The 115,343-nt window shown below is 47.3% G+C and carries 93 protein-coding genes and 2 pseudogenes (2 of these 95 running past the window's edge); 69 read left to right on the forward strand and 26 right to left on the reverse strand.

Annotation, left to right across the window (positions count from 1 at the left end; genetic code table 11):
• From narI to can, 3 genes are all read left to right on the forward strand, one after another.
• Window positions 1-184, forward strand: the 3' portion of a protein-coding gene (narI, locus tag EHS89_RS05090; RefSeq protein WP_124925050.1) for a respiratory nitrate reductase subunit gamma. It extends 491 nt beyond the left edge of the window; only the last 184 of its 675 coding nucleotides appear in the window; its start codon lies beyond the left edge, outside the window; the stop codon is at window positions 182-184.
• A gap of 268 nt (window positions 185-452) precedes the next feature.
• Window positions 453-1,268 carry a peptidylprolyl isomerase gene (locus tag EHS89_RS05095; RefSeq protein WP_124925051.1) on the forward strand — a complete coding sequence of 272 codons (816 nt, stop codon included), beginning with the start codon at window positions 453-455 and terminating at the stop codon, window positions 1,266-1,268.
• A gap of 118 nt (window positions 1,269-1,386) precedes the next feature.
• The gene (gene can, locus EHS89_RS05100; protein ID WP_124925052.1) at window positions 1,387-2,016 is read left to right on the forward strand and encodes a carbonate dehydratase; all 630 of its coding nucleotides are present in this window, start codon (window positions 1,387-1,389) and stop codon (window positions 2,014-2,016) included.
• A gap of 196 nt (window positions 2,017-2,212) precedes the next feature.
• Here can and EHS89_RS05105 read toward each other — a convergent pair whose 3' ends face one another.
• From EHS89_RS05105 to EHS89_RS05135, 7 genes are all read right to left on the reverse strand, one after another.
• The gene (locus EHS89_RS05105) at window positions 2,213-3,382 is read right to left on the reverse strand and encodes a hypothetical protein (RefSeq protein WP_124925053.1); all 1,170 of its coding nucleotides are present in this window, start codon (window positions 3,380-3,382) and stop codon (window positions 2,213-2,215) included.
• 169 nt (window positions 3,383-3,551) lie between these two features.
• Complete coding sequence (locus EHS89_RS05110; protein ID WP_124925054.1) at window positions 3,552-4,448, reverse strand: TIR domain-containing protein; 897 nt, start codon at window positions 4,446-4,448, stop codon at window positions 3,552-3,554.
• 2 nt (window positions 4,449-4,450) lie between these two features.
• On the reverse strand, window positions 4,451-4,735 hold the full coding sequence (locus tag EHS89_RS05115; RefSeq protein ID WP_124925055.1) for a hypothetical protein: 285 nt from the start codon (window positions 4,733-4,735) through the stop codon (window positions 4,451-4,453).
• Window positions 4,736-5,087: 352 nt separating this feature from the next.
• Window positions 5,088-5,612, reverse strand: coding sequence for a DinB family protein (locus tag EHS89_RS05120; RefSeq protein ID WP_124925056.1), 525 nt, complete (start codon window positions 5,610-5,612; stop codon window positions 5,088-5,090).
• Window positions 5,613-5,726: 114 nt separating this feature from the next.
• Window positions 5,727-6,344, reverse strand: coding sequence for a DUF1294 domain-containing protein (locus EHS89_RS05125; protein WP_124925057.1), 618 nt, complete (start codon window positions 6,342-6,344; stop codon window positions 5,727-5,729).
• 175 nt (window positions 6,345-6,519) lie between these two features.
• Window positions 6,520-6,699, reverse strand: coding sequence for a hypothetical protein (locus EHS89_RS05130; RefSeq protein WP_124925058.1), 180 nt, complete (start codon window positions 6,697-6,699; stop codon window positions 6,520-6,522).
• 203 nt (window positions 6,700-6,902) lie between these two features.
• Window positions 6,903-7,952 (reverse strand): permease, encoded by a 1,050-nt coding sequence (locus tag EHS89_RS05135; protein ID WP_124925059.1) that lies wholly within the window; start codon window positions 7,950-7,952, stop codon window positions 6,903-6,905.
• A gap of 108 nt (window positions 7,953-8,060) precedes the next feature.
• Between EHS89_RS05135 and EHS89_RS05140 the strand changes: the two genes are divergently transcribed.
• The 3 genes from EHS89_RS05140 (at window position 8,061) to EHS89_RS05150 (ending at window position 9,912) form a co-directional block, all read left to right on the forward strand.
• The gene (locus EHS89_RS05140) at window positions 8,061-8,360 is read left to right on the forward strand and encodes an ArsR/SmtB family transcription factor (protein WP_124925060.1); all 300 of its coding nucleotides are present in this window, start codon (window positions 8,061-8,063) and stop codon (window positions 8,358-8,360) included.
• A 100-nt stretch (window positions 8,361-8,460) separates the two neighbouring features.
• Window positions 8,461-9,429: an MBL fold metallo-hydrolase gene (locus EHS89_RS05145; RefSeq protein ID WP_124925061.1), complete on the forward strand. Its 969-nt coding sequence runs from the start codon at window positions 8,461-8,463 to the stop codon at window positions 9,427-9,429.
• Window positions 9,430-9,510: 81 nt separating this feature from the next.
• Window positions 9,511-9,912, forward strand: a complete 402-nt coding sequence (locus EHS89_RS05150; RefSeq protein WP_229753647.1) for a VOC family protein — start codon at window positions 9,511-9,513, stop codon at window positions 9,910-9,912.
• A gap of 68 nt (window positions 9,913-9,980) precedes the next feature.
• On the opposite strand, the gene EHS89_RS05155 is transcribed toward EHS89_RS05150, so the two are convergent.
• From EHS89_RS05155 to EHS89_RS05165, 3 genes are read right to left on the reverse strand one after another with little or no spacing between them, the layout of a single operon-like run.
• Window positions 9,981-12,866 (reverse strand): bifunctional diguanylate cyclase/phosphodiesterase, encoded by a 2,886-nt coding sequence (locus tag EHS89_RS05155; protein WP_124925063.1) that lies wholly within the window; start codon window positions 12,864-12,866, stop codon window positions 9,981-9,983.
• Between the two features lie 36 nt (window positions 12,867-12,902).
• The gene (locus EHS89_RS05160) at window positions 12,903-14,105 is read right to left on the reverse strand and encodes a porin family protein (RefSeq protein WP_124925064.1); all 1,203 of its coding nucleotides are present in this window, start codon (window positions 14,103-14,105) and stop codon (window positions 12,903-12,905) included.
• The gene (locus tag EHS89_RS05165) at window positions 14,086-14,538 is read right to left on the reverse strand and encodes a type 2 periplasmic-binding domain-containing protein (RefSeq protein ID WP_124925065.1); all 453 of its coding nucleotides are present in this window, start codon (window positions 14,536-14,538) and stop codon (window positions 14,086-14,088) included. The genes EHS89_RS05160 and EHS89_RS05165 overlap by 20 nt, the downstream gene beginning before the upstream one ends.
• Before the next feature lie 427 nt (window positions 14,539-14,965).
• Between EHS89_RS05165 and EHS89_RS05170 the strand changes: the two genes are divergently transcribed.
• The 4 genes from EHS89_RS05170 to EHS89_RS05185 all read left to right on the forward strand — a co-directional run bounded on the left by EHS89_RS05170 (window position 14,966) and on the right by EHS89_RS05185 (window position 19,321).
• The gene (locus tag EHS89_RS05170; RefSeq protein WP_124925066.1) at window positions 14,966-16,939 is read left to right on the forward strand and encodes a TonB-dependent receptor plug domain-containing protein; all 1,974 of its coding nucleotides are present in this window, start codon (window positions 14,966-14,968) and stop codon (window positions 16,937-16,939) included.
• Window positions 16,940-17,254: 315 nt separating this feature from the next.
• Complete coding sequence (gene moaA, locus EHS89_RS05175) at window positions 17,255-18,268, forward strand: GTP 3',8-cyclase MoaA (RefSeq protein ID WP_373290082.1); 1,014 nt, start codon at window positions 17,255-17,257, stop codon at window positions 18,266-18,268.
• Window positions 18,269-18,952 (forward strand): Crp/Fnr family transcriptional regulator, encoded by a 684-nt coding sequence (locus tag EHS89_RS05180; protein ID WP_124925067.1) that lies wholly within the window; start codon window positions 18,269-18,271, stop codon window positions 18,950-18,952. It begins immediately after the preceding gene.
• 66 nt (window positions 18,953-19,018) lie between these two features.
• The gene (locus EHS89_RS05185; RefSeq protein ID WP_373290081.1) at window positions 19,019-19,321 is read left to right on the forward strand and encodes a putative zinc-binding protein; all 303 of its coding nucleotides are present in this window, start codon (window positions 19,019-19,021) and stop codon (window positions 19,319-19,321) included.
• Here EHS89_RS05185 and EHS89_RS05190 read toward each other — a convergent pair.
• Window positions 19,318-20,178 (reverse strand): LysR substrate-binding domain-containing protein, encoded by an 861-nt coding sequence (locus EHS89_RS05190; protein ID WP_124925069.1) that lies wholly within the window; start codon window positions 20,176-20,178, stop codon window positions 19,318-19,320. The genes EHS89_RS05185 and EHS89_RS05190 overlap by 4 nt on opposite strands.
• A gap of 122 nt (window positions 20,179-20,300) precedes the next feature.
• Between EHS89_RS05190 and EHS89_RS05195 the strand changes: the two genes are divergently transcribed.
• Complete coding sequence (locus EHS89_RS05195; RefSeq protein WP_124925070.1) at window positions 20,301-21,509, forward strand: MFS transporter; 1,209 nt, start codon at window positions 20,301-20,303, stop codon at window positions 21,507-21,509.
• A 66-nt stretch (window positions 21,510-21,575) separates the two neighbouring features.
• Here the strand turns inward: EHS89_RS05195 and EHS89_RS05200 are convergent, their stop codons facing one another.
• The gene (locus EHS89_RS05200; protein ID WP_124925071.1) at window positions 21,576-23,831 is read right to left on the reverse strand and encodes an SLC5/6 family protein; all 2,256 of its coding nucleotides are present in this window, start codon (window positions 23,829-23,831) and stop codon (window positions 21,576-21,578) included.
• A 236-nt stretch (window positions 23,832-24,067) separates the two neighbouring features.
• Between EHS89_RS05200 and EHS89_RS05205 the strand changes: the two genes are divergently transcribed.
• The 18 genes and pseudogenes from EHS89_RS05205 (at window position 24,068) to EHS89_RS05290 (ending at window position 49,762) form a co-directional block, all read left to right on the forward strand.
• Window positions 24,068-25,900: an ABC transporter ATP-binding protein gene (locus EHS89_RS05205; protein WP_124925072.1), complete on the forward strand. Its 1,833-nt coding sequence runs from the start codon at window positions 24,068-24,070 to the stop codon at window positions 25,898-25,900.
• 47 nt (window positions 25,901-25,947) lie between these two features.
• Entirely contained in the window at window positions 25,948-26,688 is a 741-nt protein-coding gene (locus EHS89_RS05210) for an ABC transporter permease (protein ID WP_124925073.1), read from the forward strand.
• A gap of 71 nt (window positions 26,689-26,759) precedes the next feature.
• Entirely contained in the window at window positions 26,760-27,689 is a 930-nt protein-coding gene (locus EHS89_RS05215; RefSeq protein WP_229753645.1) for a DMT family transporter, read from the forward strand.
• A gap of 5 nt (window positions 27,690-27,694) precedes the next feature.
• Window positions 27,695-27,988, forward strand: coding sequence for a TfoX/Sxy family DNA transformation protein (locus EHS89_RS05220; protein ID WP_229753643.1), 294 nt, complete (start codon window positions 27,695-27,697; stop codon window positions 27,986-27,988).
• Between the two features lie 111 nt (window positions 27,989-28,099).
• Window positions 28,100-28,729, forward strand: a complete 630-nt coding sequence (locus EHS89_RS05225; RefSeq protein WP_124925074.1) for a LysE family translocator — start codon at window positions 28,100-28,102, stop codon at window positions 28,727-28,729.
• A gap of 20 nt (window positions 28,730-28,749) precedes the next feature.
• On the forward strand, window positions 28,750-29,784 hold the full coding sequence (locus tag EHS89_RS05230) for an NAD(P)H-dependent flavin oxidoreductase (RefSeq protein ID WP_124925075.1): 1,035 nt from the start codon (window positions 28,750-28,752) through the stop codon (window positions 29,782-29,784).
• A gap of 136 nt (window positions 29,785-29,920) precedes the next feature.
• The gene (locus EHS89_RS05235; protein WP_124925076.1) at window positions 29,921-30,403 is read left to right on the forward strand and encodes an FKBP-type peptidyl-prolyl cis-trans isomerase; all 483 of its coding nucleotides are present in this window, start codon (window positions 29,921-29,923) and stop codon (window positions 30,401-30,403) included.
• 562 nt (window positions 30,404-30,965) lie between these two features.
• Complete coding sequence (locus EHS89_RS05240) at window positions 30,966-33,200, forward strand: bifunctional diguanylate cyclase/phosphodiesterase (protein WP_124925077.1); 2,235 nt, start codon at window positions 30,966-30,968, stop codon at window positions 33,198-33,200.
• A gap of 10 nt (window positions 33,201-33,210) precedes the next feature.
• A pseudogene (locus EHS89_RS05245) lies at window positions 33,211-33,417 on the forward strand (peptidylprolyl isomerase); the annotation flags it as partial.
• 247 nt (window positions 33,418-33,664) lie between these two features.
• Window positions 33,665-34,585, forward strand: a complete 921-nt coding sequence (locus tag EHS89_RS05250; RefSeq protein ID WP_124925078.1) for an AAA family ATPase — start codon at window positions 33,665-33,667, stop codon at window positions 34,583-34,585.
• 6 nt (window positions 34,586-34,591) lie between these two features.
• Complete coding sequence (locus EHS89_RS05255; protein WP_124925079.1) at window positions 34,592-35,563, forward strand: DUF58 domain-containing protein; 972 nt, start codon at window positions 34,592-34,594, stop codon at window positions 35,561-35,563.
• Window positions 35,560-37,638 carry a transglutaminase TgpA family protein gene (locus EHS89_RS05260; RefSeq protein ID WP_124925080.1) on the forward strand — a complete coding sequence of 693 codons (2,079 nt, stop codon included), beginning with the start codon at window positions 35,560-35,562 and terminating at the stop codon, window positions 37,636-37,638. Before EHS89_RS05255 ends, EHS89_RS05260 begins: the two co-directional genes overlap by 4 nt.
• A 118-nt stretch (window positions 37,639-37,756) precedes the next feature.
• Window positions 37,757-38,545 carry a M48 family metallopeptidase gene (locus EHS89_RS05265; protein ID WP_124925081.1) on the forward strand — a complete coding sequence of 263 codons (789 nt, stop codon included), beginning with the start codon at window positions 37,757-37,759 and terminating at the stop codon, window positions 38,543-38,545.
• A 293-nt stretch (window positions 38,546-38,838) separates the two neighbouring features.
• A complete protein-coding gene (locus EHS89_RS05270; protein WP_124925082.1) occupies window positions 38,839-40,653 on the forward strand; it encodes a methyl-accepting chemotaxis protein in 1,815 nt (604 codons plus the stop codon).
• 402 nt (window positions 40,654-41,055) lie between these two features.
• Window positions 41,056-42,171 (forward strand): porin, encoded by a 1,116-nt coding sequence (locus EHS89_RS05275; RefSeq protein WP_124925083.1) that lies wholly within the window; start codon window positions 41,056-41,058, stop codon window positions 42,169-42,171.
• Window positions 42,172-42,408: 237 nt separating this feature from the next.
• Entirely contained in the window at window positions 42,409-43,572 is a 1,164-nt protein-coding gene (nosP, locus tag EHS89_RS05280) for a nitric oxide-sensing protein NosP (RefSeq protein ID WP_124925084.1), read from the forward strand.
• A complete protein-coding gene (locus tag EHS89_RS05285) occupies window positions 43,569-46,166 on the forward strand; it encodes a hybrid sensor histidine kinase/response regulator (protein WP_124925085.1) in 2,598 nt (865 codons plus the stop codon). The genes nosP and EHS89_RS05285 overlap by 4 nt, the downstream gene beginning before the upstream one ends.
• Before the next feature lie 158 nt (window positions 46,167-46,324).
• The gene (locus EHS89_RS05290) at window positions 46,325-49,762 is read left to right on the forward strand and encodes an EAL domain-containing protein (protein WP_124925086.1); all 3,438 of its coding nucleotides are present in this window, start codon (window positions 46,325-46,327) and stop codon (window positions 49,760-49,762) included.
• Between the two features lie 97 nt (window positions 49,763-49,859).
• Here EHS89_RS05290 and EHS89_RS05295 read toward each other — a convergent pair whose 3' ends face one another.
• Entirely contained in the window at window positions 49,860-50,528 is a 669-nt protein-coding gene (locus tag EHS89_RS05295) for a response regulator (protein ID WP_124925087.1), read from the reverse strand.
• Between the two features lie 418 nt (window positions 50,529-50,946).
• On the opposite strand from EHS89_RS05295, the gene EHS89_RS05300 reads away from it, so the two are divergent.
• Window positions 50,947-53,052 (forward strand): sensor domain-containing diguanylate cyclase, encoded by a 2,106-nt coding sequence (locus tag EHS89_RS05300; RefSeq protein ID WP_170167417.1) that lies wholly within the window; start codon window positions 50,947-50,949, stop codon window positions 53,050-53,052.
• A 142-nt stretch (window positions 53,053-53,194) separates the two neighbouring features.
• Here the strand turns inward: EHS89_RS05300 and EHS89_RS05305 are convergent, their stop codons facing one another.
• From EHS89_RS05305 to EHS89_RS05320, 4 genes are read right to left on the reverse strand one after another with little or no spacing between them, the layout of a single operon-like run.
• Window positions 53,195-53,980, reverse strand: a complete 786-nt coding sequence (locus tag EHS89_RS05305; protein WP_124925089.1) for an ABC transporter permease — start codon at window positions 53,978-53,980, stop codon at window positions 53,195-53,197.
• Complete coding sequence (locus EHS89_RS05310; RefSeq protein WP_124925090.1) at window positions 53,977-54,702, reverse strand: ABC transporter ATP-binding protein; 726 nt, start codon at window positions 54,700-54,702, stop codon at window positions 53,977-53,979. The genes EHS89_RS05305 and EHS89_RS05310 overlap by 4 nt, the downstream gene beginning before the upstream one ends.
• 15 nt (window positions 54,703-54,717) lie before the next feature.
• On the reverse strand, window positions 54,718-55,716 hold the full coding sequence (locus EHS89_RS05315; protein ID WP_124925091.1) for a YVTN family beta-propeller repeat protein: 999 nt from the start codon (window positions 55,714-55,716) through the stop codon (window positions 54,718-54,720).
• Between the two features lie 40 nt (window positions 55,717-55,756).
• Window positions 55,757-56,938 (reverse strand): ABC transporter substrate-binding protein, encoded by a 1,182-nt coding sequence (locus EHS89_RS05320; RefSeq protein ID WP_124925092.1) that lies wholly within the window; start codon window positions 56,936-56,938, stop codon window positions 55,757-55,759.
• 165 nt (window positions 56,939-57,103) lie between these two features.
• Here EHS89_RS05320 and EHS89_RS05325 point away from each other — a divergent pair, with 165 nt between their 5' ends.
• A complete protein-coding gene (locus EHS89_RS05325; protein WP_124925093.1) occupies window positions 57,104-57,538 on the forward strand; it encodes a cupredoxin domain-containing protein in 435 nt (144 codons plus the stop codon).
• Between the two features lie 111 nt (window positions 57,539-57,649).
• Here EHS89_RS05325 and EHS89_RS05330 read toward each other — a convergent pair whose 3' ends face one another.
• The 3 genes from EHS89_RS05330 to EHS89_RS05340 all read right to left on the reverse strand — a co-directional run bounded on the left by EHS89_RS05330 (window position 57,650) and on the right by EHS89_RS05340 (window position 68,664).
• Entirely contained in the window at window positions 57,650-58,954 is a 1,305-nt protein-coding gene (locus EHS89_RS05330) for an HlyD family type I secretion periplasmic adaptor subunit (RefSeq protein ID WP_124925094.1), read from the reverse strand.
• Window positions 58,941-60,686: a type I secretion system permease/ATPase gene (locus tag EHS89_RS05335; protein WP_124925095.1), complete on the reverse strand. Its 1,746-nt coding sequence runs from the start codon at window positions 60,684-60,686 to the stop codon at window positions 58,941-58,943. Before EHS89_RS05335 ends, EHS89_RS05330 begins: the two co-directional genes overlap by 14 nt.
• A 76-nt stretch (window positions 60,687-60,762) precedes the next feature.
• The gene (locus EHS89_RS05340) at window positions 60,763-68,664 is read right to left on the reverse strand and encodes an Ig-like domain-containing protein (protein ID WP_124925096.1); all 7,902 of its coding nucleotides are present in this window, start codon (window positions 68,662-68,664) and stop codon (window positions 60,763-60,765) included.
• Between the two features lie 487 nt (window positions 68,665-69,151).
• Between EHS89_RS05340 and EHS89_RS05345 the strand changes: the two genes are divergently transcribed.
• The 7 genes from EHS89_RS05345 (at window position 69,152) to EHS89_RS05375 (ending at window position 79,085) form a co-directional block, all read left to right on the forward strand.
• Window positions 69,152-70,282, forward strand: coding sequence for a helix-turn-helix transcriptional regulator (locus EHS89_RS05345; RefSeq protein WP_124925097.1), 1,131 nt, complete (start codon window positions 69,152-69,154; stop codon window positions 70,280-70,282).
• Window positions 70,283-70,489: 207 nt separating this feature from the next.
• Window positions 70,490-70,933 carry a cytochrome c-550 PedF gene (pedF, locus tag EHS89_RS05350; RefSeq protein WP_124925098.1) on the forward strand — a complete coding sequence of 148 codons (444 nt, stop codon included), beginning with the start codon at window positions 70,490-70,492 and terminating at the stop codon, window positions 70,931-70,933.
• Between the two features lie 12 nt (window positions 70,934-70,945).
• On the forward strand, window positions 70,946-71,848 hold the full coding sequence (locus EHS89_RS05355; protein ID WP_124925099.1) for a substrate-binding periplasmic protein: 903 nt from the start codon (window positions 70,946-70,948) through the stop codon (window positions 71,846-71,848).
• A 61-nt stretch (window positions 71,849-71,909) separates the two neighbouring features.
• On the forward strand, window positions 71,910-72,209 hold the full coding sequence (locus EHS89_RS05360; protein WP_124925100.1) for a hypothetical protein: 300 nt from the start codon (window positions 71,910-71,912) through the stop codon (window positions 72,207-72,209).
• Between the two features lie 166 nt (window positions 72,210-72,375).
• Entirely contained in the window at window positions 72,376-74,139 is a 1,764-nt protein-coding gene (locus EHS89_RS05365; protein ID WP_124925101.1) for a PQQ-dependent methanol/ethanol family dehydrogenase, read from the forward strand.
• A 347-nt stretch (window positions 74,140-74,486) separates the two neighbouring features.
• Complete coding sequence (locus tag EHS89_RS05370) at window positions 74,487-75,476, forward strand: ABC transporter substrate-binding protein (protein ID WP_124925102.1); 990 nt, start codon at window positions 74,487-74,489, stop codon at window positions 75,474-75,476.
• A gap of 12 nt (window positions 75,477-75,488) precedes the next feature.
• On the forward strand, window positions 75,489-79,085 hold the full coding sequence (locus tag EHS89_RS05375; RefSeq protein ID WP_124925103.1) for an EAL domain-containing protein: 3,597 nt from the start codon (window positions 75,489-75,491) through the stop codon (window positions 79,083-79,085).
• 138 nt (window positions 79,086-79,223) lie between these two features.
• Here the strand turns inward: EHS89_RS05375 and EHS89_RS05380 are convergent, their stop codons facing one another.
• Entirely contained in the window at window positions 79,224-80,060 is an 837-nt protein-coding gene (locus EHS89_RS05380; protein WP_124925104.1) for a 23S rRNA (adenine(2030)-N(6))-methyltransferase RlmJ, read from the reverse strand.
• Between the two features lie 319 nt (window positions 80,061-80,379).
• Between EHS89_RS05380 and EHS89_RS05385 the strand changes: the two genes are divergently transcribed.
• Window positions 80,380-80,997 (forward strand): cytochrome b/b6 domain-containing protein, encoded by a 618-nt coding sequence (locus EHS89_RS05385; protein WP_124925105.1) that lies wholly within the window; start codon window positions 80,380-80,382, stop codon window positions 80,995-80,997.
• An 82-nt stretch (window positions 80,998-81,079) separates the two neighbouring features.
• On the opposite strand, the gene EHS89_RS05390 is transcribed toward EHS89_RS05385, so the two are convergent.
• Complete coding sequence (locus tag EHS89_RS05390) at window positions 81,080-81,976, reverse strand: LysR family transcriptional regulator ArgP (RefSeq protein WP_124925106.1); 897 nt, start codon at window positions 81,974-81,976, stop codon at window positions 81,080-81,082.
• A gap of 144 nt (window positions 81,977-82,120) precedes the next feature.
• Here EHS89_RS05390 and EHS89_RS05395 point away from each other — a divergent pair, with 144 nt between their 5' ends.
• The 30 genes and pseudogenes from EHS89_RS05395 to EHS89_RS05540 all read left to right on the forward strand — a co-directional run bounded on the left by EHS89_RS05395 (window position 82,121) and on the right by EHS89_RS05540 (window position 110,570).
• Window positions 82,121-82,747 carry a LysE/ArgO family amino acid transporter gene (locus tag EHS89_RS05395; RefSeq protein ID WP_124925107.1) on the forward strand — a complete coding sequence of 209 codons (627 nt, stop codon included), beginning with the start codon at window positions 82,121-82,123 and terminating at the stop codon, window positions 82,745-82,747.
• Window positions 82,748-82,921: 174 nt separating this feature from the next.
• Window positions 82,922-84,442: an acetaldehyde dehydrogenase ExaC gene (gene exaC / locus EHS89_RS05400; protein WP_124925108.1), complete on the forward strand. Its 1,521-nt coding sequence runs from the start codon at window positions 82,922-82,924 to the stop codon at window positions 84,440-84,442.
• Window positions 84,443-84,934: 492 nt separating this feature from the next.
• Complete coding sequence (locus tag EHS89_RS05405; protein WP_170167418.1) at window positions 84,935-87,001, forward strand: sensor domain-containing diguanylate cyclase; 2,067 nt, start codon at window positions 84,935-84,937, stop codon at window positions 86,999-87,001.
• Window positions 87,002-87,072: 71 nt separating this feature from the next.
• Window positions 87,073-87,522, forward strand: coding sequence for a bacteriohemerythrin (locus EHS89_RS05410; RefSeq protein ID WP_124925110.1), 450 nt, complete (start codon window positions 87,073-87,075; stop codon window positions 87,520-87,522).
• 60 nt (window positions 87,523-87,582) lie between these two features.
• On the forward strand, window positions 87,583-87,996 hold the full coding sequence (gene arfB / locus EHS89_RS05415) for an alternative ribosome rescue aminoacyl-tRNA hydrolase ArfB (RefSeq protein WP_124925111.1): 414 nt from the start codon (window positions 87,583-87,585) through the stop codon (window positions 87,994-87,996).
• Between the two features lie 163 nt (window positions 87,997-88,159).
• A complete protein-coding gene (pqqA, locus tag EHS89_RS05420; RefSeq protein ID WP_063607997.1) occupies window positions 88,160-88,231 on the forward strand; it encodes a pyrroloquinoline quinone precursor peptide PqqA in 72 nt (23 codons plus the stop codon).
• Between the two features lie 70 nt (window positions 88,232-88,301).
• Window positions 88,302-89,237, forward strand: a complete 936-nt coding sequence (pqqB, locus tag EHS89_RS05425; protein WP_124925112.1) for a pyrroloquinoline quinone biosynthesis protein PqqB — start codon at window positions 88,302-88,304, stop codon at window positions 89,235-89,237.
• A 14-nt stretch (window positions 89,238-89,251) separates the two neighbouring features.
• Window positions 89,252-90,022: a pyrroloquinoline-quinone synthase PqqC gene (gene pqqC, locus EHS89_RS05430; RefSeq protein WP_124925339.1), complete on the forward strand. Its 771-nt coding sequence runs from the start codon at window positions 89,252-89,254 to the stop codon at window positions 90,020-90,022.
• Window positions 90,019-90,315: a pyrroloquinoline quinone biosynthesis peptide chaperone PqqD gene (pqqD, locus tag EHS89_RS05435; protein ID WP_124925113.1), complete on the forward strand. Its 297-nt coding sequence runs from the start codon at window positions 90,019-90,021 to the stop codon at window positions 90,313-90,315. The genes pqqC and pqqD overlap by 4 nt, the downstream gene beginning before the upstream one ends.
• Window positions 90,290-91,453: a pyrroloquinoline quinone biosynthesis protein PqqE gene (pqqE, locus tag EHS89_RS05440; protein ID WP_124925114.1), complete on the forward strand. Its 1,164-nt coding sequence runs from the start codon at window positions 90,290-90,292 to the stop codon at window positions 91,451-91,453. Before pqqD ends, pqqE begins: the two co-directional genes overlap by 26 nt.
• A 22-nt stretch (window positions 91,454-91,475) precedes the next feature.
• On the forward strand, window positions 91,476-93,497 hold the full coding sequence (locus EHS89_RS05445; RefSeq protein ID WP_124925115.1) for an alpha/beta hydrolase family protein: 2,022 nt from the start codon (window positions 91,476-91,478) through the stop codon (window positions 93,495-93,497).
• Window positions 93,498-93,624: 127 nt separating this feature from the next.
• Window positions 93,625-94,203 (forward strand): PhnA domain-containing protein, encoded by a 579-nt coding sequence (locus EHS89_RS05450; RefSeq protein WP_124925116.1) that lies wholly within the window; start codon window positions 93,625-93,627, stop codon window positions 94,201-94,203.
• A gap of 202 nt (window positions 94,204-94,405) precedes the next feature.
• Window positions 94,406-94,699: a DUF6172 family protein gene (locus EHS89_RS05455; protein WP_124925117.1), complete on the forward strand. Its 294-nt coding sequence runs from the start codon at window positions 94,406-94,408 to the stop codon at window positions 94,697-94,699.
• A gap of 223 nt (window positions 94,700-94,922) precedes the next feature.
• On the forward strand, window positions 94,923-95,621 hold the full coding sequence (locus EHS89_RS05460) for a pseudouridine synthase (RefSeq protein ID WP_124925118.1): 699 nt from the start codon (window positions 94,923-94,925) through the stop codon (window positions 95,619-95,621).
• A gap of 150 nt (window positions 95,622-95,771) precedes the next feature.
• Window positions 95,772-96,152, forward strand: a complete 381-nt coding sequence (locus EHS89_RS05465) for a hypothetical protein (RefSeq protein WP_229753641.1) — start codon at window positions 95,772-95,774, stop codon at window positions 96,150-96,152.
• Window positions 96,153-96,369: 217 nt separating this feature from the next.
• Window positions 96,370-96,828, forward strand: a complete 459-nt coding sequence (locus EHS89_RS05470; RefSeq protein WP_124925119.1) for a hypothetical protein — start codon at window positions 96,370-96,372, stop codon at window positions 96,826-96,828.
• 324 nt (window positions 96,829-97,152) lie between these two features.
• Window positions 97,153-98,466 carry a nodulation protein NodZ gene (locus tag EHS89_RS05475; protein ID WP_124925120.1) on the forward strand — a complete coding sequence of 438 codons (1,314 nt, stop codon included), beginning with the start codon at window positions 97,153-97,155 and terminating at the stop codon, window positions 98,464-98,466.
• Between the two features lie 9 nt (window positions 98,467-98,475).
• Window positions 98,476-99,495: an NAD-dependent epimerase/dehydratase family protein gene (locus tag EHS89_RS05480; protein WP_124925121.1), complete on the forward strand. Its 1,020-nt coding sequence runs from the start codon at window positions 98,476-98,478 to the stop codon at window positions 99,493-99,495.
• A gap of 259 nt (window positions 99,496-99,754) precedes the next feature.
• A complete protein-coding gene (locus EHS89_RS21225; RefSeq protein WP_211340297.1) occupies window positions 99,755-101,014 on the forward strand; it encodes a BPSS1780 family membrane protein in 1,260 nt (419 codons plus the stop codon).
• Window positions 101,015-101,028: 14 nt separating this feature from the next.
• Window positions 101,029-101,733 (forward strand): RDD family protein, encoded by a 705-nt coding sequence (locus EHS89_RS05490; protein ID WP_124925122.1) that lies wholly within the window; start codon window positions 101,029-101,031, stop codon window positions 101,731-101,733.
• A complete protein-coding gene (locus tag EHS89_RS05495) occupies window positions 101,730-102,719 on the forward strand; it encodes a stage II sporulation protein M (protein WP_124925123.1) in 990 nt (329 codons plus the stop codon). The genes EHS89_RS05490 and EHS89_RS05495 overlap by 4 nt, the downstream gene beginning before the upstream one ends.
• The gene (locus tag EHS89_RS05500) at window positions 102,703-104,220 is read left to right on the forward strand and encodes a hypothetical protein (protein WP_124925124.1); all 1,518 of its coding nucleotides are present in this window, start codon (window positions 102,703-102,705) and stop codon (window positions 104,218-104,220) included. The genes EHS89_RS05495 and EHS89_RS05500 overlap by 17 nt, the downstream gene beginning before the upstream one ends.
• Window positions 104,207-105,460, forward strand: coding sequence for a DUF4350 domain-containing protein (locus EHS89_RS05505; protein ID WP_124925125.1), 1,254 nt, complete (start codon window positions 104,207-104,209; stop codon window positions 105,458-105,460). The genes EHS89_RS05500 and EHS89_RS05505 overlap by 14 nt, the downstream gene beginning before the upstream one ends.
• Entirely contained in the window at window positions 105,457-106,440 is a 984-nt protein-coding gene (locus EHS89_RS05510) for an AAA family ATPase (protein WP_124925126.1), read from the forward strand. The genes EHS89_RS05505 and EHS89_RS05510 overlap by 4 nt, the downstream gene beginning before the upstream one ends.
• Window positions 106,437-107,741 carry a DUF58 domain-containing protein gene (locus tag EHS89_RS05515; RefSeq protein WP_124925127.1) on the forward strand — a complete coding sequence of 435 codons (1,305 nt, stop codon included), beginning with the start codon at window positions 106,437-106,439 and terminating at the stop codon, window positions 107,739-107,741. The genes EHS89_RS05510 and EHS89_RS05515 overlap by 4 nt, the downstream gene beginning before the upstream one ends.
• An 81-nt stretch (window positions 107,742-107,822) precedes the next feature.
• Entirely contained in the window at window positions 107,823-108,563 is a 741-nt protein-coding gene (locus tag EHS89_RS05520) for a sulfite exporter TauE/SafE family protein (RefSeq protein WP_124925128.1), read from the forward strand.
• Between the two features lie 17 nt (window positions 108,564-108,580).
• Window positions 108,581-108,901: a putative signal transducing protein gene (locus EHS89_RS05525; RefSeq protein ID WP_124925129.1), complete on the forward strand. Its 321-nt coding sequence runs from the start codon at window positions 108,581-108,583 to the stop codon at window positions 108,899-108,901.
• A 65-nt stretch (window positions 108,902-108,966) separates the two neighbouring features.
• On the forward strand, window positions 108,967-109,524 hold the full coding sequence (locus tag EHS89_RS05530) for a pyridoxamine 5'-phosphate oxidase family protein (protein ID WP_124925130.1): 558 nt from the start codon (window positions 108,967-108,969) through the stop codon (window positions 109,522-109,524).
• Window positions 109,525-109,634: 110 nt separating this feature from the next.
• Window positions 109,635-109,766 (forward strand): annotated as a pseudogene (locus EHS89_RS05535) (DinB family protein); the annotation flags it as partial.
• A 282-nt stretch (window positions 109,767-110,048) separates the two neighbouring features.
• The gene (locus tag EHS89_RS05540) at window positions 110,049-110,570 is read left to right on the forward strand and encodes a cytochrome P460 family protein (protein WP_124925131.1); all 522 of its coding nucleotides are present in this window, start codon (window positions 110,049-110,051) and stop codon (window positions 110,568-110,570) included.
• Window positions 110,571-110,717: 147 nt separating this feature from the next.
• On the opposite strand, the gene EHS89_RS05545 is transcribed toward EHS89_RS05540, so the two are convergent.
• The 4 genes from EHS89_RS05545 to EHS89_RS05560 form a co-directional block, all read right to left on the reverse strand.
• Window positions 110,718-111,611 carry a DMT family transporter gene (locus tag EHS89_RS05545; protein WP_124925132.1) on the reverse strand — a complete coding sequence of 298 codons (894 nt, stop codon included), beginning with the start codon at window positions 111,609-111,611 and terminating at the stop codon, window positions 110,718-110,720.
• Window positions 111,612-111,722: 111 nt separating this feature from the next.
• Window positions 111,723-112,877 carry a diguanylate cyclase domain-containing protein gene (locus EHS89_RS05550; protein ID WP_170167419.1) on the reverse strand — a complete coding sequence of 385 codons (1,155 nt, stop codon included), beginning with the start codon at window positions 112,875-112,877 and terminating at the stop codon, window positions 111,723-111,725.
• Window positions 112,878-113,321: 444 nt separating this feature from the next.
• A complete protein-coding gene (locus EHS89_RS05555) occupies window positions 113,322-113,915 on the reverse strand; it encodes an indolepyruvate oxidoreductase subunit beta (RefSeq protein ID WP_124925134.1) in 594 nt (197 codons plus the stop codon).
• A protein-coding gene (locus EHS89_RS05560) for a thiamine pyrophosphate-dependent enzyme (RefSeq protein WP_124925135.1) crosses the window boundary here: on the reverse strand, window positions 113,912-115,343 show its 3' portion. The gene runs 434 nt beyond the window's last position; only the last 1,432 of its 1,866 coding nucleotides appear in the window; the start codon falls outside the window, past its right edge; its stop codon occupies window positions 113,912-113,914. The genes EHS89_RS05555 and EHS89_RS05560 overlap by 4 nt, the downstream gene beginning before the upstream one ends.

Genomic DNA, 115,343 nt, shown 5'->3' on the forward strand with positions numbered 1-115,343 from the left:
GGGTCTGGTGACCTTACAGTCTGATGCTGCGACACACATCTACGGTGTTAGCGTGATCTACAAGCTGCACATCTTTGTTGGTCTGACTATGTTCGTTGTCTTCCCGTTCACCCGGATGGTTCACATCTGGAGCGTACCGGTTAAGTACTTCGCACGTAACTACCAGATCGTACGTCAGCGTTAATCTGACTGACAATACCTGTCAGTCTTGACTGACATGCTTTAGAAAGGCAAACAACAGGGGTGGTGACACCCCTGTTCTATTTGTAAAGTCCGGCGAAAAGCTTGATTATTGTCACAGATCATACCTTAGTTAATTAACCCCCGGATAACCCCTATATACCTCTTTAGAGTACTTTTATAAGGCTGTAAGAAACGTAATATCCTTACAAAAGCGCTTTCACTATTTAACCTGAAAGCCAGACCAGACTAAGCAACATCGAGGCACTCTTATGCAACTAATCGATACTAAAGCCATTGCCGAACAGGACTTTCCAGAAGTTCGGGTTAATCAGATCCTGATTCAGGAAAGCGATATTGTCGCTGAGATGCAATATCACCCGGCAGAAGAGCTGGAGCTGGCCCGCAGTCAAGCGGCGCAAGCGCTGGTAGTTAAAGAGTTACTGCTGCAAAAAGCCCGTGAGATGGACCTGAATACTGAAGGCCAGGATGCGGTTGAAAATGATGAAGCGATGATCGCAGCATTGTTGTCGCAGGAAGTTAAACAGCCGGATGCCGATGAAGATGCCTGTTTCCAGTATTTCAAAGCCAACCCTGACAAGTTCCGTTCCCCGGACCTGATCGCGGCCAGCCATATATTGCTGGGTGCTGACCCGGGTGAGCCGGAAGAGCGTCATCAGCGTCAGGAGCAGGCTGAAGGTTTGATTGCCCAGCTGCAACAGGATCCCGATCAGTTTGCCGCACTGGCAATGCAGTTTTCCGACTGCCCATCGAAAGAGCTGGGTGGCGAAATGGGTCAGCTGAGCAAAGGCTCCACAGTGCCCGAATTCGAACGTCAGGTATTCCCGATGGACGAGGGGTTGTGTCCGAATCCGGTCGAGAGCCGCTACGGTTATCACATCGTTCGGGTTGATAAGAAGGTCGAAGGCGATCAGCTGGAATATGAATTCGTAATGGACAAAATCCGTACCTACCTGCAAGAGCAGGTGTATCGCAGAAGCGTCAATCAATATATAAGCATCTTAGCTTCTAGTGCTGATATTACTGGTGTAGAGCTGCATGGTGCTGACTCGATGCTTGTTCAATAAGAAAGAACGTTGCTTCTCAGCTGCTAGACGCCAGTATGTTGCGACGCAACGTCTGGCTAGCACCGTGAAGCTAAGCGGTCTGGTATGTTAAGAGCTAAAACGTTGGGAGATTACCACAATGTTAAGTGATCTTTTAGACAACAACAAAGCCTGGGCTGATGAGATTGAGAAGTCCCATCCGGGCTTTTTCAAAGAGCTGGAAAACCAGCAAAAGCCAGAGTATCTCTGGATCGGTTGTTCTGATAGCCGGGTGCCGGCTAATGAAATTGTCGGGTTGATGCCGGGCGAATTGTTCGTTCATCGTAATATCGCCAACATGGTGCTGCATACGGACCTCAACTGTATCTCAGTGCTGCACTATGCAGTGGACGTGCTCAAGGTTAAGCATATTATTATCTGTGGTCATTATGGCTGTGGTGGTGTTGCAGCCTCACTTAGCAATAAGGATCTGGGGCTGATCGATAACTGGATCCGTCACCTCAAAGATATCGGCTATAAACATCGTGAAGAGCTGAAAAACGAGACTGATCCTAAAAAACGGGTCGATCTGATGTGCGAATTGAACGTTCGTGAGCAGGTTGCCAATATCTGTCATAGCAAAGTGGTTCAGAAAGCCTGGACCAACGGTCAGGACCTTTCAGTTCATGGCTGGATCTACGGTGTAGGCGACGGAATCATAAAAGACCTGGGGGTGGATGTTTCTACTTATAAGGAACTGCCAGAGGTATATCGGATTAATTTTGAATAAAGGCTCGCAACTCGCTGCGCTCAAGTGGCTAGAATGCGACTTCGTCGCTCGCTAGACGTCGCTTCGCGACTTGCTAGGAGAGCCTTCTATTTAGGGTTGTTGCTTGAAAAGCAAGATAAGTATTTTGTAAGCGGAATGATTATCTATTCTTGACCCTATTTATTCCTGATTAAGGCCCTAAAAAGCTGTTAGAGAGTTACTCATTTAAAAGATAGCCCCACACTTGACTAGTTGGTTGATTTGTCTCCGAATCCTCTTGGTATAAATAAACATAGAGATATTTTTCAGTGTGATTGAAGCCAGTTAGTACTCTATCGACTCTATATAAATAGTTTTTTTGTACATAGAGAATGACCTTTGATGTTTGATCTGGCTTTTCGTATAGAGGCTTCCCTATATAGACTGGCGGGGATGGTAAAGACTTTTCTCTTTTAGGCCATTTTTTGCTTGACTCAAATTCCTGCTTTTTTAGAAGGAAATCCAATACAAGATCTAAACAATAATTAAAATTTTCTTGAGTTGTTTCGTTTGCTACAAAATTTGGATCATAATCTGTATGCCAAACACCTTCCTCAGTTTTTATGATTTCAGGTGTCAGCCGTCTGAAATTCTTGATATCAACAGTACTAACGCCCCATTCCATACAATCGATCTTCAGTTGCTCATGATTTATTTGAACGTAGTCGATTGGTTTTTTTACGTTTTCATTTACCCATTCGGAATTTCGAGTCCAATAATGAGCCTTCATTCCACCTCCAAACCCAAGGCCTAACAAGCCAGAAAGTGCATTTGCATTCTTATCCTGATTTCTCCAGCCATAGACCGAATATTCATATTCATATGATAGAAAGAATGCCTTTCTTAATTCTACTAGCGCATCCAAATACTTATTTCCTTCTGATAATGAGATAGCGCCTCTTACAGAATCTTTTACAATACCGTCCTTTAATATGTCAGTTAGAAATATTTCCTGTAACGTAGAGCCAATAACTTCTTTAAGTAGATGGTCAACGAATATTACTGCTGAGGTGTAATAATTTACAACAGACGCCGGCTCAGAAAGCTGTCCATAATGTTTAGATATAACTCTTTGCTTATTCAGTGCCTTTATGGTCCCAGATTTTATTATTTTCACACCCTGACGTTTAAGCTCTCCTAATAATTCATCAAATGATTTTGACTCCAAATTTCGTTGTTCATCTACGTCTAATTCATCAAGAACAGACAGAACTACTAGCTCAACAAAGTCTTGAAGTAATATTATTCCCGCTGTGCAGGAATGCTTATCACCAGAATTTACCAAATACTTGGTCTCGCCATAAATTGATTTGGCAACCATTAAGGTGTTTAACGTAGAAGACTTCATTTCACTCCTTGGTATGGAAAGCTAACGCCTCATTCAGCGGCTTGTCCGCTGCAATGCCTTGTTAAAGCATCCTCTAATATATTCTTGGTGTGCTCGAAAAACTAAAAGCACATCCATTTAATATGATTTAATATTCGCTACAAGAACTCTTCGATCGCGGCTAGCCACATTAAGCTCGCATGACTTTGTTCCAATCTATACCGTGCCCAGCCGCTTCAAGTTCGCGCGCGAGCGCCTGTTTCCAGCCACCATTAGTGTCCATTGTCTCCCAAACGATACCTGCAAAATCACTAGGAATTTCCAACGTACCTCGTTTGAGAGCACATACTTTGTCTCGACCCAAGTGGCCAATGAAGTAGCCCAGCTCCAGCAATACATTTTGCCTGGCCCGTGGCTCGGGTGTTCCTCCCTTTACACAGCCTTCATCATCCGGCGTGAGAAGAACTACTGCAAACCCAACATCGCTGTTTGCAACAACCTTTTCGATAATAGTTCTTCCTTGATTGGCCTGTTCATGGAGAATGATGGGCTCTAAACCAATGCGCTCCAGAAAGCGAGCTACTGTTTCCCGCGCACCATCGTCGTGGCCGTGAACGATAAATATCCTACGTGAAAATGGCGACTTCAACGCAGTTTCAGTACTCCCCTTCGACTGGACATAATTCTTGTAATCTCGAACAAAAGGTATGATGAGCTGACCAGTAAGCGCATGGATGCCAGCGATAATTTTCCGCCCAGAATAGAAAAAATGATGGCCGAAGTTGGTAGCGTAACTTGGGTCGTTGGCCAGCTTTTCGATAAGAAGCAATGTTAATCCCATCGTTTTCTTTGGATCATCAGGCCATGCAAGTTGGGCACTGCCAACCATGCCGCCCCCAGTCTTTTCGCTTTCTGCAATAAAAGCATCGAGGTCAACTTCTTTCGTCAGTTCCTCGTTGTAAGGTTCAAGGTCGGTATGCCGCAATAATTGGGCAAGCTTTTTCAACGGACGTTCGTACGTCTGCAACTGCGAATTCTGTAAGTCGAGAACAACATTGTTAATTTCTCCGAAAATATCTTGGGTCATCATTAATCCTCGTCAGACTGTAATCGGGCCTCAGCAGCTTTTTGGAGAATATTTTCTCTATAGCTCTCTTTCATTTGCTCGGCAAGCGACTCAACAATGGGGTTATCGACGTACGGTTCAATACGACTATCAATCATTCGGTCAACTGACTGAATAGCACCTTCAATACTTGCAGGTTCGTGAGGATCAAAGTTCACGACGCCCAACTCGCCATCCAGTTCATTCAATGCTTGCTCTGCCTGTTTTAGCTCATTTTGTAGCTTGTCTAGGCCGGTAATTTTAAGCATGGCTCCCTCCTGTTTATGATGTGTCAGTGCTACTTTTTTGCTTTAACAACTTTAATATTGCACCCTTGCAAGGTACGAAAGCTTGCAAGCTTTGCTACCTTTGTAAGGTTTTTCTTAATCAGGAGAGATACCGGAAGGGGTAACTGCTTTCTCATCCAATGAGCTCAAAGTTTGGTCAACTCTGTACAGCGTATCAGTCGATATTGAACCAAACAGAAAACCAACGCAACTTCCTTTCAGCGTTAATTCCCTGACTTATAACAAGAAAATCAATAAGAAGGCTCTTATCTAGCTAGCGAAGCGATCTAGCCACTAGCAAGTTGCGTAGCAACGTCTAGCGAGCTGAACTTGTTCAGCGGTCTGCCTTTTGAGCGTTCCGCTCAATAACCTGGGGAAGCCAGATCAGGTCCGTTACCCCATAATCTACCCCCAGCTGCGAAAGCAGGGTAGTGATCTGGCCCCGGTGATGGGTTTGGTGATTGAAGAAGTGGGTGATCGCCAGCCACATCTCGTAGCTGCGGGTAGCTGGATCGACGATGCTTTGATATTGCAGTTTACTGAGCAGTTCGGCTTCGGTGAGGGCTGCGACCCAATTGATTATCTGCTGGTCGGTTTTCTGCCGGACCTGCTTCAGTTCGTTGAAGTCCTTAAAAAGCTCCTGGTCTAAGCCGGCTACAGCAAAAGGCTCACCGGTAAAACGTCCCAGCCAGATCTTATCGCCCAGCAGGAGATGGTTGAGTGCACCATGAATCGATTTGAAGAAACCACCCATATCCTGCTTGCGCTGCTCATCGGTCAGGCTTTCGCAAGCATCGTAGATCTTAGTATTCATCCACTGGTTATAAGCCGCTAAATCCTGTACTTGTTGAGAGTGCATCTAAATTCCATCTAATAAGTATTCAACAGTGGTAACCTATCTTACAGCGTCGAGACCATTATTGATCGATGAAGGTACTAAAGAAGGCTCTGATGTATTTTGCAGTCTGGCGCTCTATCTGAGCATTGCAATAAAGCTATCGACAGTAGCAGCGCCGTCAGGTGTAAGTGCCCAGATAAAGGCACCACAATTCACCAGAACAGTGACCCAGAAAACTGACTGGAAAGATTGTTTTGTCGTTTTATGGCGTAGCTGTTGTTGCGCGACCAGAGCGCCTGGCCAGCCTCCGACAACCGATAACAGGTGAAGAGTGCTTTCCTGGGTTCGCCAGTTGCCTTTTTGTGCCGCTGATTTATCGATTGCATACATAATGAAGCTGAACAGGCTTGCGCCAAAGTAGAGAATCAGAATTATCACGGGTACTTTTGCTGTGATAACAGCAAGGCCGACGAAGATAAGAAAGAAAATTGCGATATACGTTGAGTAAATAGGCCTGGATGTATTGCGTCTGGCTGGTTGCCGATCACCTGCTAAGAGTGCTTTTTTAGCGCAGGGACGCCCTTGCTTGTCGCTGGATAAACTGTAGGTGATCAGTTCGCCTACGGCGGGGCGGCGGGTGCGGTGACTTAACGCCTTAACATGTATGAAAACAGATTTACCACCGGAGCAGGGTTCAATAAATCCAAATCCCTTGTCGTCGTTCCAGGACGTTATTTTTCCTTTGATGCGCATTATGAATGCTTTCCTTTTCGCTCATATCTAAAGCATATATTCTGCATCAACTCTTGGCGTTGGCGGTAGTTTTTTCTAGCAAGGAAAGCGAAACTTTCCGTCTAATCACCAACAAACGACTCAGCCACGTCTAGCTAGCTAAAGTTGTTCAGCGGTCTGATTCATTAGCCGGAGGCTAATGAATATTGTCATCTGTTAGACTTTCTTCATTGACGATAAGCACACCGAATCTGTGATCAAGGTACTCTTCCAGTTCCCATATAGTTTTGAAGGTTTTGGACTCGTCGTTGTACATGACGATCAGCGTGTCGCAATCCCATCCCAACAGGTTTTCATTTAATCGTAATAGCTGCATAGCAACCCCCTTAGCTTTTTCTGATTTTTTGCTTTTAATTGCAGGTAACTAAAGATTAGCAGATCTGTTTTGGGGGCTACGTTGAAGATATTTCGTGGTGATATTTCGGTTTTTGACTATGGGCCGGTCGTTGGCAACCCGGCCCATATTTCTGTTGCTAGCCCTGTTGATATCCTTTTTGATAGTTCTGATCGATAAACCAGCTAAAAGAACAGATTAAACAAGTAGCCCGCCAGCATTGCCATGCTAAATATGACTGTCAGGAAAGCGATGATCATTGGGGTTTTGAACATTGAGCGTAGCAGTATGACTTCGGTCAGGCTTGCCCCTGCGCTACCGATAATCAGTGCCATAACGGCACCCATTCCCATGCCTTTTGCCGCAAGGGCCGCTGAAAGAGGAATGACCGCTTCTGCCCTGATATACAGTGGTACTCCGATAATGGCAGCAACAGGAATTGCCAGTGGATTATCGCTGCCAGTGTAGGTTGCAATGAGATCGGCAGGGATGAAGCCGTAAGTAAAGGCACCAATAGCGATACCCAGTAACAGATAAGGCAACACCTTAGTAAATTGACTCCAGGTTTCTTGCCAGATTCTGTTCCAACGGTTTTCGGTAACGATTTTCAGAGAGGCTGCTCCGGCACAACTATTGGGCAGAGAGGTTGCTTCTACTGAGCCGCAGATAGTAGCCTCTGTTTTTTCAGCGTTACTGTTAGTAGGGCATGTAGTAGGGAATGCTGTCATGTTTTGCGGTTTTGTCTGTGAATTACCAGAACAGCCGGTGGGCGGATTATCGCCCAGTATTTCCGGGCGAATATGTTGAGCGAAGTTAAATCGTTCCAGCAGATAACCGGCGCTGATAGAGACGGTTAGCGCGATAAGTGCGTAGGACAGAGTGACTTGCAGGCCAAAGGTTGCCAGGAACAGTCCGATAATAATCGGATTCAACAGAGGGGATGTAAACAGGAAAGTTATCGTCGGACCGAATCCTGCACGAGCCTTCAACAAACCTGTTAGCATCGGAATAGTTGAGCAGCTGCAAAACGGCGTAACGCCGCCTAAGATGGCGGCAGATAGGTAACCTTTACCGCTTTTAGAGCTGAGTATCCGCTGGATTTTATCTGCTGGCATAAACTCCTGAATAACACCCACAATAAAGCTGATTAGCAGGAACAGAGTGGTTAGCTCTACCCCGAGAAAAATGAACATGCCTAATGTATCTTCAAGCATCGTTAGTAGCTGATCTGACACTTTATATTCCTATATTTCTAAGATTATCGAAACATTATGAATTAGCATTATTTGTTACGTCAAGATATTTCTAGTAATATCGAAATATATATTGATCAGGGCAATATCATGAAGTTAGAAATGGCTGCTAAAAGGCTCGCTGAACTGGGCCATGAAACCCGGCTTAAAATATTTCGTTATCTGGTTAAAGGGGGGCATCAGGGGGTGCCGGTGGGGGAGATTCAGTCGGCACTTGATGTTCCAGGCTCAACATTATCCCATCATATTACCCGGCTGGTTTCAGTCGGGCTGGTCGAACAGCGCCGGGAAGGGCGGACTCTGTATTGTGTACCGCAGTACGATGAGTTGCACGGACTGATCGATTTTCTACAGGAAGAGTGCTGCGTCAATGAGAACAACCCTTCTTAGAATTGACCGGGTTGCTGGATAAGTCGCTGATAGTGTTTTGACAGGCTTAGAGAAAAGGCTGCTATGAAGCTTGTCAACAAAATGCAAAGGAGTGAACGGAATGTCAGGAATTAGGATTAATCGCTTTGCCGGGTTGCTGCCCAGTCTGCTGCTAAGCCTGTTTATAGTAGGTCTGTTTATAGCAGGTCTGCTTATGACTAGAGTCACACAAGCCAAACCGCTGCAGTTGACCGAGGTAGCGCCTGATGTCTATGCGTTGATCGGGCCGATGGAGCAACGCTCGGCGCAGAATCTGGCGAATAATGCTAATTTCGGATTTATTGTCACTCATGATTCTGTTTTGTTGATCGACAGTGGCGGTACTTTACTGGGTGCCGGGGATATTGAAAGCCACATCCGCACAGTAACCGATAAACCGATTCAATTGGTGATTAACACAGGCGGTCAGGATCATCGTTGGTTTGGTAATCGCTACTTTGCCGAGCAAGGAATCAGAACACTGACATCCGTTAAAACTCAGGCAGACCAGAATGCGAGGCGCAATAGTCAAATTGAATCGACCTCAGCTTTGACCGCGGCGAGCTGGGCAGGCACTGATCCTCAGCCGGCAACTGCCGTTGTTTCTGAAACTACTGAACTCACAATCGGAGGACTACAAATTGAGTTGATCCCGGTAGGCCCGGCCCATACCGGTGGTGAAACCCTGGTTTGGTTACCTGAGCATAAAGTACTGTTCAGCGGGGACCTGGTTTATACCGGGCGTATGTTGGGCATAGGCCCTCAGTCACAGCACCGGGACTGGATCGCCGCCTTTGACACAATTCGTCAGCTGGCACCGCAAGTTATAGTACCTGGTCACGGTCAGCCGACCGATCTGTCTGGTGCAGAAAAAGATACCTATGATTATCTGGTTTTCTTAAGGTCTGAGGTGGGGCGGTTGATCGATGCAGGTGAAGAGATGAGTGCGGTTAGCCGTATCGATCAAAGCCGTTTCAGTTATCTTGAGGTGTATGAGCAGATTCATGGCCGTAACGCCCAGCAGGTATTTGAACAGATGGAGTGGGAGTAATCGGTGACTGCCTGCTTCAGCTGAGTTTTCTATACTGCATAGCACAAGGTTGAATATCATCCTACTCGAGAGATGACTGCTATGCCCCGCCTTACACATATAGCCCTTCATGTGGCTGATCTGCAGGCCTGTATAGGTTTCTATTCTGATTACTGCCGGATGGCAGTGATTCACCATCGGGATACTCCGGGCCACAAAGTTGTCTGGATGGCCGAGCCGGGCCGGGAGAAGGACCTGATTATAGTGTTACTGGAAGGTGGACCTGAACGGCCAATGCTGGAAAATGACTACAGTCATCTTGGCTTTGCAATGACCAGTAAAGCTGAGGTGGACCGAGTTGCCAGACAGGCTGAGTTGAACGGAGACCTGATCTGGCCACCGGTGCAGGAGGCTTATCCGGTTGGCTATTACTGCGGTCTGAGAGATCCGAATGGTAATTATGTCGAGTTTAGTTACGGTCAGCCGCTGGGGCCGGGGGCATGAGGCCGGGGCTGAATTGCTGAGCTAATGTCGCTGAGCTTATGTTTCTGAGCTTGTGTGATAATCTCTGCTTAAGATTCATTTTCAATTGAGTTTTTCCTGTTTTGCAATCGCGCTGTAATAGTTGCCTGATCTTCAGTTGCCGGGCCAGGTTTGCCGATCAGATAGCCCTGAGCATAACGTACGCCAAGTTCCTGTAGGGTCTGCATGATTTGGGGTGTTTCAACAAACTCGCCGATGGTCAGCATATCGAAGCCTTTAACCATTTCAGTCAGACAGCGCACAAAGGTTTGCTCTTGCGGGCTGTTAACAATCTCGCGGATATAAGAGCCATCCAGTTTAACGTAGGTGAGTGGCATCTGTTTCAAATAGCTGAAAGATGAAAAGCCCACGCCAAAATCATCCAGAGCAATTTTACAGCCGTGTTTCGCAAGCTGTCTTAAAATTTTCTGGGCGGATTCGAAGTCTTCGAGAAAAGCCGTTTCAGTAATCTCAATGATCAGTTGTTGAGGCCGTATTTTGTAGGTTGCACATAAACTCAGGAACAGGCTGATGAAGTCAGGAGACTGGATGCTCGGCGCAGATATGTTAACTGCCAGGGTAATCTGTTGATCTTTGTGCCGTTGATTATGTTGTGCCAGGTGCATCATGCTCTGGGTTAGCACCCACTTGTCGATATCCCAGATTAACCCGGTCCGTTCTGCTACCGGAATAAAGTCCCCTGGAGGGATAATTTCCCCATCAGGCATTTGTAATCTCAACAGTACTTCGTAATGACATATCTGATGATTGTCGATATTGATAATGGGCTGGAACCAGAGTCGGAACAGATCATCATTAAAGGCCAGACGAATCTTATCCTGCCAACTGACATCCGACTTGATACGATGAATGATCGCTTCGGTCGAATCATACAGATGCCAGCGGCCCTGGCCATTTTGTTTAGCGTTGTACATTGCCATATCCGCGCTGGCCAGTAATTCCTCATCTTTACTGCCATGCTGCGGATACATTGCACAACCAATGCTGCAACTAAAGTGCTGGCGTCCACCGTTACTAAGGCTCACCTCTGTATTCAGCCGTTCACTCATGTTTTCCATCACTTTAGTCGCTTCAGCCTTGCTTACGCGGGGTAGAAGGATAGTAAATTCATCGCCGCCAAGACGGGCAACGAAGTCCGTTCCGCGGGTGTTTTTTTGCAGAATACGAGCAATTTTTCGTAGCACCTGATCGCCTACCCCGTGACCTGCGGTATCATTGATCGACTTGAAACGATCGACATCGATAAACAGCAGAGCGCCGTTCCTGCCGTTATTCAGTGCCTGATTCAGATGGTTCTGAAAATCCCTGCGGTTATGCAGCCCTGTTAACGTGTCGTGGCTGGCCAGCCATGAAAGCTTCTGTTCAGCTTCCATACGATCAGTCAGGTCCATGCCGATTGAGAGGATAGACTGTTCACCTGATTGCTCTTCGATCAGGGAGTGCATCCAGGTAATATATCTTAATGAACCGTAGCGATCATGGAGCTGGGCTTCATGTTGATAAATTGTCAGCTCCTTGCGGCAAAGCAACTGCACTTTTTCGATGTGATCATCCGGCAGAGAGTTTTCTCTGTGCAGGCTGATGAAAGAGTCAGTCTGTGACAGCGTTGGTTTGCGGTGTAGCCAGCTGGTCATTTTGCGGCCCCAGTGGTTCATCGTATGTACCTGGCCATTGCTGCTCTGGGTCACGATAATCAGTGGTGCGGTATCCAGTAGTTTCGCCATAAACTGACGAGCTTCGACCTGTTTGCTCATCTGTTGTTCTAACTGGTCTGCGTGCTGCTGTACTTCCTGTTGTAATACTTCAAATTCATCAGATAGCTGTAGAACTTTATACTCAACCAGGTCCAGTTCATCGGTGAGTATGCTTTTCTTTGAGATATTGATGGTACGGCGTACCGCGTCAAACTTGTGTTCAGATAACATGGGCAGGGCAGCGGCCAGGCGGTGCAGTCGTTGGGTCGGTCGCCATATCAGCAGTAATAGCATCAGTTCTGAAAAGATCAGACCTCCTAGCCCGGAGGCTATGCCGTTAGTGATCGCAGCAGACAAATCTTTCTTTTCGTTTGTAATATTGGTCAGGGAGAGGAGTACGGGGGGATTTCCCAGGATGTTTTGATGCAGCTGAGTGATTTTCTGGATACGGTAAGGAGTGCCTGAGCTTGTTGTTAAAAGGGTGCTGTTGGGCTCGGGTAGTAGTGCCATACTTTTTTTAATTAACGGATTAAGGGTTTCAAATTGATTCAGCGCCCAGATACTCATGCCCCAGTCAGTCAGGTTTCGATCGTTATCGATGTCCTTCCCCGCTTTAAGGATGGCCAGATTCCTGCCTGTAAGCAGTTTAAACCGGGTAGCAAGGCTGCTTATACTCTGGCCAATTGCGATTACGCCGCGGGATCCATTATTGAGTATGAAAGGTTCTATGACGAACAGGGTGCATTGGATTTCGCAGATCAGGAAATTAACCGGTTGCTCATCGGTTGCTGATAGTATGACCTGCTCGGTGATGAGGTTAATGACCTGGTCGCCGATCTGATAGGTTGTGTGATAGCCACCCTGGTCATTTCCTGTCTTATCAAACAGGTGCAAATAGTGGAGGTCGAGATTGAGTGATAAATTTTGCCAGTGCTCCTGTAGTGCTGACTCAAGTGATACCTTATCGTTTTTATTCAGGGCCTGGTCAATGTTACTCATATTAGGAATCAGCACTGCTATTTGCTGTAGCTGCAGATGGCTGTCACTGAGTAGTTCGGCGATAGCCAGATCATCCTGATGGCTCTGGTTTGCGGCACGTTCTTCGGCCTGATTCAGTAACGTAAAGGTGTACAGCACAACTATCCCGGTACAGATGAATACCAGGATAGCACTGAGGAAAGTAACGGCTTTCCATTTTATGCTGAAACCTATTTTATTCATTATTTAGGGGCGGTTGCCTCTCCTCAGTACTCATCTTTAAAAGTTATACACCAGCTGTAATACCAGCATTTGCCAGTGCTCCTTGCGGTCGGCCAAAGAGGGGTTGTCGCTCTTTGGAAGCCATAAGGTGCCGTGGGTGTTGTGGATCTCACCGCGTAGCATCCAGTTTTCAGAAATATCCCAGCGCGCGCCGACTACACGGTTTTTACCAAAGGCGATATGGGCAGCGCCAAACAAGGGTTGATAGAATTTAGTGCCATCGGGGTCTTTCGTATCAAGGGTCTGCTCTTCGTAACGCAGGTATGTGGTCACATCCTGACTAATACGGAAGTCGGTCTGTATATAAAAAGCCTCAGTGTTACTGAACCGGTCGGGTAACACGCCAAAATCCGTTACTTCGTTGTCTGCAGTCAGGTATTCGGCAGTCAGGGACCACTTCTCCTGATTATACTGAAATGAGTAAAGCCACATATCAGAAGCCACATGGCCGGCCCCGAAAGGATCTAATGTGCCGGGTATATAGTCGAATTCCGGGTGGGCGTAGGTCAGCCCTAGTCGTAGGCTGCCACCCAGGTTCTCATAGAGTATACGTGCGCCGCGCATCGTAGCATCGTCAAACTTTCCCGGTAGATCTTGCTGTAATACGTAATACTCCATCTCAGTGTCGGTCCCAGTCTGACCGCTGTAAAGTTCAAAGCTGAGACTACCCCAGTCCCGGTTCAAATTACTGTAAAAGTTACCTCCGTCGGTGGCTATCAGCGAGTTACGCAACTGTTCAAAATAGATTGATGAGGGTACCGATACACCGGATCTGGCATTGGGAATATCCCGGATCAGGTTATAAAAACCGTAGGGAGTTTTGGTTCGTCCCAAACGGATGCCGCTGCGTAAACCGGCTTTATCATAAAAGCTGTAATCCAGCAGAGCATAGTCAAGACGAGGTCTACCGTCATTGGTTTTGCCCGCTTTACGCGAGGTTAGCTGGGCAGCAAAGTTCAGAGTAGGCGTTGCTTCATGGAAAATATTAATGCCTGCCTCGCGAAAATCGAAACTGCCATTCTGAGACTCACCGAAATAGTTGTTGTTCTTACTGTTGATATAGCTCTGACTAAAAAAGCCGTGTATTTCAGTACTATCGTTCAACTCAATAGCTGATACCTGAGAGCTCAAGAGAACCGATGCCATGGCACAGGTTTTGAGGATGAAGCCTGTATCGTTGCTATTGCACCTTAACAACATGGCATGCTCCTTTGTCTGTTGTAGAGTTTATATAGCCGATAGCGCCGGGTGTTGAAGTAACGGCTTCTATCATTGCCTGTTCTGAGGGAACAACTGTCGGTGCTCTACCGGTCCCTGAATAAGTCAGTCGTTGCCACACCCGATCCAGCTGATATGGATAGGTTTTCAGGGCGTTAATCGAAAAACGTCGATGTAGTGGGTGTTTTGTTGGAAGCACAAATACTTTGATTAGGGTGCCGTCGGCCCAGTGTCGGGTTTTCATACCGTAGATTGCCCAGAGGTTTTGAGATGACAAAGTGACGGTGGACTGATCAGGATGAGCAATAATTTGTATTGATTCGGCACGGGCACTGCTGCCCACTGACAGGCAGAGGAACATCATGATGCCGGTGAATAAACCGGTTTTTAAGCACTGAGACCGTTGTCGATTCATCCAGTGAATACCGCCCATACTTGCATTAGCTTTAATGGTTAATTCAGTGTTAGTTGTGATCAGTTAAAAGTGATCATCGAGGGTATAGCTGAATCCCCTGAGCTTCAGAATAGAAGGGTTGTTGATTGAGATACATTAAAACAGCGCTTATGGATACTCATTCTGAGGAGGATAAGTTTCGTTATTGGCTACGGATATTTTAAATCATGGTTATTGTAAGGGAGCTATTGACCAACCGGGGCTTTGTCATTCCGATCGATAGTATGGAGTCAGATATTTTGGTTATTGTTTTTAATGGTTGAGATCAGGTTTTGTAAGAATAATCATCGCCTTAGCGTCTGTGATTAGATTCATGCTGTAATTGGTAGGTAAAAAGTCGTATTCTGTGTCAAATATTTTACGTTAAAACATGTAAAGGGAGTTGCGTGTGAATCAGTTACTGAGTGTGGTTTTAGGTTTAAGTGTTGTCGCATCTCAGGCTTCAGCAAATCAAAATGCGCTAGAAACGATGGATCTTGAAGCGCTAATGTCTCTGGATGTACAGGCTACATCGGTGATGAAACGCGTAGAATCGGTATATGATACGCCGGCCTCTATGTATGTGCTGACCAATGAGCAGATCCATCGCGCCGGAGTTGAAAATCTGTCACAGGCAATCGGACTCCTTCCTGGTATTTTTGTCCGGGATGCCGATAATTCTAAGATCGCTTTAGGTATTCGTAAAAGTCCAAATGAATTTGGTTCGAATATACTGGTGATGATCGACGGGCGCTATTTTTATAACCCGGCTTTCCAGGGGGTTACCTGGGATGCGTTGGATATTCCTCTTGAGACTATTGCCCGGATTGAGCTTATTAGGGGCTCAGGAGGTACTCTTTGGAGTACAAAAGCGTCTTCGGGCGTGATTAATATTATCACTAAGCACAGTATTGATACCCAGGGTTTTGAAGTGACGACCGCAACCGGTGATCCGGTGAATCGACAACTTAACCTGCGCTATGGTGGCCTGTTCGGCCAAACGGGTAGTTATCGGATGAATTTAAAAAGCCAGGGGGTGAAACAGTCCGAAGGCTTTGATGGTAATGAAATTAAGAGTTTCACCAGTCGGCTGGACTACAGTTTCTCCGATGATCTATCGCTATTGCTGACAGCAGGATATCAGAATGGTGATATTGACAGGTTGTTGGTGGGAACTGTAGCTATGTCGACAGAGCCCAGGATTTATGAGGATAAAACCACGACCACGACCAACGATGTAATGATCAGGTTGGATCATCGCCTTTCGGCTAATAAAACCCAGCTGCTGCAAATGAGTTATAGTGTTTTAGATATAGAAACTGACAGTTTTGCCAGAGGTAAAAACTCGATTTTTAATCTGAATTATGCAATGAACTCTGAATTTGAGCGGCATAAGCTGGATTGGGGGCTGGAATATCAATACAACGATGTATTGGTTACCGGTAATGAAATGATATACCTGCCACCAGACCTGAACACTCAGTTGCACAATTATGGATTCTTTCTGCAAGATCAGTACCAGTTGGTACCCGATCAGACCCAGTTAACTTTGGCCATCCGGGTTGATAAAGACCCGATAACCAACTGGTTGTACCAGCCGTCCGTCAAAATAATGCAAAACCTTGGCCGCCACGGTGTACTTTGGGCCGGGGTTTCCCGTTCGGTACAGTCATCGACGTTGTTTGATAAGTATCTCACCTGGCTGCAACCAATGGCTTTACTGCAGGTACAGCCGTACCCTAATCCACCATTTCCGGTTACGCATTACCTCAAAGGGGGCCCTGATATTAAATCGGTTAAGTTTGATAACCTGGAGTTGGGGTATCGGATGAAGCATGAGTTGCTCGAGATGGATCTGTCGCTGTACCGGATCAGCTCTGATAATGACTATGGCGTCCAGACAACCTTCGATCCCTCAATACTCGAATTGAATTCTATTGGGGTCAATGGTGTAAAATCTGTGAAAACCGGTGCTGAAGCAGTGTTTAATTTCCAGCCCCGGCATAACTGGAATCTGCAGTTGGGGCTGAATTATCTGAACTATGAAGCCCGCGCGTTAATGGCAGGTATCGTGATGCCTGAGCCAACGGTTCTAAAGCAGGTTTCGTTACGCTCAGATTATCAGGTATCACCTGAGTTGAATACCTACGTCAGGATAGAACATCAGAACGATATTTCGAGTACATCAGGTAATGACATTCCTGATTATACTTCGGTGGACGCCGGGGTGACCTGGCAGGTTAATCCGTCTCTTGAATTGGGGCTGTACGGCCGTAATCTGTTTGATTCCAAGCACCTTGAATTTGAAATAGATAATGGTGCCTGGTTGGGTAAAACAGAAATTGAACGGAGTTTCTTTGCCCGTGCGGTTGTTAAGTTTTAACGAAAGGGTCCGGATAAAAACGGGGCTTATAGCCCCGTTTTTTCGTTGATGCTTTCGTTGATGCTTCAGTGCTTAATGTTGTAATAGCTGTTGTTCGATTTAATAATCCAGCATATCTCTGTGTGCTCGGGTCTATCCTTCTATTTTTATTTTATTGACATAAGTCATTATTTTATCTGCTATGCCCTGTAGATTCGTGCTCTATACCTCTTATTACTCACTTAGAGGTATGTTGGCTTCTGAGCGCTTTGTCATAATCGTCTAATTGCTTCATAAGCCAAAATAGCTGCGCTTGTATCAGCCTTGGGAGATCGGATGACAATGCATGCAACAGAGGACCAGAATATTCTTCGGGATGGTCTGGGCCGGACAATTGATTATTTGCGGCTATCGGTCACCGATCGCTGTGATTTTCGTTGTGTGTACTGTATGTCTGAAGATGTTCAGTTCCTACCCCGGGCACAGGTCTTAACACTCGAAGAGTTAGCCACTTTGGCCCGAGCCTTTACTGAGCTGGGGGTCAAGCGTATTCGATTAACCGGCGGTGAGCCTTTAGTACGCCGGGACATTGTTTCATTGGTTGAGCATCTTTCAGATCTGCCTGGTTTGGATGAAGTTACCTTAACGACCAATGGTTCCCAGCTAAAACAATTTGCTAAGCCTTTACAGCAAGCCGGCTTGCGCAGAATTAATATTAGTCTGGATACACTGCAACAGGATAGATTCAGTTCGCTGACCCGGCGCGATAAGCTGGATCAGGTATTCGAAGGAATCGATGCAGCAGTGACTGCCGGATTTGAACGTATCAAGCTTAATGCGGTTATTCTGAAAGGCCGTAATGACGATGAGATCGTCGCGCTGGTTGAGTATGCCCGCGAGCGAAACATCGATATCAGTTTTATTGAAGAGATGCCGCTGGGTCAGATAACTGAGCATGACAGAAATGCTACTTACTGCTCCAGTGATGAAGTACAGCAGGTTATTTCAGCACAGTATCCGTTATTAGCGAGCACCGAAAAAACCAGTGGTCCTTCCCGCTATTTCCGTATGGCCGATAGTCAGAGCAGGGTAGGGTTGATATCACCCCATAGCCATAATTTCTGCGATGCCTGTAACCGGGTGCGAATCACCGTTGAGGGTCAACTGTTACTTTGTCTCGGACGAGAGAATGCGGTTGATCTGCGGGCTATTTTACGTCGTTACCCCGGCGATACTCAGCCCTTGAAAGATGCTGTGATCAGCGCTCTGAATTATAAACCAGAGCGGCACTATTTTAATCGGGACGATCAGCCTCAAGTGGTTCGTTTCATGAATATGACCGGAGGTTGAATGAGTCAGCCTGTTTCTGAAAGTGGCTATAATCTGGCCCGTAATAATCTGTTATTTAAATCCCTGGATCAGGAACGGTTTGACTGGTTGTTGGGTAAAGCCCGACAGGAAAGTCGGATTAAAGGTGATGCCTTATTCAGCCAGGGGGAAGTTGCTGACCGTTTTTATCTGGTTATGAGTGGTCGGATTAAACTCTATCATTTGTCGCAGGATGGCCAGGAAAAAGTAGTTGAAGTTATTAGTGCCGGAAATACCTTTGCTGAAGCAGTGATGTTTATGGAGCAGGGCCGTTACCCTGTTTATGCCGAAGTGCTGGAGAACAGTCAGCTACTGGTTTTTCGTAGTAAGGATTATCGCTCTTTGCTACAAGATTCAAGTGAGATGTGTTTCAAGTTAATGTCGACCATGGCCAGAAGGTTGCATTTGCGGATGTCAGAAATTGAAACGCTGACTATTCAGAATGCCCGTCACCGGGTTATTCGCTACCTGTTAACTCAGCTTGAACTCGTTAAACCCGCGAACGTTATTGAACTCAGCATGACCAAACGTCTGATAGCATCACGCTTAGCGATGCAGCCGGAAACGTTCTCCCGGGTTATTCATGATCTGAAAGACCAGGGGATTCTGACGATTCAGGGACGTAACCTGGAAATTCTGGATGTTAAAGCCCTAAAAGCCTGTTAGATAAATATATCCGTGAAAAAACGAGACGTTTTACCGCTTATCTATGCCTGCTCAGGCTGCTCTAATGTGGCTCAGTTGGCAAACGATGTTGCACTGCATTTTGATCATAGTGGCAAAGCGGAGATGTCCTGTATTGCCGGTGTGGGTGGCGGGGTGCCTGCGCTGGTTCGCATTGCCCAGTCTGGCCGCCCGGTGATCGCGATCGATGGTTGTCAGTTACATTGTACCGAAGCCTGTCTTAATAATGCCGGGGTAACGCCAGAGCATCATTTTCGTCTTTATGATCTCGACTATAAAAAACGCAAAAAACAGACTGCCTCAGAAGCTCAGTTTGCTGAAGTGGTAGGGCTGGTTGATGCAGTGCTTTAATCAGGTGTTGCATCAAACAGCGGGTTTTCTTTGATGGTCTGAGCCAGACGTTGAGTCGCTTCATTGGCATTTTCAGCTATAAACAGGGTAATGTCTGTTTCTGTCAGTGGTGGTAAACCCTGTTCGATCACCCGCATATCTGATTCCAACGTATGTAACGGAATTATGCCAATTCCAATTCCTGCACGTACCGCCGCTAACACTCCGCCCCTGCTCTGGCTGGTGAAAGCTATACGGTAAGGCTTATTACTCTGTTCCAGGGCTTTACGGGCATATTCCCGGTGATAACAGCCTTCTTCAAATACTGCCAGGGGGATGACCTCCTGTTTGTGAATCTGATGGCTACTGCTGCCCACCCACACCAGTTTGTCACGTTGCAAACGTATGCCTCCTCCTGAGTTTGCTGGCATCTCTGCCAGAACGATATCCAGCTTACCCTGCGCCAGCCGATCGGTTAGATGGTTGGGGCGATGATCACAGAACACTTCTAATTGAGCCTCCGGATAGTTAACAACAAAGGCTTCAAGTAAGGGCGGTAGTGCGCGACTGGCATATTGATCATGGGTTCCTAAACGTACTTTGCCTGAGATATTCCCATGTTGGAACAGACCTGCAATCTGATCATGCAGGTTAAGTAATTGCTGCGCATGAGAGCGTAGCTGAATGCCGGTGGCTGTCAGTCTGACGCCGTGTTGCCCTCTTTCCATTAGCGGTGTGGTAACCAGGTCCTCCAAGCGATTCAACTGCATGCTAACCGTTGATGGGGCTTTGTTAAGACGATTTGCAGCAGCGGTCAGGTTAAGTGTTTCAGTTACGACCATAAAGGTTCGTAACAGGGCAATCGGCAAATCACGCATATGTCAGAATTCATGTTTATTGAATGAAGTTGTCAATATTTATCGATTTACTGAATAAAGGCAAGTTTCTAATATTGCCGTCCTTACAACATAACCATTACTTTTCGTCGGGAGAGTTAATAATGCGGATCAGCACCACCTTTGGTATGAACCAGATTGTCAGCCATGGCTTCGGTGTATTTCTGTTTGCTGCCCTGGTCCCGCTGATGCGCGAGGAAATTGGCATCAGTCACTGGCACCTGGCAGTTACCGGCGCATTGACTCAATTGTCGTACCTGGCGGGAGCATTATTGCTTAGCCTGGCAGGGCATCGTATCAGTAGTGCTCGACTGGCTTTGGTCACCGGTTCAATAACCTCATTATTGTTACTGACCATGGCGGGTCTGGATGATCCGTTGGCGGTGATGTTGGTGCTCATACTGGCCGCGGCCTGCGCAGCAATAAGCTGGGGTGCCATTGTTGAACTGATTAGCCGATATACGGCGCCAGAGCTTAAATCTACCTACCTGTCTACTGTTTCGAGTGGCACCGCATGGGGCTATGGTTTGAATGGTTTGCTGGTGTTGTTGATAGTGCCATTGTTTGGCTGGCGTAGTGGTTGGTTGATTGCCGGTGTGCTGGGCTGTACGACAGTATTACTGACCTGGCGGTTGTTAATTCGATTACAGAATCGATCCGGTAATAATCAACACAGTACTCAATCAGCAGCGCTGACAGCCGCCCAGTTATTTCGGGCGGTGACCCGGGAGCGAACGGCTTTCTTCGCCAGTCTGATCTGCTGCCTGGTAGGCTTTGCAACTATGCCTTTTTCTACCTGGCTGAGTACCTATCTTGCCGAGCAGGGAGCCGCTGTTCAGCTGGGAGGCTATACCTGGACGGCCGCAGGAATGACAGGCATGCTGGCCGGTTTTTTAACCGGAAAGCTGGCTGACTCCCGTGGTCATGGGGTAGCGCTGTTGCTGGTGTTTATTGGCTTTGCCATAGGGATCATCGCTTTTGTCTATGATCCGGTTAGTTTTGCTGTCATAGCAGGTTGCGGCTATGGGCTGATGTACTTCCCAATGTGGGGCATTATCGCAGGCTGGCTGAATCGACATTATTCGGCCACCGCTACGATGCAGATTAACAGCATAGGTATGGTTGTATTTGGCCTGGGAGGCGCATCAGGTAATTTGTTGGCGGGCTGGCTACAAGAGCTGAATGGTAGCCTGACGAGTATCTATATGATAATCGCTGTGGATGCTTTGTTGCTGGTGTTGATTGCACTTTATGTTCAGCTCACAGAAGCTAAGCCCAATAAGCTTGTGCAGCAGGAAAATGCTTTGTGTTAAGTTGAAGAGTGCTGAGTTGAAGAGTGTTGAGTGGAATAGTATTGCGCTGAACAGGACATAATTCAGTTACTGCGGGGGCTTGGTATCCGGTGCTGAATTGAGTTGATCCAGCTTCAGGCTGAGCTCAGCATAAAGCAGTTTCAGGCGCTTATTTTCCTGCTCCAGTTCGTTTTTCTCACGGCCCGTTTGTCGGGCTTTCAATTGTTCCAGAGAGTCCCGATACTGTTGGGCCTGCAATCGATGTTGATGAATCTGTTCGTAGTGTCCATCGAGGCGGTCCAGCAACTGCTCTATTTCATGTTGCTGAGTGCTGATAGTACGTTCGAGTTCGGCTATCTGGCTGTGCAACACATCAATAGTCCGGTCTTTATCACTACTGCCGGATTGACCAGCCTCTCTCAGTTCGTGGGATATATGATGATAGATCGCCTGTAACTCACTTGCTTCACGGTTGCTGTAACAGAGATGGCTTTTAACCGCACTGTGAGAGCTGGCGGCACCAATTGAACCCGCCAGTTCATGCTCGATCATCCGGTGATACTCCACCAGTTCAATAATATTGATGCTTTTCTTGGTTTGAATATGAAGATCGGTTTCTATCTGTAACAGTCGTTCGAGGGCCTTGTTTCGACGCAGATAGTGGCTAAGTAGTTGTACCGCTTCCTCGCGTTTGTCTTCCAGGGGTATATAGTCATCCAGGCCGCCGGGACGTACTTGACGCTCCTTGTTGTGGTCGAATAGCGCCATGAATTCATTGGTCAGATTACGCTCTTCCTTGTGGGGCTGAGTCAGTACTGATATCAGATAATAGAGCAGGCAGTTAATGCCCAGTGAAAACAGCAGGCCCTGGGCGGTGGTGTCTATGTCTTTGAGTCCGAACAGGGCTTCCGGGTGCAGCCAGTTGATGGCAAATGGACCGCTCTCCAACAGCTCTGGAGCCATGTTGAGTTGGCGCAATAATATGGGGAGCAGCAGGGTGTAGAACCAGACCAGCATGCCGGCCAGCATACTCCACAACGCGGCCTTACCATTACCTCTGCGCCAGAACAGCCCCCCGAATAGCGCCGGCACTACCTGTAACAGGGCGGTAATTGCCAAGGTGCCAATGGACAGTAGCAGATAAGATGCGGTCAGTGCTGTGACAAACAGATAGCTCAGTAGTATGACTGACAACGCCACTGCCCAGCGAGCCTGTAGCAAGTGGCTGCGTAGCCAGATCAGCATTTGCCAGCGTTCAGCCAGAGGCAGAATAAGATGGTTAGTGACCATGGTCGATACGGTCGTTGTGGTGATAATAACCATGCCGGAAGCAGCGGCAAATCCACCGATAAAGGTTGCCAGTGCAAGGCCGTGCTGATTACTTTGTAAGGGCAGTAACAGCATCGTCATATCGGCCTGATCCGGACTGATGCCATGTAATAGCCCTGCACCGGCAATGGGGACCATAAAGACTGAGAACAGCAGTAGGTATAGTGTCAGAATCAGGCTGGCGGGCAGTATATGTTTCTGACTGGCATTTTCGACCACGGCAATATGAAACTGGCGAGGTAACATCAGAATTGAAAAAAAGCCGATGACAAACAGGCCTAGTCCGGCTGAGCCCCGTTGATGCTCAGGTCCCAGCCCGGTGATATGTTCCAGGTTGTTGTTCTGTAACTGATTGAAGATATCACCGATACCCTCATAGAGACCAAAGCTGACAAAGATACCTACCGCCAGCATAGCGCCTATCTTGATCACACATTCAACAGCCAGTACTACCAGCATACCGTAGTGATGTTCGGTCGGATCCAGACGGCGCATACCATAGAGAATGGTAAAGAGAAGCAGAATCAGGCTACTGCCGATACCGGTCAGGTTAATGTGTTCATTATCCAGTGGTGTATCTGTAAGCACGCCGACAGACTGTATGACTGCTTTAATCTGTAACCCGATATAGGGCACGCTCCCTAGTACTACTATCAGGGTGACAGCAGCCGCAATGGCGGGGGAACGGTTATATCGGGCGGCGATCATATCCGCCAGGCTGGTAATATGCAGTGCTTCTTTAACTTGTACCATGCGCCGCAACAGTACCCACCATAAAGCAATACAGAGATAGCTGCCCAGATCCAGCAGTATAAACATGAAACCATGGCTGGCGGCATAACCTATATTGCCGTAAAAGCCCCAGGAAGTATGGAATACACCCATGGCCAGTGCGTAGATCCAGAGATAGTGTGGTTGTAGTTTTTTATGATGCCGTTCGGCGCCGGTGGCAAGGGCAAACAGCAGTGCCATATAAAGACAGATAGCTAAAAAAACACTGAACAGGCTGAACATCGGTTGCTCTCAGCTCTCCGGTGAGTCGGGATAGTGGGATAAAGTATAGCAGTGGCTCCGGACCGCCCGGTTTGGCTAAGGACGCTGCGAATCAGTTACTTAGTGCGCCTCTGAGTACCTATACTGAACATCGGCTTTGGTAAATTAGAGATAACGTCATAGTGGCCGCTTCGGTTATGATCGGAATTCAAACTAGCCTGAGCCGGGAATAGATTGCCGGCCTGCACGGACCCGCCATGTACAATTTCTTTGAACGAATGACTCAGCCTTATCCTGAACAGGAACCGCAGCAGCCTCCCAAAGGTCTTTATGCATTCTGTCGCTATTATATGCGGGGTATGGAATGGCCATTGCTACTGATGACGCTCTGTTCCGCATTGTTGGCGGTACTTGAAGTATCGTTGTTTGGGTTTCTGGGGCAGCTGGTGGATTGGCTCAATACCAAGCAACCAGAGACCCTGTGGCAAGATGAAGGTGCTACCTTGATCGGTATTGGCTTGCTGCTTTTAGTCGGTTTACCTTTGTTAGTGACATTCCATTCTCTGATTGTTCATCAGGTACTGCTGGGAAATTTTCCGATGGCGGTTCGTTGGCTGGCGCATCGTTATCTGTTACGCCAGAGTCTGTCGTTTTATCAGAATGATTTTGCCGGTCGGATCGCAACTAAAGTGATGCAAACCTCATTGGCGGTCCGCGAAGCGGTGATGAAACTGCTTGATGTGTTGGTTTATATCGCGATCTACTTTCTCGCTATGCTGGTGTTAGTCGCGCAGGCCGATATCCGGTTAATGTTGCCGTTATTGGGCTGGTTAGCCTGTTATTGCCTGTTGATGTGGCATTTTGTTCCCCGATTGAAACGGGTGTCTGCTGATCAGGCTGATGCCCGTTCATCGATGACCGGCCGTATTGTTGACAGCTATACCAATATTGCCACCGTTAAATTGTTTTCTCATAGTCAGCGGGAATCGGATTATGCCCGGGAAAGCATGGATGGCTTTCTCGATACGGTTTATCAGCAGATGCGGTTGGCAACCGGACTCAATGTGATGGTGCAATGTCTCAACTATGTGCTGGTCTTTATCATTGCTGCCGTGTCTATCTGGCTATGGAGCTATAGTCTGGTGACGGTAGGGGCGATCGCTATTGCTATCAGCCTAGCCCTGCGCCTTAACGGTATGTCCCAATGGATCATGTGGGAAGTAAGTACCTTGTTTGAGAATATTGGTACTGTGAGTGATGGCATGAATACGTTGTCACAGCCGCTGGATGTTACTGACTCCCCCGACGCTGAACCATTAAAAGTGTCCCGGGGGGCGATCAGTTTCACAAATGTGTCATTTCATTATGGTAAGACTGAAGGGGTTATTGAGCAGCTGAATCTTGATATTAAGCCGGGTGAAAAGGTGGGCCTGGTGGGACGTTCAGGTGCGGGTAAATCGACGCTGGTCAATCTGCTATTGAGGTTTCATGATCTGGCAGAAGGTAAAGTGCTGATTGATGGCCAGGACATCAGTCGGGTACAGCAGGATAGCCTGCGAGCAAATGTGGGTATGGTGACACAGGATACTTCATTACTGCATCGCAGTGTGCGGGATAACATTTTATATGGTCATCCTGATGCCTCAGAGGAACAGATGATCGCTGCTGCGCACAGGGCCGAGGCGCATGAATTTATTCTTGGATTGAGTGATCCCCAGGGGCGCACTGGTTATGATGCTCAGGTGGGTGAGCGGGGTGTTAAGTTGTCTGGTGGCCAGCGCCAGCGAATAGCGATCTCCCGGGTAATTCTCAAGGATGCACCGATTCTTATTCTTGATGAGGCGACATCAGCACTGGACTCTGAGGTCGAGGCTGATATTCAACGGGGTTTATCCAGCATGATGGAGGGTAAAACTGTTATTGCTATAGCCCATCGGTTATCAACCATCGCTGCTATGGACCGCCTGATTGTGCTTGATGAAGGTAAAATTATAGAGCAGGGGAGTCATCAGGAGTTGATCGCTTCGGGTGGTATCTATGCACAGTTATGGGCCCATCAGTCCGGTGGCTTTATCGGGGTAGAAACCTGATTCAGAACTATATTACGATCAGGTAAATTAACAAAGGAGCGCTTCAGATGCCAACGATCTCCTGGTTATCTCTTGCCTGGTGCAGTTTACCGGTTATTGTTATCGGCATTATCTACGCTCGCTGGTCTGGCAATCGTTCTGAAATACTCATGGCCAGTGCCCGAATGACATTACAGTTGGTCGGTGTAGGTTATGTGCTGGTGGCGTTGTTCAATAATCCGTCGCCCTGGATCACCAGTGGCGTATTAGCGCTGATGATCTGCGCAGCCAGTTGGATTGCGATTCGACCTGTCAGGCACCATCAGGGCTTTTTAAAACCGGCATTTATTGCGCTGGCTGTATCGGTGTCTGTGCACCTGGCTATTTCTCTGTTGTTAGTGATGGGGGTGGATACCTGGTATGAACCCCGGGTTATTATCCCGTTGGCTGGGATGTATTTCGCCAATACCATGAATGCAATTAGTCTGGCTGCTGAGCGATATCACGCAGAGCTACATGAAGGGAAAGATGAACATAAAGCGCGTCTGACGGCGTTTCAGGCGGCGATGATCCCCCAGATAAATAGCTTGTTAGCCGTAGGTTTAGTTGCACTGCCGGGCATGATGACCGGGCAGATCCTGTCCGGCGTGTCACCGCTTATTGCGGTACGCTATCAGATCATGATTATGACGATGGTGCTGGGAGCTGGAGGTATTGGTGCTGCGCTGATGCTGTGGCAGCTGGGTCGCCACTATCGAAAAAAATCGTTGGTCGGGATGCCGGTTGAGAAGAATGATGAACAGCCCTGAGCGTTAAAAACAGTCTTGAACGTAAAAGCAGCCATGAACAATACAAACAGCCGTAATAGGGAAGGTATCTCGTGAACACAAGTATGACCCTATGGCGTACTATTCTGTTTACCAGTATTGCTTTGCTGGCATTTGCCGGAAACTCGGTATTATGTCGTCTGGCATTAGGTGAACAGAGTATTGATGCCGGCAGTTTTACAGTTATCCGCTTACTCTCAGGTATTATTACGCTGACACTGCTGTGGTATTTCAGTGGCATGCTCTCTGAACCGAAATCGAAGCACAAGCAAGTGGCTATACCCGCTGGACGGGGTAGCTGGTCTGCGGCGTTGATGCTGTTTATCTATGCGATTACCTTCTCCTACGCTTACATTAGCCTGGATACCGGTACCGGTGCGCTGATCCTGTTTGGGGCGGTGCAGATTACCATGATTCTGGTTAACTGGATTAAAGGAGGGCGACTGCGATGGCCTGAATGGCTAGGTTTATTCCTCGCATTCGGTGGATTCGTTTACCTGCTGGCTCCGTTGTTGAGTACGCCTTCAGTGAGCGGCTTTTTGTTGATGACTGCATCAGGTATTGCCTGGGGGTTATATACCCTTAAGGGCAGAAGTTCACAGCGTCCACTGGCCGATACGCATTTTAATTTTCTGCGCACTTTACCACTGCTCCTGATTAGCATGTTATTTCTTTTAGATTCCGGGTATCTGACGGTTAACGGCATTGTTCTGGCAGTACTGTCCGGTTCACTGGCTTCAGGTGTAGGCTACGCCATCTGGTATCTGGCCTTAAATGGTTTATCTGCTGTGCAGGCTGCTGTTTTACAACTGCTGGTACCAGTAATCGCTGCACTAGGTGGGGTGGTCTTTGCTGCTGAGGAGATTTCGCTGCGGTTAATTATCGCATCATTGATGGTATTGGGTGGCATATTGCTGGTGGTGTTGGGCCGCTACTATCTATCGGTCTTGTCTGCTGAGAAGGAAACCGGCGGTGATGGATAATTGTGTTGAATAACGAGAATAGCTTTCCTCTGGCAGCTTTGCCTGGCCTGGGGCCTAAATCAGCCCAATGGCTTGCACAAGTGGGAATCATTACAGAGCAACAGTTGCGAAAGCTGGGGCCGGTACGGGCTTTTCTATTATTGGAAAGAGGATGTAGTGTTAAACCCTCGCTTAATTTTCTCTATGCAATGGTCGGAGCGCTTGAAGAACGGCATTGGCAGGATGTTGCCCTGCATGATAAAGCCCGCTTGCTAATGGAGCTTGAAAGCTACCGAGAGATGGACCAGTTTTTTGAATAATGTAGTGACTGCATTTTCTAATTATATGAATAGCTGTCAGAAGTTTTGGTTTATCTTTTCCGGCTCAGTTAAACTCGCTATCTGAGCCATAATTACAGGTCAGTAACGGATATGGATACGCAGCTGTTTTTTACCTTTTTAGTCGCAATTACCCTGCTGACGATGACCCCGGGGGTGGATACTATGGTCACTATCCGCAACAGTGCTCGTGGTGGTTGGAAAGATGGTTTTACTACCAGTTTAGGTATTTGTAGCGGTTTGTTTTTGCATGCGACAGTGTCTGCTCTGGGCATCTCAGTTATTTTGCTTCAGTCTGCTTATGCGTTCAGTGCGCTGAAGCTGGTTGGCGCCGGTTATCTGATCTGGTTGGGGCTGAACAGCCTGTATTCTATTTATGCCGGTCGTGGGATGTTCAGTGTGCCTGAAACTGCGGGTCAACAATTTGAATTGAAGCGCTCACTGCGAGAGGGTTTTTTGTCTAATGCTCTGAACCCTAAAACAGCATTGTTTTATATGGCGTTCTTGCCACAGTTTATCGATCCTCAGGGCTCGGCTCTATGGCAGTCGCTAATGCTGGCAGGCATTCATTTTGTTATTGCTATGCTGTGGCAGTGTTTGCTGGCCCTAGGAGTGAACCGTGCTCGGTTATGGTTACAGCGGCCCTCTGTGAGCCGTGTCTTCAATGGTATAACCGGTACGGTGTTGCTGTTGTTGGGAGGCCGGTTGGCGCTTAGCGATTAACGTTTCTGAGGGGATAGAATATGTCTATTACTCAACTGTTTGATATTGAACTACCCATTATTCAGGCGCCAATGGCCGGGGTGCAGGACAGTGCCCTGGCTATTGCGGTAAGCAATGCCGGAGGCTTAGGTTCTCTGCCTTGCGCCATGCTTACACCGGAGCTGCTAAAAAAGCAGTTAATCATATTGAATCAGGGAACTGACAAGCCGGTAAATCTTAATTTTTTCTGCCACTCTCCTCCGGCCCCGGATGTTGAACGTGAGAAGGGTTGGGGTAGAGCGTTACAGCCTTACTATTCAGAGTTTAGTCTTGATATCGACGCCATTCCTGCAGGTGCTGGTAGAGCACCCTTTAGTGCAGCAATGGCGGATGTAATTGAGCCCTTTCGACCTAAAGTAGTGAGCTTTCATTTTGGGTTGCCGGATGCTGCATTGTTAGATCGGGTTCGCAGCTGGGGGAGTAAAATTATCTCATCGGCCACCACTGTAGAAGAAGCGCTTTGGCTGGAACAACAAGGGGTCGATGCCATTATTGCTCAGGGGCTTGAAGCCGGTGGCCATCGGGGGATTTTCCTGACCACTGATATGACTACCCAGGCAGGTACTTTTGCTCTGTTGCCTCAGGTTATTGCTGCGGTTGATCTGCCGGTCATTGCTGCTGGAGGTATCGCTGATGCTACCGGCGTTAAAGCGGCTATGGCGATGGGTGCTGCAGGGGTTCAGCTAGGCACTGCTTATTTGTTATGCGATGAAGCCAGTACCAGTAACGTGCACCGTGCGGCGCTCACGGCAGTAGGGGCTGAGCATACCGCATTGACTAATATTTTTTCAGGTGGACCGGCGCGGGGAATTGTTAATCGTATTATGCGTGAGCAGGGGCCCATGAGTAGCGATGCGCCGGCGTTTCCCCTGGCTACTACCGCTATAGCACCGTTGCGAGCCGCTGCGGAAGCGCAGAATAACGGCGATTTTTCACCGCTCTGGTCGGGTCAGAACAATAGCGGTTGCAAGGCTATACCGGCAGCTGAACTAACCTTGCAATTGATGGGGGAATAATTTAGTTAAGCTGGGTTGATATTGCTTTACTCAACCCCATATCGTTAGCTATGTGACTTATTCGTACCTTCCCATATTTATAACCGAGGCCTTTGTCAGTTTTTGCTGTGTCGGACCTCCAACTGAGATTGAAATAATGCAAATTGCTGACAAGAAAATTGTTCTGATTCATTACACTCTGACTAACCTGGACGGCGAAGTAATGGATTCATCTGAAGGTCAGGAGCCTCTGGCGTACCTGCACGGTATGGGTAACATCGTTCCGGGCCTGGAAAAAGAGTTGTTGGGTAAGCAGGCTGGCGATAAAGTTCTGGCGGAAGTTGCTCCGGCAGAAGGTTACGGCGAAATCAATGAAGAGCTGATTCAGGAAGTGGATCGTGCTGCGTTTGATGGTGTTGATAGTATCGAAGTCGGTATGCGCTTTATGGCTCAGACTGCCTGGGGTGAGCAGCCTGTGATTGTAACCGCAATGACTGAAGATAAAGTAACTGTTGATGGTAACCATCCACTGGCTGATCAGACGCTTAAGTTTGATGTTGAAGTGGTTGAAGTACGTGATGCGAGCGAAGAAGAGCTTGAGCATGGTCATGCTCACGGTGCTGGCGGTCATCACCACTAAGAGTGACATGTTTATAAAAAGGGCGCATTGCGCTCTTTTTTTTGGCCTATAAGCAAGGGATATCTGAAGTTAGCTCATTATATTAAGGATAATAAGGTGATGACGTTGTCGGGTAAAAATATTAACCCGGTATAGCATCAAAATGTTGGGTTTGGTACAAAAGTGATAATTGATTGTGACATTGCATATGTGCTTTAGTCATACTTGGTCATACCAGTTTAGTTGTATCATTGTAATATTTTCGTGCTTATTATAGATTGGCGCGGAATCTAATAGTCTGATGCATAATCTGTGTGCTGTAACTAAGAATTATACACTGGAAATTTGCCGATTCATTTTTAGCTGTGAAGTGATCTTGTGATGATCTTTTAGTCTTATTCGATAGACTAATACTCCGATAGTTGTGCACTTTCCAAGCATGGGCATTGGGTTAATGGTTGACCCGGTCTAATAAAGGACGTTTATTTGTAAGGGATTATTTAGTAAGGAAATTTTCACCTTTTAATACAGTTTGTGAGATTTGAAGTCTCAATCTGTGTTTGTTGTATGGTTTAGATTGTCTGTGAGTGAACTCCCCTTAAAGAAGCGCCACCTCTATACTTTTTCAATTTTCGTAGTTTGTCTTCTAGCCGGTTTATACCTGACTTGTCAGGCATTAAAATTTGCCGAAAAAGAGCATTACTCCCTGTTAGATGATGTCGCCCAGGCTCAGGCTGATCTGATCGAACGACGTCTTTCCCGTTCGATGCTGGCGACTAACTTTCTTGCCCATACAGTCGTCGAAAATGGCGGCTCTGCGCCGAAGTTTGAATATCTTGCCCAGCGTCTGATCGAGACCCTGGGTGGTATATCCAATGTACAATTGGCGCCGGACGGCATAGTCAGTTCGATCTATCCTCTGGCCGGAAATGAAATAGCGATCGGCCACAATATTCTTGAGCATGAGGCCCGTAGCAAGGAAGCATGGCAGGCGATATATGAAAACCGGACGATTATGGCAGGGCCTTTTGAGTTGATTCAGGGCGGCATGGCGGTTATCGGTCGGCGACCAGTGACGATCAGTGATGATACCGGTGAGCATTTCTGGGGCTTTGTTTCCGCACTGATCTTTCTTAGTGATCTTATATCGGTGACCGATCTGCCGATGTTGGAAGGCAAAGGCTATCTGTTTTCGCTACATCACAATAGTAGTGCAGGTCGGGGCAATTCTTTTTACCTGACCCCAAGCTGGTCGAGCGAGCCAAACACCCAACAGCAAGTAGAGCATAGTGTTCAGGTTCCTGGTGGTTTCTGGACTCTGGTAGTCAGTAAAGATTACCCACTGATTCCGTCGTACATTGCTGGTGCTTTGCTAAGTTTACTGGTGGCCGGTCTAATTAGTTTGGTTGTATACCGTATCCTGCATCTACCGGAATTGTTGCAGCAAAAGTTACGTGAGAGTAGTGCCAAACTGGAGCAGTTATCGTTTTACGATATTCTTACCGGTTTGGCAAACCGTAAACTATTTCAGCAGGAGTTGCTGAGGCTGAATGAAGATAATTCGAACAGTAAGCAGAACGCTGCATTGCTTTATATGGATCTGTCGGGTTTTAAACGGATCAATGACTCCTATGGCCGGAAGGCTGGAGATCAGGTATTGATAGAGGTAAGCCAGCGCTTGCGTAGCGGCGTAAGGGCTAGTGATATGGTTGCCCGGTTGGGGGCTGATGAATTTGCGATTCTGCTTAAGAATGTAAAATCGACCCAGGGAGCACGGCGGATCGCTGAATCATTGCAATTTAACATTCGTCAGTCTTATCTTCTGGAGCATCAGGAGGTTCTCATTTCGGCTTGTATCGGTATTACTATGTTGCCCGCCGATAGCCCCAATGCTGAGTGCTGGCTGCAGAACGCTGATCTTGCTCTGTATGCGGCGAAGCAGCAAGGTAAGGATGGTATCTCATTCTTTGATCCGCATATTCAGACTGCTGTGACGCAAGGTCTCCAACTTGAACAAGAGCTGAGGCAAGCGCTCGAAGAAGATCAGTTTGCCTTGTTTTATCAGCCTCAGGTTGATCTGAAACAGCAGCAGATTATCGGTTACGAGGCGTTGATTCGCTGGCAGCATCCGGAAAAAGGCCTGCAAGCCCCTCTCAGTTTTATTCCGGTCGCGGAAGAATGTGGTTTAATTGTACCTATCGGCTACTGGGTAATAGAGCAGGCTTGTCGGGCGATAAAGCATCGTGAAGAGCAGGGGCTGGAGTCAAGATTTATTGCAGTTAATTTATCACCGGAGCAGTTTAAAGATCCGCAACTGATCAACCGGATCAGGGATATTCTGAGTCGTATTGAGATCAACCCGACGCTACTGGAAATTGAGATTACCGAAAGCTCACTGATCGAAGATGTCGAGCAGGCGGTTGAGGTCTTGTACCATATACGGCGTTTGGGACTGACTATCTCTATTGATGATTTTGGTACCGGCTACTCTTCGCTGGCGCAGCTGAAGCAGCTGCCGGTTGACCGGTTGAAGATTGATCGAAGCTTTATTATTGGGCTGGCTAGTGACCCCGATGACCAGATGATTGTTGAAGCGGTCGTGGCTATGGCGCATAAGCTTGGCCTGAAGGTGGTTGCTGAAGGCATAGAAACCGAGCAGCAGTTGGCGGTTCTGGTCTCCTGCCAATGTGATATCGGACAGGGGTTTCTGTTTGGTCGACCTGAGCCTGAATCCCTGCACAGTGTTGAGTCGCTCAGAGAGCAGCACAGCATTGAGTCAGTCAAAGAGCAAGGTTTCGTCGTTCAGGCACCGGTCTGATGCTTTAGATGGCATTCGCTTTATGGCTCAGACTGCCTGGGGTGAGCAGCCTGTGATTGTAACCGCTATGACCGAAGATAAAGTGACTGTTGATGGTAACCACCCACTGGCTGATCAAACGCTTAAGTTTGATGTTGAAGTGGTTGAAGTACGTGATGCGAGCGAAGAAGAGCTTGAGCATGGTCATGCTCACGGTGCTGGCGGTCATCACCACTAAGAGTGGCATGTTTATAAAAAGAGCGCATTGCGCTCTTTTTTTTGGGCCTGAATTAAGGTCGTTCTGGGAATCCCTTCCTTAGATATCCATAATAAAATGATGGGTAAATGCAGAGGTATCTAGCTGCTCATAATGGTTTTCGACGCTTGTTTAGCTGCGGTGTAAGACATAAGGTTATAGGTAATGATTTACAGTTTTTAGTAGTTTTATTTACCCAGCAGATTTTATTTTCGGAGTCCTTCTCAGCATGCGAGATCAGATTGAATTAGCTGTTTCTGAAATTTCAAAGGTGCTTTATGGTAAGCAGGAGCAGATTAAACTCGCGCTCAGTTGTATTTTCAGTGAGGGACACCTGCTAATAGAAGACCTGCCGGGCATGGGGAAAACGACACTGGCCCACGGACTCGCCCGGGTGTTGGGGTTAGACTATCAGCGCTTGCAATTTACCAGCGATATGTTGCCTGCTGATATTCTGGGTGTCACTATCTTTGATGCTCCCAGCAATAGCTTTCAATTTCATTCAGGGCCGGTATTTACTCAGTTACTACTAGCTGACGAGGTCAACAGAACCACGCCTAAAACTCAGTCAGCCTTGTTGGAGGCGATGGAAGAGCGACGGGTCAGTCTGGATGGGCAAACTTACCCTCTGCCAACACCTTTTTTTGTCATAGCGACTCAGAATCCGGTCACTCAGCATGGCACATTTCCGCTGCCTGAATCTCAGTTGGATCGCTTTCTGATGCGTATAGAGTTGGGTTACCCCGATACAGCTGCTGAGCGGGAATTGCTGAAAGGGGGCGACCCCCGCAGTAAGCTGGAGTTGATGCAGCCGCTGATCAGCTCAGAGCAGTTAAAACAGATTACTGAAGCCTGCAGCGAGGTCAGGGTTACCGACAGTATTATTGATTATCTGCAGCGACTGGTTGCCCATAGCCGTCAGGCAGAAGAGTTTAGTTACGGCATATCACCCCGGGGGGCACTGGCACTGCTTAGCGCCTGCCGGAGCTGGGCCTATATTGAGGGGCGGGATTATGTGCTGCCTGAAGATCTGCAGTTATTAATTGGACCTGTCATAGGGCACCGATTACGCGCCGCTGAGGATATAGGCAGCTTCAGCTCAGATAGTCTGATTCAGCAGTTGCTGAACCGGGTAGATGTAGTCGGGTGAGCTGAGATGATCGGGTTATTTCAGCAGAAACTAAAGCGGGCTTTCTTTCGCTGGAGTTTACGCAGAAGTCCGCGACAACGTGAACTGATTCTGAGTCAGAAACGTATCTACATCATGCCTTCCCGGGCAGGCTTTACTTTCTTAGTGATGTTACTGGTGATGTTGGTTCTGGGGATCAACTTTCAAAATAATCTGATCTTTGCTGTGACATTTTTACTGGGCAGTTTGTTTGTTGTTGCGATTCTGCATACTTACGCCAATCTATCGGGTATGCGGATACAGTTCGTCCGGGGGCACCCCTGTTTTGCCGGAGAGCAGGCAGGGTTTGATCTTTGTTTCAGTAGCAAGCAACAGCGTGATTATGAAAGCATTCAGTTGCGTTGGCAGCATGGTACTTCAAGTAGCTTCGATCTGGCAGCCAATCAAACCCGAGAGCTACGATTGTATCAGCCGACCCAACAACGGGGAATACATAAAGCAGAAGCCTTGCTGATAGAGACGTTTTATCCGCTGGGTCTGTTCCGTGCCTGGACCTGGATGGAAGCCGATCTTAGTACACTGGTATACCCGCGGCCCATTGAAGGAGGACAGTTACCCGGATCTTCAGTCTCTCATTCAGGTAAGCAGGCCAGTGAACAAGCCGGTGGTGAAGACTTTTCAGGACTGGAACAATTCCAGACCGGGATGTCGCTCAAACGGGTAGCCTGGAAACAGTATGCAAGGGGGCAGGGTTTACATGTAAAGCATTACGTTGAACTGACCGATAACCAGTGTTGGTTGTGCTGGGAGTTCTGGCCGGAGTTGGATGTGGAAGCCCGCTTATCCCGGCTGACCTGGTGGGTGCTGCAGCTTGATCGTAAGGGGCAGCCTTATGGTTTACGCATGCCGGGGATTGAAATCGAACCTCAGCGAGGGGAGACCCACCGGCTTAATGTTCTGGAAGCGCTGGCATGCTTTGAACAGCAGGGTGGTTTGTGAAGCCGGTCTATCAGTTAACCCGCAGCAGTATGATCTGGCTGGTGGGCAGTATCGTACTGGTCCTTATCCCTTTTCTCCCGGTGTTGCCGTTGTGGCTAATTGTGCTAGCTATTGTGTCACTGGGGTGGCGATTGCTGGTGCATATCGGGCGTATGAATTTCCCCCACTGGAGTGTCCGGCTGGGGTTGTTGTTGGGGGTTCTTATTGCTCTCCTGTGGGAGCTTCGTAGTGGTGCTACGATGAGTATTCTGGTTGCTCTTCTGGTGGCGTCGTTTCTACTTAAGCTCACTGAGATGTATCAACGGCGAGATGCGCTGGTGGTCCTTTATGTTGCTTTCCTGTTGTGCGCCTGCAGTTTTCTGTTTTATCAAAATATACTGATGGCGTTCTATGGTTTACTTTGCCTGATCGTGATTACTGCTTGCTTGAATACGGTATACCGCAGTCAGCAGAACAGTGATCTCTGGCGTCCACTGCGTCGCTCGGTTGTGCTATATCTTCAGGCGATTCCGGTGATGTTGGTGCTGTTTCTTATCTTTCCTCGCATAGACCCGTTATGGCAGGTGGATCTGGATACGGGGAAGGCCTATACCGGTTTGTCGGACTCAATGGCACCGGGCGATGTTAGCAAGCTGACCCGTTCGGCTGAGATCGCCTTCAGAGTTAGTTTTGATGGTGAAGTACCTCCTGCGAATCTTCGCTATTGGCGGGGACTCACTATGGATCAGTTTGATGGTCATCGCTGGACCCGTTCCGAGTCGTCAGTGAACGCCGGACCGGTTATTGTTCACTTATCGCTTCCGGATACGCCACCAGATACTGATTATCAGTATCAGATAATTATGGAGCCAAGTGGTCAGCGCTGGCGTTACGCCCTGGATCGGCCAATCAGCTATCCAGCGTCAATGATGATGTTACCGGATTTTACTTTACAGTCGCCTGAACAGTTGCAACAACGAATTCAGTATTCGGTATTATCTAGAACAGGAAAGTCTCGTGTAGACATGTCTAGAACAGTAAAGTCTCGAGCAGGTAAGCCCCGAGCAGGCAAGTCCGGAATAGGTAAGTCCGGATCCGGGTCAGTAAAGGCGCAACTTAGCCGTTCTCAGAGGCAACGATATTTACAATTGCCAGTTAATGGCAATGATAAGGCCCGGCAACTGGCGCAACGCTGGCTGGTAGAGCAGGGTAATACACCCGCTTTTGTGAAACAGATGATGCAAAGCTTTGCATCAGACTTCAGCTATACACTTCAGCCACCAAGGCTGACCGGTGACAGGATTGATCAGTTTCTGTTCCAGACCCGGCAGGGTTTTTGTGGTCACTTTGCCAGTGCTTCGGTATTTTTATTACGCTCGGCAGGTATTCCCGCTCGCATCGTTGGCGGTTATCAGGGGGGCGAACTGAATCCGGTCGATGGCAGCCTGACGGTGCGCCAGTATGAAGCACATGCCTGGCTGGAGTATTGGTTTAATGGCGACTGGCAGCGGTTGGATCCTACTTCAGTTGTAGCACCCTCCCGACTCGACCAGGCAGCGGATCAACTATTTAGTTCCCAGGAAGGGTTTCTGGCCGATGCGGCATTAATGCGCAGCGGAATATTGAGCCGCGGTTGGTTAAAACAAATACGGCAACAATATGACTCAGTTAACTACAGTTGGCATCGCTGGGTACTTAACTATCATCAGCAACAGAACGGTTTTTTGCAGCGGCTGCTGGGCGAAGTGACCGCGCTAAAGCTAATCATATTCTTATTGATGCCGGCAGCAATCATGTTAACGGTTGTCGCATTGAATCTGTTATACCGACGTCGGTCTCGACCAGATCCCCTGACCCGAGCGCTGAATACCCTCAATCGTCAGCTGCAAGGACGGAACCTACAACGTCGCAGAGGAGAAACTGTGGGTAGTTTTTGTCAACGCCTGAGTGGTCAGTTTCCCCAGCTCAGTACAGAGTTAAAGCAGTTAGCCGGTTGTTATGAGAAAATCTGTTATGAGGGTGATGAAAGTAGTGCTTTAGAGAAAGACTTTATCGCAAAAGTGAATTATTGTTGTCGGCAAATAAGGCATCAGTAAATTGATGTTCTTGCTGTTGGCGATTATGGCTGTTACGTAGTGCGAATATTGCATACTCTGAACCCAGTGGCTTAATTTGATGGGTTGCCCGGTATATAGCATCTGACAGTTTCACGTATTGGTATATGTAATAAATACCGGCTTCCAGGCTAAGGATTCCTCTATTTTTAATCATCAACAGCTTCCTGAATACAGTTTGCGCCGTAGTAAACGACGCAAAACCGTCGAAATACAGGTGCGTCCTGATCAGGTTCGGGTACTGGCTCCCTTTGGTATTGCACAGTCCCACATCGATCGGTTTGTAAAGGATAAAACGGCCTGGATTCAACAGCGGCAGCAGGCGTTACAGGCACAGCAATCCAGACAACCACAACCCGTGACTTTAAATACGGGGTGCTGGATTAACGTTTTGGGGCAGCAGGTGAGGCTTCAGGTCACAGAAGATCGGCCTGCTGCCGGGGTAGAATTACAGCAGAATATTCTACAGTTATGGCTTTCAGCTCGAATCAAAAAGCCCCGTACTCAGGCGATCAGTGATCAACTTGAGAAATGGTATCGACAGCAGGCTGAACAGCTTTTTCAGCAGCGCGTAATGATCAGGGCTGATCAGATGGGGCTGCAACCATCACGGATTATCATTCGTAGTTATCGACGCAGGTGGGGCAGCTGTAATAGCCGCCGTGAAGTGAGTTTTAACTGGCTACTGGTTATGGCTCCTGAGTTTATTGTCGACTACGTTATCGTGCATGAGCTCTGCCATCTACGTGAAATGAATCATTCCTCAGCATTCTGGCAGTTGGTACAACAGTATTGTCCTGAATACCGACTGGCGAAAGCCTGGCTCAATAAAAACGGATCCCTTATGCAATGGCCGCCAGTTCAGAGTGGTAAGCAGGGGAATCTGTGAGCAAGTCCGGGCTGCACTTATCATCCCCGCTGAGGGCTGACTTACCCCAAGGCTTTGATGGGCAAGCCCTGAATACAGCATTTGCATTCTTAAAGTGCTGATTAAGGGCGACCGTTATTAATGGTGCACTTCGCCTGGTATCGGCAAGCTTCAGAGCTTTCGGAGCATGAGCAGGAATTAATCATAAGCTGCTGATTACTTGAAATGGGTACATAGATACTTCCCTGTTGCGGTATTTTGTTTTATTTATCTAACAATCGAGAAAATTTAACTTAAAAAAAGAAGCGAACGATATGGGGCTGTACGACGCTATAGAAAGAAATTTTTTCAACTCATTAACCCGCAAAATAGTCGGCAACGTGCTTTTTTTGTTGGGTCCTGTGCTGCTGTTTGCCAGTCTGAATTGGTACTACATAGGACAGATTGAGAGTCTTGCTGCGAGTGGGACCGGGGATGCTCAACAGCAGGCGGAACTGCTTAATCAGTTGCAACAGTTACGTTCCTTTAGTTGGTTAATAACGGGGCTGGCTGTAGGGGCCTCACTTTTCACTGTTTTCTTTATGCGGCATATTTTCCTTCGTCCTATTCGTAAAATGATTGATGTACTCAGTGCTATCAAAGATAAAGATGGCGATATTTCTGCCACGCTGCCTGATTTTACCCACGATGAAATTTCCACTATGGCATCTAGCTATAATGGTTTTTCAACCAGTCTGAAGCGAATTATTGCTGACACCCGTAACCATAGTGTCAGGGTAGCTCTGAGTGCTACTCAGCTAAGCAAGGTGTTACAGGAGGTTCGCCGATCGACCAGTGAACAGGAAGGGCAGGCGCAGCAGGTCCTTATGTCGAGTCAGGAATCGACATTTGCTATTGAAGAAGTGGCTGCAAATACCCTTAAGATTTCAGAGTCGACCAGTAATAACCTGGAGGAGATCAAAAGTTCAAATAACGAGCTGGAACAGGTTCTGGTTCAGGTAAAGACTATCTCTGAGCTGGCATCGGGTTTTCAGCAAACGGTGGAAAAGCTTAGTCATAGCTCCGACACCATCACCGAGATACTGTCGATGGTCAAACGTTTTTCAGATCAGACTAATTTGTTGGCATTGAATGCGTCCATTGAAGCGGCTCGGGCGGGGGAAGCCGGGCGGGGATTCGCCGTGGTTGCAGACGAGGTTCGTAATTTGTCGCAGCAGGTGCGAGATGCAACCTCAGAAATTGATGAGAATATTATGGTGATGACCGCGCTGGTGAAAGATACCAAAGTTAATTCGGCAAATATTCTGGAATATACGCGCAATACCGAAGGCTTTATTGGTGATACCAGCGAACAGTTCGGCCGGTTAGTAGTGGATTTTGAAGAGGTTAATAATCAGTTAACGACAATCAGCTCTACCTTAGATGAACTTTCCTATACTAATAAAGAATCACACTCCCATGTAGAGAAAATCGCCGGAATAAGTGGTGATATTCGCGATGAAATGAACCGTTCAACGGTTTTCTCAGGCGAGCTGGAAAGCTCGACGGAGGAAACTCAGGAGCTGTTATCACGCTTTATTATTGGTTATGGCAGTTTTGAGCGAATCATCCAGGCTGGCAGAGACTGGACCCGCCAGACTCAGGATGCCCTGGAGCAATTGCAATCTAAGGGGCTGAATATATTTGATACTCAATATATTCGAACCAACGATGATCTGCCTGAAAAGTATGATGTTAGCTATGTCGATGCCTACGAGCAGTTATTACGGCCCATGTTTGACCGCTTTCTTACTGAGCAGCCCGGGTTGATCTATGCGATCGCAGTTAATACTGACGGTTATGCTCCAGCCCACCATATGAAAGTCTCAGAGCCGCTTACCGGTTGTTTTGATGTGGATAATATCAAGAGTCGCCATCGGCGTATCTTTGCCGGTAACCGGGCTGAAAAACGCCGTGCCACACATACTGCGCCATTTTTACTGCAAACGTTTATCAGGGATACCGGGGAAGTACTCAATGACCTGTCTTTTCCTGTTTATGTGGATGGTAAGCACTGGGGCGGTTTTATCATGGGCTTTGAAGCAGAGCTTTTGATGGACAAGGATGATTCAGCTGAAATCGTCAATTGAGCGAATTGAATACTGTGCCGGGCTCTTAAAACGGGCTCTGAAAACGGACTCTGAAAATTAGCCTTGTTAGCCAATCTCACAATTAAGTCAGACTAATCGCGCTATTAATGAGCTAATTAATCGCTTAATTACCCAAACCTGTAGTATTGCATCCTAAGGCGTGTATCTGAATCAGATGCACGCTTTTGTATTAGGTCGAATGAGCATGATACCCAATTGTGCTTTGAGTCCGGGCCTTCCTGATAACCTCTCTAACTACTTTTTTAGCGCCGTCATATTGCTTACAGGTAGTAACGTCGTATCGCTTATATTAACAGCGCCAAAGAACACTACTGAGCCTCCGTATTGCCCTGAATAATGCTCTGACCAAATCAAACTTGCGATTAAGAATTAGAGGGTAATATGAATAATAAAAAGATCTTGCGCAGCTTGCCTTTAGCTTTGGCTATTATGTGTAGCAATAGTGCAATGGCTGGTATCAGTTTATATGATGAGGATGGCACAAGCTTTTCGGTCGATGGGCACTTTAATGCGTTTTATACCTATCAGGACCGCGAAGATAAGGTTGCTGATACCAGCACTACAACGTCCAGAGTACGGATGGGTTTTCTGCCTAACTATATAGGTTTTAATGTTGCTAAAGAGGCTGGTGATCTTACGCTGGGTGGCCGCTCCTCTTTCTGGGTGTCTATCAATGATAGTAATCAGGATGGTGATGCAACCAAGACTGATTCAATGATCGATGTACGTCAGTTCTATGCCACGGTTGATGGTGATTTTGGTCAGGTGTTGTTTGGTAAAGATTTTGGTATTTATGGCCGTAGTAACATCTTTAATGATGAATTACTGATGGGGGTTGGTTTTGCACCTGCAACCACTTCAAATACAACCTTCGGTAATATTACGACGGGTTACCCTTATGCAAATCCAACTGCACAAATTACTTATCGCACGCCGGTAACTAATGGCATGCAGCTGGCGGTTGGTATACTGGATCCGAATACAACCGGGTCGGCATCTGATCAGAGTAACAGTGCCCGCTTTGAATCCGAACTGACCTATAGTGTGAATTATGATGGTGTTGCTGTGAAGGCCTGGGTAGGTGGTGCGCTTGGCGATTCAAATACTGCCGGTGTTGATGCTAAAGGTATATCTTACGGTGCTCAGGTTGCAGCGGCTGGCTTTGCCCTGACTGCTTCAGGCTTTAATCAGGAAGGTATCAGCAGTGTATTTGCCAGTAATACCCTGGCGGCCAGTGATGAGGCTGATGGTTATCTGGTACAAGGTTCGTATAGTTTTGGCGCAAATAAGGCCGTTTTGTCTTATGGTCAGACTGAAAATAAAGCGGCCGGTGCCTCTGTTACTACACAGGATAGTCTTACCGGTGCAGCACTGTTTCATAGTGTGAATGATAACTTGAAACTGGTTGCTGAATATACGATTCATGAGACCGATAACGGTGTGATTGAAACCAGCCAGACTGACACTTTTGCAGTCGGCGCTACCCTTAGCTGGTAGTCTGTTCTGCTAGTTTAATAGCAGAGCGGCACTCTGACAGTACACCCCCTTCGTATTCTCAGAGTGCCCTTTACTACTTTGGTCTTGCTTTTGTTTTGCATAAATATCATATAAAACAGATAATTAGATAATTTCTACCGATAGTTGTTCTGTTCAAAAGAGTACTCAAGTACAGTTCTTTTTGCGATTACTGCTGCATACACTCAAAGGTCTGTTTATGTCTCCGAGGTGCCGGACGTGATTAATCAACCCTCCTCAAATATCTGCCAGCCTGAACTGCGTACTGCATTCACGACTGAACAGGATGTTGGTACCGCAACGATATCGTTGTATCAACAACTGAATTGTCCGGACCTTCATTTCATTCTTTTTTTCTGTTCTGCAGAGTACGAGCTGGAAAAACTGGCGAACGCATTGCAAGCCCGGTTTCAGGATCAACTGGTCGTAGGTTGTACAACGGCCGGTGAGATAACCGTTGAAGGTTATGCGCAGGGCAGCATCTCAGCCATCGGCTTTAGCGCTTCCAGTTTTGCTGTCAGTGGTCAGTTGATTACCAATCTTGAACAGTTCAGCTTTGCTGAAGCTCAGGGACTGGTTCAGCAGCTATCTGAGGAATGTCTGGCGCGTCAGGTTGCGCCAATAACCGATCATAGTTTTGCTATATCACTGTTTGACGGGTTGTCTACTCAGGAAGAACAGGTGTTGATAACGCTGGATTCTGCGCTGGGCAGTATTCCCCACTTTGGTGGGTCTGCCGGTGATGATATCTGCCTGACCAATACCCATGTTTATTATGAAGGTGCATTTCATACTGATGCAGCGGTGGTTATTTTGGTCAACACCTGTTGTGAATTCCGGGTTTTCAGTGGCCACCATATGCAAAACAGAGAGACTAAGCTGGTTGTAACCGAAGCTGACAGCGAATCCCGCAGGGTTTGCGAGTTGAATGCTGAACCTGCCGCGGAAGAATATGCGCGGGTTGTCGGGTTGCCGTTAGAAAAGTTGAACCACGAAGTTTTTGCTTTGAATCCAATTGCCGTGAGAATTGGTGATGAGTACTTTGTACGATCGATTCAGAGTGTTAATGATGATCTTAGCCTGACGTTCTACTGCGCTGTTGAAAATGGCATTGTGCTAACGGTGATGCGCCCCGGCGAGATGGTCCCATTATTAGATCAGCAGCTCAGTCTTGAAGAGAGCGCTCTTGAGGAGCATCTGCTGACCCTGGGCTGTGATTGCTTTCTACGCCGGCTTGAGGGTGGTATACGAGGTTTGAATGAGTCGTTATCTGAGTTGTTACGCCGGCATCGGGTGGTAGGTTTTAATACCTACGGAGAACAGATCGATGGTATGCATGTTAATCAGACCTTTACCGGTGTTGCGATCGGGAGAGCCCGATGACTGAGCGACTCGGCGAGAATACCGAACAGCTGCTTCAGCATATTGCAAAGCTGGAACGGGATAATGAAAAGCTGCAAAAGATAAACCGGGTATTGATTGAACGGGTCGAAGTCAGTGCGACCACCCGAACCGACCCTTATGCTGCATTTGAACATTCAGTCGTATTGGCGGAACAGGTACGGGAGCGAACCGCCGCCCTTAATGTCGCCTTAGGTGATCTGAAAACCAGTAATCAGGCGCTGAGTCAGGCAAAACACCAGTCAGAACTGTCCCATCAACGTCTTATTGATGCGATTGAAAGCATCTCCGATGCGTTTGTTTTATTTGATAACGAGCGCCGCATTGTACTTTTCAACAGTAAGTTTGAATCGGTATGGGAAGGTACCGGGGTGGTAATTAGCGAAGGTCTGGCGATTCAGGATATTCGTCGGCTGGCTGAACAACACGATCTGATTGAGGAAGAGTATCGGGCTGATGAGGCCGATAATGCGGTGGTGTTCCGGCTTAAAAATGGTCGTTGGTATCAGGTAAGTGAACGGCCAACGCTGGATGGTGGACTGGTCATCCTGTATACCGATATTACTGAGTTGAAACAGAACGAAACCGCTCGCCGGGAACGCGCTCTGGCTGATAAGTCAAAATTGTTACAAAACACGGTTGATAACCTGTCGCAAGGCGTTGTACTGATCAATGCTGACGGGCGACTGGAAGTGTGGAATCAGCGTTTTCTGGCATTATCAGGCTTAGATGAAAAAGAGCTGATTAAGCAACCGTTATTTGCCGACCTTATCGCACGGTGTGAGTTGATTCTGCTAACGCCTTTCAGTAATCAGCATAATACAGAGCAGACCATTGAGTTGGAACAGAGCCTGGATAGTGGTCAGGTTATTGAGATCAGAACACATCCGATCGCCGAAGGCGGCTTTGTAAATACCTATACCGATATTACCGAACGACACCAGTATGCCGAGACCTTGCGTGAAAGTGAACAGTGGATTCGTCTGATTACCGACCATGTGCCGGCATTGATCGCATATGTGGGTGAAGATCTTAAATTTCAGTTTACTAACAAGGTTTATGAACAGTGGTATGACTGGCCCCGCGAGGCCTTGATCGGTAAAACTATTACGATGGTTCATGGTGGGCGGCAGTTTATCCGCCTGAAGCCTTATATTGACCGGGCACTTTCCGGTGAAAGTGTCACCTTTGAAATAGAGGAACAGGATGCTCAGGGGCAGCCGCGCTATATGCTTAAAGCTTATGTGCCCAATCTTGATGTTGATGGCCGTGCGGTGGGTTTCTTCGTACTGATCAGGGATATCACAGAGCGGCGGAAAACTGCTCAGGCTTTACAGCAGTCATATCAAAATCTTGAGCAGCGGGTGGATGAACGTACCTTTGAACTGACCAAATTGAATGATCAGCTCTGGCAGGAAATTACTGAACGAAAGCAGGTTGAGGCGCGGTTAATGGAGGCGAGCAAAAATGCTGAACAAGCCAACCTGTCTAAAACTAAGTTTCTGGCTGCGGTAAGTCATGATCTGTTACAGCCGTTAAATGCTGCCAGACTTTTTACCAGTGCGCTGTTGGAACAACCTTCTGTACAGGGGGAACGTCATCTGATCGATTCGGTCAGCAATTCGTTAGAGGATGTGGAATCGCTGCTCAGCACGCTGGTGGATATATCTAAATTGGATGCCGGTGTGATCGAAGCGGATATCACCGCTTTTCCGGTCTCTAGTCTGTTAGATAATATCGCCAATGAATATCAGCAAATCGCTGGTAGCGAACAGCTTCAGCTAGGGTATGTGACCAGTAGTGCGGTGATTTGCTCAGATTCTCAGTTATTGGCAAGGATACTGCGAAACTTTCTGTCCAACGCTATTCGCTATACCGATTCGGGCAGGGTTTTATTAGGTTGTCGTCGTAAACGTAACAGTCTTGTTATCGGCGTATGGGATACGGGTCGGGGTATTCCTGAAGAGAAGTTGAGTGATATCTTTCTCGAGTTTAAGCGTCTCAAAGGTAAGCGGGCTGAAAATGATAAAGGGCTGGGGTTGGGACTGGCCATAGTCGATAAAATTTCCCGTATTCTGGAGCATGGTATCAGTGTTGCTTCTATTGAGGGGCGAGGATCGATGTTTGCTGTTGAAGTACCTTTGGCGCAAAAGGGAGAGTATCGTGCCGTTTCGCAGCCGGTTATGCAGCTAGATAATCACGGACAGTTACAAGACGCCTCGATCTGGTTAATTGATAATGACCGGGCGATCTGCCGGGGTATGAAAACATTAATGGAAGGCTGGGGCTGTCGGGTGTTAACTGCACAGGATAAAACCAGTTTGATGGAGCTGCTTGAAACAGAAGCACCACCGGGTTTACTGATTGCTGATTATCATCTCGATGATGATGAAAATGGGTTGGATGCAGCGATTGCATTTAATCAGACGTTGGCTGAACCTATACCGGTTCTGATGATAACCGCTAACTATTCCAGCGAACTAAAACAGATAATTCGGCAGCAAGGCTATCAATTGATGAATAAGCCGGTCAGACCGATGAAACTAAAAATGATGCTTGATCACCTGCTCAAGTAAGCTTGTGCATTCCCCATAGTGGTATATAAGTCCCTTTTGATATTGTCTCGATCTGCTTTAATTAAGCCTGATTAACTTGGCTTAAAGTAGCGATCATCGTTTTATTGTTTTTTTAGCGTGCTACAGAGCTGTTGGCAGACACCTATGAAGGAACGTTAATGGTATTGATTCGCAGCCTGCTATATCTGTTTTTAGTTGTTTTGCTGTCTCACAATTCGATTCAGGCCTCCGAGCTCTGGTTAAGTGAAACTGAGAAACAGTGGCTAAAGCAGCATCCGGACATTCGTCTGGGAGTAGATAGTCGATGGTTGCCTTTTGAATCAGTTGACGAGGGCGGCAAGTATCAGGGCATTGCTGCACAATACATGCTTTTGTTAGAACAGCAGTTAGGTATCAGTCTGGTGGTACAACAAGACTTAAGCTGGACCCAGGTACTTAGCGCTGCCCGTCAGCGTCATTTAGATGTGCTCTCCGCCGCCGCTGCTACTGCCTCCCGTGAAGAGTACATGTTGTTTACCGAGCCTTATCTCTCTTTCCCCATGGTTATCATTACCCGCAACGCGGCAGCAGAGATCAGGCAGCTTGATAACCTTATTGATATGCAGGTAGGGGTGGTTGAGAACTACTTTTCTCAGGATACATTAGAAGCAAATTACCCTGAACTGAATCTGGTCCCTTTCGATACTATAGAAACCGCGTTACAGGCGGTCTCACTCGGTGAGGTTGATGTGTTTGTTGGCAACCTGGCCTCGGTAAGTTATACGATCCGTGAGCGAGGCTTATCGAATCTGAAAGTAGCTGCGAATACCCCCTACAACTTTAAACTGGGCATGGCTGTTCGAACCGACTGGCCGGAGCTGGTGGGTATCTTAAATAAAGCCCTGGGCAGTATCGATCAGGCTACCCACAACAAAATTCAGCAAGAGTGGATTCAGCTGGTCTCGGTAGAGAGTCTACAGCTAAAAACTTACCTGCTTATTGCACTCGTTATTATCGGCCTGATTATTCTGGGATTGTTACTGGTTTTACTCTGGAATACTGAGTTGCGACTGGAAGTTAAATCCAGAAAGAAGGCAGAACAAGCGCTGAGAAAAAGTGAGAAGCGTTTGCTGGTTTCTCAACAAATATCCGGTGTGGGGTCCTGGGAATGGCGTTCAGGTGATTCTGCCATGCACTGGACTGATGAACTCTTTTCTATTTTAGGGATCGATCCGCAGAGAAAAGAAGCCTCCTATGATAATTTTGTTCAGCAGATCCATCCGGATGACCGGCAAAACATTGAGCAAGCCTTGCTGTTGGTAATTCATAGTGGCGAAGACTTGGAGCAGGAGTATAGGGTCGTTCTGGCAGACCATAGGATTCGATATATTCGCTGCCAGGGTCAGGTTGATTCTGTTAACCATCAGGTTGCGGGTACATTACAAGATATAACCGCCGATAAGCTGTCAGAAATTTTTTATCGCGGGCTGGCTGAACGGGTTTCAGGGACCACAGGAGAGCTCTATTTTCAACGCATGGTAAGTTTGCTTGCCGATACTTTTGGTTGTGCATATGCGTTGATTGCGCTGCGGGATAGCGATACCCCTGAGGTGGTTAATACCAAAGCAGTGTCTGCGAATGGAGAGATAACAGATAATTTTAGTTACTCGCTCAGGGCTACGCCTTGTGAGCAAGTTGTAGATCAAAGTACTTGCGTGTTTCCACAGGGGATTCAGCAACAATTCCCTGATGATATATTGCTCCAGGAGATGCAGGTTGAAAGTTATGCGGGTATTCCTCTCTTTGGCACTCAGGGTACATGCATAGGGTTAATAGCGTTACTGGATCATCATCCCCTGGCAAATTCAGACACTATCGGTAATGCACTGCAGGTTGCTTCCAGCAGGGTCGGGATTGAATTACAACGCCAACTGGCGGAACAGCAGTTACAACTGACGGCTTCGGTATTTGAAAATACCCGTGAGGGAATTATTGTTGCCGATGCAGAAAAAAATATTGTTATGGTGAATAAGGGTTTCTGTGATATTACCGGCTTTTCTGAACGCGAAGCCTTAGGTATGGCTGCTGAAGATTTGTTTAAGTCAGGCTACCAGGACTCATTATTTTACCAGCAGTTATGGCATGTTTTAAAACAAACCGGTAGCTGGCAGGGAGAGATTTGGAACCGGCGTAAAAGTGGTGAGGCTTTCCCCGCATTGCAAAGTATTGAACGGGTTTCAAATGAACAAGGTGAGGTGCTGCAATATATCAGTGTCTTTAGTGATATTACTGATAAGAAAGCGGATGAAGAAAGGATTCAGTATCTGGCTCATTACGACCTGTTAACTGGTCTGCCTAATCGTGTCCTGTTTAATGATCGATTGAAACATGCGCTGGACAGGGCGTGCCGTAGATCAGAAAAGGTCGGGGTGATGTTCATTGATCTGGATCGTTTTAAGTATGTAAACGATACCTTAGGACATCACATAGGTGACCTGCTACTTAAACAGGTAGCGATACGTTTGAATGCTGTGATGAGTAAATCAGATACATTATCCCGACTGGGGGGCGATGAATTTACCATTATTCTGGAAGATGTTGTTGATCAGAGCATGTTGGGAGTAATGGCAAAAAAACTGATGCAGGCTTTGGTCGAACCCATTGATCTTGATGGTCATAAGGTCTGTGTTCATTGCAGCATCGGCGTTAGCTTTTATCCAGATCATGGCGAAGAGCCTGATCTGTTAATAAAAAATGCTGATATTGCTATGTATCATGCGAAAGAGAAGGGACGCAATCAGTTTGCTTTGTATTGTGCCGATCAGGAGCGTAATACGTTTGAGCATTTTAAGTTGGAAAATGAGTTACGTAATGCCATAGAACAACAGGATCTGGTATTGCATTATCAGCCGCAAATGAGCCTCATAAGTGGTCGGATAGAACGGGTCGAAGCACTGGTTCGATGGCAGACTGAAACTGAGCTGGTACCACCAGGTACCTTTATTCCACTGGCTGAAGAGACCGGACTTATCGTGCCGCTGGGGCGCTGGGTTTTACATCAGGCATGTAAGCAGGGCTATCTGTGGGAGGAGCAGGGGATGCCGGTGAGGGTTGCGGTAAACCTTTCAGCAGGACAGCTATCCCGAAGTGATATGTTTCATACGGTAAAAGAAGCACTGGAATCAACCGGATTACCCGCACGCTATCTTGAGCTTGAAGTAACTGAAAGCTATATCATGGAGCACCTTGGGCAAGTGGCGGATACCCTTAACCAGCTACGAAGCCTGGGCGTGAGTATTAGTATTGATGACTTTGGTACTGGTTACTCTTCGTTAAGCTATCTGAAGCAACTGCCTATCGACAGCCTGAAGATCGATCGCTCTTTTATTCGCGATATTCCTGATGATAAAGATGATGAGGAAATTGCGGCCGCTATTATTGCGATGGCTAAACAGCTTGGCTTAAAAGTTGTTGCCGAAGGGGTAGAAACCCAGGATCAACTGAATTTTTTACAACGACATCATTGTGACATGGTGCAGGGATACTTTATTGCCAGACCGGCTTCGGCAGGTAAAACGACTGAATGGTTAACACGGCATCAGCTTCAGCCCGCCTGATGCTGTGTTACAAGCATTTATTTAGCAAAAGAATTATTTCTATCAACCCTGTCAGGCCTCAGATAAAGCAGGACAGATGTTAATTCAGATAGATGGCTTAGCGTTTCAGATACTGACTAAAATCGACATTACCGGCTGACAATACCGCTTGAATTCGATTGTGAACCCCAAGCTTTCGTAGGATAGCGCTGACGTGAGCCTTAACGGTAGTTTCAGCAATATTCAGGTTATAGGCGATCTGTTTATTGGATTCGCCTTCACTCATCCGTTCCAGTACCAGGAGTTGTCGACGGGTAAGGGAAGACAGCATCTCGGCCGGAATCTGATTCTCTTCATGGCGTCGCTGAATTCTGCTGGTGGGTCGTTCAGAGCGGATAATGTCTGATGGTAGATAGACATTGCCGTTCAGAATCTGTTGTAGTGCTTCGGTCATCTGATCCCGTGGTGATGATTTAGTAATGAAACCAACAGCACCATAGGTAATCGCCTGTAGCACTATCTGCTTATCCTGTTCTGCAGAGACAATAACCACCGGTATTGTAGGGGAGTCATTACGCAGACTGATCAGACCATTAAGGCCGTTCATGCCGGGCATATTCAAATCCAGCAGGATCAGATCAAGATCATCATGCTCCTGTGCCAGTATCAGAGCGGAGTCCAGATCTTCTGTCTCAAGGGTTTCACAACCGGGAAAACCACTAAGGATCACATTGCCTATAGCTTCTCGGAAAAGCGGATGATCATCAGCAATCAGAATTTTATACACGTTGTTCTCCCGACGGGTATCAGTAACAGCATCGTACCCGTTTATAATTATTCTCTGTAGGGGTATGGAATCTAGCAATAGTGTTTGCTGATTGGCAACCGATAATATCGCAACCTTAAGACTGGATAATTCTTTAGATGTGAGTACCGATTACCTAAAACTCCATTCCTTCTATTACAACGTCAGTCAGACTGATATGACATTCTACTATCGCGTCAAAAAAACAGTACTAAAGTACTGTTTTTAAGTTTAGCTTATACTAATGATCTAAGTCATATATGTGAGCTTAAGGTTTATCAAACATGATGAATGACAGTTTTTGTTTAAAACTGAAGTGAGATAATCAGGTTGTAATAAGCTTTAGCGCATGGATTGTTCAAGTGGTAGGGAATACCTTTTGACATGCTGGCAGGCTCAGATGATGAAACATGAAAATAAGGCGTCACTCCTTTCTTCCTATCTCTTGTGGGGCGGCTCTGCAATTATAACGCTTCTGCTGATCTCATTGATTAGCTATTACTACCTTAATACCCGCGAACAATACGAAGCGCAGCTAACTAATCTACATTCAAACCTGATAGATCAACAACGCAGCCGGTTATCAGCAGAGCTTGATGATGTTGAGCGTTACCTGCAGCTGAGCTATGACAGCGCTGAACAACGTCTGATGAAGGAGTCACAAGAGCAGACACAGCAAGCGATACAGGTAATGAATAGTTTGTATCAGACATACCATCAACAGTTAAGCGAAGCTGAGATGAAGTCTATGTTAGTAGAAGCGGTGCGGGAACTGCGCTTCTTTGATGGTCGGGGCTATATATTTATCGATGATATGGATGGCCTTTGTATCTTACTGCCTACCTCGCCCGATGTTGAAGGGCAATCACTCTATGACAACCGGGATGATACAGGTCATTACATCATGCGTGGTTTGATCGATGCTGTTGATAACCCAGCGGCGGCTGGTTATTCCAGGTATCGTTGGTATCCGCCGGGTAATAATCAGCAGATGGCCGATAAAATTGCCTACGTAGAAGTGTTTGAACCTTATCAGTGGATTGTAGGGGCGGGGGAGTATCTTGATCGCTTTCAGAAAGGACTAAAGCCGGAGGTTTTAGAGCATGTTCGTAATATCCGGTTTGGGCAAAATGGTTATGTGGCGGTCATTAATAATACCGGAAAAATGTTAGCTAATGCCGCGATCCCCGGGTTGGAAAATATTCACTATAACCAGTTTGAAAATGACCTGATACGGGACAGTATGGCGCAGATACTGGACACTGCCAAGGCTGGCGGAGGCTACACAAACTATAACTGGTATCGGCCTGGTAGCAGCGAAAATGTAGAGAAATTATCATTAGTAAGACCTGCCAATAGTTGGGGCTGGATTCTGGTTGCCGGTGTTTATGAAGGTGATCTGAATCAGTTATTGGCTGAGCAAAAAGCTTCGCTGGAGCATGCTCTGGAAGAGGCTGAGCAGAGCCTGATTATCTCTTTTCTGGTATTGGGCGCTCTGGCGCTATTCATTACTCATTATTACAGTCATTGGTTACGCAGCCTCTTTAACAGCTACCACCGGGATATCACCCGTCAGCAGCAGGAGCTTCAGGAGAAAGCCGATTCATTACTGTTAAGTGGTCGTATTGTCGATTCCGCCTATGAAGGTATCACCGTATGTGATGCCAATAACCGGATTCTGCAGGTGAACAGTGCTTTTACACGTATCACCGGTTATTCCGAGCAGGATGCTATAGGCAAAACCCCGGCAATACTAAAATCGGGCCGTCATCAGGAAGTGTTTTATCGTTCGATGTGGCGTCGACTTGAAAATACAGGTTACTGGCGCGGTGAGATTTGGAATAGACGTAAGAGTGGTGAAGTCTATCCCGAATGGCTCTCTATCAACGTCTACAAAGATAGCCAGGGCAGGATTCAGAATTATATCGCGACCTTCAGCGATATTACTCAGCGTAAAGAAGCCGAGCAGCAGTTACGTTATCTGGCTGAAACTGATCCGCTGACCGGTCTGGCTAACCGTAGAACACTGATGTTCTGTTTGAATCGTGATCTGGCTGCGACTGCTCGATATATGGCGCCTGAGGTCGCTCTGATGTTTATCGATCTGGATCACTTTAAGCAGATCAATGATGTGCAGGGCCATGATGTTGGCGATAAAGTGCTGGTGGAAGTGGGTAAAAGGTTACAGCTTAACCTACGGGAATCTGATCTTGCTTGTCGCATTGGCGGTGATGAATTTGTCGCAATCATCAAGTTACATCAGGATGAGGGCATCGAACAGTTACAGATACTCAGTCAGCGGTTGCTTGCAGAGATTGTAAAACCGATACGACACTCAAACTCTGAGATCAGCATTAACTGTAGTATCGGCATCGCGTTACGAAATGAGCTGGCAAGCGACGCCTTTACCTTAATGAAAAATGCTGATCAGGCGCTCTATGAGGCTAAGCATAAGGGCCGGGGGCGAGTCTGTTTTAGTGAATCCCCAGTGCTTATTGATAGTTAAGGTTAAAACAAGGAAGAGTTTGCTTTAGTACTCACCAGGTAGTTATTGAGGGTTAGCCCTGAGTTTGTCTGGTCTTGAAATAACTAACGGTTAGCACGACTGCGGCTTAGGAGTTAGTCTCTTCTAGGCCGTTATAGAGGGGTTAACGCTGAGCATGTTGAGGCTTAAATCCACTCACGGCCAGCACTGATGCGACCAAAGTCACGCCGCTGACTATCAATAATGCCTGAAGGTTGCCTTGTTGATACAGAGAGAACCGAATCAGCTCTACACCGTGACTGAAAGGGTTCCAGGCACAGATCCAGTACAGCCATTCACTGGCTTCACGCATCTTCCATAAAGGGTAGAGCGCCGATGACAGGAAAAACATAGGAAAGATAACGAAGTTCATTACCCCGGCAAAATTTTCCAGCTGCTTGATTCGGGCTGAGATAAACAGACCTATTGCACTCAGCATTAATGCGACCAGAAGCAGGGCTGGCAGGGCGGTAATAAATCCCCATAAGGGCGGCTCTATACCCCAAACCCAGGCGATCATCAGAAACGCATATACCTGCAGTAATGATATAAGCGATGAGGCGAGCATTTTTGCCAGTAACAGAAAAGGCCTTGGCAGGGGGCTGACCAGTAATACCCGCATACTGCCCATCTCCCTGTCATACACCATTGAAAGTGAGCTTTGCATACCGTTAAACAGAATGATCATGGCGCACAAACCAGGCACTATATATACCTCGTAAGTGATGTAGGTTTCATAGGGTTCGATAATGGCAATGCCCAGTGCCGCTCTAAAACCTGATGCAAATACCACTAGCCATAACAATGGACGCACCAGCGCGCTGAAAAAACGGGATCGCTGTTGCACAAAGCGCAGTAGCTCCCTTTTTAACAGACCATTAAAACAGATCCATGCGGTACGTATTGTCACTGTTCTGCTCCGGTCAGCTGCTGAAAAAGGTCATTAAGGTTGTCGCTGTCTGATGCGTTGACCAGGCTCGATACCTGGCCAGAGGCCAGTACATTGCCCTGATGCAGTATGATAACCGGATCATCTTCCTGCACCTCTTCAATCAGATGTGTCGCCCAAAGAACGGTTAGCTTCTGTTGGTTACAGAGCTGACGAATATGATGGTTGAGCTGCTGTCGGGTGGCAGGATCAAGCCCGACACTGGGTTCATCCAGCAACAGAATAGATGGCTGATGCAGTAATGCCCGGGCTATCTCAACCCGGCGGCGATGGCCCCCGTTCAGGGTGCGTACTTTATCTTTGAGTCGATCAGTTAATTCAAAACGTTCTAGTTCCCGGGTTACTCTTGGCCGGGCTTCACGAGCTGAAATGCCGTGTAAAGCGGCGTGATAGAGCAGGTTTTGCTCTACGCTAAGATCAAGATCAAGGGTACTTTGCTGAAATACCACGCCCAGCTGCCGCATTACCTGGGCCGGGTGGCTATGAATGCTGTGACCGGCGATAAATACTTCACCCGATTGCAAAGCGTAGAGTCGGGTTAACAGAGCGAACAGGGTGCTTTTGCCTGCACCATTAGGCCCTAACAGCGCATTAAACTGTCCGCTTTTCAGTTCCAGATTCAGATTACACAGTGCTTTACGAGGACCGTAACTGAAACTGATATTGTCAATTTTTATACTCATCAGCCGGTTTCCGGATCAGGATTTGATCCGTACTCCCCAAGGGTAACGGCCGACTTTAACTGATTTAATGACTTTCAATTTATTAACGTCGATAACAGAGACATCGCCACTGATACCGTTAGTGGTTAATAGCTTTGACTGATCTCCGTTAAAATCCATATGCCATACCCGGCGACCGACTAAAAGATAGTCAATCACTTCATAGGTTTTTGCATCGACTACAGCGATATGATTGGCAGGTCCCAGTGCGATAAATGCATATTTTCCGTCATCGGTCAGGCGGACACCCACCGGCTGAACCTTATCCGGGTGAATACCTTTTATCTTAAAGTTGAGCTTATGTTGAATCTGACGACTGTCTACATCGATGATTGAAACGGTACCGCCAATCTCGGATGATGCCCAGACTATAGTGCCGCTTTTGTTAAACTCGACATGGCGGGGACGCTGATCGACCAGAGTATTGTCGATCAGTTGATTAGTTTCAGTATCTATCCAGTGCACCATGTTGGTGGTTTCACTGGTACTAAGCGCCCATTTTCCATCGGGGCTGACCGCCATGCCTTCAGGCTCTACACCGACGTCTATTTGCGCCAGTACCTCATGGGTCTGGGTATCGACGACTGTCACCAGCGCATCATCTTCATTAGCGATATAAAGTCGGCGGTCATCCGGGTGCAGAGCAAATTGTTCCGGATCTTCTCCCGAAGGGAGTTCGGCAATAATGCTGTGGTCGCTCAAATCCATGATCTGTACCGTGTCAGAGTCGCTGGCACAGATATAAAGTTTGCTACGATCCTGACTGAAGATAATGCCACGGGGACGCTCACCGACGTCCAGGGTATTAATGACTTCCATTGTTTCCAGATCGATAATTGAGATGGTGTCGTCTTTCTCATTGGAGACGTAGGCTTTTTCTGCCATTACTGGACTACTGAGCAACGCACTACTAAGCAGTGCGCAGCCTAACAGGGCGGGATAAATAGGTTTCAGCGGGAACTTTAACGCTTTCATAGCATAGACCTTATGTTGTTATTCTGTTTGTTATTCATGTTTAGTGGCTGGCAAACATTACCGTGCAATTCGATTCAGGTTTGTCGAAACCAAGGGTGTCCAGCTCATTAACCGGGTGAAGGAAGCCTTCTAACGGGGGTTGAGAGACCAGCGATTTAGGCTGAATCAAAGGAATTGGCTGACGTAGCTGACCGCTCCATTGTCGAAAATTTAACTTACGACCTTTAAAGCCCGCGAGCTGAAACTTATCCGAGGTAATGAAATTAAACAGGGTTTCAGCATCGTTGGAGCGGGTCTGGGTAACTGCTTCACCGATGCTGCGAACGGCAGCCCAGGCTGCGTAATCTTTATTGTTCATCCAGCGCCCGCTGAGTTTTTCAAAACGGCTTTGTAGCTGTGCAGCACCCCATTGTTCTACCATTCGGTGCCAGGCAACAGGCGTCAGGCCCTGGGTACCGGCTACCGGGCGTGGATACCAAGTATTAAACATGACATATTCACCGAAATCGCCCCGTTCATCCGCGACCACAACAAGATCATACTCTTTGGTTTGAGTAAAAAGGGGTAATTCGTTCTGGGCTGTACGACGTAGATCGGTATCAAAGTCCCAGGTTTTTTCGGCCACAATGTTGATTCCAAATCGCTTGACGCTTCGATGCAGTGCTGCAGCATAAGCCAGATCATTGGTTTCAGAACCTTTTATAATCAGCCAGTTTTTCAACCGTCGGGAGTTACTCCATTGCGCCAGTGCATCGGTTAACATTGCCCGGCTCGGGAGTGTGTGCAGGGTATTGCTGAGGCATTCTGTAGTGCGCAATTGATCGTTGTAGCTACCCGAATTAATTAACATCGCCCGGTGCTGTTTGACCTGTACCGCGACTTTAGCCAGATATTCGGCAGGTAGATCTGCAACGATAAGCCTGATGCCCTGATTCAGCCATGCTTGAGTGATCTGGGTTATCTGCTCAGGTTCCTCTGCTAGTTTTGAGGTAAGGCTATAGGTCTGTTTTAGAAAACGGCCGGTGGTGTTGTTATCATTCAGGCCCAGTTCTGCACCTTTAAAGCCACGGTCAGCGGCTTCTGGAATCAGGTTAGAGAGCACCGGCCCTTGATCTGGGTGGTAGGCGATAAAGCCAACTTTTATGTCTAATGGCGCTGCCTGTAGCAGAGGTGCTAAGCCAAGCGATATACATAATAGTGATAGTCTGAACAGAAAAACCATTGTTTACTCCCGGGAGATTCAGTTCATTCAGGATAGGCAGGATAGGTACAGGTTTAAATATGAAGAAAGTACCAATCAAATAGGTCTGAAGTACTATTTTTAAAGATTTAGGGTCGCACTAGCATTATCAGGGTCGTTAAAAAATAATAAGTTTGAGGCCGGGTTATGAATATAGTGAAGTCTTTGTCTGTAGCGGTAGTCGCTGCTTCTGTTCTTGTCAGTGGAAGTGTGCTGGCGAAAGGTGATCTGACCCGTAAACCGGTTAAATTGCCAGATCTGGTAATGGGCAGTGAAGAGAGTGATTACAGTTTTTCTGAGCAACGTTATGAGCTGGAAACCGGTACCGCTTATAAGCTGGAAATTACCTCAAGTGGTTTGAAAGAGTATGCATTGCAGGCACCGGAATTTTTTACTTCGATCTATCTGCGAAAAGTAGAAGCCGGTGGTATGGAGATCAAGGCGATGACCCTGACTGAGCTTGAATTTGAAGATGAGGGCAGCGCCGAGATCTACTTTGTGCCGATTAAGCCTGGTAATTTTGAGTTCTATGCCGATGGTCTGCAAAACAAAGGCATGGTAGGTGAGTTTGTGGTGAAGTAAATGCTGTTCTCGAACAGCTGAACACTACTTGAGCTGGCAGTCGATGTCAGCTCAAGTGTAAGGCTGGTGGCGTTAAAAGACTTTTTTCTGTTTCTTCTTCTCCTGTTTATTTCACTCCCTGAAGGCGCGGTTAAGGCTCTCCGTCAGTGGTTCCAGCAGATAGTCCATCGGCGTACGTGAGCCGGTCACGATCATCACTTCTGCCTGCATGCCCTGATACAGTGATTCCCCGTTCAACGCGATATCGATATCACCCGTTAGCTCCACTTCTGCCTTGTAGTAGGCCTCTCCGGTACGTTCGTCGGTAAATCGATCGGCAGACACATTGATAACTTTGCCTTCAACCGGGGCATGAGTACGACTCGAGAACGCGGTATAACGGACATGGGCGGGCAGGCCCGGCCGAACAATATCGATATCGTTGGGTGCTATCCTGGCTTCGATAATCAGCTGCTCGTCCGAGGGAACAATTCCCAGTATCTGTTCGCCCGGCCCGATAATGCCGCCCTCGGTAAAAATTTGCAGCCCGACAATGGTGCCGGCAAGTGGCGCCCGTATCTCTATTCGCTCAACCACATCCGTTGCGGCGCGGAGCTTTTCGTCGAGGTCAAATACTTCATTTTCGACCTCTCGTAACTCTTCAATAACTTCGTTCAGGAATTGGGTATTGAGGGTACTTATACGCAATTCGGTCTCGCCGATATTCTGTTCAGTCCGGGCGATGGCCGCGAGGTTCTTGCTCTTCTCGCCTTTGATGCGGGCGTACTCTTTTTTTAACTGCAGCATGCGGGTTTTGCCCGCGGACATGCCGTTTGTTTCCAGGTGCTGGTATGCATCGACCTCTTCCTGAGTCAGAGTCAGCTGTCTTCGCTGTGAGTGAATCGCCTGACGCAGGCCTTTGATCTCTGCCTGATACTGGGAGATACGCTGTTGCAGAATGCCGCGTTTTTTGTCCAGCGCGGTGCGCCTGGAAACGATAATATTGCCCTGACCGCGCACAATGACGGTCACATTTTCATCGTTCGATTGCTGCAGGGGGCTGGGGAAGGCTATCTCCTGCAGGCCATCACGTTCGGCCACCAATCTGGCCTGCAGGGCCAGGGCGGCATGGTAGCGGCCGCGAATCAGGTTCAGGTTTGCCTGTGGCTGGGTTTCATCCAGCCGGACAAGTACTTGGCCCGATGCGACGATATCGCCGTCTTTGACCAGTATTTTGCTGACGATGCCGCCTTCCAAGTGTTGGATTACTTTCTGTTTGCCCACAGTGCCGACCTCGCCAACGGCGATAGCGGCACTTTCCAGTGGAGACAGGATCGACCAGCTCAAAAAAGTGCCGAAGAAGGTTAAAATGACAACCAGTCCCAGCATCAGTGTTCGACCTGTTTCGGGACGCTCAGGCAGATTATTTGATAACATCTGGCGTCTCCATCTTATAAGTCATGGTTGGCGGGGACATTTTCCGGGCTGGTGTGGCTTTCTGCGCAGCCGCAGCTTTGTTGAACACATCCTCTTTAGGCCCGAAAGCCCGCAGGCTTCCATCCTGCAGTACCGCGACTTTGGTTACCCACTCAAACACCGTTGGCCGGTGCGAGATGATAATGGTGGTGACTTTATGATCCCTGAGAGTGTCCAGGACTTTAGCCAGCGCTTCATCACCGGCCTGATCCAGGTTGGCGTTAGGTTCATCGAGGACCACCAGGCGTGGCTTACCATAGAGCGCGCGGGCCAGACCGATGCGTTGCCGCTGGCCACCGGAAAGCGCCATGCCCTGAGCTCCGATCTGGGTATCGTAGCCCTGCGGCAGGCGCATAATCAGCTCGTGTACGTCAGCCAGTCGGGCGGCCTCAATTACCTGCCCGGTATCGCCTTCGGTCATACGGGCGATGTTCTGCCGTACGCTACCGGCGAATAACTCCACATCCTGTGGCAGATAACCGATATATTGCCCCCTGTCGGCCGACTCCCACTGTTCAGTATCCATACCGTCGAGTCGTGCATGACCTGACAGAGGATGCAGGTTACCTAATATCAGCCGCACCAGTGTGGTCTTGCCTGAGCCGGAAGGGCCGATCAGGGCCAGGGTTTCGCCGGCAGTGAGATTAAATTGAATACCTTTCAGGATCGCCTCCCCGGTGCCCGGAAAAGCGAAGTTCAGCGCTTCTACACAGAGATCGCCTTTCGGCTCCGGCAATGACATTTTTTCATTTTCATCCAGCTGATTGTGAAAATGTGTCTTCAGTCGGTTATAGGCAGCCCGCGCCGCCAGTGCAGAGCGCCAGGTAACAATCGCCTGATCAACCGGGGACAGGGCGCGGCCGACCAGAATGGAGGCGGCGATGATAGCGCCGGCGGAGATCTCGCCGCCAATAGCTAAAAAGGCCCCGGTGCCCAGAATAGCGACCTGCAGGCTGAGACGGATGAACTTGGATATTGAAACCAGCACCGCGCTACGCCGACCGGCCACCGCTTGCTGTTCAAGGCTGGCATTATTGGCGCGGTTCCAGCAGTCAATCAGGTGGGGGGCCATGCCCATTGCGACTACGGCATCGGCATTACGCACCGTGGATTCGGCTTGTTGCAGGGCTGCCATTGCGGTTTCATTGGCGGCCAGTTGCCGCTTGCGGGTACCGATATCATTGGCAATGGCGATAACTAATAACACTAACGCGCCGCCCAGGGCGATCCAGCCGAGCAGGGGGTGCAGCAGAAAAATTGCTGCCAGATAAATGGTAGACCAGGGCGCGTCGACCAGCGGGTAGACGGTGGGGCTGGTGAGAAAACCACGCACCGTATCCAGGTCCCGAAGGCTTTGCACATTGGCCGGTTGTTCCAGCCTGAGAGTTCGCTTGATACTGACATTGAGGGTTTCGCCGGACAGCGCCTGACTCATCCAGTGGCTGATCTTAGCCATCAGGCCACTGCGCACCGCCTCCAGAAAGCCGATAGTGGCGAGGGCTGCCACTACGATAATCGTCAGCAGTACCAGGGTGTCGACACTGCGGCTGGTGAGGATGCGATCGTAGACCTGCAGCATATAGAGAGGGCTGGCCAGCATCAGCAGATTGATAAAAAAGCTGATGCCCAGCACTGAAGCTAGCCCGAAACGGATACTTTTGAAAACCCGGGTAAAGACAGATTCGTTCGCCATAGTCGCTGTAACTCCCTGTCAGGTAAAGCCTGGAAGCAGGGCCGGTGGGCCGTTCCACCTCCTGCAGAATTGATCGTTACACTATCCAGTCGACACTGTTAAAGGACAGGTTATCAAAAGCCACGCCACTGCCAGTCGAACTGACTGAAACCGAATCAATATCCGTGAAAATGGCTGTGTCGAAAGTAACTTCTGCGGGTGACTGTGTTGCGGTAAACGTTTGCGATCCGGCGACAGTGCCATCTTTGTAAGCGACAAAGGTTACATCGGAGCTACCGCTGTCTTTGGCCATCATCAGGCTGAGAAGATTAAATTCAGAGCCATCTGCGCTGGTAAAACTGTGTTCCGCAGCCGTACCAAGATACAGAGCAGTATCAGAACCGGTAGCAACTGAAAGCTGCTCGGTGCCCACCGAAGCACTGTTGTTTCGCTCGTCTGTTTCAGTAGCAAAGAAGCCAACCCAGTCAAAGCCGTGATAATCGCTGCCGGTATAAGCTTTGGCTATCTGGACAGAATTGGAACCACCATCTGAATGTGCGTCTTCAAAATCAAGGATCAGAGAACCGCCTGTGGCTGGTGTAGTTTCAGAGCCATCGAAGTCCCCGGTGATGACTGATAATGCATCACCACTATAGGAGCCAAAAATGATCGGTGTTGATTCAAAGCTGCCTGTGCCGTCGTTGACCCAAATATAATCACCGGTTGTGGTGCTGCTATTGGTATTAATAAAAGTATCAAGGTCACCATCATGATCGAAGTCGGCTAATGCCAGACCAAAACTGTTGTCGGTGTTACTACCCAGGTACTGATGAAAAATGAAATTACCGCTGTTGATGCCATCATTCAGCCAGACCTCATCCCGGGCTGCGTTGCTGGAGACAACGGCATCCAGATCACCATCGCCGTCAAGATCGCCTAGTTCAGTGAACGAGATAACGCCTGCGATTGCAGTGCCCAGTACTTGTCCGGAATCGGTGAAAGTACCACTACCATCGTTTAACCACAGAGTATTAGCCTGCAGATAATTACTGACCACGGCATCGATGTCTCCGTCGCCATCGACATCACCCAGATCGAGATCATAGCTTTGATCCGAGCCAAAGGTGCTGAATGTGGTGAAGTAACCATTACCATCATTGAGCAGGACTTCATTAGCCAGATCCTGGCTGGTCCCCGGGTTATTACTGTTAACAACAACAATATCCTGATCACCATCACCATCGATATCAGCGGCTTCTACTGAGCGGCTACGTGAGGAACCCAAAGCCTGGCCACTGTCAGTGAAAACGCCACTGCCATCGTTGTCAAAGTAGCGGTCAAATCCGGACCAGTAAGCACCGTAAGCATCCAGATCGCCGTCACCATCGAAGTCTGCCAGTGCAACATCCCAGGCATTACTCGACCCGGTTCCGGTCATGGCCCCGGTTTCAGTAAAGATAGCCAGGCCATCGTTGGTCAGGATTTTGAACTGCTGGCCATCAATGCCGGCAACGATATCCAGGTCACCATCGCCATCCAGATCGCCGGCATCCATCCCACGTACCTTGGAGAGAAAATCCAGATTCTGGCTTGTATCACTTAGAGTTCCTGTACCATCGTTCAGGAAAGTATCTGTCGGGATACCTGAGTGGTAACCGGCGATAAATATGTCATCTGCCAAAGTCACATTAACCGGGGCATCGTTCGTACCGTTAACGGTTACATGAACAGAGCCTTGAGAGTTACCGCCTTTATCATCTGAAAGGGTATAGCCGAAGCTCAGGTGTGCTGTTTCGCCATCATTAAGCGACTGATATGTATCGCCGAAGGTTACTGTTACCGTTTGGCCTGAGAAGTCCGCTGATAAGATCACTCCTTCAGGTAAGCTGGAGTCATCAAATGAGGTGATACTTATTGCGTCGGCATCTAAATCCAGGTCGTTAGCCAGTATTTTACTGAAATTTATAGTTAAAGAATTATCAATTTTGCTACTGTCTACGAAGTCTGTCGCAGCAAGGGGGGCATAGTTATCACCCCCAACAGATTCCAGGCCATCAAGGTTACCGGTTGAAATGGCTGTTCCTTGAATTAAGTTTTGCAGATTAATACCTGTGTAGTTGTTTACTGCTTCATTAATGGCGACAGCCGTATCAGCTGCTGCAGCATTAGATAGCGCATTGGATATCTCTCCCTGGGTGACGATACTGACCTGCGCGATATGTGTGAGTAAGGCTTCGCCTGATACGCCACTATCCTGGGCTATCTGGGTTTGGCTGTTTGCAGCGGCGATAACTTCCGCAGCGCCCTGGATCGTTTCAGTAGAAAGGATAACGCCTAAGGCGGTTGCGGTGTCCTGGATGAGAAGTTCAACTAAGCCCGAATTGGCACTGGTCAGGTCATATATTCCGGAAAAACTAGACTCGATAATATCAAGAGAGATTTGCAGGAAAATTGCGTCAAAAATATCGCTGGTATCTGCATGGGCACCGGCACCTTTCATCAAAGCTGCAATCTGCGTTACCGTATTCAGAACTTGTGAGGCCTGGGACATAATAGCTGCCCCATGGCTATCACCGGCCAGGGTGGCCGCAACCGGATCAATATTGAGGATATCCGCATTCGGATCGATGCCAAAGGCTGCTTTGACCTCATTCACAGCCTGAATAAGCTCGGGTTCAATGGTGTGTTTGACTCCGCCCAGGCTGCTCGGATCAATGACTCCTGTGACGATCGTTGATAAAGAGGTAATGGCAGAGGAACCTTCCGGGGCACGAAGCGTGCCTGCAAAAGCCAGTTCAGTCGAAATATCCACACCACCACGCAGGATCAGGTCACCCGATGCATTAACCAGCGTAAAACCACCAGAACCATCTGTTGTTCCGGATACTTCGCCTGCATCCAGCAGGCCATTAGCGTCTTCATCAGCGAATACAGTGGAGCCGACCAGGTAACCATCTATACCTTTGCCTTGAAAGATCTCATTGGCACCGTTGATAGTAACGTTAACAGTGGCTGTTGATGTCGCTCCGATGTTATCTGTCAATGTATAGGAAAAACTCAGACCTGCCGTTTGCCCCTCAATGAGCGATTGATAGGCATCACCAAAGTTAACGGTAACGGTTTTTGTCGCGAAGTTTTCTGTGAAGTTAGAGCCTTCGGGTAAATCGAGATTATTAAATGATGTAATTGAAATGGAGCTAATATTATTTGCGTCATCAACATCAGAATCATTGTCTAAAAGCTCAGTGAAGCTGATAACAATTTCCCCGTCATCTTCGCCAGCAAATAAATCATCATCGCGGGCTACAGGCGCATCGTTGGCGCCAATGATGTCGATGTAGTGGGTGGTTTCTGACGATTCAGCGCCATGTTCATCCATAATTTTGTATGTGAAACTGGTATTTGAAAAACCACCTTCAGGTATAAAATCATATTGGCCATTCGGATCAAACGAATAGCTGCCATCAGTGTGAACCGTTAATAGAGCACCTTCACCGATGTCAATTGATGAGCCAACATTAGCTGAAGAACCGTTAACTGAGGAGACAGTATAGCTATCCCCATCAATATCATAATCGTTATCGAATACCGTGCCGATAGTTGTAAGGTCTTCATTCGCATTGCCAGAGCCAATGACTGCTGTTGGCGCATCATTAATACCGCTGATTAACACATTGACAGTACCATTATCTGAAGCACCATGTTGGTCTGTTACTGTATAGCCAAGCGTTATCGGATCAGCCGTTTCTCCCTCGCTTAATGATTGGTAACTGTCGCCAAAAGTTATGGTCACACTTTTTGTGTCGACATAGTCTACAGAAAGGCTTACACCAGAAGGTAACGGGCCGGCTTCAATATTCGTTATCAGTAATCGGGAAGCAAAATCGACATCAGTATCATTAACCAGAAGCTCATCGAATGAAAAGGTTACGCTTCCTGCATCTTCATCAGTAGTGATGGTGTCTGCGCCTGATACAGGCGCGTCATTGACGCCAGTGATATCAATAGAGACAACGACTTCTTCAGATTCGGCATTGTGTTCATCAACAATTGTGTATCTGAAGCTTTTGGTTTCAATGTGGCCTTCCGGTAGATAATCATACGAGACTCTGGGTTCAATCGAGTAGAACCCATCTTGCCTTACGTATAGATAATAAGAAGGATCCTGAGGTAAATATGTCCCTACATTACTGGTCGAACCGTTAACTGAGTATACGGTGAAACTATCGCCCTCAATATCATAATCTGAACCGTAAAAGTTGTCGTTAAAGAGGTATCCGGTATCTTGTGTGGTATTTTCATCAATGATTATCAAGTCGCGAAGTGCAACCGGGGCGTCATTCACACCTGTTACTGTGACTGAAGAGATAACGTCTTCAGAAATTGCACCATGTTCATCTACAACGCTATATGTAAAATTATCAGTAACACTTTCGCCGTCAGATAGTGTTTCAAACTGTTTATTAGGGTTGTAACTATAGCTGCCGTCAGCATTGACCAGCAGCAGTGCCCCTGAATCTAAGGTAAGCAGGCTGCCAATGCTAAGTGTAGAGCCGTTGACCGAATGAACAGTGAAGAGATCACCCTCAATATCAAAATCAGGGCCTTCAGTATCAGCATCGAAAAGATTACCGTTTATCAGTACTGAATCTTCGTCGGTAGTGTCATGATCGCTGACGGCAACGGGTGAATCATTTATGCCATTTACTGTAACGTCTATATGGCCGGAGTCGGTCGCGCCAAAATTGTCAGTGACTGTATAGTTAAATGTAATATGGGCACTTTCTGCATCGCCGAGTGACTGATAGGTATCGTTGAACGTTACAGTGACCAGCTCGTTTGAGTTATCAACAGAAACAATCACTCCTGTTGGCGGCACATTACTGAGATCAAAATCGGTAATTCTGATCGCATCATTCTGGTCAATATCTACATCGTTTGCCAGGAGGTCTGAAAAAGAGAACGAGATTGAATTTGAATCCTCATCCGTTGTGAATTCATCAAGTCCGGTAACGGGAGCATAGTTTGCCGGTAACGCTGTTAACGATGATAGTGTCTGGTCTCCCATACCCTCCTGATTAATTTCAATAATACCGTTCGAGAGGAGAGTCCCGTCTAAATTATAGCGCGCTGCAAAAATACCACCTGAGTCGCCATCAAAGCCATCAGCGGTCCAGGAAACGATAAAACTTTCATCGTCCATTGTACTGAGAATAGATGCTTCATGATGGCTGCCTGTAGTGAACGAAGTCGCTTCAAGATCAGTATTCCAGAGCCTGTTACCTTCAGCGTCAAACCGCTGAACATAGATGCTGTCGTATGGTTCAGTCCCCGTCCATAACACCAGAAATCCGCCATCGGGGAGGGCAGCAACAGATGGCTGATTATCCTTTCCATCAATGTTGGCATTCGCAATCTGGAGATCGTTAGACAGCGTATTGCCTGCTGCATCAAAGACCCGATAAGCGATATCGGAATCATCCGTAAGTGATACAGGGTAATTGCCGTCAGCAACCGCCCAGGTTACTACAAAGCCTCCGCCTGTCAGAGCTGTTACTGATGAATCTGTATCGGATGCAGTGAGCCAATCGTAAGGTTCATTATCTGCTGGGTCTATAGTTTCCAAACCTTCATATACCAGCTCGTCTTCCGAAGTAAGCGGGTTTCCATTAGCATCGTAACGTTGCAGGTGTATATTTTCCCTTAGATAGTTCTGAGAAAAAGTAACAACAAATCCGCCATCGGACAATTCAGCAACAGAAGCATCATGATAACCATCAGGACCTGAGGGCCACTGGCCAAGCGTCTTCTCACTTGGCCATAGAGCATTGCCATCAGAGTCAAAACGCTGAGCGATGACATGCGCTGTATGGTGAAATTCAGAAAGACTAACCAAACTGGTCCATGTAATAAGAAAACCACCATCTTCCAAGGCGATAGAGGATGTTCCTCCTTGCTCCCAGGCCGGATGATCCGGATTAAACATTGTATTTTGATTGATGGGCTTTTCTATATCCCACAAGGTATTTCCTGCAGCATCAATAATCTGGGCAAAAACCCCCACCCCATCCTGATTAACAGATGTCCATGTGATCAGTATTTTCCCATCGGATAGTGTCGTTACATCCGAATCATACTGATCGCCTGCAAGCTGTGAGTTTATTTGCAGATCATCTGCCCAGATGGCGTTCCCGGCTGCATCAAAACGTTGGGCAATAATTTCATAGCCATTGCCATCCAGGCTCATAGAAGTCCATGTTGTGATGAAACTCGCTGGAGTATCAGGTTCAAGGCCGTTGATGTCACCAGCAACGGTTTGATTGATATGTTCAGTCAGATTCGTACCTGTGAATTCATTCAGCACCTGATCAATAGCATCTGCTGTGCCGCTTTCTGCGGCGCTAGCTAAGGCAGTTGCTACCTCACCCTGAGTGACGATACTGACCTGGGCGATATCGGTGAGTAAGTCCTCACCTGTTGCGCCACTATCCAGAGCTGCCTGGGTTTGGCTGTTGGCGGCGGCGATAACTTCCGTCGCACCTTGGGTCATCTCGGTGGAAAGGGTCACTCCTAAAGCATCTGCATTGTTTTGGATGAGGCTTTCTATCTGGGGTGAGTTTGTGCTGGTCAGGTCATAAATTCCTGAAAAATTGGTGTCGAGAATATCAAGAGATATTTGCAGGAAAATCGCATCAAAAATATCGCTGGTATCTGCAAGGGCACCGGCTCCTTCCATCAGGGCGGCAATTTGCGTCACCGTGTTAAGCACTTGCGAGGCTACAGTCATGATGGTTGCACCATCGCTATCGCCAGCCAGGGTTGCTGCTACCGGATCAATATTGAGAATGTCCGCATCCGGATCGATGCCAAAGGCTGCTTTGACCTGGTTCACAGCCTGAACAAGCTCGGGTTGAATGGTGTGTTTGACCCCGCCCAGACTGCTCGGATTGATAACTCCGATGACGATAGTTGAAAAGGCGGTAATAGCTGTAGACCCGTCCGGCGCGCGTAATGTGCCTTCAAACGCCAGGCCAGTAGAGATATCCACGCCACCCCGCAGGATCAGGTCACCCTCTGCATTGATCAGGGTAAAACCGCCCGAACCATCTGTCATACCGAAAGCTTCGTTTGCGTCTAACTCTCCATTTGGCTCGCCATCGGCACCATCACCAGAATCTGCAAACACGGTTGAGCCCACCAGGTAACCGTCGATACCATTACCATGGCTGATATCATTAGTACCCTGAACTGTGATCTCAACGCTGCCGTCATCGGTGCTGCCATTACTGTCTGTGACAGTGTAGTTAATCGTTACTTGTTCAGATTCCCCTGCTTTCAGTTGTTCAAACTGACCATTGGTCTGATAGTTGAGTGTGCCGTCTTCATTGAGTGTGACTGTTGCGTTTGATTCAGCCAGGCTAACCGTGTCACCTGCTACGACGGCTACTCCATTAATCTCAATGATGGTAAGTTCATCACCATCCAGGTCGATATCATTGGACAGGACATTAATGCGGCTATTGCCATTATCTTCGGTGGCAAGCGCCAGATCTTCGAAGGCCAGAACGGCGTTATTCGTGACACCATCCAGATAATACGTGTAATCGCTGAACTTAAGCGCCTCGATCTGCTTCAGGTAGTCGGTACCTTCATCACCACCAGTCGAGAAGATGATGGTATTGCCTTTTCCATCGTCGATAGCCAGGGCATCATGGATGCCATCTCCGTCGGTATCGACGGTAAAATACTCGGTAACGGAGCCTTCGTAGCTAGCGATATCAAAACCGCCGCCACCATGGAGGGTGTCATCACCAATGCCGCCTTCGAGGATGTCATCACCACCACCGGCGTTAAGCATGTCATCGCCGTCACCGCCTAACAGAACATCACCACCACCACCACCATTCAGGATGTCATCTTCTGACGTTCCTGCAAGAGTAGGATCATCTGTTGCTGGATCAATGGTTTCGTCTGACTGATTAATGACCTGACTGCCCATGACAATCTACCCCTCGTTTGTGAGCTGTGTGGGTAGACTGCTACCCCCCTATAAGGACAGTAGAAAATCTCATTCAGATAAACGTTATAAGTTTATCGACTTACCTGTCGGTGCTTTATGTGATCCCTGTTATCTGAGATTCAATACCATCTCAAGAACAAGCTTACAAACGGCCCCTTAATCCTAATTTACGACGATTGTGCTGGCTCCAGCTTGTTCGTTAATACTAGTCACATTTTGAGTATTCTCCTCCCCTCAATTGGGGGTGAATCTGCTACCTGAAAAAATACGGTGTTATATCAATAAGATGGCATTGTAAAAAAACTACAATTGTTTCTTAAAAGGGTCTGTTACGTGCTACTTTGTCGATTGAAGGTGGTGATTTTTGTTTGAATATGCGGTTTGGTTGAGCTAAAGCTTAATGAACATCGCGGTCTGTTCTACGCAGTTTTGGACAGGATTTTAGAGCTATATCGGGTCGACTGAAATGGATAACAGGCAGTTTAACCAGATCATTGAATCTATTTATCAGGCAGCGATTCAACCGGATCAGTGGCCTGATGCACTGGCGCTGATTAACCGCTTTATTCCCTCGACTGCCGCAGGGCTGTTTATCCAGAATATCTCCACCGGGGTAATGACTCCGATTCCCTTTCTGGGGGTCAGCGATGAGTGGCTGCAAAGTTACAGTGAGTACTATGGTTTAGTGAATCCTGCTTTTTCAGATGAAGATATTCTGCAACCAGGCACAATTTTCACGGAGCAGCTATTTAACGAGATACATCAGGACCCGGATTATTATTACAGTACCGAATTTTATCAGGAGTGGATGAGACCGCAGGATTTTCATCATACTTCCGGTGGGGTATTGATTGCCGATGGCGATCACTACGTCAGTTTTACCCAGATACGCTCAGCAGCTCACGGCCAATACAGTGGCCGGGAGATGGAGCTGCAAACTCTGCTTGCGCGTCACCTGTGTAAAGCAGTACAGCTGTCCGGCAGTTTTGAAAAACTGCAATATCGACTGCGTAATGCAGAGCAACTACTGGAAAGTATGGGGCATGGCATAATAGCGCTCGGTCAGCTTGGCCGGGTTCTGGAGAGTAACTCGGTTGCTTTGGCTCATATCGATAAAACAGCTGGCCTGGCAGTTCAGCAAGGCAGGCTGACGGCTATCAATAGCAGCGATCAGCAGCAGTTAATGATGGCTCTGAATCAGGCATTTGCGCAGGTCGGGGCGGCGAGGGAAATTCCGATTCGTTTACAGCTTACCGGCTGTAGTTCACTGTTTTTGATTCTGATGCCGGCTACCGCCCAACACCGGTCGCAGTTTAAGGATCTGTCCGCGATTCTGATCATAAAAGACGTGCAGCAAAGCCGGCCTCTGAGCGTAGATTATCTGCAATCCGCTTATCGGCTGACCGCAAGCGAAGCCAGGCTCACTCAGCAGCTGATGAATGGCAACGAGCTGAAAGTTGCTGCAATTGAAGCCGGGATCTCTTACGAAACTGCCCGCGGCTACCTCAAGTCTATATTTGAGAAAACCGGAACCCGGCGCCAGGTTGATCTCATCCTGCTGATGAATTCTGATCCCGCAGGACGGTTTAAAACCTGAACACTGTCTTCTTTTTATTTTCTCTTCTGAGTCACCTGACTCCACTTGCCAGGCTAGTACCAAGGTACTGCTTTTTCAGAGCCAAAGTAGAATTCAGACGTTTTACCTTACCGTTTTATTATGTCCCTAAGTGCAAAGTACCCGTGAATAGATGTGATTCGTTGGGGCTGAAGGTTTTTAAAACTCTAATAAAAAATGGTGATGTGAATGATTAAGCCAACCAAAACTCTGAGTATTGTCACAGCAGGTGCGCTGTCTATGCTGATGTCTGTGCAGGTTCTGGCACACGGAGATGTGACGCCACAATCTATCGATACCACAGAGCTGATGCAGTTGGGTGATGAGTGGTTAGAGGAGAACCCGTACCGCGAAGATTACGAGAAGCATGATGTTGCGGTGGCGATAGGATCGTCTGCTTATACGCAGAACTGTGCCCGTTGCCATGGTTTGGAAGCGATCTCCGGTGGCATTGCTCCAGATCTTCGCTATCTCGAAGATGGTATTGATGGCGACGAGTGGTATAGCTACCGGGTACAAAACGGCGCCGTACGTGATGGCCGGGTATATATGCCTAAAATGTCCGAACACCTGAGCCAGGAAGCGCTGTGGGCCATTCGTGCCTGGTTAGAAACTGTTAGTGTGGCTGAGTAACAGGAGGCGCGCATGCGTTTTCTTATCGCTATTCTGGTACTGGCTCTTAGCTGGGTCGGTACCGCTCAGGCTCGATATTACGATGATGTGATTGCCAGTGGTGTTATCACAATCGGAGCCTATAAAGACTTTCCTCCCTATTCTTTCGAACAGGATGGTGTTGCATCCGGTGTTGATATAGAGATCGGCAGACGTATCGCCCAGGAACTTGGGGTGACCATGCAAGTGCACTGGATCACCCCCGATGAAAATCTTGAAGATGATCTGCGCAACAATGTCTGGAAAGGTCATTATCTGGATAAAGATACGGATAATCCATTGGCGATGAAGCATCTTGCCGATGTGATGATGCGGGTGCCTTACGACCGTGAATATTCATTTAAACGGGACAGCTTAGGCTTATTGATTAACGAACATGTGGTGCTCTTTGGTCCCTATCAGCGAGAAAAATGGCAGGTAGCGTTTGATAGCAAAAAGCTTGACCGCGTCGGTACCGTTGCTGTGTTTCAGTATCACCCTATTGGTGTAGAGATTGATAGTTTACCCGACTTTTATATGACCTCTGCTTTTGCCGGACGGATGCGCAAAAATACCCGTCACTACCCCAATGTGCATCAAGCTTTTTTAGCCATGACTAAAGGTAAGGTTGATGCCGTCATGGGCATGCGCGCAGAAGTCGATTGGCTACTCAGTGAAGCTGAAAACTCTCAGTATCAGTTGGCAGAAAATGGTTTCCCTATGATGGGCAAACAACAATGGGATATAGGAATGGCTGTAAAGCAGACCTATCGCGAACTAAGCCATGCGGTTGAAGGGGTGGTTGATCAACTGGTAACAAGCGGTGAGATGGACAAGATCTACACCAGCTACGGCCTGCGTTATGAGCTACCAGGGTTGTATCAGGAGATTGAATAGTCCTGTTTTAGCGGTGCCAATCTGTCCGGCTAAAGAAACAATTAAGAGAGGGAAGACTCAGATGACAGCGGTATTACAGGAGCAGATTCCGAAGCTTGTTCCAGTGCTTAGCTGCGATTGCCGACTGTACTTTGATGGTCAGCATGATCGCTGGGTACTGAAAGCGCCTCATCAGGTAACTTTTCCCGATCGTTTTACCCGTACGGTACTCCAGGCCTGCGATGGCAGTTGTAAAACCGCTCAGATAGCCCGGTCTCTGGCCTCGCTGCCTGAGCTAAAAAATATTACTGAGACAAAAGTGTTTGACCTGTTAAGCGAGTTGGAGCAACGGGGTTTTATTCATTTCACTACGACCACTTAATCCAGGTTCTGGCAAGGTATTACTACTAAGTAAGTATAAAACTCCTTCCCCAGTTTAATTGCTGTTGAGCGGTCAAATTTTCAAAATATCAATGGGGTTGGAATAACGTTCCAGCCCTTTCAGAGAGTCAAAAAATAATAACAATCCTTAATTAAGGAGCAATGCAATGAAGAAATTCAGCGGCAGTTTTGCTGTAACAGCGCTGGTAGCTGCTATGTCTGTATCGGGTGTTGCACAGGCAGGTGTAACCGATAAAGATATTCTGCAGGATCAAATGACAGTCGAAGATGTAGTATCCAACGGTCTGGGCCCACGTGGACAGCGTTATAGTCCGCTGGATATGATCAATACCGATACCGTAGAAGATATGCGTCCGGTCTGGTCTTTCTCTTTTGGTGGCGAAAAGCAGCGGGGGCAAGAGTCCCAGCCGATGGTGAAAGATGGCGTTATGTATGTGACCGCCTCATACTCTCGGGTATTTGCAATCGATACGAATACCGGTGACGAGCTATGGGAATACAATGCGCGTCTGCCTGATGGCATTATGCCGTGCTGTGATGTAATAAACCGGGGAGTTGCGCTGTATGGCGATCTGGTTATTTTCGGAACACTGGATGCCAAGCTGGTCGCACTGGATGCTAAAACCGGTAAGGTTAAGTGGAAAAAGAAAGTCGCTGATTACAAAGAGGGTTACTCGATTACTGCAGCGCCACTGGTTGTAGACGGTAAGATCATCACCGGTGTATCAGGTGGTGAGTTTGGTATCGTTGGTAAGGTAGAAGCTTACGATGCAAAAACCGGTAAGGTGCTTTGGAGCCGTCCGACTGTTGAAGGTCATATGGGCTATATCTGGAAAGACGGTAAGAAAGTTGAGAACGGTATTTCCGGCGGTAAGCCAGGTCAGACCTGGCCTGGTGATCTGTGGAAGAGTGGTGGTGCCGCTACCTGGTTAGGCGGTACTTACGATCCTGATACTAACCTGTTGTTCTTCGGTACCGGTAACCCTGCGCCTTGGAACTCCCACATGCGTCCGGGTGATAACCTGTTCTCCTCATCTCGTCTGGCGATCGATCCTGATACCGGTAAGATTGTCTGGCATTTCCAGACCACCCCGCATGATGGCTGGGACTACGATGGTGTAAACGAGCTGATCTCTTTTGATTATAAAGAGGGTGGCAAAACGGTTAAGGCAGCCGCAACCGCTGACCGTAATGGCTATATGTATGTCCTGAACCGTACCAACGGTGATTTCATTCGTGGATTCCCGTTTGTAGACGAGATTACCTGGGCTAAAGGTCTGGATAAAAATGGCCGTCCTTTGTACAACGATGAGATTCGTCCGGGTAACCCAAGCGCATCTGAAGATGGAAAGAAAGGCTCGGTAGTACGTGCAGTGCCTTCATTCCTGGGTGGTAAGAACTGGATGCCGATGGGCTTTAGTCAGGATACGGGTCTGTTCTACGTACCATCAAACGAATGGGCGATGGATATCTGGAACGAGCCGACTGCTTATAAGAAAGGTGCCGCATACCTGGGTGCAGGCTTCACCATTACACCGCTACATGACAGCCATATAGGTGTGCTGCGGGCTATGGATCCTAAGACGGGTAAAGAAGTCTGGCGTTACCAGAACTATGCTCCGCTTTGGGGTGGTGTACTGGCAACGGCGGGTAATCTGGTATTTATCGGAACACCAGAAGGTTACCTGAAAGGCTTTGATGCTAAGACGGGTGAGCTGAAGTATCAGTTCAATACCGGCTCAGGCATCGTCGGCTCGCCAATTACCTGGAAGCAGGATGGTGAACAGTATCTGTCTGTTCTGTCTGGCTGGGGTGGTGCAGTACCGCTTTGGGGTGGTGAAGTAGCTAAGCGGGTCAAGCACCTGAACCAGGGTGGTTCGGTCTGGACCTTTAAGCTGCCTAAGTCATAATGCTTATGTTATCAAAAAATCCGTGTTTACCTGTTTAGGGTTAACACGTTATGAAAGGAGCCTTATGGCTCCTTTTTTTATATTAAAAACATCAGAGATAGATGAAATAGGGTAATTGAGGACGCCGCATATTGGGGGTGAGTAACATCTTCGAATTTCTAAATCTTGTTTTAATCTGATCACAAAATCTGCATGCAAACAGATTTATATGATAAAAAATGCGTTTGAATATGATATGTGCCTGCATTCTGTGGCTTTGAATACATGTAGTACGTAATTTTCTTGTTTCAGGCTTGGCTCAGCTGTAATGTTAGTGGATGTTTAGCTGGCTGTAGTAGGGAAAAGTCATGAAAAGTTGTTTTGCTAAAATTCTTGCGGGCGCAGTTTTGGGTAGTCTGGCGATGAGCGTTTGTGCCGGACCCTATAAAGTTTTAGTCGTAATGAGTTATGAGCAGGATAATCCCTGGAGTATGGAAATTCGGGAAGGCATCGAGTCGATATTGGGCGCCAATTCTGATCTGACCTACTTTTACATGAACACCAAGGTGGATCGGGCAGGGGGGCCTGATAAAGCAAAGCAGGCTGCTGCTTTATTCAGCAAATTACAACCTGCCGGGGTTATCAGCGTTGACGACAATGCTCAGTCAATGTTTGTGGTACCAAGCCTGAAAGACCAGACCACGACTCCTATAATGTTTGCCGGAGTCAATTCGAAAGCGGAGAAATATGGTTTTCCGAACAGCCATATTTCCGGGGTTTTAGAACGGGCGCATGTTAAAGAGTCGTTAGCTTTTGCCAAACAACTGATCCCCGATATTAAAACCGCCTGTTTTATGACTAATGATGTTCCTTCCGGGCGAGCATTGCGTAATCAGGTGTCGATAGAACAACAAAAGTACCCTGTTAGTGTGGGGACTTTCTATCTGATCAGTCATATTAGTCAGCTTGTTGACCTGGCCTCTGAGCTGAATAACAACTGTGACACTCTGTTTGTCGATAGTCTTGAGGGGATTCAGGGGGCTGACAATAAAGCATTGAACAGTCGTGAAGTTCAGAATCATCTCCGGTCTGCCTATCAAGGTCCGGTATTAGGTGGAAATCGCTATCTGGTTGAACAAGGTGCATGGGCCGCCGTGGTAAAAACCGGTCAGGAGCAGGGGCAGACCGCCGCTGAAATGCTATTGCAGGCAATGCAGGGTAAGGCGGTTGCTGATATTCCCGTATTGACCAACTCTAAAGGTGAGCGAGTTGTAAATGTGAGTGCTCTGGATCATAACGAGGTGCCGCTAAAACCCCTGGTGTTACGGGGTGCTACCCTGGTTCGTCAGCAGCCTTAACCAGATACTGATATGCGCCACCCTTTCTTAAGCATTGCATCTAAGCTAATAGCCTTAGCGGTACTAAACGCGATCGCTTTTGCAGCTATCTCTCTGGTTGCAAATGGTGGTTTCTTGCGGGTAGAGAAACTGTCTGCGGAAACCGTGAGTACTGAGATGGATATGGTGGTCAGTAATGCGATGCTGAACCGGGAAATATCCGCTCAATTTCTTGATATCGACCATTATATCCGTAGCTGTTACAGCGAATCATTTAGTGCTGGTGAGAGCCCTCGACTTACCGATAGCCTTAAACAACTGACAAACCGTATTCATTCCCCCGTATTTCTAGATGCCTTTCAGGCGTTTAATCAGGTGACACAGTCACTCGTTAATCGCTGTCAGGCGCTTAATGAACAACTGCTAAAGCTGCATTTGTCTGACAGGGAGACCTCTAAACACCTGAGTGATCTGGAGCAGGTAATCGCTGAAGCGCTTATCCGCGAAACCTTGTTAGGCCGTTCTGTAAATTATCTGGATCAGTTAATGGTACTGGTGGCGGGCTTACGGGAAACCCAGCTGGAAATAGGTAAGATTACGGCGGAACAGATCAATAACCCGGCAGAAGAGACGAATAACTACGTAGTTGAGCTCGTGGACGATATGAGGTTACGGCTGCAAACTCTGACTGCATCAACGGATGAAATTGCTTATACCAGCTTGTATTTAGAAGAGGGGTTGACGGACTATCGACAGAACCTGATAGGTTACCTGAACGCAGATCGTCAGTTGTTAACGTCAGTTGCTGCGGCCAGAACAAGTCGATTGGCACTGCTCGATAATATGCGTTTGTTAGATGAGCAGGCGTTTGAGCGGGCAGCGCTGGTACAGGACGATATCAGTGCGATTATTGAAAGTTCCAGCGCCAAAGTGTTGAGCATTTCACTGTTAATTGCTTTGATCACTTTGCTGCTTGTGAGCCGGATTATTCGACGTAACATCCGTGCACCCTTAAGTCATATTCTTAGTTTGATACATGCCATTCAGAATAGAGAAAGCTATAGCGCTCCTGTGGCTCAGGATAATGAGTGGGGTGTCATTCAATCCTCCCTGACTGAGATGGCTGTTGAGTTAAAGCAATCAAGACAGCAGTTAATTGCCAGTCAGGAACGTCTGGAGATGGCATTCAAAGGGGCTAATGATGGACTTTGGGACTGGAATCTTGAATCCGGAGAGGTGTATTACTCAGCCCGTTGGAAATCGATGCTTGGCTATCAGGAAGATGAGCTTGGGGCGGATATAAATACCTGGGCTAAGTTGGTCGACCCACAGCAGAAAAATCACATATTAGAGAGCGTAGAAGACTATCTTAACGGTAAAAAATCGACCTTTAATGTTGAATTCAGGATGCTGCATAAGGATGGGCACTGGGTAGAAGTCCTTTCCCGGGCGCAGCTTGCCCATGATGCACAAGGCAATGAAGTCAGTCCGCGCAGACTGGTGGGTACCCACACGGATATCACCGATAGAAAAACAGCAGAGTCCCTGTTATTGCGTAGTGAGCAGGATCAGCGCTCCCTGATTGCAGCATTGCCGGATATTATTATGCGTTTCGATGAAACAGGCCGTTTCCTGTTTGTTTCGGATAATATCAGTACCGCTTCATACCTTGCGGCTGACCAGTTTATAGGTCATAACTGTAGCGAACTTGGCTTTTCTGAAACTCAATGCCGGCAACTGACCGAGGCCATACAACTGACTTTTAACAGCGGCTCATTCGCTGAAACTGAGTTTGACCTTGATGGACCGCTTGGCCGCAAATTCTTTAACTGGAAATTGACGCCGGATCTGGACAGTGATGGCAATGTCAGCACTGTTCTGGCTGTTGCCCGGGACATCACACTGCTCAAAGAACAGCAGCAGAGGCTGACCCATATTGCTCATTATGATGTACTGACGGGCTTGCCTAATCGAATTTTGTTGGGTGATCGGTTGCAACAGGCGCTGGGTCAAACGCAACGTCATCATAGTTCGTTGGCGGTTATATATATTGATCTTGATGGCTTCAAAGAAGTGAATGATAGTCATGGTCATGATGTTGGCGACCGGTTACTTAAGGCTGTCGCTGAACGGATGGAAGGCTGTCTCAGAGAGGGTGATACTCTGGCCCGGCTGGGTGGTGATGAATTTGTTGCCGTTACACAGGATATTTCTGAAGTTGCCGAATGTAAGCCTCTGTTGAAGAGACTGTTAAAGTCGGTCGCTGGGGAAGTGGTCGATCAGGGGCAAATACTCAGTGTCACAGCAAGCCTGGGAGTCACTATTTACTCGCAGGCTGAAGACCTTGATGCGGACCAGCTATTACGGCAGGCAGACCAGGCAATGTACCAGGCTAAGCTGGCAGGCAAAAACCGCTACCATTTCTTCGATACAGCTAAGGATACCGCAGTGCGGGGATTGCATGAAAGTATCGAACGGATTCGTCAGGGGCTTTTGAATGATGAGTTTGTGTTGTTTTACCAGCCTAAAGTTAATATGCAGCAGGGCACAGTGATCGGTGTCGAAGCATTGATTCGCTGGCAACAGGGCGATCAGGTGATGTTACCGCCAGATAGTTTTCTGCACCATATTGAAGACCAGCAACTGGGTATAGAGCTGGGCGACAGAGTCATACGTATGGCGATGCAGCAGATCGCCGAATGGCGCAGTGTGGGGTTACAAATACCTGTGAGTATTAATGTTAGCGCGCAACAATTACAGCAGCCGGATTTTGTTGCCTCTCTGCAGTATTCATTATCGGAGTTTCCTACAGTAATCGCATCTGATCTGGAGATAGAGATTCTTGAAACCAGTGCACTGAGGGATATAGAGCAGATTACCCAGGTGATTCGAGACTGTAGAAAGATGGGGGTTAAGGTATCGATAGATGACTTTGGAACCGGCTACTCGTCTTTAACCTATCTTAAACATCTCAGGGTCAATACCCTGAAGATTGATCAGAGCTTTGTTCGGGATATGTTAGTCGATCCGGATGATCTTGCTATCCTCGAAGGCGTTTTAGGCTTAGCCCAGGCATTTCGACGAACGGTTATCGCCGAAGGCGTGGAAACCGAAGAACAGGGTAAGTTTCTGCTTGATCTGGGTTGTTATTATGCCCAGGGTTACGCCATTGCCAGGCCTATGCCTGCAGATGAAATTCCCAATTGGATCAGTCAGTGGCAGCCGCCATCGAGTTGGCTAGATCGTGCTGTTTGCGACAGGAATGAGATCCAGATACGAATAGCGGCGATAGAGCATAGATCATGGGTTGCTAATATTATCGATATGCTTGAAGAAAATTCAGATTATTCGCTGCTGGACTTTAATGCCTGTCGTTTTGATAGCTGGCTTAATGGTGAAGGGAGCCGGGTGTTTGGAAACCTGACGCCCTATAGCCGGGTAGAGGATTTGCATCGGGAGCTTCACCGGCATGCAGAGCAATTAATGATGCTAAAGCAGCTAGGCAAACGGGATGCCATGAAAGATGGGATAAAAACGCTGTTACAGATGCAGGAAGACCTGTTGGAGTTGCTGGACCTGCTGAAGCCAGTGAAGGATGATTCCAGAGATAGGGCATCAGTGACGCATTAGTTTTTGCTGAATGTCACTTATTCGCAGCGTCCCTGATAGTTGAGAGTAAAAAAGGAGTCATTGGACTCCTTTTCTGCTTTTAACAATTAAGTTACTCGGTTATTTAATCGAGTTACTTAATCAAGTTACTTAATCGAATTACTCGGTTACCAGTACGTCACACTTCGAAAACGCTTCTCCGTTTTCATCTATCGCCCGACAAAGCCGTGGTAGTAGCTTGGACATTTTCTCAAACAACATCCAGGGGGGGTTAATCACAATCATGCCGGAAGATGTCATGCCGTGTTCAGTAGAATCAGCATTTAGCCCCAGTTCAAATCGCTGAATATTCTTAATGCCACTCTTAATAAAGCGTTGCTCTAACTGATTGATCCGCTGGCGCTCTACCACCGGATACCAAAGCGCATAAGTCCCGGTAGCAAACTTCTTATGGGCGCTTTTAATGACATTGAAGACCTGTTCATAATCACTTTTTATCTCGTACGAAGGGTCCATCAGCAACAGACCTCGACGGGATGCCGGAGGCAGTAAGCTTAGTACGTTGCTCAGACTGTCTTCCTGCATTACTTTTATACGACGATTACCGCGGGTGTTCTGTTGCAGTAGTTTGAAATCACTCGGATGAAGCTCGTACAGCCAGGCTCTGTCTTTTGCCCGTAAATAGTTTGCTGCTATCAGGGGAGAGCCAGGATACAGATTGGAATCCGCCTGGGTATTGCAGGCGTTGATGGCTGAGAAATAGTTTTCCAGTTCCGGCCAGTCTGATGCTGTCAGCTTACCAATACCATTCAGATACTCTGCTAACTTATCTGCCCGGCCAGAATTCAGATCATACAGTCCTGCACCCGAATGGGTGTCAATGTAATCGAATGGTTTATCTTTTTTGGTCAGGTGTTCAAGGATCTCAACCAGTACGATATGTTTTAGCAGATCGGCGAAGTTGCCTGCGTGATATGAGTGGCGATAGCTTAGCAAGGTAATATCCTGAATATGCCGGTATTGCGACCGGATCGTTTTCAACAGCAGTAATTATTGAAAGCACGCTTTGAATAGTGCTTTACATTACTTAACAATTATTAAAATGAGTTAACGGGGCGATTGTCACGGCTAGGTTAACATATAGAGTATCGCTTCATAAAACAGTATCCAGCTTCTTATGATTCTGCTTTTGCTGATGCTGGCTTGTGGTTCTGGCTTGTGGTTCTGGCTTGTGGTTCTGGCTTGTGGTTCTGGCTTGTGGTTCTGGGTTGTGCTTTTCGTTGTAGTTCAGGGAATAAACAAATGTGGGTAGGGTATGCACGATAAAGTCTATGTATGGGATAAGTTTGTACGTTTATTTCACTGGTCTCTGGTGAGTTTCTTTGTCATAAGTTATGTGACCGCGGAAGAGTTTGAAACCCTGCATGCCTATTCGGGCTATGCTATCGCTGTGTTGACTGCTGCCAGAGTAGTCTGGGGATTTTTTGGTACCAAGTACGCACGATTTACCGATTTTGTCCCCAGCCTGAGTCGGGTGAAAGTCTATGTAATGGAATTACGGTCTGGTAAAGCTGATCGTTATTTTGGACATAACCCTCTGGGAGGGCTGATGGTGGTGGCGTTTATTTTGATGCTAAGCCTGATTACGTTCAGTGGCATGAAGCTTTATGCGCTGGAAGAGGGCAAAGGGCCTCTTGCTAATGCTCCTCAGATTCATTTGATCAGCCCGGTGTATGCCGACTCTGATGAAGAGCATGATCACGATCATGATGGGCTGGGCGATGGTGGAATCTGGGAAGAGGTCCACGAGCTATCTGTTAACCTGATGATTATGTTGATCGTTTTACATATTGTTGGGGTTCTTTTCTCCAGTATTGTGCATAAGGAGTCGTTAATCAGCGCGATGAAAACAGGTTATAAAGATCGTCAGTAAATGGTTTTTATAAGGCTGATAGCTTGTTCCTGAGTGCGAATCAAAATGAGATTTTTCAGCATAATTTATGCCTTCAGGGCGTTTATATAGCAGGCTGATCAAGATGAGTCTGGCAGAAGTTAACCAGTTGTCGGGTTAGCTTCTGACCGATATCAGATGCCAGGTTCCAGCTGTGCCAGTACAGAGGGATTTCCAGATATTGGCAACTATTGAGCTGCTGTATTTCACCATTCTTCAAAAGTTCGCTTACCTGCATCTCCGGCACCATGCCCCAGGCATGGCCACGACAAATCAATTCTGTAAAGCCTTCTGAAGAAGGAATTCTGTGGCGCGGATAGTCATCCACATCAGGATAGTAAGTGCTTAGAAAGCGGTCTTGTAGCTCGTCTTTTTCGTTAAATTCAACCACCGGGGCCTGCTCAAGGCTGTGCTTATTTATTCCTGTCGCAAAGTATCGATTGATATACTCCTGACTGGCCAGTGCCAGGTAGCGGCTGGTACCCAAAGGTACGCAATTTCCTCCCTGGACCGGTTTGTCACTGGCACTGATGCAGCCGATAACTTCTCCCTGACGCAGCAGATGATGGGTCTGATCCTGATCATCGACCCGCAATTCAAGCAGTATTGATTGTTGCTGAAACAAGGGTTCCATTGCCGCCAAAAACCAGGTGGCCAGGCTATCGGCATTGAGACCAATAGCCAGCTTGGTATAACCCTGTGTTGCTGCATCACTAAGACCCGTCAGCAGCTCATTTTGCAGTAGCACAAGCTGACGGTAATGTCTCATCAGTTGCTGTCCGGCGCTCGTAGGCCGAAGCGGCTGGCTACGTATAATTAACAATTGCCCCAGACTTTCTTCTAGCTGTTTAACTCGCTGCGAGATAGCCGATTGTGTCAGGAATAAGCGCTGGGCTGCCTTATCGAAGCTCTGCAGTTCAATAACTGTTGCAAATGCCTGTAGCTGGCGATGATCTAACATAGCAGTCCTTAGAAGCGTTGTTGCATTGGTAATTTAGCAATGAAATTAATTTAATTAATGTATCTTAAATATTATTAGTTTTACTAACTTAAAGCCAATGCTTAAGCTGCAAACCTTGTTAGTGAAACCAGAGAAAACCGCACTATGTCTTTGTTAGCTTTACCAGCGCCTTTTTTTACCGGAGTGGCGACCAGTGCAGGTCTGATTATTGCGATCGGTGCTCAGAATGCTTTTGTTTTAAGTCAGGGGGTCAGGCGCGAGTACCACTGGCCAATTGCGGGTGTCTGTAGTCTGTTAGATGCGTTGCTGATTATGCTGGGAATTGCCGGCATGGGGATGATGATAAGCCAGTCAGCATTGCTGTTAACGGTGATTACCTGGGCGGGTGCCGGTTTTTTGATCTGGTACGGCGCCAATGCGCTTAAATCTGCATTGCGCAGTGAAACCTTAGAAGTGACAGGTAACCGATTTACAGGTCTGGGATCGGCGCTGCTGACCACACTGGCGTTAAGCCTGCTTAACCCGCATGTCTATCTGGATACGGTTGTACTGCTAGGCAGTATCGGAGGACGTTACCCTGAAGCCGGACGCTATTGGTTTGGTGCAGGTGCCGCGCTGTTTTCATTTATCTGGTTTTTTACGCTGAGTTTAGGTGCTCGCTGGTTGGCGCCATTGTTTCAAAAGCCGCTGGCCTGGCGGATTCTGGATGTTTTAGTATGCATTATGATGTGGACTCTGGCAGGGCTATTACTGACGGATAAATTGGTTTAAAACCGTTTTAAAACATGACAGTTAACTGGTTTGAAGCTGACAGTTCTACTACTAAATAAGTATTTTTTCAGTGCCAAGGGAGCATAGGTCTACCCCATCGCCTCTGACTACTATAAACGGGTAGTCAAAACAGCCCGCAAAGTGCGGTGTATAACAAAAAAGAGGCTTGGAAAAATGATTTACGCACAGCCAGGAACAGAAGGTTCCGTTGTTTCTTTTAAAGATCGTTACGCAAACTACATCGGTGGTGAGTGGGTTGCCCCGGTTAAAGGTCAGTACTTCCAGAATACGACCCCGGTTACCGGTGAGGCGTTCTGTGAAATCCCACGTTCTACTGAAGAAGATATTAATCTGGCGCTGGATGCAGCCCACGCAGCTAAAGCTGCCTGGGGTACTACATCGGTGACAGAGCGTTCTAACCTGTTGCTTAAAATAGCCGATCGCATTGAGCAGAATCTTGAGCTGCTGGCTGTTGCTGAAACCTGGGATAACGGTAAAGCCGTACGTGAAACCCTGGCAGCAGACGTGCCACTTTGTGTTGATCACTTCCGTTATTATGCGGGTTGTATCCGTGCGCAGGAAGGTTCAATCGGTGAGATTGATCAGAACACTGTTTCTTATCAGTTCCACGAGCCGCTGGGTGTGGTCGGTCAGATTATCCCTTGGAACTTCCCATTGTTGATGGCTGCCTGGAAACTGGCACCAGCACTGGTTACCGGTAACTGTATCGTACTGAAGCCTGCTGAGCAGACTCCGGTTTCTATCCTGAAACTGATGGAAGTTATCGGTGATCTGTTGCCGCCAGGTGTACTGAACGTGGTTAACGGTTTCGGTAAAGAGGCCGGTGAAGCACTGGCAACCAGTACCCGTATCGCTAAGATCGCTTTTACCGGTTCTACACCGGTAGGCTCGCACATCCTTAAGTGCGCGGCTGACAATATTATCCCGTCGACTGTAGAGCTGGGTGGTAAGTCACCTAATATTTACTTTAATGACGTAATGGATCAGGAAGATGAGTTCGTCAGCAAAGCTGTAGAAGGTGCGGTACTGGCATTCTTCAATCAGGGTGAAGTATGTACTTGTCCTTCACGTTTGTTGGTTCAGGAAGATATTTACGACTCATTCATCGCTAAAGTGATTGAGCGTGCGCAGCAGATTAAACGTGGCAACCCGCTGGATACTGACACTATGGTCGGTGCACAGGCGTCTCAGCAGCAGTTTGAGAAGATTCTGTCTTACATGGAAATTGGTAAAGAGGAAGGTGCTGAGTTCCTGATCGGTGGTGATGCACATGCCAACGGTGGTGAGTTTGATTCTGGCTACTACGTTCAGCCTACGCTGATGAAAGGCCATAACAAAATGCGTGTATTCCAGGAAGAGATCTTCGGTCCTGTAGTCGCAGTGGCTACCTTTAAGGATGAAGCTGAAGCACTGGCGATTGCTAATGATACAGAGTTTGGTCTGGGTGCCGGTGTATGGACCCGTGATATGAACCTTTCATATCGTATGGGCCGTGGCATTGAGGCGGGTCGTGTATGGACTAACTGTTATCACTTGTATCCTGCTCACGCTGCATTCGGTGGTTATAAGAAATCAGGTGTTGGTCGTGAGACTCACAAGATGATGCTGGACCACTATCAGCAGACTAAGAACATGCTGGTTAGCTACGATATCAATCCTCTGGGCTTCTTCTAAGCCTTTCTGTTGACGTTTTTCCGCTGATACAGTTGGGGTCGCTTGGCGACCCCTTTTTATCTGTCTCCATCTGTCGTTTTGGAGATTCGCACCGCAACTGGCTTTTCACGGCTGGCTTGCACTCCGCAGCTGGTACAGCCTGCTGTACCGGGTTTTGTCGGTGTTCTTTGGCGGCCTCTGGCCGTCTTTTTTATTGCAATGACGGTACTTTTCTCAGTTGTCATGTCTCCGTAGTATTCACTTTATTTTCATACTGGTTACGTAATAAATACCTGCTTCAACCTGTCATCTTGGGTAGATCGAAACAGTATTCTGACTAATTCAGGTTTAAGCTGATTTCAGGCCCCGTAATTTTTGTTCGGGAATACTTGTACCGGTATGGGTTAGGTCATGTCGTTCGCCAAGGAAAATAGAAAGCCAAACTTATACTTGCTCTGGTCAGTGCTGGCATTGGTTATCTTGATTTTAGCCGGACTGGTTAGTTACTTTTTTGTGTCCAGCCATTTAAATAGTCAATCCCGCCTGGTAAACCTTCAGAATGCAATTGAGCAGCAGATCAATCAACGTCTGCAGGTAGAAGTTCAGGATGCGGCACGTTTTGCCGAGCTTGAATATCAGCAGGCAGAACAGGTATTAATGGATGAGTCCCGCGATCAGGTGCAGCAAGCACTGGCCGTGATGCAGGGGATCTATGACCAACATCATGAAACCATGGCAGACGCAGAGCTACGTCAGCTGTTACTAGAGTCGCTTCGCAAGGTTCGATTTTTTAATGGTCGGGGGTATGTTTTTGTTGGCAACAGCAAAGGTGAAAGCCAGTTGTTGCCGCCGGCACCGGACCTCGAAGGTAGTTCGATGTATGACCTGAAAGATGATCAGGGTAATTATTTTGTACGTCGTTTCCTGGAAATTATAAATTCAAATCAGGGTTATGGTTATGCCCGCTACCGCTGGTATCCGCCGGGTAACCGAGAGGTAATGAAGGATAAGATAACTTATATTGGTCATTTTGAGCCTTACCACTGGCTAGTGGGGGCGGGTGACTATGTCTATCAGATTCAGCAAGATCTGCAGAAAGATATCATTCGCCATATTAAAAATATTCAGTTTGGTAAAGATGGCTATATCTCAATTATTGATCGTAACGGCTTTCTGGTCGGAGGGCAGGGTATCGATCAATTTACCGCCATGCATTATTCACAGTTGTACGCTCCGGAAGATCGTAATCGCGTTAGCCATCTGCTCAAAAGTATTAAAGAGGAAGGCTTTTATCGGGCCGACTGGTACTTCAAAGACAGCTCCCGTTCAGTCAATCAGTTGCTTTACATAAAGCCTCTCCCGGTGTGGGACTGGATACTGGTTGCCGGTACTTATAACGACCCAAGCCTTGCTATGCTGGACCATGAGCGAGAGTCGCTGGCACAGCAGTCGGGTGAGGATAATGGTCAGTTAATCATTACACTGTTGGTTATTCTGGCGGTCGCTCTCTTGACTATCAGGCATTACTCGCGGTGGATCAGGCAGACTTTTAGCCATTACCAGAAAGATATTGAAGACCAGAATCAAATACTTAAAGAGAATGCACGGTCACTAGAGGTGAGTGCACGAATTGTTGAAGCGGCCCATGAAGGCATCATGCTAACGGACGCGAAGAATAAAATTATTCAGGTTAATGATTCATTTACCCGTATTACCGGTTTTGAAAGGGATGAGATGATAGGTTTAGATCCTGTCGTTTTGTCGTCCGGTCATCATAATCAACAGTTTTACCGGGATATGTGGAACAGTATTGAAAAGCTGGGTGAGTGGCATGGAGAAGTCTGGAATCGGCGCAAAAATGGTACGCTTTATCCTCAGGCGTTGTCGGTAACCTGCTATCGTAATCAAAATGGTGAGATCGAAAATTATATAGGTACCTTTTCAGATATCAGTCAGCGCAAAGCGGTTGAAGAGGAGCTCGAGCATATGGCTCAGAGCGATTCTCTGACCGATCTGCCTAACCGACGGTTACTGGGTGAGCGTTTGGAGCATGAATTGGCGGTTATTAGTCGGTACCCTTCCCGGCAGCAGCTTGCGCTTATTTATCTGGACCTGGATCGCTTTAAAGATATAAATGATACATACGGACATGGTGTAGGCGATCAGGTGTTGATCTGTGTTGCCCGCAGGCTTAATGATCTGGTCAGAACTACTGACCTGGTTTGCCGTATCGGCGGTGATGAGTTTGTTGTTCTTGTCGTCCATGAAGATATTGAGGTTGCAGCAGCGCATCTTGCCGAACGGGTTATTAAGTTGATTGCCGAGCCGGTTCTGGTTGCCGGTGAACAACTATCAATGACTACCAGCCTGGGGATCGCCTTAGGTCCGCAAGACAGTAAGGATAAAGAGCAATTACTTGAATTTGCTGATATGGCTTTGTATGAAGCCAAACAGAAAGGACGCAATAATTTCCAGTTTTTTGAATTATGGATGTGTGAGGCAAGGGCTGAGCGGCTTAAAAATGCGGATAAGCCGGGTTCTGTTACCCGAAATGGTGTCTCTGAAACTGAACCTGTTTGACTCTAATTGGTGATTGCCAGATGATTTGAATAAGCAGCTATTTTCGCTGTATCTCCTGTGAGGAAACGAGCATGCCTGTTGTTTGGAAAATGCAGCTGTCCACTGGTAATGATCTGATCGATCTGGATCATAAGTATCTGATTGCGTTGTTTAATTCTGTAGAGTTAGCACTAAGTAAGCCGGAAAACTTAAAGTTTTTGCCGGTGTTTTTTCGACAGTTAGTCGATTACACCCGGGAGCATTTTGCCCGCGAAGAAGTTATTCAGGTTAAAATTAAGTACCCCTATTATGCTGATCATAAGATTGAACATCAGAATATCGTCGAGCACCTCGAAAATGTTTATAGCCGGATCCAGGATGTAATGGGGGCCGGCGATACGGAAGTAACGCCTGAACAGATTCATGAGCAACTGGATGCTGAAATTATCAGTCTGGCGCGTGAGTGGGTGATCGATCATTTGGTTAAAACCGACGCCAAAATGGCACTTTTTTTACGCAAACATCCCCATGATTTAAGTTGAACCCTTTCAGAATCACTGGTCACTGTTACAATCAGTACTGTTACTAAATAAGGTTATACCGTGCTGATTATCTCAAATGCTGTATCAATTCCAGACGATGAAATTGAACTGAGTGCGATTCGGGCTCAGGGTAGCGGGGGGCAGAATGTCAATAAAGTCTCTTCAGCCATACATCTGCGTTTTGATATCCGGGCATCCTCATTACCTGAGTTTTATAAAGAGCGGCTCTTACAACTGAAAGACTCTCGCATTAGCAAAGAGGGGGTGTTGATCATTAAGGCTCAACAGTTCCGCACCCAGGAAAAGAACCGTGAGAATGCATTACAACGACTGCAGGAGCTTATTAAAGCTGCAGTGGTGGTGCAGAAAACCCGACGAGCAACTAAACCTAGTCGTTCTTCGCAGCGAAAACGTATGGATAGTAAAACTAAACATGGTAAGACCAAGGCTTTGCGTGGCCGTGTAACTGATTGATTATTGGGTCTAATACGAATAAACCGCCATTTGGCGGTTTTTTTATGCGACTAAAACAGGAGTGGTTTTAGTTCCAAAGTACCATACGGCTTATGGGTCTGCCTTTCTATTATGGATTGAGTCACTAAGGCTCATTAATCTAATAACAAAAGAGGTTATCACTATGTGGACTAAACCTAGCTACACAGATCTGCGTATCGGTTTTGAAGTAACAATGTACTTCGCTAACCGCTAAGCATTTGAGCCCTGCCTTCGGGCGGGGCTTTTTGCTTTTCCTCATAGCCATCGACAAGATAATAATAACAATGAAAATTCAGATTCTGGGTTCTGCTGCAGGCGGCGGTTTTCCGCAGTGGAACTGTAATTGCCGCAACTGTGCCGGTTTTCGTGCCGGTACCCTCAATGCGAAAGCTCGTACTCAGTCTTCTATTGCCGTGAGTGTTAATGGAGAAGACTGGATTTTGTTTAATACCTCACCGGATATCCGTCAGCAGTTGGCTGACTTTGCACCGATGCAACCGAATCGGGAAATTAGGGATACCGGTATTGCCGCCATCGTATTTATGGACAGCCAGATCGACCATACCACCGGGTTACTGATGCTTCGCGAGGGTTGTCCCCACGAAGTATGGTGTACTGATATGGTGTATCAGGACCTGACCAGTGGCTTCCCGGTGTTTAAAATGCTGGAACACTGGAATGGTGGCATCAAACGCAACCGTATTCCGGTGGGCGAAGCCGATAACAGTTTTGTTATTCCTCAGGTACCGGAGTTGAAATTAACCCCGGTGGCTCTGCTCAGCAGTGCTCCCCCTTATTCACCGCATCGCAATGACCCTCATCCGGGGGATAATATAGGTATCCTGATAGAAGATACCCGCAGCGGTAAAACCTTGTTCTATGCCCCTGGCCTTGGCCAGATTGAACCTCATCTTGAGCCTATTATGACCGATGCCGACTGTCTGTTGGTTGACGGCACTATCTGGCGTGATGATGAGCTGATTACCTCGGGAGTCGGCGATAAATTGGGTGTCACTATGGGCCACCTGGCGCAGTCTCGTAATGAAGAGACTGGCGAGGCTGGCATGATCGAATTTCTGGATACCTTAGATAAGCCCCGGAAAGTTCTGATCCATATTAATAATACCAATCCTATCCTCGATGAAGATTCGCCGGAACGAGCTGAAGTTGAGGCTCACGGTATCGAAATATCCTGGGACGGAATGAGCATAGAACTGTAATAGAGGTTGTGATGATGAATGCACAAGTTAAAGAACTTCAGCCACCGATGAGCCGTGAAGAGTTTGAGCAGGCGCTACGTGCCAAGAGTGCGCTGTATCATACCCAGCATCCTTACCATATCGATATGTATGACGGTAAGTGCACTAAAGAGCAGATACAGGGTTGGGTAGCAAATCGCTTTTACTATCAGATCTCTATTCCAGTGAAAGATGCCGCGATTATGGCTAATTGTCCGGACCGTGAAGTACGCCGTCACTGGGTACAGCGGGTGTTGGATCATGACGGCTATGACGGTGCTGTAGGTGGTATTGAAGCCTGGTTACAGCTGGGTGAAGCGGTTGGTCTGACCCGGGAAGAGATCCTGTCGCAGGAGCATGTATTACCGGGTGTACGTTTTGCTGTCGATGCCTATGTTAACTTTGCCCGTCGCTCGACCTGGCAAGAGGCGGCCAGCTCCTCTCTGACCGAGATGTTCGCCCCAACCATTCATCAGAATCGTCTGGATACCTGGCCGACTCACTATCCCTGGATTAAGGAAGATGGCTATCAGTATTTCCGTAACCGCCTGACCGAGGCTCGTCGCGACGTAGTACATGGCCTGGAGATCACCCTGGATCACTACCAGACCCGCGAACAGCAGGAACGGATGCTGAATATTCTGCAGTTCAAGCTGGATGTACTCTGGAGTATGCTTGATTCGATGACCATGGCTTATGAGCTTAAACGACCGCCGTACCACACGGTTACCGATGAGAAGGTCTATCACAGAGGTCTGTTCGCATGACTTCCGCTCAACAAGCCAGTAGTGAAATTGACACTTCACTGATACCGACCCTGAATACCATGTTTCGTATGCAGTGGGAAAAAGCGCAGGACTGTTATGTTCTGCTCTATCCTGAAGGGATGGTTAAACTGAATGGTGCTGCTGGCGAGATTCTGGCACAGGTGGATGGTCAGCGCAGTGTGGCTGATATTATTGCAGTACTGCAGGCAAAGTTTCCTGACGCTGAAGGAATTGACGGCGACATCCTGCATTTTTTAGGAGAAGCCCGTGAGCAACTCTGGATCACCTTGTAACGCCCAGCCTTCGCTGGGTAGCGTCCCGCAACATGGTCAACCCCTCTGGTTGCTGGCCGAACTTACCTATAAATGCCCGCTGCAGTGTCCTTACTGCGCTAACCCTCTGGATTTTGCCAACCGGACCGAAGAGCTAACCACGCAGCAGTGGTTGGATGTCTTCGCTCAGGCCCGGGAACTTGGCGCTGCCCAGTTGGGATTTTCCGGCGGCGAACCATTGGTACGCCAGGATCTTGTAGAGCTGATCGGTGGCGCCCGGGAACTGGGTTATTACACTAACCTGATCACCTCTGGTGTGGGGTTGAATGAACGTAAGATCGGAGATTTTCACGATGCCGGTCTGGATCATATCCAGGTTAGTTTTCAGGCCGCCGATCCGGAAGTGAATAATATGCTGGCCGGTTCCGGTAAGGCGTTTCGTCAGAAACTGGCGATGGCTAAAGAGGTTAAAGCTCAGGGCTATCCGATGGTGCTCAATTTTGTTACCCATCGGCATAATATCGATCAGATAGATCGTATTATTGAACTTTGCGTTGAGCTGCAGGCCGATTATGTCGAGCTGGCGACCTGTCAGTATTACGGCTGGGCCTATGAGAACCGTAATGACCTGCTACCGACCCGGGCGCAGCTGGAGCGGGCCGAACGGATTACCAATGAATACCGCGACCGGTTGGCGAAAGAGGGTAATCCGATCAAGATTATCTTTGTCACCCCGGATTATTATGAAGAGCGCCCCAAAGGCTGTATGAACGGTTGGGGCCAGGTCTTCCTGACCATAACACCGGACGGCACTGCGCTGCCCTGTCATAGCGCTCGCATGCTGCCGATCGAGTTTCCCAATGTTCGCGAGCAGAGTATCGAGCAGATCTGGAACCAGTCCAACGGCTTTAATCATTTCCGTGGTTATGAATGGATGAAAGAGCCTTGTGCTTCCTGCGATGAGAAAGAGAAAGATTTTGGAGGCTGCCGTTGTCAGGCCTTTATGATGACCGGCGATGCCAACAATACCGACCCGGTGTGCTCTAAGTCTCCGCACCATGATCTGATCCTGAATGCCCGGCAAGCAGCTGAAAGTGCAGAACATACTGAACCGGTATTCCGCAACGAACGCAATTCCAGAGTATTCTGTAAGGGCTAGTCATTAAATTGGTGGGAGCCCCATGACGACAGAGTATGGCTTTTTCGATTCCGCTTTCAGTGCTGCAGATGCCGTAGCGGGTTCCATAGAACAGGGGCAGTTGGTGGCCGGTAAGGCCGGATTATTCTGGGTGGAGTTTCGCCCAGAGGATAAAGGCCGCACGGTACTCTGTCTGCGTGACTGGCAGGGTGAGTTGCAAGACCTCACACCCGAGCCTTTTACTGTGCGTAGCCGGGTCTACGAATACGGCGGTAAAAGTTGGTGTCTGCTGGGGTGTTTGTCAGGGCAGGCGTCTCAATATCAGTTTGCCTTCGTTAACGGTGCTGATCAGCAGATTTGGCTACAATCGATCGGTAGTAGAGAGTCTCCACAGCCTCAATTACAGCCCGTACAGTTAACCCATGAAAGGGAGTGTCGCTACGGTGATCTGATCTATGATCCCCAGCGGCAGCGAATTATTGCGGTACAGGAAAAAGCGACTGCCGACCCAACGCAACCGGATCACTCACTGGTGGCTATCGCATTGCAATCCGGTGTCATTACCTGCCTGAGTGAAGGGCAGGACTTCTATGCCTCTCCCTGCCTGAATAACAGCGGTAATCAGCTGGCGTGGATCAGCTGGAACCATCCTCATATGCCCTGGGTGAATACCCGCTTGTCGTTAGCGAATCTCAGTAATGATGGATCGGTCATCAATGAGGATCAAGTCGCCGGTGCAGGTCATTTAACCGAATTAATGACTGAATCATTACAGCAGCCGCGTTTCCTGCCGGATGGCTCATTAAGCGCTATTTCTGATAATAATGGCTGGTGGAATTTATACCGTTATCTTAAGGAGGGTGGCGGTGTTGATAGCAGGCTCAGGTTCCCCTCTGATGAATCAGGGGTTGAAGGGGTATGGCCTGCACAGGCTGAGTTCGGTATCGCCCAGTGGCAGCTGGGAGTGTCGACCTGGGACTGGATGAACCAGCGGACAGCAGAGGGTCATGAGGCGTTATGGTTGGTGGCCAGCTTTTTAGAGCAGGGTAAGGGCTATCTCGGGATACGGCTAATCGATAGTGATTTGGAATCTGAAGAGAGCGTTACTTTATTAGCTCCAGAGTTTTCATTGTTCCGCCATATCTGCTGTTATAAAGGAAAAATCTACTGCATAGCCAACAGTGAAAGCCGGACTCCAGCGATTCTCGAAATAACACCCGGTTTTGAAACTGCTGCGCAGGTTAGAGTACTGTCGGGGAATAAGGAGATAAGCGGGCTGGAAAAGGTTAGCTTGCCGCGAACTATCTGCTATCCGGTTGCTGCTGATGAAGTTGCTCATGGTTTTCTTTATCTGCCTCAGCTTATTGCTGGGAGTGATACAAAGCCGCCTTTACTGGTATTTACCCACGGTGGTCCTACCGGTACTACTTATCCTGTATTTAATCCCAAGATCCAGTTCTGGACCGAGCGGGGCTTTGCTGTTGTTGATCTTAATTACCGGGGCAGTGCAGGTTATGGCAGGGATTACCGGCACCGGCTGGCCGGGCAGTGGGGCGTTAGTGATGTGGAAGATGCCGTAGCCGCAGCCGACTATCTGGTTAAGAATGGAGCAACCGATAGCCATAATCTGTTTATCCGTGGCGGTAGTGCCGGTGGCTATACTACCCTGTGTTCACTGGCTTTCAGTGACCGCTTCCGTGGCGGCGCCAGCTATTACGGCGTCAGTGATCCGATGACCCTGACCCGGGATACACATAAATTTGAAAGTCACTATCTTGACTGGCTGATAGGTGATCCTGATACCGATGCAAGCCTATACCAGCGTCGCAGCCCGTTACTGGCGGCTGATCAGATTAATTGTCCGATGATCTTCTTTCAGGGGGGACAGGACAAAGTGGTGGTGCCAGATCAGACTGAACGCATGGTTGCCGCTCTACAGCAAAATGCCATTGAGGTTGAATATCACCTCTATCCTGATGAACAGCATGGTTTTCGTTCAAGTGAAAATCAGGTTGATAGTCTCGACGCTGAACTGGCCTTTTATCGGTCTCTTCTCAGGTCCTGATAATTTACCATTGCTGGGTTTCATTCTGTTACAATGCGCGCCATATACGTGGCGGCCTGAAAAACCGGGTCGAATATAGCCACTAGAAAGCAGTATGCAGCGTTAATTGTCAGAACCCGGAGTGATCATGAGTACAGAGCAAGCTTTGCAGTCCCGCAGCGAAAACAAATGTGAACTGTGCGGTGCTGCTGATAACCTGAGTCTGTATGAAGTACCGCCAAACAGTAAAGGCGGTGTTGATGACTCAGTGCTGGCCTGTGGCCCTTGTCAAGATCAGCTCGACAACCCCACTAATACTGACGCTAATCACTGGCGCTGTCTGAACGACAGCATGTGGAGCCAGGTGCCTGCGGTGCAAGTACTGGCATGGCGAATGCTGACGCGTCTGCGGGCGGAAGGTTGGCCGCAGGACCTGTTGGATATGATGTACCTGGATGACGAGCAGATGGTTTGGGCTCAGGCAACAGGCGAACATCTGGATGAGTCTGAAAAAGTGATCCACCGCGACAGCAATGGTGTCGTACTGGAAGCTGGCGATAATGTTGTACTGATCAAAGATCTGGATGTAAAAGGTGCAGGGTTTACCGCAAAGCGCGGTACTGCAGTGCGAGGTATCTCGCTGGTTCAAGACAATGCTGAACAGATCGAAGGCCGGGTAAACGGTACCCGGATTGTTATACTGACGAAATTTGCTAAAAAGTCCTGATTTGCTAAAAGTCTTAATTGCTAATAAGTCTTAATTTGTTAAAAGTCTCTTTATTAAAGAGTACTGAAACGATAAACCACTCATAAATAAGCCCTGCTATTCACTTGTGGTACCTTAGCTACAGGCGAATAGTAAGACGGTCACACTATGCCGTTTAGCGATGCTTATTGAATCTAAATAGTCACACTTAATGTGAAGCCCAATGAAAAAAACGTTTAAACTGTCTCATCCAAAGATCCAGACTCCACGACTTGTTGACTCTATCAAGCATGAAGTGAAGAAATATATTAAAAGAGAGCGCAATAAAGCGCTGCCTAAAGATGTTGATTTTTGGGACTTTGATTGTCGTTTCGGTCTCGATGAAGAAAGCAGTGAAGTGATTCACATGTCTGATATTAATAAATATATTTCTAAGGCTGAAGCTGATGAAGTAGAGTCTTTTTATCTGGAAGTGCTGGTTAAGCCGGGACACCGAACTCAAAAGCCTGCTGAATAATTCATAATATTTGTGCCGCTGCTGGTGTTTTTTATGAATCTTCTACAATACGCAAAGAACGCGTAGTAGCAGATTACATAAGCATCAGCTTTGGTTTTTCAGCGGGACGCTCTTTAGAGCCCGCTGAACAACAGCTATCAGAATTGAGAGCTATATATTTGGTTCTTTAGCTCTTAATTCAGATCTTACGGATTTCACCGGGTATTCCTGTCAAAGTTTCCCTATGCGCCTCGATAAATTTGTTTGTAAAAGTACTGAATTTACCAAGCATGAAGCGGTGCGATTGATTCAGGCCGGTGAGATTATCGTTAATGGTAAAGCTATTACGAATGAATCGGCTCAGGTGCATGAAAATAACAAGATAACCCTCCATGGAGAGGCACTGAAATCACGCGCCTTTCGTTATATTCTGCTTCACAAACCTGCCAATACTATCTGTTCAAATATTGATGAACATTATCCCTCTCTTTTTAACTGTTTAGATGTAGAAAAACAGGCTGAACTCCATGTTGTGGGGCGCTTAGATGTTGATACCACAGGGTTAGTATTGATAACAGATGATGGACGTTGGTCATTTGGGGTCACCAATCCCGCTGGTCATTGCAGCAAAGTGTATCGGGTTGGCTTATCCCGACCTGTCGCAGAAGAAGTGGTCAGTCTCTTTGCTGAGGGAATTCGCTTGCAGGGTGAAGCGCAACTGACATTACCTGCACAGTTGGAAGTGATTAACTCAAAAGAGGTTCTGCTGACGTTGACCCAGGGTAAGTTTCATCAGGTTAAGCGAATGTTTGCAGCGGTTGGAAATCGGGTAGTCTCTTTAAAACGTGAGAAAATTGGCAATATATCGTTAGATGTAGCTGTTGGAGAGTGGCGCTATTTAACCGATGCTGAGGTAATATCTGTCAATAAAAGCTCTATATAAAAGCACGTGATTAAAGGCTTTTATATAAAGAGCTTGTTTAAAACCGTCCTAAAAAGTGGTCACTAGTTGCGCCTATTACCGATCTGTCACTGTGCAACGAATAAACAGTGGTCAGCTAATATCTTCGATAAATCGGCTATAGTGTCATCTATGATGAAAATACCCTTGGTTGTCTTTAATTTACTCCTGCTCCTGCTCCTTCTGGCTTCGTCAGTATCTGCCGGTGAAGCGGATATTATCGAAGTGAAAGCGCGCAAAGCCGGTCCGAACCAGTATGACTTCAGCGTGACGGTGAGCCATACTGATGACGGCTGGGATCACTATGTTGATAAATGGGATGTGCTTGATCTTCATGGAAACCTGCTAGGTACCCGGGTTCTGCATCATCCCCATGTTAATGAGCAGCCTTTCACTCGCAGTCTCAGTGGGGTTTCTGTGCCATCGGGAAGTCAGTCTGTGATTCTTCGCGCACATGATTCGGTGCATGGCTACGGTGGTCAAGAGTTTATTACTGATCTGCAGGACCGCTAATTCCACCACTCAATAAACTTAAGCTTTGAGTTTAGAAATCTATATCTACTTACCTGTATTTACGTTCTTAGCTTCTAATGAATAAATGTTTTCTAACATCATAATTTAATAAGTGTTTTTCCTGGTTTTAAGCTTTTCTCTGGCACCCCTTGTGAATTATTCTGGTGCGGTTAGAATGAAATTTACTCATTAAACTGGGCGTACAGGGAAATCGCAGATGTCTGAGTTATATAAGGTTGTATATACCGGTAAGCTAGATGATAACCGGGATCCGGAACAGGTTATCAACCTTTTCTCCGAGCGCTTTAAGTGCTCGCTTGATAAAGCGCGAAAATTGGTTCTGTCTCAGAAGGATGTGGTGATTAAAAGCGGCCTTGATGAAACTAAAGCGCAAAAATATCAGGCTGTTCTGAACTCACTCGGGATGCAGGTCAACCTGGTGTCTCTGACGCCTGCCCCGAAAGCGTTTGCTTTTGAGATGGAAGATGAGGGTGAAAGTGCTAGCGGTACGGAAGCTAATAGCATGAGTGATGACAGTGTTAAGAATTACCTTAAATGTGTTTCAAACAGGGTTAAAGGTATACAGCCAGTGCCGCTTTATTATTTCTTTAAAGTATCTGTCGTTGCGCTTACTGATCTGGCTGGGCTAGAAACATCTGGATATGTTCTATTTTGAAGGCTAAACGCTGGTGTGAATTTAGGCTACCTGAGATCACCTGAATGATAAGAGTATTATTTTTACGTGATGTGATTGGTTCCGGGTTTACTGCTAAACGAGGTATAACTATACCGGAAACTCTCTAGTGCTGGATAATGCCGACCAGATAAAAAACTAGGTCAGCGGATTGCTATGTTGGAATATTTGTAAAGTATTCTGAAAAATAGTAGCTCTAAGGGCGAATGATGAACGCGCTTATTATGCCTGAATCTAATATTAAAGTATGTTAAATGACTAGTGTAGTGAGTTTTTTTATCTAAATTTGTCTGAATAAGAGTCGGTATGAAAGAGTTATTTAATATTTTCAAGAAAAAAAATGATACTAAGCGATTGTATATGCTTAATGAAAAAGATATAGACCTTATCAGAGATTCTGGTTTGTTCTTTGAAAGGCGTGGTAGTATCTTTCAGGCGATGAAGTTGATGTCATTAGTTAAAGAACTAAGGCCTGAGGGGAGGTTAATTACCAGGAAGTGTAAAGAGTTGGAGGATAGGTCGAAAAATTATGGTAGTTTTACATGTGCAGAGGAGCAATTTAACTATCGCAATTATTTCTTATGTTCAGATAAACCCTCTCATGAAAGGTACATAGTTTCGGCAGATGTAGGCAGTATATATTCAGGGTTAGGGGCAATGATACAAGCTCTAGGTCCCGTATGGAAATATGCTAAGCAGACAGGAAGGACGCTAGTAATAGATTGGAGAAATAGCCCATATCTTAGAAACTATCCTGATATGAATCTATTTTCAAGGCTTTTTGAAATCCAAACGAATTCAATCTCAGGAGTAAAGATAATAGCCGATGATACTGTTAGAACAACGGTTTTTCCCAATACCCTGTTGATGTCACGTATAGAACAAAAGCATGAGTCAGGAGCTTTAATTTCAAGCTATGGTAGAGGTATTGATAATGCTGATACTATCCAGATATTAATGGAAGCATATAATATACGATCAGGGATATTTCTACCTTTATTATTTTCTCAGCTTGAAGTGGCAAATAGGTATAGTCCCCTGAGTAACCATAATGATCCATTTTGTTCCTATGGTGAGCTAAAAAGGTTTTATAGTGAATTAAAACTAAGGCCAGAGATACAGCGGCAGGTTGACCAATATTCTGAAAAGTTTTTTAAGGAATGTCCGGTGATTGGGTTGCATATAAGGCATGGTAATGGTGAAGAAAAGGTCAGGGATCATTTTTCTTCTCGTACAATCAATGATTTTAATTCTTTTATCGATAACCTAGTTTTAAAAATTAAGAAAATTGCTAAGCAGCAGGAATATAGTTGTTATAAAGTCTTTATCGCTACAGATTCGGATCAGGTAGTAAATGCTGTGAAAGAATATATACCTGAGCTTTTGACTCGTGAAATATGGCGCCAGGAAACTGATCAGGGAGTTGATTTTGATGGGGCATTTGGTAGCCCGGAAGAAGGGATTAATGTTGCAGCAAATGCCTTAATAGATATGTATCTATTGGCAAATAGTGATGTCGCAATTCTGACTAGGTCAACCTGCTTCGCTTATCAGGTTCCCTATGTGCAGTCGAAACCCGGAGCAAGATTCATCTCTCCTGATGAATTTGCAACTTTCTAAGGATAAAAAATGAATTGGTCAGATAAAACATGCCTTATTACAGGTGGAGCAAGCTTTATCGGAAGTCACCTTACTGAGAATTTGGTGAGTTTGGGAGCTAAGGTCCGTGTGGTCGATAATCTATCTAGTGGAAAAAAAGAATATATTACATCAGTGGCTGATAAGATCGAATTTATAGAAGCTGACCTATTGAATCTGGGTATAGCAAAGCAGGTGATGAATGGGGTCGACAGGGTATTTCATCTGGCTGCCGATCATGGAGGAAGAGGATATATTGCGGCTAACCCGGCTAACTGCAGTAGCAATATGGCGTTAGATAGCATCGTTTTTAAAGCGGCTGCTGAGGCAGAGATAGAGCATGTAACCTTTACCAGTTCCGCCTGTGTCTACCCAACAGATATTCAGGAGCAGAAACTCTTGTTGACAGAGGATCTGGTCTCATTTGAGAAAAGAGGTGGGGCTTTCGCAGATGAGGAGTACGGCTGGGCTAAGCTTATGGGCGAGTTATCCCTTAAAGCTCATTACAAGCAGCATGGGATGAAAGCTGCAATAGCCAGGCTTTCAACTGTTTACGGCCCTCGTGAGAATGAAAGTCATGCCCTGGTTGCTTTGGTCGCAAAGGCCTTTATTAAACAGTCGCCGTTTGATATTTGGGGTGATGGAAATCAAACCCGGGGTTTTACCTATGTCAGTGATATTGTCAATGGGTTGATTCTGGCGTCAGAGAATATTAACGATGCAAGTGCTGTAAATCTGGGAACGGATGAGTTTATCAGTTTGAATCGAATCGCATCGATTATTTTTGAGCAAACCGGGTGGTCTCCGTTTGAGGGAGTTAAGCATCAGCTTGATAAGCCTGTCGGCGTTGTTCACCGTGCTTTAGATTACAGCCATACACAGGCCCAGACAGGTTGGAGGCCTTTGATGAGTCTGGAGCAAGGGATCGCTGAAACTATCGAATGGTATTTTGCAAATAATGATGTGAATAATATTAAGCAGAATTTTGAATCTAGATTGCTTGCCAGATAGTCTGGAGTTTAATCGTATACTTTGCTGATACAGATTGTTAGCAAAGTATATAGGCAGCATTTGATATTTTTTGCCCCCAAATTTTTTGATAAATAATGAGTCAACTGAAGGTTTAGTAAACGTGAGATATTAATTTCTAACCTTATATTTCATAAGTGTTTTTTTAATTTTAAGCTTTTTTTGAACGACCCTTGTGAATTATTCTGGTGCGGTTAGAATGAAATTTACTCATTAAGCTGGGCGTACAGGGAAATCGCAGATGTCTGAGTTATATAAGGTTGTATATACCGGTAAGCTAGATGATAACCGGGATCCGGAACAGGTTATCAACCTTTTCTCCGAGCGCTTTAAGTGCTCGCTTGATAAAGCGCGAAAATTGGTTCTGTCTCAGAAGGATGTGGTGATTAAAAGCGGCCTTGATGAAACTAAAGCGAAAAAATATCAGGCTGTTCTGAACTCAATGGGGATGCAGGTCAGCCTGGTGTCTCTGACGCCTGCCCCGAAAGCGTTTGCTTTTGAGATGGAAGATGATGATTCGTCAACTGAATCAGGTGATTCTGACTCTGCTGGCGACCACAAGGCTGATGGTAACAATGACGTTAAGAGCTGTCCTAAGTGTGGTTCGAAACGGTTAAAGGATGATAACTGCCTGGGTTGCGGTATCATTATTTCAAAGTATCTGGCGTTGCAGGAAACTGATCAGCATACTATTTCATACGAAGCCACCCCTCAGCCTGTTACTGAAACTGTTTCCTCTAATGATAATCCCTATCAGGCACCGGAAGCCGATCTGGCTCAGGAGTATGAAGAGGGTGAAATAAGCGGCCCGGTTTCTGTTCCCGTATCTCACAGTTGGCGTTGGCTGACTCAGGGGTTTGGCCACTTTAAACAAAATCCGGTGGCCTGGATTCTGACTATGGTTATCTGGATAGTCATTTCGGTAGTCATTAGTCTGATTCCTGGGATAGGTTCGCTGGCCATTACCTTATTGTCGCCGGTGATTGCCGCCGGGTATATGCTGGGCTGTCGGGAGCAGGAAGAGGGTGGTGATTTCCGCATCGGCCATCTGTTTAGTGGTTTTAGCAATAATGTTGGGCAGTTGATCTTAGTCGGTGTTCTCTATCTGGTGGGTAGCATAGTGATTGTTGTTGCTATCGGGATGTTTGCCGGCGGTACAATGTTTATGCTTGGCGGAGGTGATCCATCGGCAATGGGGCCTGAGATGATGTCGGCTCTTATGATCCCTATCTTAATTGCTATGCTATTTTTTATTCCACTACTGATGGCGTATTGGTTTGCGCCAGTATTAGTGGCGCTGAATGATATGTCGGCTATTGCTGCAATGAAAATGAGCTTTAGTGCCTGTCTCAAGAATATGCTGCCATTTTTAGTCTATGGCTTGCTGGGCGCTATCCTGATGATGATTGGTATGATTCCTATTGGTCTGGGGTTACTGATTGTTATGCCGATGTTTGTTGCTTCAATGTACGTCTCATACAGGGATATCTTTTACAGCTGATGCTGTAAATTCCTATGAACTCAGTTGTTAAAGTCCCCCGCACTGATACTATCCGAACCCACGAAACGCCAGAGGGTATTCGGCTTGAACTGCGTTTAGCCGGTTTGATTGTCCGGGCTTGTGCCTGGACAATCGATATGCTGATTCGCTTTGTGCTCTACGGGGTTATCTCTTTTATTTTTACTTATTTCGGTGGTGTTGGTACCGCCGTTATGCTGATCATGTTTTTTCTGATCGAGTGGTTTTATCCGGTTATTTTTGAAATTCATTCAGGGGCTACGCCGGGTAAGAAAGCGATGGGTTTGGTGGTCATTCATGATAATGGCACGCCTGTATCATTTTCATCTTCAGTGATACGAAATCTGCTGCGGGCAGCTGATTTTCTCCCCTTTATGTATGCTGCTGGCATATTGTCTGTTTTGATGAGCCGCGACTTTCAACGTCTCGGCGATCTGGCAGCAGGTACTTTGGTGGTATATCGGGATAAAGAACTGGAGCGAATTAAGTTGCCTGACGCTGCGATTGTTAGGCCATCTCTGGAACTTTCAGTTGAGGAGCAGAGTGAGATTATCCGTTTCGCGGAAAGATGCCCTCAGTTAAGTGTTGAGCGGCAGGCAGAGTTAGCAACGCAACTGAGTTATGTCACGGGCAAGCAAGGTACAGCCGCAGTGCAGGAACTACTGGGTTATGCTGCCTGGTTGACCCGGGGGCGTGGATGAAACAAGAGGCCTTTGAAGATCGTTATCAGTCCATCTGGGATCAGTTAGATGAGCAGTTGAGTGATCTGGAGAAGTTTCGCCTTCGTAGAGCCTCAAAAGACGAACTGCCAACCAACTTACCCCAGTTATACCGTCAGGTGTGTAACCATTATGCTTTAGCCCGGGCCCGGCGCTATAGTCCACTCTTAGTAGAGCAATTGCATCGGCTGGTGCTCAGAGGGCATCAGCAACTATATACTCGTCGGGGTGGTTGGTTCTGGCGTTTCCTGTCTTTTGTTGCCGTAGAGTTTCCCCGTAGCTTACGTCGTAATTTAAGCTATTTCTGGGTCGCCCTTGCGCTTTTTCTGGTGCCAGGCTTACTGCTAGGCAGTCTCTGTATGCTGGATGATAACCTGATCTATAGCGTTATGAGTGATGCTGAAGTGGCAAAGATGGAAGAGATGTACCGGCCCGATAATAACCGTCCGGGCCGCACCATCGAGCGTAGTGCCGATTCTGATTTTGCTATGTTTGGTTTTTATATTTTCAATAACATAGGGATAGGTTTCAGGACCTTTGCGATGGGGATTCTTGCGGGTGTTGGAACGGTATTTACCTTGTTTTATAACGGCCTGGTAATAGGCGGTGTAGCAGGTTATCTGAGTAGTCTGGGTTACTATGAAACCTTCTGGCCATTTGTCAGCGGACATTCTGCATTAGAGCTGACAGCAATCGTTATCTGTGGTGCAGCGGGGCTGATGTTGGGGCGGGGAGTCATTGCGCCGGGCCGGTACCGGCGTCTGGATGCTATTCGATTGCAGGCAGGATTGGCAGTTCCGTTAGTCATGGGGGCGGGCCTGATGCTCCTGGCCGCGGCGTTTATCGAAGCATTCTGGTCAGCCAGTGATCTGCCAAACATGATTAAGTACCTGTTTGGTATTCTGATGTGGGTGCTGATGACGCTGTATTTTATCTATGCTGGTCGGGGGGATGATGGAACTCGATAAGCTGGAAATATCTTTGCGTCGGCGTAGTGCCTGGGAAGCGATTGATCTGGGCTTTGCGCTGGCCCGGCGTTGGTTTGTACCTCTCTGGCTGCTCTGGTTAACCAGTGCAGTACCTTTAGGTGTGCTGTTGTTTCTGTTATTCAATGAGCAGCTATGGTTGTTGATGATACTGGTTTGGTGGTTTAAACCTTTGTATGAACCTCCTTTATTGTTCTGGTTGAGTCGGGCTGTGTTTGGCGAACAGTTGAAGGTGAAAACTGTTATCCGCCAATGGTGGTCTGTCATACGGCCACAGCTGTTTATCAATCTTACTTTGCGTCGCTTTAATCCATCCCGCTCCTTTACCATGCCGGTTGCGCTATTGGAGCAGCTCAAAGGTAAGGCACGCCGTAGCCGGATTAGTGTTCTGGGCAAGAATCAACATGCGGCAACCTGGCTGACCATTGTCGGCATCCATCTGGAAACGATTCTGGAGTTGGCATTTATAACGACCTTGTTTGTGTTGATACCTGAAGACCTGCGTTGGATCAGTCTTGATGATCTGATCATAGCACCGGGTCGAATCGGCGAGTGGCTGCAGTTGGCCGGCGGGTTACTTTGTATGTCGCTGATTGCACCTTTTTATGTGGCCGCAGGTTTTGCCCTTTATCTACATCGCCGAAGTGAACTGGAAGCCTGGGACATTGAGATCAGTTTTCGTCAAATCAATGAACGCGTACGAGAAAGCCAGACAAGTAAATCGAAACGTTTCCTGTCGATGTCAGTTTTATTTATCGCCTTATCGGGTTTGGCAGTGTTTCATCCGATCGCTGAAGCGGCGGGCAAACTGTCCGCGCGAGAGGCGAAGCCTGTTATAGAACAGGTACTGGCTGATGATGATTTTGGCCATACGGAAGAGACTCAATACTGGAAATATGTAGGGTCGACGGATAGTGAAGAGGCTGAAGCTGAAGATCACTGGTTTATCGAGCTACTTGAAATGCTGTTTAAGCGTATTGGTGGCTTTTTTGAAGGCTATGCCAGTATTGGTAAAATTCTGATCTGGATTGTCGGCATTAGTCTGGTGGTTTATCTGATTTACCGGGTGATGGGAAATACGCAATGGTTTTCAGGCTTAAAGCGATCTAGAAAACGCAACATTAATACGCCGGTTGAGTTATTTGGTCTTGATCTGAGGCCGGAACAGTTACCTGATAATCCTGCGGCTATTGCTCAGCAGTTAGCTGAGGCAGGTGAATATCGTGAAGCACTCAGCTTGTTGTATCGAGGTGCGCTGGTATATCTGGTTACTGAACAGGCTATAGATATACCTGATAGCGCAACGGAGGGGGAATGTCAGCTATTGGTGAGCCAATATCGAGATGTCGATGAATCGGAATATTTTAGCCAGCTGACGCATAGTTGGTTAGCAATGGCTTATGGTCATATCTTGCCAGAACAGGAACAGGTTCTGGTCTTATGTCAGCAATGGTCGGGGGTATTTGGTCATGAGCCTGGCTAACAAAATATTACTCTGGACCTTGGCTGCACTGCTTCTATTGGGAGTGTCCTGGTATACGGTTTGGTTTTTTACTAACTATGAACGCCAGACGAAACAGGAATTAGTCGATATTTCACCTGAAGCCCGGCGTAACCCCTGGCTGGCGGCTGAACGCTACCTGCAACAACTGGGTTATTCGACCGAAACCTATTCTGGTCGGGATCAAACCGCTAATCTGCCGCCGGTCACTGATACGTTGTTACTCCGAAGGTTACAAACGGAGATGACCGATACCCAGCTTTACCGGTTAAATGATTGGGTCGAAGCCGGTGGTACCTTAATTATTAGTCCTCAGGTTTTTACTGACACTGAAAATATAAAAGAGTCATTTATACAAGATCTTGGGGTGCGTTTACGTGAATCTTTATCCATCGAGAATGATGATACCGATGAGACTGTTGCGGTAGAAACCGGTGTTGCAGAATCAGCATCTGAAAGCTCTGTTGCTGATAAGAATGAAGCGAAAGCTGACCCTGAAAAGCGCTACCATCAAGTCAGCTTTACTCTCTTTGGTGAACCTGAATCTATCTCAGCGGGCTTTCGTCGTGACCGGTTTCTTGAGGATAGTGATAGCTGGGCCGTAGAGCGAGGCGGTAACGGTGCTGAGTATCACTATCTGAGGTTTGAGATTGGACAGGGAGCTGTTGCGGTGCTGAGTGATCTTGATCTGTTCTCCAATGAGCGGATAGGCCAGCTGGATCATGCCTTTATACTCGGCCATATGGTTGCTGATAGTCCCAGAGTCTGGTTGCAATATAGTCCTGATATGCCTGGTTTACCTGAGTTGTTGTGGCAAAAAATGCCTTTTGTCGTCATCAGCTTACTGCTCTTATTGATACTGATGGGGTGGCGACTATTTCTCTATACCGGTCCGACCCTTTCTTTACAGGATAGGCAGCGCCGTAACCTTTTAGAACATATCGAAGCGACAGCTTCCTACGCCTGGCGAATAGATCGTGGGCGGGGCATGTTTGAGTCAAATCGACAAGCGCTTGAACAAGCCTGGCGGCGACGACATCCGGTCTTGAACCCCATGACACAAGCCCAGCGCGGCGAATGGATTGGTGAAAAAACAGGTATGACTGCCAGTGCAGTAGAACGCAGCCTTTATCATTCGATAGATAAAGATCAGGATTTTATTAAAGCGACGCTGGTATTGCAGCAGTTAGCCAGTGGATTAAAACAGCGGGAGTTAGGATGAGCGATACGCAGGGACAGAATCAACTGTCGGAAAAAGTGCTACGCAAAGTCGGGCAGCTGGAGCAGGAAATTAGCCGCGCCGTTATAGGTCAGCGTCAGGTCATTCGGGATACGACTATTGCACTACTGGCCGGAGGCCATGTATTAGTCGAGGGTGTTCCGGGGTTGGGCAAAACCCTACTGGTTCGCAGCCTGGCTGCAGCTGTTGGCGGAGTATTTAACCGGGTTCAGTTTACCCCGGACCTGATGCCCAGTGATATCAGTGGGCATATCATGTTTGATCGTAAAACTGACTCTTTCCGGGTTCGTAAAGGGCCGGTGTTCTGTAATTTCCTGCTGGCGGATGAGATTAACCGTGCTCCCGCTAAAACGCAGTCAGCGTTGCTGGAAGTGATGCAGGAGCAGCAGGTGACTATTGAAGGGCAATCGTTCAGTTTACAGCTACCTTTCCTGGTACTGGCGACCCAAAATCCAATTGAGCAGGAAGGTACATATCCTTTACCGCAGGCTCAACTGGATCGCTTTCTGTTAAAAGTGTTTATTGATTACCCGGATGCCGACGAAGAACTGCAGATGGTGCAACAGATAACCGGGGATGCCGTAGGTGACAAACTGGATGTGTCTGCTGTAGAGGAGGTGTTACAGCCGGCAGAGATCATTAGTTTGCAGAAATACACCGCTCAACTTGAAGTTGATGAACAGATAATCGCTTATGCTGTGCGTATAGCCCGGGCGACCAGAGACTGGAGTGGTATCGAAAATGGCAGTGGTCCGCGGGGAAGTATCGCCATGTTAAGGGCCGGACGTGCCAATGCGGTGTTAGCCGGACGTAATTTTGTCACGCCAGATGATATAAAAGCGGTAGCCCCGGCCGTTTTACGGCACCGGATTAAACTGACGGCTGATCTTGAGATTGAAGGTTACCAGCCTGATGATGTGTTGAAAGATATCCTCAGTAATGTGGAGGCGCCACGGGTATGATCCCGTCGATCAGGGCGCTGGGGATTGTTGCAGTGCTGCTTGGTTTGTCATTACTGACTATCTGGTGGCCTGAACTTTATCTGCTACGAGACTTGTGTGCGGCTGTTATTGTTGCTGCGTCGTTGCTTGATATTTTGTTAGTGCGACGTGAACCCATGGTTGAGGTGAGCCGCGAACTGCGTGGTAGTGTACCGGTTGGGGTATGGAGTGAAGTTAAGCTGCAAGTAACCAACGCAGGGGGGCGTCCACAGTGGTTAACACTGCATGATCATCACCCAGCGGAATACGCCACTGAAGGTTTACCGCAACACATAACAGTGCCTGCTGAACGTAGTGCCCGCTTAACTTATAAGGTTCGACCGGATAGCCGGGGGGATGGACATTTTAACGGTGTTGATCTGGTTTCAGTTTCACCGTTGGGGTTGTGGCAGCGTAAGCGTTTTGTCAGCTTGCCGCAAACAGTTAAAGTCTATCCAAACTTCCGGGCTATCAGTCAGTATACCTTGCTGGCCACGGATCATCAGTTAAGTCAGTTGGGCGTGAAGCATCGCCTGCGCCGGGGTGAGGGCAATGACTTTCACCAGTTAAGGGGGTATCGGGCGGGTGATTCGCTGCGTCAGATCGACTGGAAGGCAACATCACGCTATCACAAACTGATCTCTAAGGAGTATCAGGATGAGCGGGATCAGCAGATACTGTTTATGTTGGATTGCGGTCGGCGTATGCGCCATAGCGAAGCTGAAGGTGGGCATCTTGATCAGGCCCTTAATGCCATGTTGTTGCTGGCCTATGTTGCCGCAGAGCAGGGCGATGCCGTGGGTTTTCATACCTTTGGGGGTGAGCAACGCTGGTTTCCACCTGCCAAGGGCGGTTCTGTGGTGCGGCAGATGATCGCCGGTACCTACGATATTGAAGCGACCCTTGAAGCGGCGGATTATCTGGAAGCTGCTCGTCAGTTAATGCCGCTGCAACGGCGTCGGGCATTAATCGTTATAGTGACCAATACCCGGGATGAAGACAGTGATGATCTTGTCACTGCGGTACGGTTGTTGTCCCGTCGTCATCTGGTGGTGGTTGCTGATCTGCGGGAAGAGATACTGGATCGTTGTCAGGCCGAACGGGTTGGAGACCTTGATTCAGCCTTGCGCTTTCATGGTCTGCAGGAGTATCTGGAAAGCCGTGCTCGTCATCACGATCTGTTACGTCATCAGGGGGCTGTCACTATGGATCTGCTGGCTAAACAGTTACTGGTCGCGCTGGTGAATCAGTATTTCACAGTTAAAGCGTCAGGACGTTTGTAAATTCGTTTTGTTGCTGCTGTAAGCGCTTGTTAGCCGCTGGTGTAATTCGCTCAATTATCTGTCTCGAGATAGAATCTTTGGATGTATGAACCTTTAACGTTTTTCATCATTGCTACAACCTTTGTTCTGGCGGGCACCGTTAAAGGTATTACCGGTTTGGGATTGCCAACCGTCATTCTGGCTCTGTTAACCATAGTGCTCGATCTGCACAATGCCATGGCTTTACTTATTATTCCTTCGTTATGTACAAATCTCTGGCAGGCTTTCGATGGCCGACATAGCCGGGTAGTGCTGAAGCGTTGCTGGCCGTTTTTACTGCCGGCAACACTATTTATTGGCTTAGGTGGTCAGTTATTGACGGTCATTGAGCCACAACTATTATCAGGCTTACTTGGCTTGCTACTCATATGTTACGCATCACTAAACCTGTTGGGTATGCGGTTGCAGATAACAGAGGAGCAGTCTGTTTGGATAGGTCCTGTTCTTGGTGCCATAAATGGTACCTTTACCGGCATGACCGGCTCTTTCGTGGTACCTGGTGTATTGTATCTACAGTCACTTGGTTTAACCCGGGATCAACTGATTCAGTCAATGGGTATGCTGTTTAGCCTATCGACTTTAGCGTTGGCATTGAGTTTAAGTGGGCAAGGTCTGTTGAATACGGATCAGTTACTACTTTCTTTCACAGGATTGCTGCCCGCATTAGCAGGCATGGTGCTGGGTAAAAAGATACGTCAGAAATTGTCCGAAGAATTGTTTCGAAAGGTGCTGTTTCTCGTATTGCTTCTACTTGGAATCTATATTGTGAGTTCATTGATCTGATCGTTAGGAAATGAGTTATGCAGGTTATTTACCGCGCTGCAGATATAACTGAGGCGCATATCATGGTGGGCATGTTGCGGGCTGAAGGAATAGACGCTGAAGCCGGAGGTCACTACCTACAGGGAGGTGTTGGAGAGTTAGGCGCAATGAATTTTGCGACGGTCTCGGTGGCAGCGAAAGATGTCGATACGGGGATAGCGCTAATTAGGGAATACGAACAGGCAGCTAAGGACCCAGTCAGGCTAAGTCAGAAAGAGGGGGTTAGGTTGTCACCATATATGTACCTGCCTCTTATCGTTTTACTTATCGGTCTGATTATCTACGGCATAGTGATCTGAAAACGGCTTGCTGAATCAGTAACGCTAAATAAACCAATACAGGCTAATAAATATGGAATACTGCGATGGGTGAACAATTAAAACAACTGGATGAAAAGCTGATCAGTTTTATTAATGATCAGCAGCTATATTTTGTTGGCACAGCGGGTGCTGAAGGCTTTGTTAATGTTTCCCCAAAAGGGATGGATAGCTTTCGTGTCATTAGTGAAACCAGGGTTGCCTGGCTCAACCTGACCGGCAGTGGTAATGAAAGTGCCAGTCATGTGCAGGAAAACAGCCGCATGACGGTCATGTTTTGTTCTTTTGATAAAACTCCGCTCATTTTACGTCTGTATGGTAGCGCAAGGGTAATTCATGAGCGGGATAGCGAGTGGAGTGAGTGGCTAGGGTTATTTCCTGATTATGAAGGTGCCCGACAGGTTTTTCTGTTGGATATTGAAATGGTACAAACCTCCTGCGGCTTTGCTGTGCCTTATTTTGAACCTAAGGGAGAGCGGTCAACATTGGTCCGTTGGGCTGAGAAAAAGGGTAAGCAAGGCGTCGCTGATTTTCAGAAGAAACATAACCTGAAAGATCTTAATGGCCGTGATACAGGCTTGCTTAAGCGGGTGCTAAGTGAATGATACAAAGGATTGCTTGAATAATGGTGCGAGTCTTTGCTAAAGAGCCTCTAGCGGATTTGGACTGTTAGTCCGAACTATAAAAATACGAAAGAGAAGTGTATACCAAAGCCTTTGGTATGTTGGTTCAACATCTGTTTAATCACCAGACTCATCACAGAGGGTAGTTAAGTACACTGCTATCTCAGGCCGGTATCGATATAGGAATAACCGATCTGTTGCTGATAATCCCCGATGCGGAGTGAGCAAAAAACCGCCCCCTTTTATTTTTTGTAAACAGACTGCTTATACCCACATTGGGGGTACAAATGAGTTGTTTTCAGGTTAATTTCATTACCATGTATTACATTTGATTTGCAGAGCAGATTAATCTGTCTTTTAAGTAAGATTAAAAGGTCTCAGTTTGGTGCGGTAGTCCTGGCGTATTAAGAAAGGATTTGATTATTTTTTTGTATCAATTCAGCACTCAGTTTTGTGGAACGCCTGAATTTAACCGCTGTACTTTCGGTCTATAGGGAAAAAATAATATGAAGCCCAGTAATTTAATCAAAGCCGGTTTGTTCCTTTCTATTAGTGGTCTGGTGGTTGGTTGTGCCTCCGCGCTGGATTATTCTGGTAATACTGATGCCCGTTGGGCAGATTTTAAAAGTTGGACCAAAATTACGCAGGATCGTACCAGTACCGGAGATCCGACAGGTTTGGTTAGCGGTGTCCATAAAGGTCGTGACGGCTATCGTGATGTCTATGTTAACGATATTGGTCTGGCAACAAATCAGGGTACAGCTCCCTATAATTACCCTGTAGGAAGCGTAATTGTTAAGGAACAGTTTGATGATCTGGCGGCGTTTAAAGCACAAAAGCCAACCGATCTGACCATAATGGTTAAGATCAGAGACAGTGCCACGCCTGATGCGAGCAACTGGGCCTGGGCTGCCGGGTATGATGCTAAGTTAGAAGAAGTGAATGCTTTCTGTAGCGGCTGCCACTCTGCAGCAGCGAAGGATGATTTCGTTTTCACTAATGAAGATTTTCTTAAGAAGTTTCATTAAACGCTTAGGGTTTTCTGTTTAGATTGAGCAAAGAATGCCTGTATCATTAGATACAGGCATTTTTCGTTGGCAGTAAGCTGAGCTTATTTGTGGCTGGTTATTTTAAGAGTCAGCTTTTGATAGCTTGTCGCTTAATGACTAGCCCGCTTATACCAGGCTTTGCTGACGTCGACGTGAGAATCTGAACTGAGAAATAATCATACCCGCTAACATCAGACTGCAGCCGATAATTGATCGGGTGCTAAATTCCTCTTCTAACAGCCACCAGCCACCCAGTAGTGCAAAAACCGCTTCCAAACTCATAATGATTGCTGCGTGTGATGCGGGAGCGTCCCGTTGGGCAACAACTTGTAGGGTATAAGCGATACCTACTGAGAACAGACCTGCATAAGCGATAGGTTGCCATGCCAGCGCTACATTCTTTAATGACAGTGTGTCCTGTTCGAATATAAAGGCGACCAGTAGGCTTAGCAGGGCACAGATGAAGAACTGAATGATTGCCAGACGAAGATTGTCGAGTTCACTGGCGAGCTTACCAATAATCACTACGTGGCCGGCCCAGAACAACGCGCTACCCAGCACTAACAAGTCTCCGGTATTAATACTGAAATCGTCACCAACGCTAAGGTAATACAGGCCGGTTACTGCGAGCAGTCCGCCTAGCCAGGTATTAAGACGTGTGATCTGGCCCAGAAATAAACCAATTAAGGGAACAATGATGATATAGAGGCCGGTAATAAAGCCTGCGTTACCCGCAGAGGTATAGAGTAGGCCTGCCTGTTGTAGGGATGCACCCAGAAACAAGAATGTACCAGCAGCGACACTACCACGAAGCATCGGCGCTATCTTGCAGGTGCCAGGGCGAGGCTTAAAAAACAGCAATAAAGGGAGTAGCGAAACGGCACCCAGTAGAAAACGGCTACCATTAAAGCCGAAAGGACCCAGATGATCCATTCCCAGCCGTTGGGCAACAAAAGCAAAGCCCCAGATGGCTGCGACCAGAAGCAGGATCAGATCTGCTCTAATATTCCGCGTTTCCATAAATTACATCTCAGTATCCGTTTTTAAGCCCGGTATTTTAGATACTTTGTATTGATTAGCAATCGCTAATAGCAGCGACCTGAATCAATATTTCAGGCTGTCTGTTTGAGCTTAACCGTTGCGCCGCTTACGTAGTTTACTAATCTGTTTCAGACGCTGTTCAGTGGTACGAAATAAGCAGTTAATGTCATGACCATCATCTGGGGCAATAGAGGACGCGATACTAACGCTTAAATGAGTATCGGGCTGTCGCAGAGGTAGTTCATTACTGAGCTTATTTGTCAGGGAAGCAATCAGGATGTCGAGCTGATTTTCCGAGTCAAGATTGACGATTAAAATGGCAAACCGAAATTCATCTATTCGTGCAGCAATATCAGATGACCTAATACTACTGGCTATTCTGTCAGCGGTAACTTTCAGGGTTTTTTGCATATTGTTCAAATCGAGTTGCAGGCTCAGTTGAGCAGCATTATCTATTTCCAGCATCACCAAACCGACGCGTTTATGCATGCGAAGTGTGCTAGCGATCATAATCTGTGAAGTTTCAAGGAAAAAACGTTTATTAGCGATGCCTGTTAATTCATCGTATAGCGCACTGGCACCGATCTGCTGCTTGGCTTTATGGTGATCTTCAACTTCCTGCTGTAGCAAAAGTTGGTAGCTGATATCACTGATTGAGGTTTTGGTGAGTAAAAAGGCTTTTGGCAGAGCAACCAGAATGGCCAGTGGAAGTAATATGGTGAGCATCATGTTCAGATATTGTTCTTGCGCCAGCATAAAATAGCTTAATGGCGGTAGCAGAACCAGTGTTGCTGCAAGGTAGTATTCAGGAATGATATTTATACTGAATAGCGACATAAACCAGATAAACAGCAAAATGGTATAGAGAATTACGGAATATATCTGGTCGGAAGTCTCAGGTATCAAAAAAGGAGAAAGGCCATATAGCAGGAAGGCAGTTAAACCTATTGAACAGCGTAAGATGATCCAGTTGCGTAACTCTTTAAAGCTACAGAGCTCTCTATAGAGGCGGTCACAGATTATGATGGCTATGGTCGTAATCAGAAAGGCAGCGATCCAGATCCAAAGATGTTCGATTGGCGTTTCTGAAACAAACTGAAACCAGGCAAGACAGCCGGTGCCCAGCATCATGATTGGTATATTTAGCAGGCTCTGCTTATGAAACAGATGGACCCGTTGGCAGAATACTTTACGGGAGAAGTCATCTGAAGGTTGTGGGTAAAGTAAAAAAAGTGGCGTCTTCATTAAATGCATCCATGCTTAGTTTTCAGCCATAAACAGGAATTCCTTTCCCGTCGTACTCATTGTAGTACTTGCTTTAGTACTGACAAAAGTTGAGTGAATTTAAGCGGGCAGGCCTGCTCTGATCGCAGTTATAAAGCCAAACAGAAACATACTGATAGAGACTGCGCCATAGAGAAAAGCAAAGCGCTTAAAAAATTTACGAACCGATGCCATAGGTATGTAACAACCTGAGTAGATATAATTTGAGCCCCATTTTACCGATAAAAGAACCGGGCAACAATTGTCTCGATTTTAAAACACAGTGTCGCAGAAAAGAGACTGCCCGGTCGTGCCGGGCAGTATTAAATGGTGATGTTAAGCGTTGATATCATAAGTAGTGCTTTTAAAGTTTCTTTTATCTTTAAAAACATCTACATAACCCTTATCTATAGCAGCCTTTATAACTTAGTTAAATGCTCTGCGCCCCAGGCTAAAGGCCTGACGATTCAGATCCACCAATGTTTCACCCTTACGGGCAAAGCGAGAAAGAATAACGTCTTCTAGTACTTCAGCCTTGAATGGCAGATGTTCAGATATCGCACCCAGCATAATGGTGTTAACCAGGCGTCGGTCGCCTAGTTCAATTGCCGCTTCGCCAGCATTGAAATGATGTAAGTTAACTTTCTCTTCGCGCATCTGGCCAATAGGGTCATCCGGGTAATCGAACAAGCCGATGGATACCACGGGTGGCTCTAATGGGTAGCTGTTAATCATGGCGACGGCATCTTTCTTCAGATGGGTATGCCAGCGCAGGGCTTCAGCCGGTTCAAATGCGATCATCATATCCGCATCACCAGGCTGAATAGAGGGAGACAGTACTTTTTTACCAAACCGAACGTGAGAGGTTACAACACCACCACGTTGTGCCATGCCGGCGACCTCAGTTTTTTTAATATCGTAGCCGAGTTCCAGTGCCGCTTGAGCCAGAACATCGGCAGCAGTCATCACACCTTGCCCGCCGATACCAACGACTAAAATGTTGGTTACCTGATCGTTCATGATTTCACCTCGACTGCATTGATCTTGTTGACATTGAAGGCTGGTACTATCGCATCAGGAGCACAGGTTCCTGTACACAGATCGCAGCCGGTACAAGCCGCAGTATCGATAGTAACGAAGGCCAGCTCTTTCTCTTTACCATTAGGTTTAACGACGGTCTCACGGCTTTTTACCAGAATTGCCGGACACCCGATATCAAGACAATTGCTGCAACCGGTGCATTTATCATCTTCAACTTTCAGTGGGGGCAGTTTGCCATAACGCTCGGTCAGTACGCAGGGTTGATTGGTGATAATGACCGAAGGCTCTTTAATTTTGGTTTCAGTTCTCAGTGCTTTAAAGAGGGTTGGCAGTTCATATGGATTAACTTCGTGGATACGTTCAGGCTTTACACCTAGAGCTTCACAAAGTTTCCTGAAGTCTACCTGCATGGTTTCTTCACCATGGATATTCAGACCTGATGATGGGGCGTCCTGGCCGCCGGTCATGCCAACGGCGCGATTGTCCAGTAACAGAATGGTGACATTACCTTTGTTATAAGTAATATCCAGCAATCCCTGCATACCCATATGCAGGAAGGTTGAATCGCCTATTACAGCAAGAATATTCTTGTTTTCATCCTCTGCTGCCCGGCCTTTGTCCAGGCCCTGTGCAACACTGAGTGACGCTCCCATGCTGATAGTGGTATCCAGCGCATTCCACGGGTGTCCAGCGCCCAGAGTGTAGCAGCCGATATCACCTGCGATAATTGTATTTTTCACATGGGACAGGCAGTAATAGATGCCCAGATGAGGGCAGGCCACACACATGGTGGGTGGACGGGGAAATACCTGAGTCGTTGGAATCAGTTCACTATCGGTTTCTTTACCCAATAATTTATCGATACAGGGTGCCAATACCTGAGGTGCTAGTTCACCAATTCTTGGTAAAATATCTTTACCGTAGACGTCGATACCCGCTGCACGCAGTTCCGTTTCCAGCAACGGCTCAACCTCTTCCACAACAACCAGTTTGGCAACGCTTTTAGCAAATTCACGAATCGCTTCAATCGGAGCCGGATGGGTAAAACCTAGCTTATAAACCGGAGCATCGGGGTAAGATTCTTTCACATGGTAGTAGGCCGCACCGGAGGTGACAAAGCCGATACTGTTATCGCTGCCTGCTTCAATACGGTTAAGCGGATGATCCAGTGTGGCTTTAGCCAGCTCTAAATCACGGGCCATCATCAGAGGAATACGTTTCTTTGCATTGCCCGGTACCATTACAAAACGGGATGGATCTTTCTTAAAGCCTCCCGCTTCATGCTGTTCAGCTGGTTCGGTGATAACGACGCCTTTTACATGACAGATGCGGGTCGTTAAGCGAACCATTACTGGTACGTCATATTGTTCAGATAAGCCAAATGCCAGACGGGTCATTTCGTAGGCT

The sequence above is a fragment of the Amphritea balenae genome (assembly GCF_003858655.1).
Taxonomy (GTDB): Bacteria; Pseudomonadota; Gammaproteobacteria; order Pseudomonadales; family Balneatricaceae; genus Amphritea; species Amphritea balenae.

Bases quoted from the DNA above. Each gene is read 5' to 3' on its own strand.
- EHS89_RS05500 (WP_124925124.1), top strand. From the start codon at position 102,703: ATGATGGAACTCGATAAGCTGGAAATATCTTTGCGTCGGCGTAGTGCC.
- EHS89_RS05120 (WP_124925056.1), bottom strand. From the start codon at position 5,612: ATGCACTCTCAACAAGTACAGGATTTAGCGGCTTATAACCAGTGGATG.
- EHS89_RS05145 (WP_124925061.1), top strand. From the start codon at position 8,461: ATGTCAGGAATTAGGATTAATCGCTTTGCCGGGTTGCTGCCCAGTCTG.
- EHS89_RS05200 (WP_124925071.1), bottom strand. From the start codon at position 23,831: ATGTTCAGCCTGTTCAGTGTTTTTTTAGCTATCTGTCTTTATATGGCA.
- EHS89_RS05545 (WP_124925132.1), bottom strand. From the start codon at position 111,611: ATGGAAACGCGGAATATTAGAGCAGATCTGATCCTGCTTCTGGTCGCA.
- EHS89_RS05460 (WP_124925118.1), top strand. From the start codon at position 94,923: ATGCGCCTCGATAAATTTGTTTGTAAAAGTACTGAATTTACCAAGCAT.
- EHS89_RS05270 (WP_124925082.1), top strand. From the start codon at position 38,839: ATGGGGCTGTACGACGCTATAGAAAGAAATTTTTTCAACTCATTAACC.
- EHS89_RS05340 (WP_124925096.1), bottom strand. From the start codon at position 68,664: ATGGGCAGTCAGGTCATTAATCAGTCAGACGAAACCATTGATCCAGCA.
- can (WP_124925052.1), top strand. From the start codon at position 1,387: ATGTTAAGTGATCTTTTAGACAACAACAAAGCCTGGGCTGATGAGATT.
- pqqB (WP_124925112.1), top strand. From the start codon at position 88,302: ATGAAAATTCAGATTCTGGGTTCTGCTGCAGGCGGCGGTTTTCCGCAG.
- EHS89_RS05370 (WP_124925102.1), top strand. From the start codon at position 74,487: ATGAAAAGTTGTTTTGCTAAAATTCTTGCGGGCGCAGTTTTGGGTAGT.
- EHS89_RS05475 (WP_124925120.1), top strand. From the start codon at position 97,153: ATGAAAGAGTTATTTAATATTTTCAAGAAAAAAAATGATACTAAGCGA.
- EHS89_RS05290 (WP_124925086.1), top strand. From the start codon at position 46,325: ATGGTATTGATTCGCAGCCTGCTATATCTGTTTTTAGTTGTTTTGCTG.
- EHS89_RS05310 (WP_124925090.1), bottom strand. From the start codon at position 54,702: ATGAGTATAAAAATTGACAATATCAGTTTCAGTTACGGTCCTCGTAAA.
- EHS89_RS05395 (WP_124925107.1), top strand. From the start codon at position 82,121: ATGTCTTTGTTAGCTTTACCAGCGCCTTTTTTTACCGGAGTGGCGACC.
- EHS89_RS05555 (WP_124925134.1), bottom strand. From the start codon at position 113,915: ATGAACGATCAGGTAACCAACATTTTAGTCGTTGGTATCGGCGGGCAA.
- EHS89_RS05455 (WP_124925117.1), top strand. From the start codon at position 94,406: ATGAAAAAAACGTTTAAACTGTCTCATCCAAAGATCCAGACTCCACGA.
- EHS89_RS05510 (WP_124925126.1), top strand. From the start codon at position 105,457: ATGAGCGATACGCAGGGACAGAATCAACTGTCGGAAAAAGTGCTACGC.
- exaC (WP_124925108.1), top strand. From the start codon at position 82,922: ATGATTTACGCACAGCCAGGAACAGAAGGTTCCGTTGTTTCTTTTAAA.
- EHS89_RS05255 (WP_124925079.1), top strand. From the start codon at position 34,592: ATGATCGGGTTATTTCAGCAGAAACTAAAGCGGGCTTTCTTTCGCTGG.
- EHS89_RS05445 (WP_124925115.1), top strand. From the start codon at position 91,476: ATGACGACAGAGTATGGCTTTTTCGATTCCGCTTTCAGTGCTGCAGAT.
- pqqC (WP_124925339.1), top strand. From the start codon at position 89,252: ATGAATGCACAAGTTAAAGAACTTCAGCCACCGATGAGCCGTGAAGAG.
- EHS89_RS05525 (WP_124925129.1), top strand. From the start codon at position 108,581: ATGCAGGTTATTTACCGCGCTGCAGATATAACTGAGGCGCATATCATG.
- EHS89_RS05480 (WP_124925121.1), top strand. From the start codon at position 98,476: ATGAATTGGTCAGATAAAACATGCCTTATTACAGGTGGAGCAAGCTTT.
- EHS89_RS05490 (WP_124925122.1), top strand. From the start codon at position 101,029: ATGAACTCAGTTGTTAAAGTCCCCCGCACTGATACTATCCGAACCCAC.
- EHS89_RS05130 (WP_124925058.1), bottom strand. From the start codon at position 6,699: ATGCAGCTATTACGATTAAATGAAAACCTGTTGGGATGGGATTGCGAC.
- EHS89_RS05345 (WP_124925097.1), top strand. From the start codon at position 69,152: ATGGATAACAGGCAGTTTAACCAGATCATTGAATCTATTTATCAGGCA.
- EHS89_RS05105 (WP_124925053.1), bottom strand. From the start codon at position 3,382: ATGAAGTCTTCTACGTTAAACACCTTAATGGTTGCCAAATCAATTTAT.
- EHS89_RS05495 (WP_124925123.1), top strand. From the start codon at position 101,730: ATGAAACAAGAGGCCTTTGAAGATCGTTATCAGTCCATCTGGGATCAG.
- EHS89_RS05530 (WP_124925130.1), top strand. From the start codon at position 108,967: ATGGGTGAACAATTAAAACAACTGGATGAAAAGCTGATCAGTTTTATT.
- EHS89_RS05115 (WP_124925055.1), bottom strand. From the start codon at position 4,735: ATGCTTAAAATTACCGGCCTAGACAAGCTACAAAATGAGCTAAAACAG.
- EHS89_RS05330 (WP_124925094.1), bottom strand. From the start codon at position 58,954: ATGTTATCAAATAATCTGCCTGAGCGTCCCGAAACAGGTCGAACACTG.
- EHS89_RS05520 (WP_124925128.1), top strand. From the start codon at position 107,823: ATGTATGAACCTTTAACGTTTTTCATCATTGCTACAACCTTTGTTCTG.
- EHS89_RS05410 (WP_124925110.1), top strand. From the start codon at position 87,073: ATGCCTGTTGTTTGGAAAATGCAGCTGTCCACTGGTAATGATCTGATC.
- EHS89_RS05110 (WP_124925054.1), bottom strand. From the start codon at position 4,448: ATGACCCAAGATATTTTCGGAGAAATTAACAATGTTGTTCTCGACTTA.
- EHS89_RS05190 (WP_124925069.1), bottom strand. From the start codon at position 20,178: ATGCGTGATTTGCCGATTGCCCTGTTACGAACCTTTATGGTCGTAACT.
- EHS89_RS05125 (WP_124925057.1), bottom strand. From the start codon at position 6,344: ATGCGCATCAAAGGAAAAATAACGTCCTGGAACGACGACAAGGGATTT.
- EHS89_RS05320 (WP_124925092.1), bottom strand. From the start codon at position 56,938: ATGGTTTTTCTGTTCAGACTATCACTATTATGTATATCGCTTGGCTTA.
- EHS89_RS05375 (WP_124925103.1), top strand. From the start codon at position 75,489: ATGCGCCACCCTTTCTTAAGCATTGCATCTAAGCTAATAGCCTTAGCG.
- EHS89_RS05250 (WP_124925078.1), top strand. From the start codon at position 33,665: ATGCGAGATCAGATTGAATTAGCTGTTTCTGAAATTTCAAAGGTGCTT.
- EHS89_RS05315 (WP_124925091.1), bottom strand. From the start codon at position 55,716: ATGAAAGCGTTAAAGTTCCCGCTGAAACCTATTTATCCCGCCCTGTTA.
- EHS89_RS05465 (WP_229753641.1), top strand. From the start codon at position 95,772: ATGATGAAAATACCCTTGGTTGTCTTTAATTTACTCCTGCTCCTGCTC.
- EHS89_RS05325 (WP_124925093.1), top strand. From the start codon at position 57,104: ATGAATATAGTGAAGTCTTTGTCTGTAGCGGTAGTCGCTGCTTCTGTT.
- EHS89_RS05300 (WP_170167417.1), top strand. From the start codon at position 50,947: ATGATGAAACATGAAAATAAGGCGTCACTCCTTTCTTCCTATCTCTTG.
- EHS89_RS05550 (WP_170167419.1), bottom strand. From the start codon at position 112,877: ATGAAGACGCCACTTTTTTTACTTTACCCACAACCTTCAGATGACTTC.
- EHS89_RS05505 (WP_124925125.1), top strand. From the start codon at position 104,207: ATGAGCCTGGCTAACAAAATATTACTCTGGACCTTGGCTGCACTGCTT.
- EHS89_RS21225 (WP_211340297.1), top strand. From the start codon at position 99,755: ATGTCTGAGTTATATAAGGTTGTATATACCGGTAAGCTAGATGATAAC.
- EHS89_RS05385 (WP_124925105.1), top strand. From the start codon at position 80,380: ATGCACGATAAAGTCTATGTATGGGATAAGTTTGTACGTTTATTTCAC.
- EHS89_RS05095 (WP_124925051.1), top strand. From the start codon at position 453: ATGCAACTAATCGATACTAAAGCCATTGCCGAACAGGACTTTCCAGAA.
- EHS89_RS05235 (WP_124925076.1), top strand. From the start codon at position 29,921: ATGCAAATTGCTGACAAGAAAATTGTTCTGATTCATTACACTCTGACT.
- EHS89_RS05165 (WP_124925065.1), bottom strand. From the start codon at position 14,538: ATGAATCGACAACGGTCTCAGTGCTTAAAAACCGGTTTATTCACCGGC.
- EHS89_RS05540 (WP_124925131.1), top strand. From the start codon at position 110,049: ATGAAGCCCAGTAATTTAATCAAAGCCGGTTTGTTCCTTTCTATTAGT.
- EHS89_RS05155 (WP_124925063.1), bottom strand. From the start codon at position 12,866: ATGAATAAAATAGGTTTCAGCATAAAATGGAAAGCCGTTACTTTCCTC.
- EHS89_RS05180 (WP_124925067.1), top strand. From the start codon at position 18,269: ATGAGTCAGCCTGTTTCTGAAAGTGGCTATAATCTGGCCCGTAATAAT.
- moaA (WP_373290082.1), top strand. From the start codon at position 17,255: ATGACAATGCATGCAACAGAGGACCAGAATATTCTTCGGGATGGTCTG.
- EHS89_RS05515 (WP_124925127.1), top strand. From the start codon at position 106,437: ATGATCCCGTCGATCAGGGCGCTGGGGATTGTTGCAGTGCTGCTTGGT.
- EHS89_RS05230 (WP_124925075.1), top strand. From the start codon at position 28,750: ATGTCTATTACTCAACTGTTTGATATTGAACTACCCATTATTCAGGCG.
- EHS89_RS05335 (WP_124925095.1), bottom strand. From the start codon at position 60,686: ATGGCGAACGAATCTGTCTTTACCCGGGTTTTCAAAAGTATCCGTTTC.
- EHS89_RS05360 (WP_124925100.1), top strand. From the start codon at position 71,910: ATGACAGCGGTATTACAGGAGCAGATTCCGAAGCTTGTTCCAGTGCTT.
- EHS89_RS05470 (WP_124925119.1), top strand. From the start codon at position 96,370: ATGTCTGAGTTATATAAGGTTGTATATACCGGTAAGCTAGATGATAAC.
- pedF (WP_124925098.1), top strand. From the start codon at position 70,490: ATGATTAAGCCAACCAAAACTCTGAGTATTGTCACAGCAGGTGCGCTG.
- EHS89_RS05195 (WP_124925070.1), top strand. From the start codon at position 20,301: ATGCGGATCAGCACCACCTTTGGTATGAACCAGATTGTCAGCCATGGC.
- EHS89_RS05355 (WP_124925099.1), top strand. From the start codon at position 70,946: ATGCGTTTTCTTATCGCTATTCTGGTACTGGCTCTTAGCTGGGTCGGT.
- EHS89_RS05210 (WP_124925073.1), top strand. From the start codon at position 25,948: ATGCCAACGATCTCCTGGTTATCTCTTGCCTGGTGCAGTTTACCGGTT.
- EHS89_RS05205 (WP_124925072.1), top strand. From the start codon at position 24,068: ATGTACAATTTCTTTGAACGAATGACTCAGCCTTATCCTGAACAGGAA.
- EHS89_RS05390 (WP_124925106.1), bottom strand. From the start codon at position 81,976: ATGTTAGATCATCGCCAGCTACAGGCATTTGCAACAGTTATTGAACTG.
- EHS89_RS05140 (WP_124925060.1), top strand. From the start codon at position 8,061: ATGAAGTTAGAAATGGCTGCTAAAAGGCTCGCTGAACTGGGCCATGAA.
- pqqD (WP_124925113.1), top strand. From the start codon at position 90,019: ATGACTTCCGCTCAACAAGCCAGTAGTGAAATTGACACTTCACTGATA.
- EHS89_RS05160 (WP_124925064.1), bottom strand. From the start codon at position 14,105: ATGTTGTTAAGGTGCAATAGCAACGATACAGGCTTCATCCTCAAAACC.
- EHS89_RS05450 (WP_124925116.1), top strand. From the start codon at position 93,625: ATGAGTACAGAGCAAGCTTTGCAGTCCCGCAGCGAAAACAAATGTGAA.
- EHS89_RS05285 (WP_124925085.1), top strand. From the start codon at position 43,569: ATGACTGAGCGACTCGGCGAGAATACCGAACAGCTGCTTCAGCATATT.
- EHS89_RS05150 (WP_229753647.1), top strand. From the start codon at position 9,511: ATGCCCCGCCTTACACATATAGCCCTTCATGTGGCTGATCTGCAGGCC.
- EHS89_RS05275 (WP_124925083.1), top strand. From the start codon at position 41,056: ATGAATAATAAAAAGATCTTGCGCAGCTTGCCTTTAGCTTTGGCTATT.
- EHS89_RS05225 (WP_124925074.1), top strand. From the start codon at position 28,100: ATGGATACGCAGCTGTTTTTTACCTTTTTAGTCGCAATTACCCTGCTG.
- EHS89_RS05365 (WP_124925101.1), top strand. From the start codon at position 72,376: ATGAAGAAATTCAGCGGCAGTTTTGCTGTAACAGCGCTGGTAGCTGCT.